Here is a 99,883-nt window from a genome sequence, read left to right as displayed (position 1 = left end):
CCCCCCCCCCGGGGCCCCCCCCCCGCTCCGTCGTACCCGACGACAGCCCGGTCAGTCAAGCACCTCCACCGCGTCACCGACCCGGACCGTACGACCGTCGCGGGACGGCCCGCCCGGTTCGGCCCGTACCGTCAACTGGAGACCGAAGAGAAGCTTGCGGCCGATGTTCCGCCGGGCGGCGAGCATCCGGAGCGGTTCCCGCCCCCGCTCCCCGGTCTCCTGGTCGATCGTCGCGATCAGACAGCGGGCACATTCGGCGGCGCCCTGGAACACCGCCCCGCCGATCCTGATCCGCCGGCCGACCCAGCCACCCTCGGCCCACGGCGCGGCACCGTCGACCACCAGGTTGGGACGAAACTGGACCATCGGCAGTGGCCCCTCGGCGCTGCCCGACTCCAGCAGCCATTCGTTGAACATGTCCAGTGAGGCGCTGTTGGCCAACAGCAGCGGAGTGCCGTCGGCGAAGCTCAGCTCGGCACCGACCCCGGCCGGCACCGGCCAGGGAACGAGGTTGCGGGTGGGGTCGCCGAGCCAGACCAGCCGGGCGGTACGCCCCAACAGCCGTCTGAGCCAGTCGTCCGCCTCGCGACCGGCGGCCCGTACCGGTGCGGGCGGCCGCGCCCGGTACACCCGTACCTCGAGCACCTCGCCGTCGGTCGGCTCGGCCAGCTCGAGCGGAGCCATCCCCGGCGCATCCAGGGTCAGCCCGCCCGGCCGGGTCACCGCCCGCATCGTCACCAGTTCCCGGTGCTGACGCTGGCTCAGGCCGAGCCCGTTCTCGTCCACGATCAGCCAACGCCGGTCGCCGTCCAGCCCCCACGGCTCGACCCGCGCCGTGTCCCGGTCCATCCGGCGGCAGCCCTTCACCGGATACGTATAGATCGAGGTGACTCGCATCCGGTCAGGATGACACGCCGCGGCGCGGCGTGAACACCCGCTCCTACGACCCGCTCTCGATGACGGTGGGCTCGCCCAACTCCTCGGCGACACGCGCGATGCCGGTACGGATCATCCGTCCGTACTCGTCGTCGGGCAGCACCGCGACGTGCTGGCGGGCCAGGATGAGCTGTTCGCGGGCCTGGTCCGGCCGGCCCAGCTTCCGGTAGTCCTCGGCGAGGTTGAGGTGCAGCGACGGGCGCATCCCCTCGACGGTCAACGTCGCGTGGTGCCGCTGGGCCCGTACGTCGGTGAGTACCTCGGCGGCCTCCAGCGCGCGCAGGTCCCAGCGGAGTTCCTCGGCCGGATCGTCCTGCAGGTCGGCGAGGTAGTGGGCCAGCGAGCACCGGTGCAACGGGTCGCCGTCCGCCCCGATCCGGCCCCAGAGTGCGGTGAGCCGCTCCCTGGCCTCGTCGACCCGGCCAGCCTGTCCCCACCCGACCGCCTCGCCGATGCTCGCCATCATCTCGTCGACGTCGTCCGCCATCGTCTCGTTCCCTCCGCCATGCCCGGCTGCTGCCCGGACCCGCCACCGGCCGGCCAACCCCGGCCCGGCCGTCATGCTGGGGCCTCGAGCAGGTGGAGAGTCAACCGACCGGTGGAAGCTCGGAGTACTCAGAGTTCCCCGAGTGTCATCGCCGTGGTCACCGCTGCCGTCCGGTCCGACACACCGAGCTTGTGGAACGCCCGCAGCAGGTGCGTCTTCACCGTCGCCTCGCTGACGTGCAGCTCGCGTCCGATCTCCGGGTTCGACAGTCCCCGGGCGACCAGCCTCAGCACCTCCACCTCACGTGGGGAGAGGGTTTCGCGTCGCGGCCGGCGTACCTGGCGGACCAGCCGGGTGGCCACCGACGGGGCGAGGACCGTCTCGCCGCGCGCCGCCGCCCGTACCGCGGCGAGCAGGTCCGCCCGGGAGGCGTCCTTGAGCAGGTAGCCGGCCGCGCCGGCCTCCACCGCGCGCAGGATGTCCGCGTCCGTGTCGTACGTGGTCAACACCACCACCCGGATCGTCGGGACGACGGTCAGCAGCTGCTCGGTCGCGCCGACCCCGTCCAGGCCCGGCATCCGCAGGTCCATCAGGACCAGATCCGGCCGCATCGCCTGGACGACCCGGACCGCCTCCGCGCCGGAGGCCGCCTCACCGACAACCGTGAGGTCCGGCTCCCCCGCCAGCATCGCCCGGATCCCGGCCCGGACCACCGGATGGTCGTCGACCAGCAGCACCGAGATCATCCGTCCGCCACCTCCACCTGGACCGTCGTCCCCGCACCGGACCGCGACTCGACCGCGAGCCTGCCCGACACCTGCGCCACCCGGGCCGACATCGCACCCAGCCCGTAGCCGCCGGCCGCCGGTGTGCCGAAACCACGGCCGTCGTCGGTCACCACCAGCAGCACCCCGCCCGGCCGGTACGTCAGCCGAACCGTGACCGAGGTGGCGTCGGCATGCTTGCGTACGTTCGCCAGCGCCTCCTGCACGACCCGCAGCAGCACCACCTCGACCCTGGTCGGCAGTGCACGCGGCTCCCCCGCCACGACAACCCGCCCCACCAGTCCGGTCTCGGTACCGAGCCGGTCGACCAGCCGCCGGGTCGCGTCCGCGAGGGACGATTCGGCGAGCGCCACCGGAGTGAGGGCACCGACCAGCGCCCTCGCCTCGGCCAGGTTGTCCCGGGCCATCCCGGTCGCCGTCCGCAGGTGCCGCCGGGCCTGGGTCAGGTCCCGGTCGAGTTCCGTCTCGGCGGCCTGGAGCAGCAGCACCACACTGGTCAGCCCCTGGGCGATGGTGTCGTGGATGTCACCGGCCAGCCGCTGCCGCTCGGCCGCCACCCCGGCCTCGTGGGAGAGCCGGGCCACCTCGGCCCGGCTGGCGTCCAGCTCCTCGATCAGTACCGCCCGTTCCTCGTTCTGCCGGGTCACCTGCCGGGCCCAGGTGCCGACGACGGCGGAGATCAGCACGACGACCAGGGCAACCGGCCCCGGTCCGGTGAGTGCGTCCCTCGGCTCTCCGGTACGCAGTACGAAGACCACCACGCCGGCCAGGTTGAACAGCACCACCGCCCCGGTGGCCGGCAACGCCGGCAGCACCATGTACGCCTGTGCACAGAGGGCGAGCAGGACAAAGGACGCGGCGCTGACCGAGGCGACCGCCGGTACGTACAGCAGCAGGGCCACCCCGAGGTAGACCCCGCCCCGCCAGCCCTCCACCTCGTCGCGGGCCACCCGCCGCCCCCAGACCAGATACCAGCCGACCAGCGCGGCGAGCAGCACCACCGCCCTCGCCCGGTCCGACCCCGGTCTGCTCAGGTCGGTCAGGACGAAGACGGTGGTGGCGACCGCCGCGAGTCCGAAGTAGAGGTCCCAGAGCGGATAGCGCCGCTGCCAGGCTCCCCTGCCGGTCTCCGGACTCACCGCTCCCCGTGGCCGCGCCACCGGAAGGTCCTCAGACACAGCAGCAGCCCTCCGATGCACCAGACGGCGAGCACGAGCGCGGTGCGCCCATGCTCCCACGACCGGGTCACCTCGTGGGACAGGATCGTGTCGGGCAGGAAGGCCGACCGGAAGCCCTGGGCCATCCACTTGAGCGGGAACAGGGCCCCGAGCCGCAGCAGCGGTTCGGGCAGTGCGGAGACCGGGGTGAAGAAGATCCCCGAGATGAACGCCAACACCAGGTAGGGCAGGTTCATCACCGCGCCGGCACTGCGCCCGGACCGGGCCAGGCTGCTGACCGCGATGCCCAGGAAGGAGCAGCCGGCGACGCCGAGCAGGAGGACCCAGCCGAAGGTCAGCCACCGTCCCGGCTCCGCCGGCAGGTCGACACCGAACATCAGCGTGCCGATGGCGAGTAGCAGCACCACCTCGGCCACGCTGATCACCAGCACCATGAAGACCTTGCCGAGCACGTACGCCGACGGGGGCACCGGCGCGCCACGCAGCCGCTTCAGGGTGCCGTCGTCCCGGTCGGCGGCGATGCTGATCCCCAGGTTGACGAAGGTGGTCGAGGCGACGCCAGCGGCGATCATGCTGGGGACGAGGTACTGGGCCGAGGTGACGGTGCTGCCCTCGTACACACCGGTGATCAGGGAGCCGAGCAGGGCCAGCAGCACCGCCGGCAGGGCGAAGGTGAAGACCACCGCGTCACGTTCCCGAAAGAACGCCCTCAGTTCGAGCAGGCCACGGTGCAGCCCGAGGATGGCGGGGGACGGAACGGCGCCGGTCGGGAGGGTCATCGGGTGCCGTCTTCGATCAGTGTGAGGTAGACGTCTTCGAGGCTGGGCCGGGTCACGGTCAGGCCGGGCACCGGGCCGCCGTACCGTGCGGTCAGTTCGGCGACCACCGAGGCCGGGTCGCCGGTCCGTCGGGACCGCAGCGCGGTGCCGTCCCGCCAGGACACCGTCGCCTCCGCAGTCGCCCGGCCGCCCAGGGTCGCCGGATCCCCCTCGGCGACGATCCGACCGGAGACGATCACCGCCACCCGGTCGGCCAGCGCCTCGGCCTCGTCCAGGTAGTGGGTGGTGAACACGACCGTGGTGCCGTCCCCGGTGGTCAGCGCACGGATCAGGGCCCAGAAGGCGCGGCGTACCTCCGGGTCGAACCCGGTGGTCGGCTCGTCCAGGAAGAGTAGGCGCGGCCGGCCGACCACGCCGAGGCCGACGTCGAGCCGACGGCGCTGCCCGCCGGAGAGGGTACGGACCAGCGCTCCCGCCTTCCCGGTCAGCCCGACCAGACCGATGACCTCGTCCGGGTCCCGGGCCTCCGGGTAGTAGCGGGCGAAGTGCCGGAGCGACTCGGCCACGGTCAGTTCGCTCAGGTCACGGGCGCTCTGCGGGACGATCCCGATGCTCCGGCGCCAGCGCAGCGGAGCCCGCCGGGGATCGGTGCCGAGCACCGAGACCTCGCCCGCGTCCCGGTCGCGGTGCCCCTCCAGAATCTCCACGGTGGTGGTCTTGCCCGCCCCGTTCGGGCCGAGCAGGGCGACGATCTCGCCGTCGGCGACGTCGAGGTCGAGGCCGTCGACGGCAGTCTCGTCCCGGTAGCGTTTGCGCAGCCCACGTACCCGTACGGCGTACTGGTCAGTCATGCGTCGAGGATGCGCGGTTCCGGGCTGCCGCCGCGACGACCGGTGGACTGAACCGCGCTGTCCACCGACCGGTGGACACGACCACGTCCCGGTACCACCGTCCCGTCGGCCGGCCCGGACGGCGGGCTACCACGAACGCGGTATGCCGCACGACGCCCGGATCCGTACAGTTGCCGAGTGCGGCGGTGGATGGTGGACGTCGGCATCCTGGCGGTCACCGGCGCGGTGACCGGATACCGGCTCGCGGTGACCGAGGCCGCCCCGGGCGACCGGGCGGCCGATCCCACGGCGTACGGGATCGGGCTGGTGATGACGCTCGCCCTGCTCGGCCGGCGGCGCTGGCCGGCCGTGGTGCTGGCGGTGGTCGGCGGGCTCTTCCTGCTCTACCACGTCTGGCGGTATCCGGGCGGCGCGCCGGCCCCGCCGGTCTGGGTGGCGCTGTGCTCGGTCGCGCTCGCCGACCGGCGTCGACCCGGCCTGGGCCTGGCCGGTCTGTTCATCCTCCTCGACCTCCAGTCCCGGGTGATTGTGGAGCAGGTGGAGCCGCTGACCGCCACCCTGGACGGCTCGACCGTGGTCTTCGTGGCCGCGCTGCTGCTCGGCGAGACGGTCCGGAGCCGACGGATCCGGCTGGCGCTGGTCGCCGCCGAACGCGACCGGGCGGTCGAACGGCACCTCGTCGCGGAACGTCTGCGCATCGCCCGGGAACTGCACGACGTCACCGCGCACACCCTGGCCGTGGTCGGCGTCCAGGCCGGGGTCGCCGCCGAGATGCTGGAGGACGACCCGGCGCAGGCCCGCGCCGCGCTGGGAGAGGTCCGGCGGGCCAGCCGGGAGGCGATGGTGGAGTTGCGGGCGGCGGTCGGCGTACTCCGGGACGGCACCCGGGCCACCGACCCGGCCGACTGTCCGGTGCCCGCGCCGCCGGTGCCCGTCCTCGACCGGCTCCCCGCGCTGGTCGCCGCCACCGGCGCCGTCATCGCCCGGGACGGCGAGCCGCGCCTGTTGCCCCGGGCGGTGGAGGCGACGGCGTACCGGATCGTCCAGGAGGCGGTGGCGAACGCGGTCCGGCACGCCGACGCCGAACGGATCGAGGTACGACTCGGGTACCGGGTGGACGGCCTGACGGTGACCGTCCGGGACGACGGCCGGGGCGCCACCGGCCCACCCGGCAACGGGTTGCGTGGCATGGCGGAACGCGCCGCCGGCCTGGGCGGCTGGCTGCAGGCCGGCCCGGCGGACGGGGGCGGTTTCCAGGTGCGGGGGTGGCTGCCGGGATGACCACGACACGGGTGCTGCTCGCCGACGACCAGACACTGGTCCGGGCGGGCTTCCGGGTGCTGCTGGAACGGGCACCCGACATCGAGGTGGTCGCCGAGGCGTCCGACGGCGACGAGGCGATCGCGCTCGCCCGCGCGCACCGGCCGGACGTCGTCCTGATGGACGTGCGGATGCCCGGCACCGACGGGCTGACCGCGACCCGGCGGGTCCTCGCCGACGACCGGCTGCCCGGGGTACGGGTGGTCGTGCTGACCACCTTCGAGCTCGACGAGTACGTCTACGCGGCGTTGCACGCCGGGGCGAGCGGCTTCCTGTTGAAGAACCTGGAACCGGAGGAGTTGCGCCGGGCGGTCCGGGTGGTGGCCGCCGGTGACGCGCTGCTGGCGCCGGAGGTGACCCGTCGGCTCATCGCGGCGTTCGCCAGCGGTCCGACGGTGCCCGGACTGCACACGTTGACCGCCCGGGAGCGGGAGGTGGTGGCGCTGGTCGCGGAGGGGCTCTCGAACGTGGAGGTGGGAGTCCGGCTCGGCATGAGTACGGCGACCGCGAAGACCCACACCAACCGGGCGATGACCAAACTCGGTGCCCGGGACCGGGCCCAGCTCGTGGTCTTCGCGTACCGCAGCGGGCTGGTCGGGGTACGACGACCGCGGTAGGCCGCCGCGCCGTCGGGCGGATCCGCCGGGGATCCGCCGTCCATAGCGTCAGATCCATGTTTCTCATCCTCGGTCCCACCCTCAACCTGCTGGCCACCTTCTTCTGGCAGGCCGAGACGCAGGGTGCCACGGCCGGCACCCTCGCCGCTCTCTCCGTGGCCTGCTGGCTGGTCGGCCTGCTCGGCCTCTACGACCGGCTGCGGGCCGGCGCGCCCCGCTACGTGGCGGTGGCGGTGCCGCTGACCGTCTTCGCCACCCTGGGCGGAATCTCGTTCGGTGTGCAGAGCATCCACGAGGAGCTCTTCGGCGCCTCGCACGCCCGGGCCGTCGAACTGCTCGACCAGCACGCGTTCGCGGCGACGACCCTGTTCTGGACCGCCGGGCCGCTCTTCCCGCTGGTCCTCTTCGCGCTCGGCGCGGCGCTGGCCCGGCTGCGCGCCGCACCGTTGCCGGTCGGGGTGCTGCTCTGTCTGGGGGCGCTCGCCTTCCCACTGAGCCGGATCACCCGAGAGGTCTCCGTCGCGCACGTCGCGGACCTGCTCCTGCTGCTGCCGTTCCTCTACCTCGGGGTGCGCGGGCTGCGGGACCAGGCCCGGTCGACGCCCTCGGCAGCCGACAGTGCCGTCGCAGCACGACAGTCGCGGGTCACGGTGGCGGGCCACGACAACCTGACCGGCTGATCCGGCGCCGGACCCCGGCCCCGACACAGATCGCGGTGCGGGGCCGGGGTTGACGGAGTGACGGCCCGGGTTCAGCCGGACAGCAGTTGGCGGGCCTGCTCCAGGGTGGTGGGTTCGCTGTGGCTGTCGACGTACCACTGGTAGGTGTCGTCGAGCAGGTCGTGCGCCATCGCCAGGTCGGGTCCGTCGTCCGGGCCGCGCAGGTGGAACGGCGGCGGATAGAAGCAGTCGCCGAGCAGCGCCACCTGCGAGTCCGGCACCAGGACAACCGTCGAGTCGGGGGCGTGCCCGCCGCCGACGTGCCGCAGCCGTACGTCGCCGGGCAGGGTCAGCTCGTCGGTGAAGGTGGTGTGCGGCGGGACGACCGCGAAGTCGTCCCAGCCCTCCATCGCCAGCGCCCGGCCCCGGAAGCTCGGCCCCAGCCGGGGGTTCGCCCGGACCTCGTCGCGCAGGTAGCGGTGGCTCCACGGGCGGGCCGCCTCGGCTTCGAGCAGTTCCCGGCCAGCGACGTGGCCGACCACCTCCACCTCCGGCCAGGCGCAGGCGCCCCAGACGTGGTCCCAGTGGTGGTGGGTGTAGACCAGCCGGCGGGCCGCAGGCAGCCCGGCGTCCCGGATCGCGGCCTGGATCTCCCGCGCGTGCGCCGGTGACTGGCCGGCGTCGACGACCAGACTGCCGTGGTCGTCGGCGACCACGGCGACGCTGCCCCGGAGGTTCTCCGGATCGGGGTCGCCGGGGAAGAGCCAAACCCGCCCGGCGAGCGGCACAAGGGTGGTGATGGTGATCAACTCCTCGGATCGACGGGTCCGCCACCGGACCGGGTGGCCTGCCTCACCATGACCCGACCGGCGCACTCCACCCGACTACCGTACGGCGGGAGCAGGCGGAGCGGAGGGTAGTCATGATCAGCCGTACCGACGTGGCGCGCGCGGCGGCCCGGATCGCCGGGCATGTCCGGTCGACCCCGGTGGTCGAGGTCGAGCCGGATTCCGCCGGTCCGGCCGGCGCGCTCTGGCTCAAACTGGAGTACCTGCAGCACACCGGCTCGTTCAAGGCCCGGGGCGCGTTCAACCGGATCCTCGCCGCGGCCGAGGCCGGGGAACTTCCGCCGGCCGGGGTGGTCGCCGCCTCCGGCGGCAACGCCGGCCTCGCCGTCGGCTACGCGGCGCGCCGTCTCGGCATCCCGGCGGAGGTGTACGTGCCGGCCGCCGCCCCCGAGGTGAAGGTGGCGAAGCTGCGCCGGCTCGGCGCCATCGTGGTCCGGCACGGCCGGGAGTACGCCGAGGCGTACGAGGCGGCGACCAAACGGACCGCCGAGACCGGTGCGCTCTTCTGCCACGCGTACGACCAGCCGGAGATCTGCGCCGGTCAGGGCACCGTCGGCCGGGAACTGCTCGAACAGGTCGACGGGCTGGACACCGTACTGGTCGCGGTTGGCGGTGGTGGGCTGCTGGCCGGGCTGGCGACCGCGTTGGACGGGGTGGCCCGGGCGGTCGCGGTGGAGCCGGAGTCGGTGCCGACCCTGCACGCGGCGTTGGCCGCCGGCCGCCCGGTCGACGTGGCGGTCTCCGGCGTCGCCGCCGACGCGCTCGGCGCCCGCCGGGTCGGCGACATCGCCTACGACGTGGCGGTCCGGACCGGGGTGGCGAGTGTGCTGGTCGACGACGCGCGGATCGTCGAGGCGCGCCGGCTGCTCTGGGACCGGTACCGGGTCGTGGTGGAGCACGGCACCGCCGCCGCCTTCGCCGCGCTCACCTCCGGTGTCTACCGGCCGGCCGACGGGGAACGGGTCGCCGTCCTGCTCTGCGGCGCGAACACCGATCCGGCCGACCTCGGCTGAGCGCTCCCGCCCGGCTGCCGCCGGGGACCGGGCCGCTGCCCCGCTCGGGGTCGGGGCAGGTCGACCTGGCCGGCGCGCGGCCAGCGCACGGCCGGCCCGAGCAGTTCGACCAGTCGGGCGGCGTCGGTCTGCGCCTGGTCACCGCAGCAGTTGTTGAGCAGTACGTGCAGTTCGGTGTGTTCGGCGGCGAAGTCGCGGAGCCGGCCGGCCCAGTCGGCGAGTTCGTCGTCGCCGTACGCGTACCGGAACTTCTCCTGCTTGTCCCCGGTCTCCCAGGCCGGGCTGTGGCCGTGGAGGCGCATCACGGCCGGTTCGGCGGTGCCGAGCAGGAGCGGCGGGACGGACGAGGCGTACCCCTGTGGCATGTCGACGCTGACGATCGAGATGTCCTGCCCGGCGAGGAATCCGAAGGTGTCCGGGGCGGTGGTCGGGTCGTACCAGGTGGCGTTGCGGAACTCGGCCGCGAGCCGCCACGGCCGGCAGCGTTCGGCGACCTCGCGGATCCGCCGCTTGGCCGGCTCGCCGTGGGCCAGCCAGGGCGGGAACTGGAACAGCAGTACGCCGAGTTTGCCTGCCGCGTCGAGCGGCGCGACCACGGACCGGAACCTTTCCCACAACCGCTCGTACGTCTTCGCCGGCAGGTCCCGGCGGCGGACCCGACCGGTGTCCCGGCCCTCCGGTCGCAGGTCGCGGGGCAGCGCCGACACCTCGGTCGGATGGCCGGTGAACAGGCTGAACGCCTTGACGTTGAAGGTGAAGTCGGGCGGGGTCCGCTCGGCCCACGCCTGCACCGTCTCGATCGCCGGCAGCGCGTAATACGTGGTGTCGACCTCGACGAGGCCGAACCGTTCCGCGTAGTAGGCCAGCCGGCCGGCCGGGGTGTTGACCGACCGGGGATACCAGCCCGAGGCGAGCAGTGACCGGTCCGCCCACGAGGAGGTGCCTACCTTCAACTCGCCCATGTCTGCCAGTTCTCCACCCGACACCGGGGTCGAAACCTCCCCGACCGGCCGAAATTCCTCGACGCCGGAACCGCCGGCACCGGGAGAACCGGTGCCGGCGGTTCCGGCGTGGACGGCGGGACGGCGGGACGGCGGGACGGTCAGGCGTACGGGTCGACGCGGCCGAAGACGACCGTGCGGGTGGTCTGGTCGTACCAGGTGCTGGAGCTGCTGCTCCAGCGGTGCGCGACGAGGCGACCGTCGGCCCGGCTGGTCCGGACAAAACCGCTGGTGGGCCGCTGTTGTTCCAGGCAGGGCGGGAGCCGGCACACCGGTCACCCGGGGTGACCGACCGGTCCGGTCCGTTGTCGCTGTCGGAATGCCGACCGGCTGCGGACCTGCCCCGCCCCCCGACGGCCGCCCCTCGACGGCCGCTCCCCGACGACGTCGACGGGTCGGTTGTCACGGATACCCGGGACCCACCTTTACCGTGATGAAAATCGTTCCCATAAAGTTCTCGTTTGATCGCCGGTCCGATCCGGACCGATCTCCCCCGTACGACACGCTGGCCGCAGGACCTGGCGGGACTGCGCCATGGCGCAACCACGCCACCCGTCACGTGTTGATGCGTCCGGGAACCGGTCGGATGATCCGTTGATCTTGCCATTCGTTCGCCGACCCGAAGAGGTTCTCGTTGCCTTCCGTTTCCATCCGCAGGCCCGGGCTGGTCGCCCTCGGTGTGCTGACCGCCCTGGCGGTGGGGATCACCCCGGCCACCGCCGCGGCACCCGCCGAACCACCGGACTCGCCGGGCGGGGCCGGTCCCACCGGTCCGGTGCTGCCGCCGGGCGCCGCCGCCCTGCCGCCCTCCGGCGCCGGCACGCACCGGGTCACCCTGGTCACCGGTGACCGGGTCACCATCGGCACCGCCGCCGACGGCACCGTCGTCCAGTCGGTCGAGAGTCCGGACGGGACCGCCGGCACCTTCCACCGGGTGGTGCTCGACGGCGCGACGTACGTCTATCCGGACGCCGCCCTGCCGTACGTCACCGCCGGTCTGCTCGACAAGCGGCTGTTCAACGTCACCGGGCTGGTCGCCGACGGCTACGACGACGCCCACACCGACCGGCTGCCGCTGATCGTCCAGTACACCGACGCCGCGGCCCGGTCCCGGCGCACCACCACGGTCCCCGGCTCCACCGTGGTACGTCCGCTCGACGCCGTGCAGGGCTCGGCGGTCGTGCAGGACCGCGACCAGGCCCCGACCTTCTGGTCGGCGGTCACCGGGACGACCGGCGGCACCACCGCCCGGCGGGCCACCGGCACCCCGTCGTTCGCCGCCGGCATCGACCGGATCTGGCTGGACGGCAAGGTGACCGCGAACCTGGCGGACTCGACCGCCCAGATCGGCGCGCCGGAGATCTGGTCCGGCGGGAACACCGCGACCGGGGTGAAGGTCGCCGTCCTGGACAGCGGCATCGACACCGAACACCCCGACTTCGCCGGACAGATCGACGCCACCGCCAGTTTCGTGCCGTACGAGGAGTACGTCGAGGACTACCACGGGCACGGCACACACGTCGCCTCGACGATCGCCGGTACCGGTGCCGCCTCAAACGGCACCGAACGGGGCGTCGCCTTCGGCGCCCGGCTGCACGTCGGCAAGGTGCTCGACAGCGACGGCCAGGGCCAGGAGTCCTGGATCCTCGCCGGCATGGCGTGGGCGGCCCGGCAGGAGCGGGCCCGGATCATCAACATGAGCCTGGGTGGCGCCGGCACCGACGGCACCGACCCGCTCAGCGAGGCGGTCGACACGCTCAGCGCCGAGACCGGCGCCTTGTTCGTGGTCGCCGCCGGCAACAGCGGCCCGCGGACCATCGGCACCCCCGGTACGGCGGACGCCGCGCTCACCGTCGGCTCGGTCGACCGTGACGACCGGCTCGCCGAGGACTCCAGCCAGGGCCCGCGCACCGACGGCGGGCTCAAGCCGGAGATCACCGCCCCCGGGGTGGAGATCCTGGCGGCCCGCTCCCACCTCGTCCGGGGCACCGGCTCCTACCAGGTGATGAGCGGCACCTCGATGGCGACCCCGCACGTCAGCGGTGCCGCCGCGCTGCTCGCCGCCGCCCACCCGGACTGGACCGGCCCCCAGCTCAAGGAGGCGCTGGTCAGCAGCAGCAAGGCCACCCCGGCGTACTCGCCGTACCAGGCCGGCGCCGGTCGGGTCGACATCCCGGCGGCGGTGCGGAGCACCGTCTTCGGCACGGTCAGTGCCTACTCCGGCTACCAGTCCTGGCCGGTCGAGCCGGGCAAGGTCGACGTGCAGAAGGTGACGTACACCAACGTCGGTGACGCACCGGTCGAGCTGGCCCTGCGGACGGAGGTACCGGACGCGCCGACCGGGCTCTTCGCCCTCTCCGCCGACCGGGTCAGTGTGCCGGCGCACGGCACCGCCTCGGTGGACCTGACCGCGGCGTTCGACCTGCTGCCCGCCGACCGGGAGCTCAGCGGCATGGTCACCGCCACCGACGGCGCCGGTACGGTCCGGGCCAAGACCCTGGTCGGGGCCGGCAAGGAGGGGCAGCGACAGAACCTGCACATCGTCGCCAGGGACCGCTCCGGCCAGCCGATCCCCGGCGCCAAGGTCCTGGTCACCACGAAGGACCTCTTCACCGCGGTCGACCTGGACGAGAGCGGCAGCGCCACGCTGCGGCTACCGCCTGGCAGCTACAGCGGCTGGCTCAGCGCCGACGTGCAGGGGGCCAACGGACCCCACTCGCTGGGCATGGCGCTGCTCAGCTTCACCGACGTGTCGCTGGACCAGGACCGGACCGTCACCCTCGACGCCCGAAAGGCCAAGCAGATCAGGGCGTACGTGCCGCAGCCGGGGAATCCGTTCGGGATGCGGCTGGACGTGCACCGTTCGTTCGGCGACAGCCTCGTCGAGAGTTCGATGCTGCCGAACGAGTCGTACGACAGCATGTGGGCGCTGCCGACCGGCCGTAAGGTGACCGACGGCGAGTTCGAGTTCGGCGCCCGGTTCCGGCTGGAACAGCCGGCACTGACCGTGGCGACCAGGTCCGACACCTTCGGTGACCTGCTGGTGAAGCGGGGCAGCACCCCGCTGCCGAAGGGCACCCGGAAGCTGACCGCGGTGCTCGGCGACGACGGCAGCCCGGCGGCGCTGGCCCGGCACGACGTCCGGGGCAGGGCCGTGGTGGTCCGGCAGAGCGACACCGTCACCATCGCCGAGCAGGCGGAGGCCGCCGCGGCGGCCGGCGCGCAGCTGCTGCTGGTCGCCGGGACCGGAATCGGCCGGCTGGCGCCGTGGGACGAGACCCCGTGGACCCCGGAGCGCCCGGCACCGCTGACCGTGGCGACGCTCAACGCCGACCAGGGTGCCGCCCTGCTCGCCCGCCTCAGCCGGGGACCGGTCGAGTTGACCGTCACCGCGAACCCGACCACCGAGTACCTGTACGACGTGGTGCGGCACTGGACCGGGGCGGTTCCGGCCGACCCGACGTGGCGGTCGGAGAAGCGGGACCTGGCCCGGGTGGACGTCTCGTTCCGCAACCACCGGCCGGGCAAGGCCAGCGAGTTCCGCGGCGACGTCTGGCACGGCTGGGTGGTCGGCAACCAGCTGACCGCCCCGGCCCGGGGTGAGCGGACCGACTGGGTCACCGCCGACGCCGACTGGGTGGAGAGCGCCGACATCCTCGGCGAGACCGGGCAGGACTCGCTCGACGCGCTGCGCTACACGGCGGAGAAGACCTACCAGGTGAACTGGTTCGGACCGGTCCAGCGGCCCCGGATGGGTCCGCTGCTCGCCATGCCGCTGCGCTACCTCGACTCGGTCTACGTTCCGGTGCCGGGCTGGGGTGACTCGGGCGGCGGCCACATCGGTGACGCGTACGGCAACTACGACGTGAAGAACTGGGCCGCGCTCTACCAGGGCGACCGTCAACTGCTCTGGGGCAACGCCGAATACCTGCCGGTCAGCGGGCTCTCCCCGGAGCGGCTGCCGTACCGGATCGTGGTCGACAACGACCGGGCCGACTGGACGAACCCGTACTCCCGGCACACGCTGACCGAGTGGAACTTCACCTCGGCGGCGACCGGGGCGGAGATGTCCGAGGTCCTGCCGCTGATCCAGCTCGACTACGCGGTGGCCACCGACGAGGACGGCCGGGCGGCCCGGAACAGCCGGTTGACGGTGACCCCGTCGCACCTGCCCGGGGTCTCCGCGACGGTCCGTACGCCCACCGTCGAGATCTCGTACGACGACGGTACGCACTGGCAGCGGGCCGAGCTGAAGCGGGACGAATCCGGCTGGCGGACGACCCTGAAGGCGCCGAAGGGGTCCTCCTTCGTCACGCTCCGGGTCGCCGCCGCGGACAGCGCCGGCAACACGGTCACCCAGACCATCACCCGGGCCTTCGGGCTGCGGTGACGGTCGACTGACGTACCCGTCCCCCACATGCCGCCGTCGGGCGGGCCGCGACCGGCGGTCCCGCCCGGCGGCGGCGGCGCTCTGTGGTCAGTTCCGGTTCGCGTCCGTCGCGGCCCGGACGAACTCGCGGATCCGGGCGGTGGCGTTGCTCTCCGACCAGACCAGCCCCCGGTGGATCGGCGGGGCGTCGTGGATCGGGACGTAGGTGATGTCCGGCCGGGAGTGGTAGCGCCGGGTCAGTTCCCCGACCGGCAGGACACCCCGGCCGAGCGCGACCAGCGACAGCATCTCGGAGAACGTGTTGCCGACCGGGCCCTTCGGCACCGGTCGCCCGGCCGGGGTCCGCTCCGGGGTCCGGTCACGTTTGAACTCCGCCGAGGTGGCCGGCGGGTACTGCACGACCGGGAACTCGGCGAGAACCTCCAGCGAGACCGACTCCGCGTCGGCGAGCGGATGCCCGGCGGCGACGGCCAGCAGCCGCCGCTCCGCCAGCAGGGGCGGTCCGCAGGCCATGCCGTCGAACGGGAACGAGGCGATGAGCAGGTCGACCGAGCCGTCGAGCAGGCTGGCCCGGGAGTTGGCCAGTTGCACCTCGCGTACCTCGACGGCGCAGTCGGGATGTCGTTCGGTGAAGAGGTTCACCGCTCTGAGCAGGGTCGGGGCCGTCCACTCGCCGAGGAAGGCGACCCGGAGCCGTCCGGTGACCCCCCGGCCGGCCTCGACCGCCCGACGTACCGCCTCGGTCATCCCGGTGACCAGCGGCGTCAGGTCGTCGGCGAGTTGCCGGCCGATCGGGGTGAGCTGGACGACCCGGCTGGTCCGGGCGAACAGCGGCGCGCCGATCCGGCGTTCCAGCTTCCTGACCACGTGACTGATCCGGCCGGTGGTGACCCGCAACCGCTGTGCGGTACGGCCGAAGTGCAGCTCCTCGGCGAGGGTCAGGAACGTCTCGATCTCGTACCGCTCCAGCAGCTGGTCGGAGACGACCGACCCGGTCCCGGGCTCCGGCATCCTGTCCCTCCGTCCCCGGCGCTGTCCCTCCGTCCCCGGCGGCGTCGGATCGTTGAATCTGGCGCAACGATCGTAGTGTGATCGCGTCTTGGTGGCCGCCGCGGCAGTGCGAATAGTGGAGGTCGTCACCGGCGGCACCGGGAATCTCCGGCAGCGGCCCACCCCACACGACGGAAGCGGAACGTATGTCCAGCGACACCCAGACCCTCCGGAATCCGGTCACCGACTACCTGGCCGGACTTGACGAACCGCTGCGGGAGATCGGCGAGCGCCTGCACGACGTGATCAACGCCGCGCTGCCCGGGACGACCGGCGCGATGTGGCACGGCCACCCGACCTGGAGCCTCGGCCCGAAACCCGGACAGCGACCGGTCTGCCTGCTGAAGGCGTACGGGTCGTACGTCACCTTCGGGCTGTGGCGGGGCCGGGAGGTCGACGACCGGTCCGGACGGCTCGTCCCCGGCGCCCGTCAGATGGCGTCGGTGAAGCTCACCACCGCCGAGGAGGTCGACACCGACCTCTTCACCGCCTGGTTGCGGCACGCACACGACCTGGAATCGAGGTAACAGATGTTGCGGGTGAAGGCATTCGACCATGTGGTGCTCCGGGTACGGGACGTCGAGCGTGCCCTGGAGTTCTACTGCGGCCGGCTCGGTCTGGAGCCGGTCCGGGTCGCCGAGTGGCGGGCCGGCACGGCCCCGTTCCCCTCGGTACGGGTCAGCCCGGAGACGATCCTGGACCTGGTGGTCAGCACCGACGGCGCGACGCTCGACCACATCTGCCTGGTCGTCGAGCCGCTCGACTGGCGGGAGGTCGTCGACTCGGGAGTGTTCACGGTCGTCGACGGGCCGGGGACCCGGTTCGGCGCCCGGGGCGACGCGCAGGCGGTCTACGTACGGGACCCGGACGGCAACACCGTCGAACTGCGCTGGTATCCGCAGGACACGCCGTCCTGACGACGCCCCCCGATCAGCCGCCCAGGGTACGGCCAAGCAGGTCGAGTAGCCCGTGACCGTCCTCGACGACCCGGTCGGGCGCGCAGTCCGACAGCGGGCGCGCCCGACCGGTACGCGCCGAACGCATCAGCACCGCCGCCCCCGCGCCGGCCCGACGGGCACAGCGGATGTCCCGGTCCGGCATGTCGCCGACGAACCAACACTGCTCCACGGGTACGTCGACCTCCCGTGCCGCACGCCAGGCCAGCTCCGGGTTCGGCTTCCGCAAACCCAGCTCGTCGCTGTAGAGCTGGACCACGAAGAGGTCACCGAGCCCGGCGGCGGTGAGGAAGTCCCGATGCGCGGCACCGCAGAGCGCGTTGCTCACCACGGCGAGCGGCAGCCCGGCGTCCGTCGCCGCCCGCAGCGCCTCGGGAATGCCCGGTCGCACCTCCCAGTCGTCGCGCCACGACCAGGCATAGCTGAGCGGGGTCGCCTCCCGACGTACCGCCTCCCGGGCCGGCTCCGGCCAGTCGACGGTCACGAACTCGCCCCACACCTGTTCGTGTCCGAGTTCCACCGGTCTCGGCTCGGCGCTGGCCGCGTGCCGCCACTCGGCGTACCGTCGGGCACCGTCGAGCAGGTCCTGCCCGATCCGGTCCTCCGGGACAGCGGGTCCGACCAGCAGGTGCAGCCGTCGGACCAGGTCCGGCGGCGCCGAGCGGCGGGCGCCTGGCGGGCGCGGCGGCCCGTCGACGAGTACACCGCCGAAGTCCAGGAGCAATGCGCGCGGTGGACGGAGCACCACCGCATTCTCACCGACCCGACCCGACCACCGGTATCGACGACCCGGCCGGGTTTGCCGCGACGGTCGGTACCCCGCCGGGGATGAATAACCGTCCGGACCCGCCGCGGTCGTGACGGCATGACCGGGCGACGCGCGGGGGCGGGTGGGTCGTACAGTGTGCGCACCCTCGACCAAGGAGAACCTCTTGTCTGAGTCGCCATCGGCGCCGGACTCGCCGCCATCCGCCGCCCCGGGGCCGGTCGGCGGCAACCCTTCCCGGACCGGTACCCCGTACCTGCTGGTCATGCCGGCCGGCGACGGCGCACCGCCGACGATGACCTGGCCGGGCGGCGAAGGCCAGCCGGGTTGGGCCATCCCGGTCACCATCCCGGCCGGGACCCAGGGGTACGCGGTGTTCGTACCGCTGGTGCCGGCCGATGCGGTGGCCGCACCCGGGGTACGTCCGACAGGGACGCCGCCTGCGGGCAGGCAGCCGACCGACCCGCAACCGGCCGACCCGCAACCGGCCACGCCCGACGGACAGTCAGCCGGGACGCCCCAGCCGGCCGAGGCGGCCCGAGCCGCCGAGACGTCCGGCGGGACGTCATCCGTCGAGGCTCCGGCGGCGAAGCCGGCCCCCGACACGTCGCCGACCGGGGCCACGGCTGCCGGCACGCCACCGACCGGGGCCACCGCCACGGCCGCCGGCACGACCGCTCCGCCGCCGGCAGAGGCCGGACCGACCGGGGTCCCCGCCGCCCCGCCACAGAGCACTACCGCGCCACACAGCACCGCCCCGCCACCCGGCACCGCCCTGCCACCGGGCTGGCCGGCAGCGCCCGGATACGCCCCAGCCCGGCCGTACCACGTGTCGCTCGGCCCGCCGCCTCCGTCCTTCCTGCAGACCCGCTGGCCGGGGCCGAAACCCGGCCGGGGCTGGGCGGTGCCGGCGGCGGTTCTCGCCGGAGCGCTCGGGCAGGCACTTTTTGTCCCGCTCAATCGCACCGGAATCGGCTGGCTGCTCGGCTGGCTCGCCCTGACCATCGGAGTGGTCGTCGTGGTCCGTCGGCACACCGCCGCACTGCCGCGCGCCGAACGGTGGGTCCGGGCCGGCTGGGCGGTCGCGGCGCTCGCGCTGCTCAGCGTGCTCGCCTTCCGCAACGCCTGGTGGCTGGTGACGTTCTGCGTTCTCGGCGCGCTCGGCTGCGCCGCGCTGGCCATCGTCGGCGGCCGGCTCGTACGCTCGATCCTGTTCAGCCTGGTGGCCGCTCCGTTCGCCGGATTCCGGGGCCTGCCCTGGGTCCGTCGCCACGTCCGCGTCACCGCCAGTCCCAGCGCGACCCGTCGGATCGTCGGGTCGGCGGCGGCGACGGTGGTCGTACTCCTCGTCTTCGGCGCACTGCTCTCCTCGGCCGACGCCGCCTTCTCGGTGGTCCTCGGCGAACTCGCGCCGGAGGTCAACGTCGGTTCGGTCTTCACCTGGCTCTTCCTGCTCGCCGTGGGTGGGTTGATCGCGACCGCCGCGGTCTACACCCTGGCCGCGCCACCGGACCTCTCCACGGTCGACAAGCCGAGCGGACGCCGGCTCGGAATCATGGAGTGGGCTCCGGCGATCGCCGCGTTGACCCTGCTCTTCGGCGGTTTTGTCGCCGTACAGTTCACCGTGCTCTTCGGCGGCCAGCGGCACGTGCTGGAGACCGCCGGTCTGAGCTACGCCGAGTACGCCCGCAGCGGCTTCTGGCAACTCGTCGTCGTCACCCTGCTGACGCTGGCCGTACTGGGCGGGGTGACCCGGTGGGCCCGACGTGACCGGCCGGTCGAACGGCATCTGCTGCGGATCCTGCTGGGCCTGCTCAGCGCACTCAGTGTGGTGATCGTGATCTCCGCGCTGTCCCGGATGTACACCTACCAGCAGGTGTACAGCTTCACCGGGGAACGCATCTTCGTGATGGCGTTCGAACTGCTGCTCGGCGCGGTCTTCCTGATGGTCCTGGCCGCCGGGATCCGCTGGCGCGGCGGCTGGATCCCCCGGGCGACCGTGGGGCTCGTCGTGCTGATGCTGCTCGGGCTGGCCGGACTCAACCCGGAGGACTACGCCGCCCGCCGCAACATCGCGCGCTACCAGGAGACCGGCAAGATCGACGCCTGGTATCTGCGGGCGCTCTCCGCGGACGCGACGCCGGCGCTGGCCAAACTCCCCGATCCGGTACGCCGCTGCACGCTGAGCTGGATCGCCGACGACCTGGCCGACCCGGACCCCTGGTACGCCTGGAACCTGGGCCGGCTCCGGGCCCGGCAGACCCTCGACCGGCTGGGCCCGAACGCGGTCGGCGGTCAGCGGGACTGCCGGGCAGCCGACCAGTTCGACCTGCCGAAAACCCGCCGGTAAGTCACGGGTGGTCCACCGCCGCTGCCGTACCGGAGCGGACCGGGACTGCGGTACGCCCGCGGACGGGACACGTTCCGGCCACCGCGACACACCTCCGGTGGGCGCCGTTAGGTCGGTCGGAAAACGGGTAGCCGACCGCTCGGTCCGGGTTCGTCGAGCCGGACCGCCGGAGACCCGCGCCGCCGGTCCGAGGGCGTGGCAGAGCGAGGATGACCGCCGGATGGTTCAGCTGCTGGGAAACGACCGGTCCGGGAGGTGCCGTGTGCGCCAGCCCGATTGAGGAGTACGCCCTCCTCGCCGACGGCCGCTCCGGCGCGCTGGTCGGTCGGGACGGGTCGGTCGACTGGTGGTGTCCGGCCCGGTTCGACGGTCCGTCGGTCTTCGCCCGCCTGCTCGACAACGACAGCGGCGGCCACTGGTTCATCCGGCCGGACGGCGAATTCGACGTCGAGCGCCAGTACCTCGACGGCACTCTGGTGGTGCGGACCGTCTTCACCACGCGGGACGGCTCGGTGGCGATCACCGACGGGCTGGCCCTGGACGCCGAGGCCCGCGGCCACGAGATCGGACACTATCCGCCGGGTCTCCTGCTGAGGGAGGTGGAAGGGCTCTCCGGGCGCGTGCCGATGGTGATGTCGTACGAGCCCCGGTTCGAGTACGGCCGGGTGCGTGCCCACCTGCTCCGGCACGGCACGACGATCGTCGCGAGGGCGACCGGCAGCACACTCGGGCTGGCCCCCTCGGTGCCGGTGGACTGCCGCGACGTCGACGCGTCGGCGACGTTCACCGTGGAAGCCGGCCGGCGGGAGACGTTCTCGCTGTCGTACTCGCCGACCTACCACCAGCGGGAGCCGATGGCGGTCGACGTGTCGGCGGCGTTGGCCGACACGGTCGAGGCGTGGCGTTCCTGGTCCGGCGCGCACACCTACCCAGGCCTGTACGCGCCGCTGGTACGCCACAGCGTGCTGGTCCTGCAGGGGCTGACCTACCAGCTGAGCGGCTCGGTCGTCGCCGCGGCGACCACCTCGGTACCGGTGACGGCGGAGGGCCAGCAGACCTACGACTACCGGTACGTGTGGCTGCGGGACTTCAGTCTGACCCTCCGGGCGCTCTCCAGCGCGGCCTGCCCGGACGAGGCGGTCAGACTCTTCCGCTGGATGGCCGAAGCGATCGGTGTGGTGGGCATGGAGCCGGTTCCGATCATGGTCGGTGTCGAGGGCGAGCGTGACCTGAGCGAACGCCAGATCGACGTACTTGACGGATACGTCGAGACTGGTTCGGTCCGGCTCGGCAACGCCGCCTGGACCCAGCGGCAGCATGACATCCTCGGCCAGATCGTGGACGCTGCCTGGCTGTTGCGTCGAAGCCTCGAGCCGCTGCCGGACGACGTACACCGGCTGCTGCGGGACATCATCAAGCAGGCGGCCCAGACCTGGCGGGAGCCGGACTCCGGCGTGTGGGAGATGCGGGAGGAGCTGCGCCACAACCTGACCTCCAAGGTGAGCTGCTGGCTGGCGCTGGACCGGGCGGTACGCTTCGGCACCCGGCTCGGCAGTCCGGCGGAGCTGCGGCGCTGGGCCGCCATCCGCGACGAGATCCGGGAGACGATCCTTCGGGAGGGCTGGAACGAGCGGGTCGGCGCCTACACCGGCGCCTTCGACTCCGACCAGTTGGACGCCTCGGTGCTGGCACTGCCGCTCGTCGGCTTCATCCGCGCCGACGATCCGCGGATGCTGGCGACGGTGGAACGGATCCAGCGGGAGCTGACCGTCGACGGTCTGGTCCGACGCTGGCCCGGCGAACCAGGGGGCTTCCTCGCCTGCTCCTTCTGGCTGGTTCAGTGCCTCGCGCTCGCCGGCGACCCGGACCGGGCCGCCGAGCTCTTCGAGAGCCTCGCCGGCAGGGCCAACGACGTCGGCCTCTTCGCCGAACAGATCGACCTGTGTACGGGTCGGCAGGTCGGAAACTTCCCCCAGGCGTTCTCCCACATCGGGCTGATCGCCGCCGCCTGGCGGCTCACCGAGACGCAGATCGACCGATACTCCCAGGCCGGGAAGGCGACCTCCTGACCCCGGCCCCGCCCGGCGGCGTCACCGCAGCAGCCGGTGCCGGTCCGCCCAGCCGCGTACCGCGGCGGCGATCGCCTCCGGCTGGTCCTCGGGTGCGTGGTGGCCGGCGGGTCCGAGCTGTGCGATGTCGAGACCGGCGACGGTGGCCGCACACCAGTCGACCAGTTCCGGTCCCAGCATCGCACCGGGGCCGGGTACGAAGGCGAGCAGCAGCTTCGGTACGTCGGCGCTCGAGGCCAGCCAGGCGTCGTACCGCTCGACGCGGGTCACGACGTCGGCGGGCTCGCCGCCCAGCGGCATGGCGCGCGGCCACTCCAGCAACGGCCGGCGACTCGCCGGGGTCGGGTACGGCTCCAGGTACACCCGCAGGTCGTCGGCGGAGAGGCCGCTGGCGACGGTGAACGGCAGCATGTCGGTGAGAAACAGGTTCTGTTCGAGGATCATGGTTTCGCCGACACCCGGTGTCCTGATCGACCGGAACAGCTCCCGGCCGCCCTCGGGAAACTCCTCCCACGCCATCGGCTTCACGATCGTCTCCAGGAACGCCAGGCCGCGGACCCGGTCGGGATGCCGGGCGGCCCAGTCGAACGCGAGCGCGCCACCCCAGTCGTGACCGACCAGTACCACCTCGTCCAGGCCGAGGGCGTCGAACCACCCCTCCAGATACCGCGCGTGGTCGTCGAAGGTGTACCCGACGTCGGGCTTGCCGGACTCCCCCATCCCGATCAGGTCGGGTGCGAGCCGGCGTCCGGCGCCGACCGCCGGCATGACGTGCCGCCACAGGTACGAGGAGGTGGGGTTGCCGTGCAGGAAGACGATCGGCTTCCCGGTGCCGGTCTCCCGGTGGAACATCATCGAGTCGAGAACGGGCGTGCGGGGCATGTGCTGACCTTTCGGGAGGTGGAACGGGAGGTTCGTCCGGCCGTGGTGACGCGGTGCGGCTTCACTTCTTCCTGGTGATCGCCTCGCGCCAGATCAGCCCCGCGATGCTGGGCCTGACCTCGGTGGTGATCACCGCCATCGCCCGGTGGACGAACCGGTCGTCGGTGAGCTGTGCCAGCATGCTCGCCGCCAGGTCGGCCCGGGCCGTGAACAGCCCGTCCGCGACGTCCTCCGCGACCCGGTGCCGGGTGACCGTCGGGTGGTCGAACAGGCCGGACGGTCGGGCGATCGTCCAGTCCAGGTCGCTGTTGCGGACGATCTCCTCCATCCGGCGCATGTCCTCGTGCGCGGTGCGGCCCATCCGGCGGTTCACCAGCGGGTCCAGCACGTTGTTGAAGAAGAACTCGCCGGTCGGCCGCCACCTCGGGTCCAGCACGCTGGAGCTGACCGTGACCAACCGTTTCACCCCGTACCGGTGCATGGCCGCGACGATGTTCGCGTTGCCCTGGGAATAGACCGTGACCGGTTTCGGGGAGAGCGGCACCCCGAGGCTGGACAGGACCGCGTCGCTGCCGGCCACCGCCCGGTCGACGGCGGCGGGATCGGCGACGTCGGCGACGACCTCGGTGAGGCCGGCACGGGGTGGGATGGCGTCGGGCCGACGGGTGACGGCGGTGACCTCGTGGCCGGCGGCCAGCGCCTGCGCGGTCAGCTGCCGGCCGGTGGGGCCGGTGGCCCCGAAGACGACGGTACGCATTTCTTCGCTCCTCGCTGTGGGCGTGATCGGATTGACCATGCCGGGCGGGGAGCGCAGTATTCAACCGTGTTGAATAAAAGCCGGGGGCGACCACGAGGCAATCCCGACACCAGGTCCCGGATCGCCGAGGTCGCCCGCGAACTGTTCCTGCGGCACGGCTACCAGGGCACCACGGTCCGGGCCGTCGCCGCCGCGGCCGGGGTGGACCCGGCGCTGATCAGCTATCACTTCGGCTCCAAGCAGGGGCTTTTCGGCCAGTCGTTGAACCTGCTCTGCGTCGGGTCGCCCGCTCTCGTCGAGGCCTTGCAGGGCGACCAGGCCGGCCTCGCCGACCGGCTGCTCACGGCCGTCACGACGCTCTGGGACGCCACCACCCCCACCGAGAACCGGATGGCGTTGCAGGACGACGACACGTTGCACGCCTTCCGGAGCTACCTGGAAAGTGAGCTGCTCGTCCGCATTGCTGAATTTCTCGAGGGTCCGGACGCCACCGCCCGGGCCGCCGCCGGGGTCGGCGTGATCGGTGGTCTGATCTTCACCCGGTACCTGAACCCGATCCGGCCGCTCAACACACTGCCGTCCGCCGAGGTCCGGCGCATCTTCGCGCCGGCGCTGCGCGCCGCCCTGCACCCCCGGCCGCCGGGCCGCACCCCGTCGGTCACGGTACGGCACAGTCGAACCACCGTCGGCCCGGTGCCCCGCTGAGGTTCGCCCCCGGCGGGCCACGACGCCGGCCGACAGCGGTACGTCGACAGTCCGGGCCGGCCCCGCACGGAGCCGGCCCGGACGTCACCGGATCAGACCAGGTCGAACCGGTCCAGTTCCATCACCTTGACCCACGCCGCCACGAAGTCCCGGACGAACTTCTCCCGGGCGTCGTCACTCGCGTAGACCTCGGCGAGCGCCCGCAGCTCGGAGTTCGAACCGAAGACGAGGTCGGCCCGGGTGCCGGTCCACCGAACCTCGCCGGTGGCCAGGTCGCGCCCCTCGAACGTGTTCGCGTCCGCCGAGGTCGCCTTCCACGTCGTACCCAGGTCGAGCAGGTTGACGAAGAAGTCGTTGGTCAGCGACCCCGGGGTCGTGGTGAAGACACCCAGCGACGACTGCTGGTGGTTGGCGCCCAGCACCCGCAGACCGCCGACCAGGACGGTCATCTCGGGCGCGGTCAGGGTGAGCAGGTTCGCCCGGTCGACAAGCAGGAACTCCGCCGGCAGCCGGTTGCCCTTGCCGAGGTAGTTGCGGAACCCGTCGGCGGTCGGCTCCATCGCGGCGAACGACTCGACGTCGGTCTGCTCCTGCGAGGCGTCCATCCGCCCCGGCGTGAACGGCACCTCGACGTCGAAGCCGGCGCTCCGGGCGGCCTGCTCGACACCGACCCCACCGGCGAGCACGATCAGGTCGGCCAGCGAGACCTTCTTACCGCCGGTCTGGGCGGCGTTGAACGTCTGCTGGATCCCCTCCAGGGTGTGCAGCACCCGCGCCAGCTCGTCCGGGTCGTTCACCTCCCAGCTGTTCTGCGGCTCCAGCCGGATCCGGGCACCGTTGGCACCGCCGCGCTTGTCACCGCCGCGGAAGGTGGACGCGGACGCCCACGCGGTGGAGACCAGCTGGGCCACCGACAGACCGGAGGCGACGATCTGCGCCTTGAGGGCGGCGATGTCCCCGGCGTCGACCAGCTCGTGGTCCACCGCCGGGATCGGGTCCTGCCAGACCTGCACCTCGGCCGGGACCTCCGGGCCGAGGTAGCGCTGGATCGGGCCCATGTCGCGGTGGGTCAGCTTGAACCAGGCCCGGGCGAAGGCGTCCGCGAACTGGTCCGGGTTCTCCATGAACCGCCGCGAGATCTGCTCGTAGACCGGGTCCACCCGCAGCGCGATGTCGGAGGTCAGCATCTTCGGGTTGTGCCGCTTCGACGGGTCGTGCGCGTCCGGGACGGTCCCCGCCCCGGCGCCGTGCTTGGGCTGCCACTGGTGCGCGCCGGCCGGGCTCTTGGTCAGTTCCCACTCGTACCCGAAGAGGTTCCAGAAGAAGTTGTTGCTCCACCGGGTCGGCGTGGTGGTCCAGGTGACCTCCAGGCCACTGGTGATCGTGTCGGCGCCCTTGCCGGTGCCGAAGCTGTTCTGCCAGCCCAGGCCCTGCTGCTCGATCGGTGCGGCCTCCGGCTCCGCACCGACGTGGTCGGCCGGACCCGCGCCGTGGGTCTTGCCGAAGGTGTGGCCGCCGGCGATCAGCGCGACGGTCTCCTCGTCGTTCATCCCCATCCGGCGGAACGTCTCCCGGATGTCGCGCGCCGAGGCGAGCGGGTCCGGGTTGCCGTTCGGGCCCTCCGGGTTGACGTAGATGAGACCCATCTGGACCGCGGCGAGCGGGTTCTCCAGCTCCCGGTCGCCGGTGTAGCGCTGGTCACCGAGCCAGGTGGTCTCCGGGCCCCAGTAGACGTCCTCCTCCGGCTCCCAGACGTCGGCCCGGCCGCCGGCGAAGCCGAAGGTCTTGAAGCCCATCGACTCGAGGGCCACGTTGCCGGTGAGGATCATGAGGTCGGCCCAGGAGAGGCTCTGGCCGTACTTCTTCTTGACCGGCCAGAGCAGGCGGCGGGCCTTGTCCAGGTTCGCGTTGTCCGGCCAGCTGTTCAGCGGGGCGAAGCGCTGCATGCCGGCGCCGGCGCCGCCGCGGCCGTCGCTGATCCGGTACGTACCGGCGCTGTGCCACGCCATCCGGATCATGAACGGGCCGTAGTGGCCGAAGTCGGCCGGCCACCAGTCCTGCGAGGTGGTGAGCACCTCGGCGATGTCCCGCTTCACGGCGTCGAGGTCAAGGCTCTTGAACGCCTCGGCGTAGTCGAACTCGGTGCCGAGCGGGTTCCGCACGGCGGGGTTCTTGGCGAGGATCTTCAGGTTGATGCTCTCCGGCCACCAGCCACGGTTGCCACCGCCCTGGGTGGGATGGGGGGCGCGTCCGTGCGCGACCGGGCAGCGGGACTCGCCACCCGCCTCCGCGTCATGGACGACCGCCTCGTGGTGCTCGGACATCGGGTTCTCGGACAACGGATTCCTTCCGTGGGCGGGACAGTCGGATCAGGATCTGTCGGTGGTGGAACAGTCGGGGCAGAGGCCCCAGTAGGTGACCTCGGCCTCGTCGAGCGCGAAGCCGTTGTGGTCGGACGGGGTCAGGCAGGGCGCCTCACCGACGGCGCAGTCGACGTCGGCGACGAGACCGCAGGACCGGCACACGACGTGGTGGTGGTTGTCCCCGACCCGCGACTCGTAGCGGGCCACCGAGCCGGCGGGCTGGATGCGTCGCACCAGACCAGCGTCCGTCAGCGTGTGCAGTGAGTTGTACACGGCCTGGTGGGACACCTCGGGAAGCTCCCGACGCACGGCAACGATGATCGCCTCGGTGTCGGCGTGCGGATGTGCGTGCACCGCGTTCAGCACGGCGACCCGGGGACGGGTCACCCGCAGCGCGGCCCCACGCAGCATTCGCGGGACGTCGAGGGTCGTGGACACGCACCGCAGTCTGCTCAGTTTTTTGGAATCAGTCAAGAAAATGGGCGGGATGTCACTGGTGAGCGACGGCAGCACCGCACAGAAGTTCACATTTCGCCAACAGTCGGTCGGCCCACCGCCGCACCACGGAGGTCGTCCGGGGAACGGAGGACGCCCCGGGAGCACGGAGAGCGGTTCCGGGAGGCGCCGCTCCCCGTGTCATAAGTTTCCATTAGCCGCGGCGCAAGAGATTCACATTTCTCCGTCGGGGGTTTGATCCGCCGACGAGCCGGTCCCTACCGTGTGGGTGCGGTGCGCGGGACCCGACGACATCATCGTCGCTTGTGGATCGTCCGACCAGCCGGGTGCCGGAGGACGTACCCGGCACGGCGGCCGGATCTCCGCCGGACCCGAGCCGCAGTACGCCGAAACCAGGAGGTTCACACACATGCGACCGTCGCCCCACGGTCAGGTCTCCGCCCCTTCCGGCCCGCGCCGCCGGATTCTCGCCGTGGTCGCCACGCTCACCGTCTTCGGCGGCCTGGTCGGCGTGACGCAGACCTCCAACGCCGGCACCGAACGGGCCGTCGGCACCCAGCGGGCCCCGGTCGGTTGTGGGCCCACGTCGACGCCGGAAGCCACCGGTACGTCGGAGAACGCCGACGGCGCCGGCGCGGCCACCGGCAGCCCCGCACCGTCCACCTCCCCGGCCGGCACGGAGTGCGCGGAGCAGGAAGGCGGCGCGGACGCGACCCCGACCCCGGCAGCGGGGACCGGATCGCCCGGGACCCCCGCCCCGGACAACGGCCTGGAGATCCTCGGCAACAACTGCGACAACAGCCGGCTCGCCGCGCACACCGGCTTCCAGGAGGGTGAGCGCTGCGTCCCGACCGCCTTCGGCGAACTGGGGGCCGCGGACCAGAACCCGACCCTGCTGATCGCCGACGCCCCCCGGACGGTACGGGAGGGAGAGCGTTTCCGGCTCGTCGTGAGCACCCGCAACCTGGTCCGCGACCGCTTCCTGCCGGCCGGCCGGGGCGGCTACTACCTGGAGTCGTCGTTCCTCACCGGGGACGGCCTGGTCCGTGGCCACTTCCACACCTCGTGCCGGATGCTCACCAGTACCACCACGGCCGCCGAGCCGGCGCCGGTACCGGCGTTTTTTGTCGCCACCGAGGACGGGAAGGGCGGCAGGGAGCCGGACCAGGTGATCGTCGAGGTGCCGGGGCTGCCTGCCGGCCTCGCCCAGTGCTCCTCCTGGGCCGGCGACGGTTCGCACCGGATCCCGATGATGGCGCGGGCCAACCAGATCCCGGCGCTCGACTCCGTCCGGATCTGGGTGCGGCCCGCCGAGAACGAGCCGCCCGCCGACAACGAGCCGCCGGCCGGCGGACCTGGCGGCAACCAGCCGCCGGCCGACGGCCCCGGCGACGACCAGCCGCCCGCCGACAACGAGCCGCCGGCCGGCCAGCCCGACGACGATCAGCCGCCCGCGCAGCAGCCCGACGACGAACAGCAGCCGGGTAACGGGCAGCAGCCCGACGACGATCAGCCGCCCGCGCAGCAGCCCGACGACGAACAGCAGCCGGGTAACGGGCAGCAGCCTGGAGGCCAGAAGCCGACACCGGAGAAGTCGGCGGGGACCACCAAGCCGTCCCCGAAGGCCAGCGAGCCGACGCCGGACAGGACTGACGTCGTCGCGGAGCCACCGGCCCGGCAGACCGACGCCGGCGGTTCGGGCGGCGGGCTGGCGCTCACCGGCACGAACACGATCACCTTCCTGGTCGGCGGCGTCGTGTTGCTGATCGTCGGATTCGCCCTGCTCTACCTGGCCCGCCGACGCCGGGCGGTACGCCGCTGACCCGCCCTGCCCCTCGCTTCGACCGGTACGACCGGCGCTGCGGTCGGCGGCATCCGCCGAGTCCGCTGTGGCTCAGTCCGTCGTCGGGAGGCTGAGCCGGGCCAGTTCGCGCCGGAGGTTGCCCCGGGCGGCCTGTTCACCTCGCCGGGCCAGTGCCGGGGTGTGGAACAGCCGGGGTAGGTCGAGCAGACTCCGCAACACCGCCGACCGGCCGGCCCGGAACGCCGGGTCGGGGACGTGGTCGTACTCGGCCCGGATCGCGGCGGCGTAGCGGTCGTACTTGGCCGCGGGCGAGGCCAGGATCGCGAGGTCGGCGTCGCAGAGCAGGGCACCGTCGGAGTCCCCCGGTGCGGCCCGGTGGCCGGCGGTGAGCAGTACCAGCCGGACCACCTCGGCCACCGCCTCCACCGGAACGCCGAGTCCGGTCAGCAGTTCCGCGGCGAGTTCGGCGCTGGCCCGCTCGTTGGTGTCACCGCCGGCCCGGGGGTCGTAGACCGCGTCGTGGCACCAGGCGGCCAGCCGTACCAGGTCGGGGCGAACGGCGTGCTCCTGCTCCGCGTCGACCACGGCGAGCACGGCGACCAGGTGGTCCAGGTTGTGGTAGCGCCGGTGCGCCTCACCCCAGCGGTCCAGCAGGTCGGCCCCGGCCTCCAGCACTGCCACGTCGCGGATCGCTCCGGCCGCGATCGCCGCCGTCCGCCACCGCGCCAGCAGACCGGTCCTGGTCAACAGCGGCACCTCACCGAACTCGGTCCGCGGGATTCGCGGACGTGAACGAAAACTGGAGGAGATCCGGTACGTCGTCATCCTGACAGTCCTCCGCCACGGGCGGGGATCCCGGCAACCCCTGGATAGAATGGACCCGCTAGTCCAGAACGGGAGGTCGGAGCAGGTGGATCGGAAACTCACCCCGAAGGGCGAGGCGGCCCGGCGGCGGATCATCGAAGGCGCGGCCGCCGAGATCCGCGAGTCCGGGGTGCACGTCACCACGCTCGACGCCGTACGGGCCCGCACCGGCACCAGCAAGAGCCAGCTCTTCCACTACTTTCCCAAGGGCAAGGAGGAACTGCTGCTCGCCGTCGCCCGGTACGAGGCTGACCGGGTACTGGCGGACCAGCAACCGCAGCTCGGCGACCTCACCTCCTGGCCCGCCTGGCAGGCGTGGCGGGACCGGGTGGTCAGCCGCTACCGGGAGCAGGGGCAGCGCTGCCCGCTCAACGTCCTGGTGACCCAACTGGGTCGCAACACCCCGGGGGCGCAGGCGGTGGTCACCGAGCTGATGTGGCAGTGGCAGGCGGAGCTCACCTCCGGGATCCGACACATGCAGGGGGTCGGGGAGGTCGACGCCGCGGTGGACGCCGACCGGGTCGCGGCCGCGCTGCTCGCCGGGATCCAGGGCGGCGTCTTGATCATGCTCTCCACCGGCCGACTCACCCACCTCGAGGCGGCCCTCGACGTCGCGATCGACAACCTGCGGTCGTCAACCGGGCGGCCGTTGCACTGAGCATTCAGCCGGAGAAGACCCGGCACGCGTCAGCTGACCTCGATGACGATCTTGCCCCGTACCCCGCCCCGCTCCAGGGCCCGGTGCGCGGCGGCGACCTCGGCGAGCGGAAAGACCCGGTCGACCTGCGGACGGATCGCGCCGGTCGCCACCTGGTGACCGAGTTCGGCGAAGAGCGGGGCGGTCGGGTTGCCACTGAAGAAGCGGACCCACCGGCGCCGGCGCGGGGCGCTCGCCGCGAGGTAGCCCAGCGAACGGAACGGCCGGTCGAGGTCGAACGCGATCGCGACCATCCTCCCCCCGGGGGTCAGCAGCCGCCGGAACATGGGCAGGTCGCTGCCGACCGTGTCGAGGACAACGTCGAACCGGCCCAAGGCTCCCGGCGCACGGTAGTCGACCGCCTCGTCCGCGCCGAGTTCCTTCACCAGGTCCAGGTTGGCCGCGCTGGCCAGTCCGGTGACGTGTGCCCCCATCGCCTTGCCGAGCTGTACGGCGACATATCCGACACCGCCGGTCGCTCCCCGTACCAGCAGCCGTTCGCCGGGCGCGAGCGCGGCGGTGTCCCGCAGGGCGGTGATCGCCGTGGTCCCGACGGCCAGTGCGGCGGCCCCCGTCGGGTTGAGCCCGGCCGGGAGGTGGTCGAGCCGCCCGGCAGGCACGGCGACGTACTCGGCGGCGGATCCCATCCTGCGCCCGAGCGCCCCCCAGACCAGGTCACCGGTGCCGAATCGGCTGTCACCGGGCTCGACGACCTCCCCGGCAAGGTCGATTCCCGTCCGCATCGGGAAGCGGTTGCCGGTGAACAGGCGCAGCCGCCCGGCGCGCATCGTCAACTCGCCGCCGTTGACCGACACCGCCCGGACCCGGACCAGGACCTCACCGGGACGGGGACGGGGTACGGGACCGGTGGTGACGGAGAGCACCTCGGGTGGGCCGTACCGGTCGTAGGTCACGAGTCGCATGGAAGTGGATGGCATACTCCACTTCTAGCAGGGCAGCCGGGCACGAGCTTCCCCTCGGCCCGAAGTGAGAGGTCCGCCGATGACATCAACTCGGTTGCGTACCGACGCGGCCGCCAACCGTGCCCGGATCCTGCAGGTCGCCCGGGAGGCGTTCGCGGCGGACGGGCTGGACGTGCCGATGAACGAGATCGCCCGCCGGGCCGGCCTCGGCATCGCGACCCTCTACCGTCGGTTCCCCACCAAGGAGGACCTGGTCACCGAGGCCTTCACCGAGCAGCTGGCCGAATGCTCCGGCGTGCTCGACACCGCCCTCGCCGACCCCGACCCGTGGCGCGGATTCTGCCGTCTGCTCGTCGAGGTCTGCACGATGCAGGCCCGGGACCGGGGGTTCTCCGCAGCGTTCCTGACGACCTTCCCCCGCACGGTGGAGTTCACCGCGCTGCGCGAACGGGCCGAGCGGGGGTTCGCGGAGCTGGTCCGCCGCGCGCAGGACGCGGGTGCCCTGCGCCGCGACTTCGAACCCGCCGACCTGTCGCTGATCCTGCTGGCCAACGGCGGGATCCGGGCGGCGACACCGGAGGCGACGGTGGCCGCGTCGCGCCGCCTGGTGGCCTACCTGCTGCAGGCGTTCCGGGCCGGGAGCGCCGCCCCGCTGCCCCGCCCCGCCGTCATCCCACTCGACGAGGCCATCTGCTGAACCGCTCGCCGGGTCACGCCCGGGCCGGCCACCGGCACGGTGCCGGACCCGGGCGCGCGGGCCCGGGTCCGGCACCACCGGTCAGAGTTCCCGTACCCGTACGTTGCGGAACTCGATCAGGTCGTTGGTGCCGTGGTTCTGCAGCCCGACGAACCCGCTGAGGAACTGCCGCAGGTCGGTCGGCGGGTCACCCGCCCGGGACGACTGCTTGCCGGGCGTGTTGTCGAACTCGGCGATCACCACACCGTTGCGGATCATCGTGTAGTGCTGGCCGACGACGCGGATCTCGTAGTCGTTCCACTGACCCTTCGGGGTCACCCCGGCCTTGTCCAGGGTGTTCGGGGCGAAGTTGTAGACCGAGCCGGTCTTCTGCGGCTCGCCGGTCTCGCCGTCGTAGATCTGGATCTCGTGACCGCAGTAGATCGCCACCCACGCCTGCGAACTACGGGCCGAGCCGACCGTCCCGCAACTGCCCGGCGGACGCTGCTCCAGCGGCGTCCTCGGGTCCGGGAACCGGACGAAGAGTCCGCTGTTGGCCCGGACGCCCTCCGGCGACATGTCCCGGAACTGCACCCTGATCGAGTAGTCGGCGAACTGGCGGTCCGCGTACCACAGCATGCCGAGGCCGCCGGAGCTGCGGATCGCCCCGTCCGGGAGCAGCGAGAACGACCCGCCCGGCGCCTGCCGCCAGCCGGCGAGTGACCTCGCCGAACCGTCGAAGATCGCCTGGTATCCGGCGGTGGCACCGATCGGCGACTGCCGGCCGGCCTGGCGCAACGCCCGCATCTCCTTGTTGTCGATGACGTGCGCCGCGGTCAGTTCGGCGAGCACCTCGTCGAGGTGGGTGAGGAACGACGCCCGGTTCGGCCAGTTGCCCTCGTCGTCGATCAGGTCGTTGATCGTGCAGCCGCCACCGGTCCGGCGGTTCTCCACCCCGGTGTCGCTCTCCAACATCCAGACCGTCGGCCGGGCGTCCGGCGCGGCACAGCCGGCGTTCACGGTGACCTTGCCGGTGACGACCTCACCGTCGGCGTACGTCACCTTCAGGGTTGCCTGGAAGGTGCCGTACCGCTTGTAGGTGTGCGTCGGGTGGGCCTGGTGCGACAGCTTGCTGCCGTCACCGAAGTCCCACTCCCAGGCCACGCCCCCCACCCGGGCGGCGGAGAACCCGATGGTCCGGGGCTGGCTCGGCGTGCTCGACCGCGCGGTGGCCAGGCTCGGGTTCGGGGTGGCCTGACCGCCCTGGTACGTGATCCGGACCAGCTTCTGGTTCGGGTGCAGGCTGAAGAAGCCGCTGCCGTAGTCGAGCAGGTAGAGCGCGCCGTCCGGCCCGAACTTCGCGTCCATCCAGGACTGGAGCTGGTTGGCGCCGTTGCCGCCCTGGATGATGGCGCGCAGGTCCTCGGCGAACGCCGGTGCACCGGCGTGCGCGACCGTCTCCGGGTCGACGGTGACCGCGACCCGGTTGTTGGCGTTCGACTGGTCACCGATGAACCACTTGTTGTCCCAGTACGCCGGCCAGGCGACGTCGCTGTTCACGTCGACGTTCTCCCGCTGGTACGTCGGGCCGTCCATGATGGCCTGCCCGCCGCCGCTCAGGTACGGCTGGGTCAGGGTGATGTCCTCGGTCTGGTACGTCGGCAGTCCGCTGCCGTCGTCGCGCTTCGGGAAGACCGGCCCGCCACCCTGCGGCGAGTACCAGATCATGTTGTCCCGCACCGGCGGAAGGTTGACCAGTCCGGTGTTGCGCGGCGACTCGTTGCGCGGGTTGTCGCAGTCGTACCAGCCGGTCAGCACGGTGGCGTCGGTGTTGCTGCGGTCCCGGTACGGCTGCCGGTTGCCCATGCAGTACGGCCAGCCGTGGTTGCCCGCCGAGGTGATGACCGTGGCGGTCTCGTACTTCGCCGGACCCAGTTCCGGGTTCGGCGCACCGGCGTCCGGGCCGACCCAGGCGGCGGTGAGCCAGTCGTTGACCGGGTCCCAGGCGATCCGGGCGATGTTGCGGACACCCATCACGTAGATCTCCGGGCGGGCCTTGCCGCCGCCACCCTCCTGGCCGGTGAAGAGGTTGTCGTCCGGGATGGTGTACGTCCCGTCCGGCTCCGGGTGGATCCGGAGGATCTTGCCGTTCAGGTCGTTCGTGTTGCCGGAGGTACGGCGGGCGTCCTGGAACGAGATGCCGGCGTACTCCTGGGTCCAGTTGTTGCCGGAGTAGCCGTTCGATCCGCCGGACGAGTTGCTGTCCCCGGTGCCGACGTAGAGGTTGCCGGACTCGTCGAAGGTCATGCCGCCACCGGCGTGGCAGCAGCTGTGGATCTGGGTGTCCCAGTGCAGCAGGTCCTTACGGGTGCCCTGGTCGACCGACTGCGCGGTGTGGTCGTAGGTGAACCGGGAGATCGTCCGCTGGCCGACCCGCCGTTCCCGGTCGATCGACTCGTGCGGCATCCAGTAGACGTAGAACCAGCCGTTCTCCGCGAACTTCGGGTCGAGGGTGATGCCGACCAGGCCCTCCTCGTTTTTCACCAACTCGCTGCCGCTGCCCCGGTTGCCCATCACCTTCAACGTGGTCAGCAGCTTGACCTGCTTGTTCTTCGGGTCCCACTGGTGGATCGTGCCGCAGCCCAGGCCGACGTTCGGGTCGGCCCAGTCGGCCACCGGCCCGGACGGGCAGGCGGCCTTGCCGATGTAGAAGACCTTGCCGTCCGGTGCGATGGTCAGCCCGTGCGGCTCGCCGATCTGGTCGAGCTGGCCGGACTGGTTGGCGGCGGTCAGCCGCTCGATCCGGTAGTTCGCGGCGATTGTCGCCTGGCAGTCGCCCCGCACCAGACCGGTGGTCCACTGGATCGCGCCGAGCAGGTGGCTGCGGAACCGGGCGTCGCTGGTGTAGCTGGCCTCGGTACGGCCCATGCCGGTGTAGAACGACCGGCCGCCGTCGTAGTCCCGGCACCAGGAGATCGGGTGGAAGGCGCCGTTGCCGCCGAGTCCGGCGTCGTACGTGCTCTCCCTGACCTGGGCGACGGTGTGCACCCGGCCGACCGGGCTCGGGTCCCAGTTCATCCACTGGTCGGAGCGGGTCCAGTTCAGCGGCAGCCCCTTGTTCGCCGGGTGCTGCCGGTCGACCAGGTCGACCACCGCCTCCTGCACCTGGCTCTCCGGCGCGGGTCCCGCGTTCGGGCCGATCAGCCACAGTTCGGCGAGCTGGATCAGCGGCTCGCCGCTGTTCGCGGTGATGTTCAGCCGGTAGTACTCGTACTCCCGGGTGTTGGTGAAGGTGAACTGCCGGGTCTGGAAGCGGCCGGAGAAGACCTCCCCGGTCCGACGGTCCAGGTCGGTCCAGGTCTCACCGTCGGCCGAGCCCTGCAGGGTCCAGTCCCGGGGGTCACGGCCGGTGAAGTCGTTCGCCGAGGTCAGCGCGTAGTGGGAGATCACCTTCGGTTCGGCGAGCTTGGCCACCACCCAGCCGGTCGGGGTACGGGTCAGCCACTTGGTGCCGGTCGCGCCGTCGATCAGGTTCTCGACGATCTCGTTCGGCGGGTTGTTGCCGCTGGCCGTGACGCTCTCGATCTTCTCCGCGTTCGGCAGGGTCGCCGCCGGCCGGGTGCCGATCAGGCCGGTGAACCACTCGGAGTCGGGCTGCGCCCGGGCCGCGTCGTGGATGCCGACAAAACCGCCGCCGCCCTTGACGTACGCCTGGAAGGCGGCCTCCTGGGCGTCGTTGAGCGTCACCCCGTTGGCGGAGAGGAAGACCACGCCCCGGTAGCGGTCCAGATTGTCCACGGTGAAGACCGTCGGGTCGGCGGAGTCGTGGACGGCGAAGCCGTGCTCGTTGCCGAGTTGCCGGATCGCGGTGACCGCCCTGGCGACCGGGTCCTCCTGGGAGGCGGCCGGCCCGTGGAAGACCAGCACCCGCACCGACCCTCCGGTCCAGGCCGGTGCCACCCCGCCGACGCCCGGGTCCGGGGCGGCGGCGGCTGGTGCGCCGAGCAGGCCGAGGGTGAGTACGGCGCCCGAGGCGAGGGCGACCGCGCGACGGAACCGTCCGACGGCGGGCCGGGGTGGCCGGGCTACCGGGCCGGGTTCGGGGGACGGTGGATCAGTGGGACCGGGACGGGATCGCCCGACCGGTCGGGACAGCCGGAAATGGCGTCGGTGAGCCATTTCTCCTCCTCCTGACGGGGGTACGAAGAGTCGCGCTGGCAGGGATGGTCGACGGTCGTGGGTCATCGGTGGTTGGGGTGCGCGTCGGCGGGTGCCGCCGCGCCCTGGGCCGCCGGGGCGGCCGGAGTGTGGCCGCCGGTGTGCGGCGGCATCTGCCCGTTCTCGTCCAGGACGTGGAAGGTGGTGGACATGCCCAGGTCGGAGTGGAACTGCATGTGGCAGTGCAGCATCCAGTGCCCCGGCCCGACCGAGTCACCGGCGACGAACTGCACGCCGAAGCTGTCGCCCGGGCCGAGCGTCTTGTTGTCGATGATCGGAATCGAGTCGACGAGCGCCTTGCTGCCCTCGGCCAGGCCGGTCCGGGTGTCGGCCCAGGAGTGCCCGTGCACGTGGAACGTGTGCATGTCGTCGCCGATGCCGACCACGATGAACTCGACCCGTTCGCCGAGCCGGGCGACCAGGCAGGTCGGCCCCGGCACCGGGTTCACCGGGTCACAGGTGTCCGCCTCCGCGCTGCGCCGCAGGTTGATGGTCTGCCGGTCGCCGAAGACCGTCACGTACGTCCGGTCCGGCCTCGGGTCGCCCTGGCGGCGTACCACCAGGCCACCGAAGAGTCCGGACCGCAGCCCCTGGGTGCCGTGCGGACCGCCGACCACGTGGTCGTGGTACCACCAGTAGCCGGCGGTGCCCTGCGAGGTTCCGGTCCGCGGTTTGGCGAACCAGAAGTACGTCCGGGATCCGCCCGGCGGCACGAACGAGTCGCTGTGCACCGTGCCGTCGGACTGCTGGGTGTACTTCACCCCGTGCACGTGCAGCGAGACGCCGAGCGGATGCGCGGGATCGGTGCGCAACTGCTCCAGGGTGGCGGTCGGCACCTGGTTGTGCAGGGTGATCGCCAGGCACTCCCCCTCGATCATCTCCATCGTCGGCCCCGGGTACGAGGCCGTCTGCGGGGTGAGGCCGTAGCCGAGCCGGACCTGGTTCGTCACCGGGTCCTTGGGCAGCTCCACCGCGTACAGGTCGAGCCGGCGGTCCGGCGCGACGCAGCCCTCCGGCCGGGCCGCCGACCGGGCGGCGGCGGCCTCGATCGCCGGCTGCCCGGCCGGCTCACCGCCGGTGGTGGCGCTGTCGCGGGCGAGGGTGAGCCCGCCGCCGGCGCCGACCAACGTCACCAGCAGAACCGCGGCCACCAGTACGGCCCGGCCGGTGCCCGAGTCGAACAGCCGGGCCGGCAACGACCAGCGCGGCGGTGGCCCCTCGGCGGCCGGGGTCTGGTCCGGCCCGCCGATGTCGTTCACATCCCTGTCGACCAACAGGTCCCTGTCGTCCACGTCGGTATCCAATCGCTCGGCCCACCACCGCTGACACCGGTGGCGGAGGACAAGACGGCGGTGGCGGAGAAGACGGCGTATCGTCACGGGGTCAGCGGGGCGATCCGGATGTTGCGGAAGCTGATGATGTCGCCGGCACCGTGGTTCTGCAGGCCGATGTAGCCGGTCGGGTTCTGCCGCCCGGCACCGCCCGGATCGTCAGCCCGGGGCGGGGTGAAGACCGCCTCGGGGACGTTGACGTAGTCGTTGATCAATACACCGTTGCGGAACACCGAGTAGTGCTGCCCGACGACCCGGATCTCGTAGTCGTTCCAGGTGCCCTTCGGGGTGACCCCGGCGCCGTCCAGGTCGACCCGGTCGAAGCCGTACACCGAACCGCTCTTGTACTCGTCACCGTCGGTCCGGTCGAAGATCTGCAGCTCGTGGCCGTACTTGATGGCCACCCACTCGGGGCGGGACTCCTGCGGGTGCTGGTGCGGCTGTGGGAAGCGGACGAAGACCCCGCTGTTGGCCCGGCCGTCACCGGGAGCGTCGTCACGCCACTGCAGCTTGAGCGAGAAGTCGCCGTAGCCGCGGACCGGGAACCAGAGCATGCCCAGGCCGTCGACCGCCCGGCTGGTGATCGAACCGTCGGCGTTGCGGGTGAAACCGCCCGCGCCGACCTGCTCCCAGAGCTTGAACGAGGCGTTCGTCCGGTCGAGCAGCGGCTGGTAGCCCTGCTTCTCCTCGGTCCGGCCGACACCGGACTCCCGGGCCGTCCGGACCAGGGTGTTGCGCTCCCTGAGCTGGATGCGGCTCCGCTGGTGCAGGTGGTCGGCGACCGTCGTGACGTGCTCGACGAACTCGGCGTGGGTTGGCCAGGTCCGCTCGTCGAGGATCAGGTCGTTGATCGCGCAGCCGCCCTCGATCACCCGGTTGGTCACCCCGCTGTTCAGGGTGCCGAGCCAGACCGTCGGCCGGGTGTCGGTGACCCGGCAGTTCGGTGCCGGCGGTCCGCTCTCCACCACCGTGAACGTGGTCGACGCGGTGCCCGAGGTGTTGCCGGCCCGGTCGGTGGCCCGGTAGCTCACCGTGTGCGCGCCGGGGGTGTTGACCGTCAACGGTCCGGTGTAGGTCACGTAGCCGCGCCCGTCGAGGGCGTACTCGACCCGGTGGACGCCGGAGCCGGCGTCGGCGGCGGTGAGCACGATCGTGGCGCTGCCGACGTACGCCCAGTTGCCGTTCTGCTGCCCGGTGATCGCGGCGTTCACCGTCGGGGCGGTGTTGTCGGGATCGGGGGTGGCGACCACGGTGAAGGAGACCGATCCGGGGGTGGAGGTGTTACCGGCGACGTCCGTCGCCCGGTAGGAGACGGTGTGCTGGCCGGGCTGGTTGACCGTCACCGGCGCGGTGTACGCCGCGTACGGCTGCCCGTCGAGCGAGTACTCGACCCGCTCCACCCCGGAGTCGGCGTCGGTGGCGGAGACGGTGACCGTGGCCGCACCGACGTAGGCGCCGCTGCCGTCCCGGTTGCCGGCGACGGTGGCGGTGACGGTCGGCGCGGTGGTGTCCGGGTCCGGCGCCGCGACGACCCGGAACGTGACCGACTGCGGGTCGGAGGTGTTGCCCGCCCGGTCGGTGGCCCGGAAGTCGACCTCGTGCTCACCGACGGTGTTGACCGTCACCGGCGCGGTGTACGCCGCGTACGGCTGCCCGTCGAGCGAGTACTCGACCCGCTCGACCCCCGATTCGGTGTCGGTGGCGGAGACGGTGACCGTGGCCGCACCGAGGTAGTCGCCGTTGTCGTCCCGGTCGCCGGTGACCCCGCCGGAGACTGTCGGCGGGGTGGTGTCCGGGGTCGTCGTACCGGCGATCTCGAAGGTGACGGACTGCGCGGCGGAGGTGTTGCCGGCCCGGTCGGTGGCCCGGTAGCTGACGGTGTGCTCGCCCGGCTGGTGCACCATCACCGGCGCGGCGTACGTCGCGTACGCCTGCCCGTTCAGCGAGTACTCGACCCGCTCCACCCCGGATCCGTCGTCGGTGGCGGTCAGGGTCACCGTCGCCATCCCGACGTACGCCCCGTCGTCGTCCTGCTCACCGGCGACGGCGGCGGTCACCGTCGGCGCGGTGGTGTCCGGGTCCGGCTGCTCCACCACCTCGAAGGCCGTGGACTGCACCGGCGAGGTGTTGCCGGCCACGTCGGTCGCCCGGTACGTCACCGTGTGCGCGCCCGGCTCGTGCACCATCACCGGCGCGGTGTACGCCGCGTACGCCTGCCCGTTCAGCGAGTACTCGACCCGCTCCACCCCGGACTCGCTGTCGGTGGCGGTCAGGGTCACCGTCGCCATCCCGACGTACGCCCCGTCCTCGTCCTGCTCACCGGTGACCGAGGCGGTCACCGTCGGCGCGGTGGTGTCCGGGCTCGACGGCCGTACCACCTCGAAGGTCGTCGACTGTACCGCCGAGGTGTTGCCCGCCACGTCGGTCGCCCGGTAGGTGACGGTGTGCTCGCCGTAGGCGCTGACCGTCACCGGCGCCGAGTAGGTGCCGTACGGGCCGCCGTCGAGGGCGTACTCCACCCGGCCGACACCGGAGCCGCTGTCGGTGGCGCTCAGGGTGACCGTGGCGGCGCCGACGTACGCCCCGTCCTCGTCCTGCTCACCGGTGACCGAGGCGGTCACCGTCGGCGGGGTGGTGTCCTCGCCGCCGCCGCTGACGACGAGCAGCCCGGTCATCGTCCCGTGTCCGGGGATCGCACAGAAGTAGCGGTAGGTGCCGGGGGTCAGCACCACGTCGACCTGGTGCCGGCCGTTGTTCGCGTCGAACGGGTCGGCCAGAATGTCCAGCTCCACGTCGCGGTTGTACGCCGGGTTGCCGGTGTCGAAGGTGAGCGTGTGCAGCATGCCGCTGGTGTTGCCGGTCGCGGCGCTGTTCTCGAAGACGATGGTGGTCGGCCCCGCGACGGCGGTGGTGGGCGCTGAGGCGTACTCCAGGGTGCTGTTGCCCGCCGTCCAGGTGAGAACCTGGGCCTGCAGTTGTCCGGCGGCGCCGCTGGCCGGGGTGGGTTCGGTGTCCGCCGGGCGGGCGCTGGCCGGTACGGCGGTGAGCGCGGAGCCGGCGAGCACGACGGCCATGACCGCGAGGATGCTCATCGGTCGGCTGAGCCGGCCCGGGGCGAGCCGGGCGAGCAGCCGCGGGCGCCTCGGCGGGCGCCATCGCACAGGGAAAGCTGGCATGTCGCACATACCTTTCGCGAGTCTTGCGCGGGAACGTCACCGATCCGAGGGGTGGTGGACCGGCGAACGGCATGGCGGCAGACCGCACACCGACGCGGTCGACGCTGGGTGGACCCGGGTGAACGGTTGCGGTCCGGTCAGGACGGGTGGGTATGGACGGAAATGGCGAGTGTGATGGTTCTGGCGGGGTGGCAGTTCTGGTGGGGGGTGAACGGCTCTGGTGGGGTGGACGCCGGTCACGTCGCCGAGACGGCGAAAGCCGACGTCGTCGCGGACACGGTGCGGGACCGCGCCAGGACGGTCTGTGGGCGCCGCCAGGCGGGGAAGCCGGCTCCCCGGCCAGGCCGTGGCCCTCAGATGGTGAGCTAACCGCGCCGCCGGTTACCTCGCAGGTAAATGTTGATGTTGACCGACCCTAACGGGCATGACGTCGAGATGTCTAGATCTTTCGACGGACTCGGCCATACTTTTGCTCGTGGCAACAAAAGGATCGGTTGTACTGATCTTCGACCGCCTGGTCCGGCGCACCCGTCCGGTCGGTCAGGGGGGACCACCGCGAGAAGACGATGTCGGACTGCCAGATGAGTTCCGGCGCGTAACGGGATGGCTGGCTGGAAGTACAGTCGCGGACCCACGCCCGAGGGATCAACGCAGGCGAACGCCGGACCCTGCCGCTCAACCGGCAGCGTCCGATCGACATCGCCCCAGGTGGCAAACCCCTCCGGTGGCGGCGGTACGACGTACCCCGACGCCTCGCACCAGAATCGAGCGACACGCTCAGGTTCCGCACAGTCGACGGTGATTTGGTACTGCTTGACCGAGGCCATCAGCCCACCATGGAGGCAGGCAGCGAGAAGAGAAGCGCCGACCCTGGACGGGCCGCGCACCAACCAGCCAGGACAGACCGGGTGCGAACCCAGCCGCGCCATGAACTGGGCCAAGCCGGCGGCGACCGTCAGGGGGTGGCTGGTCGGTGGGCGGGTTGGAAGAGTTCGACGAGGTTGCCGGCGGGGTCGGTGAGCAGGATCTGGCGTCCGCCGGGGCCGGCGATGACGTCGCTACGGAACGACAACCCGGCGCTGCGTAGTCGGTCGATCTCGGCATCCAGGTCGTCGACGACGAGGTGGATGCGGTTGCGGCCAGCGGTGGTGGCGTCGTCGGGGGTGGCGCGGGCGCCGGAACTGGCCGGGCCGGACACCAGCAGCCGCAGCGGGCCGCGTACGACGTCCGCGAAGGCTGGCGCGGCACTGGTGTTGAGGGCGAAGCCGAGGTGGGTGGTGTAGAAGTCGACGGCCGCCTGAACGTCGTCGACGATGTATCGAACGCTGGCGTACTGTTCGGACGCTGTCACGGCTGGTCTCCTTCAGGATCGGATGGCGCTGAGGACGGGCAGCAGGTGCCTGACGCGGGTCTCGATGTCAGCCGCAGTACGCCGGAAGGCGAGGTAGCCGGCCTGATCGGTGTCGGCGGTGGCGGCGGGGTCGGGAACGCTCCAGTGCACCCGCCGGGGCTGACCAGGGAAGTCGGGGAACGCCTCGCGGGCTTTGTCGCAGAGGCTGATGACGTAGTCGAAGCGTCGACCGGACAGGGTGTCCCAGTGCCGGGGGCGCTGGCCGCTGATGTCAATGTCGAACTCCTCGCGGAGCACCCGTACGGCGTTGGCGTCCAGGTGCGGCTTGGGCCGGCCACCGGCACTGATCGTCTCGACCTGACCGTCGGTGCGGCGACGGAGCAGAGCCTCGGCGATCGGCGAGCGGGCGCTGTTGCCCGTGCACAGGAACAGCACGCCGACACGGGGCGAGCGCGGCAGATCAGCCGGAGACACACCTGGCGCGACGTGCTCCCGGCTCAGCGCCGGGTGCAGGGCAGCCCCGGTGTCTGCGAGTGCGTCCGCGCAGCGGTCCAGATCCAGGTGGTAGTAGCTGTCGCGGCCGTCGAAGCTGCTGCGGGCCGCCGTGACCAGCCCGCCGTCGCGCAGCAGCCGCAGATGGTACGAGACCAGGTTCTGCGGCTCGCCCACCAGCGTCACCAGCTCCCGGACCCGGTAATCGCTGGTTGCGAGCTCGGTCAGCAGCCGCCAGCGCAGTGGATGGGCGGCCAGGCGCACGAACGCCGGGGCACCCTGACTCGACAGCGTCACGGCTGCAAGTTACATCAAACAGATGTGATCCATCAAGCTGATTTGATTAACTGACCTGGCTGAAGGGGGACCTCCACCAGCCCGGCGAGGTCAGCGACGTCGGACTACCCCTGCCCGCCGGCGGGCGGTCCGACCTGCGGCTGCCGGCAGTGCGTGCGCGAACGGTCAACCGGACGTAGGCGGCTGCTCGCCACGCTGGCCGGCCGCGTGGTACCGAGCGCGGTGGCCCAGGATCAACGTGGCGAGCAGGTTCACCACCTGCCGACGCCGACCCGGATGGTCGCGAGTCGCTGAATCGCCATGGGTCGGCTCGAGCTTCGGCTACGCTGCTGCGGACTGTCCGTGTAGAAGCGGCGAGGGTCGCGCACCGGGGCCGCCATACCGCCGTTGAGCGCTGGGACTACTGGCCACGACGTGTGGTCGGCGGGGGTATCCGTTGGATTTTCGTGTGCTCGGTCCGCTGGAGGTCCGTGACGAGTCGGGCCGGACGGTGGCTCCGGTCCGGAGGAAGCCGCGACTGCTCCTGGCCATTCTTCTGCTCCGGCCGAACACGCTGGTGGCCTCGGACACGCTCGTCGACTCGCTCTGGTCGGAGCGTCCGCCAGCATCCGCGGCGGCAAACCTCCAGTCGTACGTTTCGGACCTGCGGCGCACCCTGCACAGCACGGCGCTGTCGGGGCGGGAGCGGATCGTCACGACCCGTGGTGGCTACCTGCTGAGGGTCGAACAGGACGAGTTGGACGCCGCCGTCTTCGAGCGGCTGGCGGCCGACGGGCGGCGTCACCAGACCGACGGGCACCCCGCAGCCGCCGCCGACGCACTGCTGCGCGCATTGGCGCTGTGGCGTGGGTCGGTCCTGGACGGGCTTGTCCTGCCCGAAGCCGTGCGACTGGAAGCCGACCGCATGGAGGAACTCCGCGTCGCCGCCATGGAGGATGCCTTCGACGCCCGGCTCGGGCTCGGCGCACACGTCGAACTCGTACCGGAACTGCGGAGTTGGACCGCCCGCCATCCGCTGCGTGAACGGTCGTGGGGACAGTTGTTGCTTGCGCTGTACCGCTGTGGTCGCCGGGCCGAGGCCCTGGATGCCTACCAGCGGTGTTCCCGGTTGCTGGACCAGGAACTGTCGGTACGGCCGGGGCTGGCGTTGGTCGAGCTTCATGCGCGTATCGCGGCGGCCGACCCCGGCCTGGAGCTGATCATGACCGGTGAGGTCGGCACGCCGCCGGTTCCCGCCCGGCAGCTACCCGCGGACGTCTTCCACTTCACCGGCCGCGCCGAGCACCTGCGTCGGCTGGACACCGTCGCCTTCGGCGGCAGGGGCCGACCGACCACGGTGGTGAATCTTGCGATCACCGGTACCGCGGGAGTGGGCAAGACGACTCTGGCGGTGCACTGGGCGCACCACGCGGCCGCCCATTTCCCCGACGGGCAGTTGTTCCTCAACCTTCGCGGCTTCGACCCGTCAGGGCCGCCGCTGACGTCCGCCGAAGCGATCCGGGTCCTGCTCGAGGCCCTGGGCGTGCCGGCGAACCGTGTCCCCGGCACGACCGAGAGCCAGGCGGGCCTGTACCGGAGCATTCTGGCCGACCGGCGCGTGCTTCTGTTGCTGGACAACGCCCGGGACGCCGAGCAGGTACGCCCGCTGTTGCCCGGCGCGCCCACGTCGCTGGCGGTCGTCACGAGCCGCGACCGGCTCATGGGGCTGGCGGCTACCGACGGGGCGCAGATCCTGTCGGTGGACCTGCCTGACGCCGGCGAGGCCGGACGGCTGTTCGGTAGCCGCGTCGGGGGGCACCGGCTGTCGGCGGAGCCGCAGGCCGCCGCCGCGCTCGTCGAAACATGCGCACGGCTGCCGCTCGCGCTTGCCATCGTTGGCGCCTATGCCAACGCGCACCCCCAGCTGTCCCTGACGAGTCTGGCCGACCAGCTGCGCTCCTCCGCCAACGCTCTGGCGTCGTTCGCCGGTGGAGACGCCGCCACCGATCTGCGTCGAGTTTTCCTGTGGTCGTACCGCGCGTTGACCCCAGCGGCGGCCGAACTGTTCCGCCTACTCGGGGTCCACGCCGGCCCGGACATCGGCACACCGGCCGTGAACAGCCTCGTCGGCCTCGACGCGACCACCACCCGTCGGTTGCTCCTGGAGCTGACCGGCGCGAACCTGCTCACCGAGTACACGCCCGGCAGGTTCACCTGTCACGACCTGCTGCGGGCGTACGCCCGTGAGCTGGCCGACGACCCACAGGTCCGACACCTACGGCTGGCCGCCGAACGCAGGCTGGTCGACCACTACCTCCACACGGCACACGCCGCGGCGCTTCAGCTGAACCCGCATCGGGACACGGCCACCCCGATGCCAGCGGCCTCCGGAGTCACCCCGGAACGCCTCGACAGCTCGGATCAGGCGCTGACGTGGTTCAGAGCCGAACATGCCAACCTGCTCCACGCCGTCGAGCTGGCGGAGGCGTCCGGCCACGAGATCCAAGCGTGGAAACTGGCCGGGACGCTGACGAACTACCTCGACCGACACGGTTGCTGGCAGGACCTGGTGACGGCCCAGCGTGCTGCCCTGCGGGCGGCACGACGGTTGGCCGACCCGGTCGCGGAAGCCGCTGCCCGGCGCGGCCTCGGACTCGCGTACGCCAGCGGGGGCCAGCTGAACGAGGCACCCGCGCACTACCACGCGGCGCTCGAGCTGTACCGGTACGCCGACGATCACGTCGGCCAGGCCCACACCCACCGGAACCTCGCCTGGGTACGCGGCCAGCAGGGCAACCACATCGAGGCGCTCCGCCACTCCGAATCCGCTCTGGAACTGTTCCGGCGGGCCGGCCACCGCGCCGGTGAGGCCAACAGTCTCAACGCCGTCGGCTGGTACCGCGCCCTCGACGGTGCCCACGGCGAGGCGCTGGCTCTCTGCCGGAAGGCCCTGGACATGCTCCAGGCGCTCGGCCACACAGCCGGTGAGGCGTACGCCTGGGACAGTCTCGGCTACATCCACAGCCGCCTCGGCGACCACGCGGAGGCGGTCACCTGCTTCCACCGCGGGGTGGCCCTGTTCCGCCAGGCCGGTGACCGGTACTGCCTGGCCGACGTGCTGACACATCTCGGCGACGCCCAGCGCGACGCCGGTGACCGCGACGCCGCCCGGGCCGCATGGCGGGAGGCCGGCGACATCCTGGACCAGCTCGGGCACCCGGACGGCGAGGCCGTCCGGGCGAAACTCCGCATGCTGGACGAACATCCGGCGGGGTGTCGGTAGGGCCGGTGCCGGGTGTCGCGCGCCGTGCCGGTACGGCGCGCGACACCGTCGAGCCCCTAGTCCGGCCGGCCCCACTCCAGCACACCGGACACGAAACTGGCGGCGAATCCGCCACCGGTGGAGACACTGCACGAAACCCGGGTGTCGGTGACACTCCCACCGACCCGTCGGCAGTAGTCGGCCCGACCATCGCCGTTGACGTCCGCCCAACCACGGCCGGTGTGGAAACCCCAGTCGATGTTCCCCGAGGTGACCTCGGCGCCGAAGCCGGTGCCGGTCGACAGCAGGCAGGACAACCCCGCGTCGCTGTGGTTGGCCGTACCCCGGACCCGGCAGAAGTCCGCCCTGCCGTCGGCGTTCACGTCGGACCAGGTACGGCTGCCGGGCTGGCCCCAGTCCGCCAGGCCGGAGACGACGGTCGCGCCGAAGCCGGTACCGGTGGACAGGGTGCACGCCATCCTCGGCTCGGCGATCGAGCCCACCCGGCGGCAGTAGTCGGACTTGTGGTCACCGTTGACATCGGCCCACACCCGGTCCGAACCGAATCCCCAGTCCGTCGGCTGCGAGGTGAACGACGCCCCGAAGCTGCCTCCGGTGGAGACCGTGCAGGTCACGTACGCCGCGGTGTGGTTCGCGGTACCGACGACCCGGCAGAAGTCCGCCTTGCCGTCCCCGTTGAAGTCGGTGAACGCCCGTCCGGCCGCGGCACCCCAGTCCAGGTTGGCCGAGTTGATGTCGCCGCCGAACCCGGTGCCGGTCGAGGGGGTGCAGGACACGAACGCGTCGGTGTGGTTCGTACCGCCCCGCACCCGGCAGAAATCGGCTCTGCCGTCGCCGTTGACGTCCGCCCAGGACCGCCCGGGGGAGTGCCCGGCGTCGAGCTTCGCGGAGGCGATGGTGGTGCCGAAACCGCCGCCGGTCGAGAGCGTGCACAGCGCGTACGCGTTGGTGCGGTTGTCGGCGCCGCCGATCCGGCAGTAGTCGGCCTTCCCGTCCCCGTTCATGTCAGCCCACTGCCGCCCGACCAGGTACCCCCAGTCGATGACGCCCGACGTCACCGTCGCGCCGTAGCCCGAGCCGGTCGACAACGTGCAGGAGACCCTGCTGTCCTGCTGGTTGACCGTGCCAACCCGACGGCAGTGGTCGTCCTTGCCGTCGCCGTCGACGTCGACCCACGCCAACCCCGCCGGCCCGTACTCGCGTATCCCGTGCAGCTGCCGGTCCAGCACCTTCGGCAGGCTGCTCGAACACGCCGGCGACTCGGGGCAGCTCGCCGCCCGCTCGACGTTGCCCTGCAACGCCCGGTAGAGCACGCCGTCCTCGTTCACCATGAGGGTCCCGTCGGCGGGGGTGAGCGGCATGGCGGTGTACGCCCGGCTCGGGATCCGCCTGACCAACTGGCCCCAGTCCGGGCCGGCCACCTCCGTGGCGTCCGCGCCGCTACCGAACGGGACACGGGCACCGCCGACGACCTGTGCGACCGCCGTCAGGGTGTCGCCCGACTTCCCCTGTACGAGGGTCTTCGTGGCGGGAACCGTCGGCAGTGCCTGGTACGCCCGCGGCGGCACCGCCCGTACGTGCAGTGCCCATTCGGCGCCGTAGCCGACGTCGGTGACCTCCTGCGGGTTCGCGAACGGGATCACCGCACCACCAACGATCTTGGCGACCGGGGTACTGCCGTTGATGCCCTGGATCAGGGTGCCGTCGGCCGGCACGTCGGCCCGCAGCTCGTTGAAGACCCGGGTCGGGATGATCTGCACCTTGCTCGGCCAGTCCGTCCCGTATCCGGCGTCGATGAGTTCCTGCGGGCTGCCGAAGTTGATCCGCGCCCCGCCGACCATGGCCGCCACCGGCGTGGCCGCGCCCCCACCTGAGCCCTGGATCAGGGTGTTGTCGGTGGGGATCCTCGGCCTCGCGTGGAAGAACCGCGCGGGGACGGCGCGGACCTTGCTCGCCCAGTTGGTGCCGTGTCCGGAGTCGATCACCTCCTGCTCGTTAGCGAACGGGATGACCGCCGTACCGGCGATCGCGGCGACAGCGGTGGAGACACCACCGGCAACACCCTGGACCAGGGTGCCGTTGGCCGGTTCGAAGCCCAGGGTGTGGTAGCTGTTCGCGGTGATCGCCGTCACCTTGCCCCGCCAGCCGGTGCCGTGGCCGGTCTCGATCACCTCCTGCTCGTTGGCGAACGGAACGAGCGCGCCACCGAGCGTCGCGGCCACCGGAAGATCGGTGCTGCCGGCCACGGCCTGGACGAGGTTACCGTCGGCGGGTCGCCGGTTCATGTGGTCGCGGGCGTCGATCGACCAGTCCGACACCTTGACCGGGGTGCCGCAGTTGACCGGGGCGGCGCACGACTCCTGCCAGAGCGGGGCGCCTCCGACGAACACGTACACCTGACCACGCTGGTCGATGGCGGACGAGCCGTTCCGCGGGGTGGCCGGACCGGCGTCGATCACCGCCTGCGTCGTCGGACGCGACTGCGGCTCGCAGATCCGGTCGTCGCAGGTCGCCTGCCAGACCGGCGCGCCACCCACCATCTTGTAGATCCGCCTGGTGTCGGTCGTCGCCAGTACGGTGCCGTCGGCGAGGCCGCGAACGTCCGTCACCGGCTGCGGCGCCGGTGGCGTGGGCGGCGTGGTGCCGCCGGTGCCCGGCCCGCGTCCCGGGGCACGAGTGAAGTTGTCGCCGCACGCCACCGCCAACGTGGAGTTGACGGGTACCCGGCAGACACCGAACGACATGGGGATCCGGGCCACCGATGCCGACAGGCTGCAGTAGCCACTGCCCTCGGCCGGCACCAGTCTCGTGATCACCTTCCGGAACACGTATTCCGTGTACGGGGTCATCCGCACGAACTCGCCGGCCTCGGTCGGCACGGAGAGTTTCGTCGACCAGTTGATCTGCATGCTGACCTGCGTCTGGAAGCCGGCCTGCACACTCAGCTCGACGATCTTGTCAAGGCTCAGCCCGCCCTGGACGGTGATGGATGCGGTCTTCGTCTGCGACCAGGTCAGGGAGTATTCGCCGACCTCTCTGGTGTGTGCGTTGCCGTACCGCCCGACGGGCAGCGAAGCCTCCTGCTCCAGCTCGTTCTCGGCCCACGACAGGACCGTGTGCTCCGGCCGGGTGTTCCAGCAGGGGTCGCGGTACCAGTCGTCGGCGGCCGCCGCCGAGGGCCGGACCGTCACCGCCGCCACCGACAACAGCACGCTCATGACCACCAGCGCGAAGAGCGTCGTTCCGCGCCACGGCGGACCACCGTCGTTCCCTTCCCTGAACCGCCGCGAGACGTGGCGGGAAAGCCCTGGCATACAACTCCCATCCTGGACACCACCGACGCTGCCGGCCGTCACCGGGCGCGTCGGACCCGATCGAGGCCTGATCCGGTCGGGCGACCCTGCCGGAGTCGGCTACACGGCCGCCATACACGTACGTATGGGATCCGCGGTCGCGTTGACCTCAGCCAGGGTTCAGGTGCCGCACTGTCGGCCATGGATCTCGACGGTTCACGCGTCGCCATCACCGGCGCGGCACGTGGCACCGGTCGGCTGCTGGCCGAGGCGTTCGCCGAACACGGAGCACAGATCTTCCGCTCGGCCCGCGCCCTGCCGGACGGCCGGCGGGCCGCGGCAGTCGACGGCGCTCTCGCTTGGCGAGCATCACTGTTCGACGGACGGGACTGCTCGCCGTCGGGGCGGGCGGCCCCGTCAGGCAGATCTGCCGGAGCGGCGATCTTTCAGCCAGGCAGCAGCGACCCGTCCACCTGTCGTCGGACCAGCGCCATCGTCAATGCCCCCGCGAGGAGGAACAGCACGCCGAGAAGAATCCAACCGGGCGAACCGTGCTGAATCGCGGTCGCCGTCACGACCAGCGGCGCGAGCATCGAGCCCAGTGCCGCTCCGGTCTGGCTGACACCCTGATACGCGCCGACGTTGGCCGGGTCGGCAAGCTCGAAGGCGAGCGTCCAACTGCCTGCCTCGGACAGGATCTCGGCGAGGCTGTGTGCCACGGTCGCGAGCGTCAGCACCACCACGACGACAGCGATCGCGCCGTGGGCGGACAGGGCGTACAGGCCACAGGCCAGCGCGAGCAAGGTGCCGGCCCCGGCGACCGCGCGGCCGGCCGAGCGGATGGCTTTCGCTCCGCGTGCCGCCCAGACCTGAAGTAGGGACACGATGACGGTATTCAATGCCAGCATCGCCGCGATGGTCGCCGGGGGCGCCTTCGTCGAGCCGGCGACCCAGAGTGGTACTCCCACCGTGAGCATGCTGACTTGCATGCTCATGACGGCGTAGAGGCCGGTGATGGCCAGATAGGTCCGGTCGCGCAGTGGTGATCGGCGTCCGCCGGCCGTCCGAGACCCGTCGGTCGCGGTGAGCTCGGCGCCGCGGTCCATCCGGCGCAGCAAGAATGCGGAGACGAACAGCAATGCTCCGGTGGTGAGCATCGCCAGCAGATATGCCGGTTTCGTGTCGAGCACGAGGGCGACGGCTGCCAGCGCGGTTCCCACGCCGATGAAAGCGTTGGTGATCACCCGCAGGCGGGCGCGCATCTCCACGCGGTCCGGGCCGGTGAACGACTCGGCGATCATCGTCGTCAGGGCGGTGCGCTGCATGGCCTGTTGTCCGACGGCGGCGCAGGCGACGACAACGAACGCGGCCGGGGTGTGCGCCAGGAGGTAGGCCACCAGCGCCAGGCCCTGGCCGGCGGTCGTGGCGAGCAGCACCCGGCGCGCGCCGACGACACGGGCCAGGTAGCCCGCAGCCAGCGCGGCGGGGACGGCGACCGCCCCGGCGATCGTCAACCCGAGCGCGACCGTGGTCGCGGCGAAGCCGGCGACGTGGGTGAAGAACAGCACGCTGACGCTGAAGAAGACTCCCTTGGAAAGCGAGCTGGTCATGGTGGCCCAGGTCAGCGCGCGGGCGACGGGATCGTCCGGACGCAGGTACCGCCGAACCCAGCCGGCCGCCGCCGACCTGTGGCGGTCTGTCACAAGAAGCATGCCGTCAGTTGTCGCAGGGTACCGACCGGCCACGCCAACGATGTAGCCTTTTGCTTCATGGTCCGGTACGAGTTGCTCGGCATGGATGTCGCCGATCTCCGATTCGCGGTGTCCCCGCTCAACGAGGCGGTGCTGTCCCTCCGGGCTTGGCGCGATCCAGGACGATATCCGCTTCAGTTGCACTGGCTACGCACGCTCGAAGCCGTGCGCGGCAGCCTTGACGAGGCCATGCTGCTCGCATTGACGGACGTACGGCTGTGGACACCCGACTTTCTCAACCCGCGTCCGCACTCACCGCTGACCCGCTTCGACGACGAACTCGCGAAACTGGCCAGTACCGACCCGACGGTCATCGAACGAGACCTGCGAGCGGTGCACGGCGCGACGCCACTTCCCGAACCGCTACAGGGTTCCGCCGCGGAGGTGCTCAATCGGATCATCGATGCGCTCGCCGCGTACTGGCGGTTCTGCTTCGAGCCGCACTGGCCACGGATGCGGGCGATCCTCGAAGGCGACGCCACGTTCCGAGGACGACAAATCGCCCAGCGGGGTCTCGCCACGATGCTCAGCGGATTGTCGGACACGGTGCGGCTCGTCGGAAACGTGGTCGAGGTACGGCTGCGCTCGAAGCTCGACTACGCGCGACCGGCCAATGGCGGGCTGACCCTGGTGCCGAGCCTGTGGACCACCAACGCCTCGACACCCATCTCGGCCGACGAGCCACCGATGATCCTCTATTCCGCGCGTGGCGCGGCGACCCTGTGGGAGCCGCAGGCCCTGCCCGCGCCGGACGGTCTCGCAGGACTGCTGGGCACCACTCGGGCCGGTCTGCTCAGCCATCTCGACACGCCCGCATCCTCCACCGAGTTGGCCGCCCGCCTCGGCGTCACCCCGACAGCGGTCAATCAGCACCTCCGAGCATTGCGTGCGGGCGGACTGCTGGTCGGCACCCGACACGGCCGATCGGTGCTCTACCGCCGCTCCGACCTCGGCGACATGTTGGTTACCTCGGCCGCTCCGCATTCGTGAGGCCCTCGCAGCCCATCGGCGCGGCCGTCCACCAACATCGGCGGACCGCCAGACACCGCCCCGGCGCGCCACCTCCGGCACCGCTCACACCAGCAGGGCCCAACCCGGGGGCGTACCCGATCCGGTCGATCACCGCGGCCCTCGGAGCACTCGGCCGTCCGCGCACGACGACGGCCGCACCATGCAGACGCCCAGGTCTCACCCGGTCACAACGCGTTCGCCAGGGCGGTTCGGGTACCGCCACGTCCACTTTCACGTTTTCCCAGCTCAAAGGTTATGGGTGGGGCGGGCGGGACTCGAACCCGCGACCGAGGGATTATGAGTCCCCTGCTCTAACCGACTGAGCTACCGCCCCGCGCTGGCAGCGCCCGGGAGCGTATCCCGGTGTACCGCCGACCGACCACCGACATCGCAGCCGAGCACCCCGACGGGAGCTGACACGGTCGACGGTCCGGTGACGCCACCGGGCCCGGCGTATCCCGCCGGATCCGGCACGGCGAGGATAGCAACCGGAGCCGACAATCGGGCGACGCCGCATCGGCCCGTCAGCCCCTGCCGGGGACGTGATCCGATCACCCTCCGGACCGGGGGATCACTCGGGACCGAGGGATTATGAGTCCCCCGCTCCGACAGAGCCGGCACCCCGCAGCCGTCGGAGGATCGCACCGGCGGCGCGCCAGCCGCTGGCCAGTGCGCCCTGCGCCGACGGGGTGGCCCGGTGGTCACCGGCCACGAAAAGGCCATCCCCCAGCACCACCGGCGCACGGAGCCGCCGTCGGGGCGGCGGGGCGGCGGGCAGCGCCGCCGGCACCGCCACCGTGGTCAGGTGCTCCCAGTCGTCGACCGGTACGCCGTACAGCCGCGCGAGTTCGGCCCGGACGACCGGCTCCGGCGGGGCCTGCGGTCCGGCGACCGAGGTGGCGACCAGGTGCCGCCCGGCCGGGGCGTACGTCGGCGCGGCCAGACTCGGCACGACGGTGTTGGCCACCAGGCCGCCCCGGTCCCCGTCGAGCAGCAGGACCGGTTCGTCCAGCGGCGGCTGTGCGGTCGAGTGGTAGTACGTGGTCAGCCCGTTCATCCGTACCGGCGGCAGGCCGGGGAGCAGCCGGTTGGCCGTACCCGGGTCGACGGCGACCAGGACGGCCCGGCAGCGGATCGGGCCGGCCGCGGTGGTCACCAGCCCGGACCGGACCGAGGTGACCGGCACGCCCAGGGTGATCAGTGGGGTGGGCAGCGTTGCCGCCAGCGCTGCCGGCAACGCCGCCATCCCGGCCGCCGGCAGCCCGATCCGGCCCCGGGCGAAGGCGCGGACGACCATCGCCAGCACGTGGCTGGAGGTGGTCAGCTCCCGCTCGCCGAAGACTCCGGAGAGGAACGGCCGGAGCAGTTCCTCCATGCCCCGGTCCGAGAGCCCGACCCGACGCAGCTCCAGCTCGGTGGTCAGCTCCGGCACCGCCAGCAGCCGCTCCACCGGGTACGTGGCGCAGCGGGCGGCGTACCCGGCCAGCCGGAGCCGGTCGAAGGCGTACCCCACGCTGCTGATCCGCTCCGCGCCCGCCGTCCGGGCCAGGGCACCGACGGCCCCGGGTGCCTGTCCGATCCGGCCGAGCTGTGCGGCGTCGGCAAGGCCGGTGAGCACGGTGCGGGCCGCGCCGAGCGGATCGCGCAGCGGGTGGACCATCCGGTGCAGACCCGCGCCCCGCCGGACCAGTACGCCGTGGGTGAGGAGGCCGAGCTCCAGGTCGTCCGGGTCGAGCAGCGCCGCCTGCCGGGGGTAGGCGGTGTTCACCACCTGGAAGCCCCGGTCGAGCAGGTAGCCGTCGACCCGGTCGGTGGCGACCCGGCCGCCGAGCCGGTCGGCGGCCTCGACCAGGACCCACGGGGTGCCGGCCCGGTGCAGCCGGCGGGCGGCGGCCAGCCCGGCCAGGCCGCCGCCGACGATCACGACGTCGGTTTCGGCGGGTGGCGCGGTGCCGGTCGCCGGTGCCACCGGGTCACCCGTCCGCACCGGAACTCCCGCCAACGGGTGGGGGCGCGTCCCGGGCCAGCCGGGACGGCCACCAGATCACCGGTCCGAGGTCGTGGCTCAACGCCGGCACCAGCAGCGTGCGGACCACGATGGTGTCCAGCAGTACGCCGAGCGCGACCACCACGCCCAGTTCGATCAGGATCACCAGTGGGAGTACGGCGAGCGCCGAGAAGGTCGCGGCGAGGACGATCCCGGCCGAGGTGATGACGCCGCCGGTGACGACCAGTCCGCGCAGCACCCCGGCCCGGGTCCCCTGTCGGACGGCCTCCTCACGGACCCGACTCATCAGGAAGATGTTGTAGTCGATCCCGAGTGCGACCAGGAAGACGAAGGCGAACAGCGGGAAGGACGCGTCGACCCCGGGGAACCCGAAGACGTACCGGAACAGCAGCGCGCAGAGCCCGAGGGTGGCCAGAAACGACAGCACCACGGTCAGGATCAGCAGCACCGGGGCGAGCAGGGAGCGCAGCAGCAGCGCCAGGATCACCACGATCACCGCGAGGACAACCAGGATGATGACGTTCCGATCCCGGATCGCCGCATCCGAGGTGTCGACAGTGATGGCGGTGAATCCGCCGACCAACGCGTCCGCACCGGGCACCGCGTGTACGGCGACCCGCAGCTGGCGTACGGTCCGCTCCGCCTCCTCGCTGTCCGGCGCGGCGGTCAGGGTGGCCAGGAGCTGGACCCGCCCGTCCACCACCTTGGGTTCGGCGGCGGTGGACGGAGCACCGGACCCGTCGGGGCTCCCTGGCTGGCCGCCAGGCTGCCCACCGGGGCCGGCCGGGGCGCCGGGCGGGGTGGCCGGCACGGCGCGGACGTCGGCCACCCCGGGCACCGCCCGGGCGGCGGCCAGCACCTGGTCGGCGGCGCCGGCGGCGGTGAAGATCTCGGCCGGGGTGCCCTGTCCGCGGGAGGGGAAGTGCCGGTCGATCGCCTCCTGGGCGACCACCGAGTCCGGCCGGTTGGTGAACAGTTCCGTCTCACCGAGCCGGGTGCTGCCGAGCTGGGTCACTCCGACGGCGAGCCCGACCAGGACCAGGCTGGTGGCCAGCCAGACGAGCCGGGCGCGACGGGCAACGAAGTCGGCGGTCGGTTTCCAGAGCCGGCCGACGGTGGCGGCGTGCTCCCGGTTCGGGGTCCGGGGCCAGAACATCCACCTGCCGCCCAGCATCAGCAACGCGGGCAGGAAGGTGAGCATGACCACCAGGGTGGCCGCGATACCGACGGCGGAGACCGGGCCGAGGGCCTGGTTCGAGGTGAGGCTGGAGAGCAGCAGGCAGACCAGGCCGGCGATCACGGTGCCGGCGGAGGCGACGATGGCCGGGGCGGCGCCGCGCCAGGCGGCGAGCATGGCCCGGACGATTCCCTCGTGGTGGCAGAGTTCCTCGCGGTACCGGGCGATCAGCAGCAGGGCGTAGTCGGTGCCGGCACCGAAGACCAGCACGGTGAGGATGCCCTGGGCCTGCCCGTTCAGCATGATGACGCCGGAGGCGGCCAGCTGGTGGACGGCGAAGGCGGCGAGCGTGTACGACAGGCCGGCGGCGAGCATCGGGATGACCCACAGGATCGGGCTGCGGTAGACGACGAGCAGGATGACCAGTACCACGCCGAGGGTGACCAGCAGCAGTGGCCCGTCGATCGAGGAGAAGACCTCGACCAGGTCACCGAGGAAGCCGGCGGGGCCGCCGACCGCGACCTGCAGGCCGTCCGTGGCGGTCTCCCCGGCGGTACGGCGCAGTTCGCCGACCAGTTCGGGGGTGCGGTTGCCGTCCGCGCTGTCGACCGGCACCACCACCTGCAGCGCCCTGCCGTCGTCGCTGGGTATCGGCGGCGACAGCGGCGGGACCACCCCGGGCAGCTCGGCGAACCGGGCGGTCGCCGCGGCCACCCGCTGCCGGTCGGCGTCGGTGAGCCCGCTCTCCCGGGTGTAGACGACCAGCGCGGGCACGGTTTCCCGCTCGGCGAACTCGGCGGAGCGCCGCTGGGCCCGGGTCGCCTCCGCGTCCTCCGGCAGGAACGCCGCGTTGTCGTTGACCGCGACGTCGCTGAGCCGTCCCGCGTACGGCCCGGCGAAGGCGCCGACGGCCAACCAGCCGAGCACCAGGAGACCGGCGACCAGCAGAGCGACCCGGCTACGGGATCCGGCCATCTTCTCCATCCGTTCCGGGTGCGGTTTCCCCGAGCGCGCGTGGGGGCGCACCCGTCGACGCGTGGGGGGCGCACCTGTCGACCCCGCCGCCTCCGGAAGGTACCGGCTCGGTGGCCGAGCCGCAGCGCGACGGCGCGGACGCGTCGGAGCGGTCCTGGAACGAACAATGCCCGCCAGCTGGCCGGCGGGCATCAGGTGAGAGGAGCTCCCCCGATTGGACTCGAACCAATAACCTGCCGGTTAACAGCCGGCTGCTCTGCCAATTGAGCTACAGGGGATCGCTGGTCCCGCTGCGGATCTCTCCTTCGCGGTGCGACGGGACAAGAGTACAGGACGAGCGGGGGTGGTGGTCCACCGGGTTCTCCCCCGACGCCGGCCCGGGGCCGTCTCCCCGGGACCGTCTCCCCGGGACCGGACAAATCGTCAGGTCGACCCCAACCAGGCATGACTACGGTGGAGGATGGGTACGGACCTGGAGACAGACGACGCAGGCGCGAGACACCTCACCGCCGGGAACACCGGTGGACGGAGCGCGTCAACACGGAAGGAGCCGCCATGCGCGGAAAGCTGTGGTTCGTCGGCGGGCTGGCTGTGGGCTTCGTCCTGGGCGCCCGCGCGGGCCGGGAGCGGTACGAGCAGCTGGTCATGCAGGGTCGCAAGGTTCTCGACCACCCGACGGTGCAGGAGGCGGCCGGGGTGGCCCAGGCCCAGGCGAACCGGCTCTACGCCGAGGGCAAGGACCGGCTCAGCCACACCCGGCTGGGCGAGAAGCTCGGCGCCGCCGCCGGCAACGGCACCACCGGAAACAACGGTGGGTCGGCCGCACTGGTCGCTGGAGACAGCGGCACCGAATCCGGCACCTCGTCGAAGTCGACCACGTCGTCGGGGTCGACGTCCAGCCCCTCCCCGGCCAGCGCCTCCCGGTCCGGTGGCGCCGGTACCAACGGCACCACGTTCTGACCGGCCCGGCCCGACCCCGGGCCGGGGAGGCTCACACAGACGGGTGACCCGTCCGGCCATGGCCGGACGGGTCACCTCTGGCTGTCACGCCGCCTCCGGCTGTCACGCCGCCTCTGGCGGTCGCGGTCACCTCTGGCGGTCGGGCCGGCGACCGCGCTCAGTCGCGGCTGCTGAACGCCGCGTCGAAGGCGGCGTTCGGTGCGTCGAAGGCCAGCCGGCGGACGAACTGCAACGCCTCCGGCGCCCCGACCAGCCGGTCCATCCCGGCGTCCTCCCACTCGACGGAGATCGGGCCGTCGTAGCCGATGGCGTTCAACGCCCGGAAGCAGTCCTCCCACGGCACGTCGCCGTGGCCGGTGGAGACGAAGTCCCAGCCCCGGCGCATATCGGCCCAGGGCAGGTGGGACGAGAGCCGGCCCCGGCGGCCGTCACCGGTACGGACCTTCGCGTCCTTGCAGTCCACGTGGTAGATCCGGTCGGCGAAGTCGAAGATGAAGTTCACCGGGTCCAGCTCCTGCCAGACGAAGTGCGACGGGTCCCAGTTCAGCCCGAACGCCGGCCGGTTGCCGATCGCCTCCAGGGTCCGCTTGGTGGTCCAGTAGTCGTACGCGATCTCGCTCGGGTGCACCTCGTGGGCGAACCGCACCCCGACCTCGTCGAAGACGTCGAGGATCGGGTTGAAGCGGTTGGCGAAGTCCTCGTACCCCTTCTCGATCATCGACGGCGGCACCGGCGGGAACATGGCCAGGGTGTGCCAGATCGACGAGCCGGTGAAGCCGACGACCGTCTTCACCCCGAGCTTCGCCGCCGCCCGGGCGGTGTCCTTGATCTCCTCGGCGGCCCGCTGCCGTACTCCCTCGGGCTCCCCGTCGCCCCAGATCCGGGCCGGCAGGATGTCCTGGTGCCGCTCGTCGATCGGGTGGTCGCAGACCGCCTGCCCGACGAGATGGTTGGAGATGGTGAAGACCTGCAGGTTGTACTTGGCCAACGTCTCCCGCTTGCGGTCGACGTACGAGGGGTCGGCGAGGGCCTTGTCGACCTCGAAGTGGTCACCCCAGCAGGCGATCTCCAGCCCGTCGTAGCCCCACTCCGAGGCGAGCCGGCACACCTCCTCGAACGGCAGGTCGGCCCACTGGCCGGTGAAGAGCGTGATGGGTCGCGCCATGGTCTTCTCCCTGTTGATCACACGCGGGATTCGCGACTGCGCCGTACGCGGCGCCGGTGGACCGGGGCGAGGGTGACCGTCCGGGACGGCGGCGAAGTTCTCCGGCGACGTGTCCGGCGCGTGCGTCACCCGCACCCGAGCCGGGCGGGTTGCGCCTCCCGCCTGGTCGCCGGCCACCACCGAGGATCGCCGAGACCACTCTAGGCGGTCGCGGCCGGACCGAGAAAGACCCCGTACCCGTGACGGATCGCCCCGGACCGGTGGGCTCCGGTCCGGGGCGATCGGGTGGTGGGGTGGGCGGTCCCGGTCACGCGGCCGGAACCGAAGGGTCAGGGCAGGGTCCACCGCTGGTTGGCGGCGCCGGAGATGCACTGCCAGAGGTGTACGTCCTGACCGTCCGCCGAGCTGTTGTTCGACACGTCAAGGCACTTGCCGGAGTTGGGGTTACGCAGCGTGCCGTCGGACTGGGCGGTCCAGTTCTGTGCCGCCCCACCGTTGCAGGTCCAGAGCTGGATCTTCGTACCGTTCGCCGTGCCCGCACCGGAGACGTCGAGGCACTTACCGAGGGCCCGCAGGGTCTGCCCGGTACGGGTCCAGGTCTGCCGGGCCGAGTTCGGTGCGCAGGTGTTGATCTGTGCCTGCGCCCCGTCGGCGCTGCTGCCACCGTCGATCTCCAGGCACTTGCCGGCGAGCCCGACCACCGGCCCGGTCCCGGTGCTGCCGCCGGTCGAGCGGACCAGGGTGAACTCGTCCACGTCGTAGAGCCCACCGCCGGAGCCGGCGACGGTCAGGTAGAGGTTCTGGGTGCCGCTCGGCACCCCGCTCAGCGCGGTGCTCACCTCGGTGAAGTTCTCCCAGCCACCGGTGTTCGAGATCGTCGCGGTGCCGTGCACCGGGCCGGTCTGGGACCCGGTCCGGACCTGGAGGGTGCCGCCGGCACCACCGGAGGCGACCCGGGCCCGCAGCGAGGTGACTCCGGACAGGTTCTGCCCGTTGTACGCGGCCCAGTCACCCGGGTCGAGGTACCCGATCGCCGAGCCGCCGACAGCGCTGGCCTTACCGACCACTGTGACGCCGCTCTGCGCACTGAACGCCTCGGCCTGCACCGTGGTGTTGCCGACCGGGTCCGGGCCGGGACCGGTGCCGAGCTCCTTGATCCGGATGTTCCGGAACGACACGTCGTCACCGGTGCCGTGGTTCTGGATCCCGACGTAGCCGGCCAACGACCGCACCGGGTCGGTGTTGGTGAAGTCGTTGACCAGCACACCGTTCAGGTAGACCCGCAGCCGCTCCCCCTCGACCAGCAGCTCGTAGCTGTTCCACTCGCCGGGTGGGTTCAGCGCGGCGTCGCGGGCGGTGATGTCCGCCGACTTGAAGCCGTAGATCGCGCCGGTGGTCCGGTCGGCGCTGTCGGTGGCGTCGATCTGCACCTCGTAGCCGTTGTCGATCGCCGACTGCGGGTCGGTCGACGCCGGGAAGCCGACGAACACCCCGGAGTTGTCGTCGCCGGGCATCCGCCAGTCCAGCTTCAGCGAGTACGAGGTGTACTGCTTGGCGCTGTACCAGTACAGGCCCATGCCGCCGACCGAGGTCAGCGTGGCGTCGGAGTTGCTGAAGCTGCCCGGCCCGGCCTGGGACCAGCCGGTGGTCGAGCCGTTGTAGATGGCGGTGTAGCCGGTCTCGGGCCGACAGTCCGCCCTGGTCCGGCCGGCCGCGTACCGGATGCCGCCGAGCAGGTGCGCCCGGAACGCCGAGTCGGTGTACGAGGCCTGGGTGTGCCCACCGCCGGTGTAGAAGGAACGGCCCCCCTCGTACGTCTTGCACCAGGCGTGCGGGTGGTCCGTGCCCATCCCGCCACCGGAGTACGACGACTCGTCGAGCGTCGCCAGCACCCGGGCGGTGGACCGGGCGTTGGTGCGGTAGTTGTACCACTCGTCGGTGCGGGTCCAGGTCTGCGGCAGGTGTGCGGTCGCCGCGTGCGCCCGGTTCTCGACCTTCACGTTGGCCTGCTGGATCGCCGGGTGCGAGGCGAAGTACGCCCCGACCAGGTTGCCGTAGAACGACCAGTCGTACTCGGTGTCGGCGGCGGAGTGCACCCCGACGTACCCTCCGCCACCGCGGATGTACGACTCGAAGGCAGTCTGCTGAGTGGCGTTGAGTACGTCACCGGTGGTGTTCAGGAAGACCACCGCCTCGTACTGGGCAAGGTTGCTGGTGGTGAACCCGGTCGAGTCCTCGGTGGCGGTCACGGTGAAGCTGTTCGCCGCGCCGAGGTCTCGGATCGCCTGGATCCCGGCCGGAATGGCGTCGTGCCGAAACCCGGCGGTCTTGGAGAAGACCAGCACGTCGTACGGGGTGTCGGCGGCGCTGGCCGGGCCGGCCGGCACCGTGGTGCAGGCCAGTACCACGAGCGCGCTGGTGGTGAGACCGAGGACCGAGCGGATCGGCCTCCGGTCGGGGCGGTGCGGTCGTCTGCGCATCGTCGCTCTCCTCGTGAGGGCGGTGGGATGAGGACGGTGGGAAGGGCCCCTCCCGCTGCGGATCGCGAGGAGGCCCCTCCCGACCGGTCAGGGCAGGGTCCAGCGCTGGTTGGCGGCGCCGGCTATGCATTCCCAGAGGTGGACGTCCTGGCCGTTGGCGGAGCTGTTGTTGGAGACGTCCAGGCACTTGCCCGACGACGGGTTGCGGAGGGTGCCGTCGGACTGTGGGGCCCAGTTCTGGGCGGCGGTGCCGTTGCAGGTCCAGAGCTGGATCTTGGTGCCGTTGGCGGTGCCGGCACCGTTGACGTCCAGGCACTTGCCGAGCGTACGCAGGGTCTGCCCGTTGCGGGTCCAGGTTTGGTGGGTCGAGCCCGTACAGCTCCAGATCTGCGCCTGCGCACCGTCGGCGGTGTTGCCACCGTCGATCTCCAGGCACTTGCTGGCCAGGCCGACGATCGGCCCGGTGCCTGTTCCGGTCGAACTGCCGGTGTTGAGGGTGAAGGCGTCCAGGTCGTAGAGGTGACCGGTGCCGGAGCCGGCGAAGGTCAGGTAGAGCGTGGTGGTGCCGGACGGCGGGTTGCTGATGGTGCCGGAGACGGTGGTGAAGGTGTCCCAGGCGCCGGTGACCGGTACGGCGGCGCTGCCGAGCACCGTGCCGGTGGCCGAGCCGGCCCGGATCTGGAGGGTGCCGCCGGAGCCGGCCGAGGAGACCCGGGCGGTGAACCCGTTGACGTTGTTCAGCCGGTACGGCTGGAACCCGATCCAGTCGCCACTGTTGATGTCACCCACCGTGTACCCGCCCTCGGCGGGCGTCTTGGCGTACCTGGTGATGCCGGAGGAGGTCTCGTAGTGTTCCGCCTGCCGGTGCTTCGGCGCGAGTTCGGCCTGGTTGCGGGTGGTCAGTCCGCCGTTGTCGGTGTACTGGGCGTCGAAGACCGGGAAGATGTTCGCCGCGTCGTCGTGCTCGCCGTCCACCGGGATGGTGATGCTGCCGGTGCAGCCGTTGGCTGAGGTGATCTCGTGGGCGTGACTGTCGTGACCGAGCAGGTAGGTCATCTTGACCCGGGAGCAGTCGACCGTGCCGTCCTCGGGGTCGGTGACGGTGATCTGGAACGGCACCGTCTCACCGAAGTCCACAACCTGCCCGGAGGCCGGGGCGGTGATGGTGACCGTCGGCGCGGTGTTGCCGACGTTGATCGGCACGCTGGCGCTGCCGGTCGCGCCGGCCGGATCCCGTACGGTCAGGGTCGCCGTGTACTGCCCGTTCGTGGTGTACGTCTTCGTCGGGTTGGCCGCCGTGGACGTGGTGCCGTCACCGAAGCTCCAGGAGTACGTCAGCGCGCCGCCCTCCGGGTCGGTCGAGCCAGCCGAGGAGAAGGTCACGGTCAGCGGTGCCGCTCCGGAGGTCGGGGTGGCGCTGGCCATCGCGATCGGGGCCCGGTTGCCGCCGCCGACGTAGTCGAACCGGTAGACCGCCGAGTTGGCGTCCCCGCTGCCCCAGCCTGCGCCGTAGTCGAGCACGTAGTAGGCACCGTCCGGGCCGAACGCCGAGTCCATCACCTGCTTGCCGGTCCACGGGAAGGTGTCGATGGCGCCCCGGGTGCCGTCGGCGTTCACGTGGATGGGCTTGATCCAGCCACGGCCGAACTCGGTGGCGAAGAACTGGCCGTCGAACGAGGAGGGAAACTTGGTAGGCGACGGGTTGTTGGCGTCGTACCGGTAGACCGGGCCGGCGTGCGGCGACTCGGAGCCGCTGCCGAACTCCGACGGGCTGCCGGCGTCACCGGCGTACCTGATCCAGGCCGGCTGCGCCGGCGGCAGGGTGGTCTGGCCGGTGTTGCGGAACGAGTTGTTGGTCGGGCCGCCGGTGCAGTTGTACTTCGCCGCGCTGGGGCCGCTCGGGAAGGTGTACTCGTTGTAGGTCTCCGCGCTGGTGTTCGTCCCGGTGCAGTACGGCCAGCCGTAGTTGCCGGGGGCGGGGACCCGGTTGAACTCGACCTGGCCGCTGGGTCCGCGGCTGGAGTTGGTCGAGCCGGCGTCCGGGCCGTAGTCGGAGACGTAGACGACCCCGGTGGCCCGGTCGACGCTGAGCCGGAACGGGTTGCGGAAGCCCATGGCGTAGATCTCCGGCCGGGTGTTCGGGGTCCCCGGTGCGAACATGTTCCCGGCCGGGATCGAGTACGTCCCGTTCGAGTTCACCTTGATCCGCAGGATCTTGCCCCGCAGGTCGTTGGTGTTGCCGGCGGACCGCTGCGCGTCGTACGCCGGGTAGCGGTTGGTCCGCTCGTCGAGCGGGGAGTAGCCGGACGACTCGAACGGGTTGCTGTCGTCTCCGGTGGAGAGATAGAGGTTGCCGGCCGCGTCGAAGTCGATGTCACCGCCGACGTGGCAGCACATGCCCCGGTCGGCGGCCACGTCGAGCACCGCCACCTGGCTGCTCATGTTGACCGTGTAGTCGGCGTTCAGGGTGAACCGGGACAACCGGTTGACTCCGCTGAACGGCGCGAACTGCGCCGCCGTGCCGGTGGCCGGCGCGTCACCGCCGGGCGTGGACAGTGGCGGTGCGTAGTAGAGGTAGATGTGCCGGTTGCTGGCGAAGTTCGGGTCCACCCCGACGCCCTGCAACCCTTCCTCGTCGTGGGTGTAGACCGGGATCGTCGCGATCACCGAGGTGTTGCCGGCGGCGTCGGTCCGGCGCAACGTGCCGTTGCGGGCGGTGTGCAGGACCGAGCGGTCCGGCAGCACCGCCAGTGACATCGGTTCGCCCAGTTCGGCGACGCCCCGGGCCAGGGTCACCTGCTGGAAGTCGGCCGGATTGATCGTGTGCGCCATGGCCGGGCTGGCCGGGACGACCACCGCCGGTACGGCGGTGGCCACCAGCAGCGCGGCCCCGGTGATCCAGGCCCGGCGCCTCGTCGCGTGGGCCGGACCGACCTGGCGGGAGCCGGGCGATGGGGGTTGGTGGTGTGGAGACATGGTCGTGCACTCCCGTCCTGAACAGGTATGTACAGGCAGGGCGCTCGCCGTCGCGCCAGATGCCGTCGGGGTGGGGCTCGGCCGGAGGGGTCGCCGTACCCGCCAGGCCTCGACCGTCGACCGGTGTGGACGCACCGGTACGCCGATCACCGTCGTGGGCTGACCGCGCCGTCGGTAACCTCGACGTCATACGAATGAGCTTTGCTCGACACACTAATTTCGATGTGTTGATGTGTCCATACCTTCTGCCGCGCCAACATGAACTTCTGTCAACGTGGAAAAAAGTTATGGCAAAGCTGATCAACTAGTCGCCGTGCGCTGTTCCCGATCACCTCGGTACGCCCTACCACGCGCCGCCGGACCAGGGTTATCCGTGCCGCTCCACGGCCTCGGCGGCCAGCGCGGCAAGCACCGAGGCGGCCTCGTCGCTGATCGGCGCGTCAGCCAGCGCGGTCAGCGCGGCGTCGGTCCGTACCTTGATCATCTGCTCGATCCGGTCCAGCGCGCCGGTGCCGACGATGATCGCCCGCAACTCGGCCGCGCCCTCCGGGTCGAGCTCCGGATTGCCGAACAGCTCCTTCAACCGCTGCGCCTGGGCCCGGTCGGCACCACCCCGGGCCAGCGCCATCATCACCGTCGGCTTTCCCTCGCGCAGGTCGTCCAGAATGGACTTTCCGGTCAGCGCCGGATCGCCGAAGACCCCGAGCACGTCGTCGCGCAGCTGGAACGCGTCACCGAGCGGGTCGCCGAAGGCGGCCAACGCGGCCAGCAGCTCCGGCGACCCGGCGGCCAGCGCCGCGCCGATCTGCAACGGCCGGGTCACCGTGTAGCGGGCCGCCTTCATCCGGATCACGGTCAGCGCGCTCGCCACCGACCCGTCCCCGACCCCGGAGACCAGGTCCAGGTACTGCCCGGCGATCACCTCGGTCCGCATCGTCGCGAAGACGCCGTAGCCCTGGTGCACCTGTTCCGGGGAGAGCCCACTCTCGTGGAACAACTGGTCGGCCCAGGCCGCGCAGAGGTCACCGCAGAGCAGCGCGGTGCTGCGCCCGTACGACGCCGGATCGCCCCGCCAGGCGGACCGGGCGTGCAGGTCGGCGAAGAGCCGGTGCACCGACGGCTCACCCCGGCGCTGGTCACTGCCGTCCATGATGTCGTCGTGGATCAGCGCGAACGCGTGGAACAGCTCCAACGCGGCGGCGGCGGCCACGATCGGCGTACCGTCCGCGCCGCCGGCACCCCGCCAGCCCCAGTAGCAGAAGAGCGGGCGGAGCCGCTTGCCGCCGACCAGCACGAACCGGCGCAGCGTGGTGAAGACCCCGCGCGGTGCGCCGTCCGGCCAGTCCGGGTCCTGACGGTCCAGGAACGCCCCGAGCTGGTCGTCGAAGCGCTTCCGCAGCGCCCCGAGATCCGCCGCCGGCACCGTCGCGGTCACGACCGCTCACCGGTCGCCCCGGCCAGGCCGGCCAGGGTGAGCAGCAACCCCTTGACCTCGGTCGCCTGGTAGCGGTCCCGGGCCGGACCGGGCTGCGAACAGAGCAGCACCGGACCGTCCTGCGGATCGGTGGGCAGCCGGCCGTGTGACCCGCGTACCGCCCGGGCCCCGGCGTCCAACCCGACCACGCTCATCAGGTAGCGCATGCCGAGTTTCTTGCGGGCCAGCGCCACCGCCGCCCGGCGCTTCGCCGCACCCGGGTCGGCCGGGTCGAAGAAGAGCTCCGCCGGGTCGTAGCCGGGTTTGCGGTGGATCTCCACCAGCCGGGCGAAGTCCGGTGCCCGGTTGTCGTCCAGCCAGTAGTAGTAGGTGAACCAGGCGTCCGGCTCGGCGACCAGGACCAGCTCGCCGGCGCGTTCGTGGTCCAACCCGTACCCGGCCTTGCCGGCCTCGTCCAACACCTCGGCCACCCCGGGCAGCCCGGCGCAGAGCTTCGCCACCGTTGGTACGTCGGCCGGGTCCTTCACGTACACGTGCGCCACCTGGTGGTCGGCGACCGCGAACGCCCGGGACGTCCACGGGTCCAGGTACTCCATGCCGTCCTGGGTGTAGACCCGGAGCAGCCCTTCGGCGCGGAGCAGCCGGTTCACGTCCACCGGCCGGGACGCTTCGGTGATGCCGTACTCGGAGAGCACCACCACGGTCCGGTGCGACGCGGCGGCGGCCTCCAGCAGCGGACCGAGCACCTCGTCCAGCTCGGCGGCGGCGGCCGACGCCTGTGGCGACGACGGACCGTACCGTTGCAGGTCGTAGTCGAGGTGCGGGACGTAGACCAGGGTCAGGTCCGGGTTCTTCTCCGTCATGATCTGCTCGGCGGCCCGGCAGATCCACCGCGACGACGGCAGCCCCGCCCCCGGTCCCCAGTACGTGAACAGCGGGAACCCGCCCAACCGGCCGGTCAGCTCGTCGTGCAGTTCCGGCGGGTCGGTGTAGCAGTCCGGTTCCTTGCGGCCGTCGGCGTAGTAGATCGGCCGGGGCGTCACCGTCCAGTTGACGTCGGCGCCCATCGCGTACCACCAGCAGACGTTCGCCACCGTGTAGTCCGGTCGCTGCCGGCGGGCGGCCTGCCAGACCTTCTCCCCGCCCATCAGCGCGTGGTGCTGCCGCCAGAGGAACACCTCGCCGAGGTCCCGGAAGTACCAGCCGTTGCCGACGATGCCGTGCTCGGCCGGCGGCACACCGGTGAGCATCGTCGCCTGCGCCGAGCAGGTCACCGCCGGCAGCACGGTGCCGAGTTCGGCCCGGAACCCGGTGTCGGCGACCGCGCGCAGCCGGGGCATGTGCGCGAGCAGCCGAGGGGTCAGCCCGACCACGTCGAGCACGAGCAGTGGATCCGCCATCACGCCTCCTCACCTGGGGTGGCCGGAACCGTGGCCGGCCGGGGAGAACCTGGGTCGGGGTCCGGGCCACGGCCGGCCCGGGGGACGCCGCCGTCGGACCGGGAGATGTCGGCCAGGCCCAGCGCGGTCAGCTCGGCGCGGGCGAAGGCCAGTTCGGCGGCGATCCCGTCGGCCAGCTCCGCGTCCGAGCCCGGTCGCCGCGCCGCCGGCAACACCCCCCAGGTGTACGTCTCGACGTCCAGGTGGTCGCAGCCGGCGACCGGCCCGGCGAACAGCTCCCGCAACGCGGTACGCAGCACCGGCACCGTGGACTCCAGCGGCGGCTCGGGGACGGCGTGCAGCGGCACGTGGTAGTGCACTCGCCAGGCGCCCGGCAGCCCGGCGTCCAGCGCCTCGTCGAGGTCGTCGGCGGCGTGTGCCGGGTCGGCCGGATCGGCCGCCCGTCCGCACGGTTCGGCCCGGGTCTGGTGCAGGAAGCGGGGTTCGACGTACCCGCGCAGGGTCGGCGCGGCCGCGACCGGGTCGGCGGCGGCCAACGCGGCGGAGACCTGGACCTTCACCACCGGCAGCCCGGCGGCGGCCAGCCGGGCCAGCGCCGCCGCCGGCTCCTCCCAGGCGCAGGCCAGGTGGGCCAGGTCGAGACAGACGCCGAGCCGGTCGGTGTCGATCCCGGCCAGCAGGGCGGCGGCCTGGGTGCTGGACTCGACCACGCAGCCCGGCTCCGGTTCGAAACCGACCCGGACCGCCCGGCCGGTCCGCCAGGCCAGCTCGGTCAGCCCGTCGGCCAGTTCGGCGAGCACCCGGCTCGCCTGCCCGGCCCGCCCGGTGTCCCACGGCTCGCGCCAGGCCAGCGGCAGGGTGGAGATCGAGCCTCGGACCGCGTCGTCGGGCAGCAGGTCGAGCAGCACGGTGGCCAGGTTCAGGGTGTAGACCAGCCGCTCCCGGGTGGTCCAGTCCGGCAGGTAGACCGCCTTCTTCACCACCGGCGCCTGGAACGCCCGGTAGGGGAACCCGTTCAGGGTCACCACCTCCAGGCCGCGTGCCGCCAGTTCGGCGCGCAGCCGTCGCCGGGCCTGCGGGTCGGCGGCGAGCCCGGCCGCCACCGGCGCGGCCAGCCACAACCCCAACCCGAGTACGTCGACGTCGAGCCGCCGCCGCACCTGTGCCGCGTACGTGTCGAGCTGTGCCGTCACCCCGGCCAGGTCCTCGGCCGGGTGCACGTTGGTGCAGTAGCTCAGGTGGACCGTCTGTCCGTCGGCGTGCCGCAACCGCATCAGCTGCCACCCCGCAGAATCGAGTTACCGGCGAACGTCGGCACCGGCCCCGCCGCGCCCACCGGCTCCGCCGCCCCCACCGGCACGACCGTCCCGGGCTCCACCGTCCCGGGCTCCGCCGTCTCCGGCCGCGGCAGTTCCAGCCGGCCGGACTGGCCGTAGAACTCCGCCGGGTTGCGCCAGAGCACCCGGTCGACGTCGTCCTCGGTGAACCCGGCGGCCAGCATCGCCTCCCCGGTGGCCCGGGTCAGCAGCGGATCCGACCTGCCCCAGTCGGCGGCCGAGTTGACAAGCATCCGCTCGGTGCCGTACGTGCGCAGCAGCTCGACCATCCGGGACGGGGACATCTTGGTCTCCGGATAGATGGAGAAGCCGAGCCAGCAGCCGGTGTCCCGGACCAGCGGCGTGGTCACCTCGTTCAGGTGGTCGATCACCACCCGACCCGGTTCGAGACCGGACTCGGCGACCACCGCCAGGGTCCGTTCGGTGCCCCGGGCCTTGTCCCGGTGCGGGGTGTGCACCAGGGCCGGCAGGTCGTACTCGACCGCGAGGGCGAGCTGGGCGGCGAAGACCTCGTCCTCCTCCGGGGTCATCGAGTCGTAGCCGACCTCGCCGACCGCCACCACCCCGTCCTTGTCCAGGTAGCGGGGCAGCAGGTCGAGCACCTCCCGGCAGCGCGGGTCGTTCGCCTCCTTCGGGTTGAGCGCGATGGTGGCGAAGTGTCGGATGCCGAACTGGCTGGCCCGGAACGGCTCCCAGCCGATCAGCGAGTCGAAGTAGTCGACGAACGACGCGGCGCTGGTCCTCGGCTGGCCGAGCCAGAACGCCGGCTCCACCAGGGCGCGTACCCCGGCCGCGGCCATCCGTTCGTAGTCGTCGGTGGTCCGCGAGGTCATGTGGATGTGCGGGTCGAAGATCCTCATCACGCCTCCTCCGCGCCCGCCCCGGCCGGGGTCCCCGGCCGGTCGGACACACTCAGTCGGTCCAGCAGTCCGGTCGCGTCGGCCGGCATCTCCCGTCCGGCGGCCCGGCGTTCCTCGGCGAGGCCGGCGAGCATCACGGCCAGTTCGGCGTCGGCCCGCTCGTCGAGCCGGTGCACCACCGACAGCGGGATCCCGGTGAAGACACACTTGAGCACCGCCTGCCGCCAGGCGGGCTGGTCGAGGCGGTCGGCGTACCGGCCGAGGGCGGCGGCGACCAGCCGGGTGTCGTTGGTCCGGATCGCGTCGTGCAGCAGCGGCACCCCGGCGTCCCCGACCGGCAGCAGCGGCAGGGCGCGCAGCACCGCCCGTTTCTCGGCCGCGTCGCCGTACCGGTAGCCGGCCTCGACCTGACCGGGCAGCGCGGCCGGCGGCAGCGCGGCGAGCAACAGCACCCGGGCCGCCTCGTCGGCGGTCCAGTCCGGCAGCCCGGGCAGTGGGCTCCGGCCGCACCGGCGGCCGGCCGCCGCGAAGAGCCGGCCGAACGCGCCCGGGTCGGCCGCGACCCGGTCCAGCGCGCCGGTCAGCCAGTCCCGGTCGCTTCCGCCCTCCTCCGGTACGGCGGACAGCGCCGCCCGCAGGTGTTCCAGTTCCCGTTCCGGTTCCATCGGTCCTCCCCAGCCAGTCGTGCGTTGGTGGATGGTGGTCGCGATCCCCCCGGTGAAAGCTCCGTTCAGTCCGGCGCGCCGGCCCCGCTCCCCCGACCCGGCGGGATGGTGACGGCCGTGGCGCCCCCGGTCGTGGCGGCGGCTTCGGCGGCGCGCAGGAACCTGATCGAGTGCGCCGCCACCGACGGCGCGGCGTGCGAGTGCCGGGGCAGTTCGACGGCGACCAGTCCGGCGTACCCGGCCTCGGCCAGCGCGGCCAGCACCGGCGGGAAGTCGATCTCCCCGGTGCCGAATTCCAGGTGCTCGTGCACCCCCCGGCGCATGTCGTCGATCTGTACGTTGACCAGGTGCCCGGCCACCTCGGTCACGCACTGCGGCACCGGCAGCGGCTCCAGGCAACGGCAGTGTCCGATGTCGAGGGTGATGCCGAAGTGCGGCGGTGCGCCGAGCGCGTCGCGCAGCCCCCGCCAGTCGGCGATGGTGGCGACCAGCATCCCGGGCTCCGGTTCGAAGCCGAGCACCACCCCGGCGGCGTCGGCGACCCCGACCAGTTCGGCGCAGCCGGCCACCAGCCGGTCCCGGGCGGTCGCCGGGTCGACATCGGCCGGCCGTACCCCGGACCAGAAGGAGACCGCCTCGGCGCCGAGGTCGGCGCCGATCGCGACGGCCCGGCGGAGGAACTCGATCCGGAGGGTGTTGTTCTCGTGCAGCAGCGTCGGCGCGTGCTTGTGCGCCGGGTCGAGCAGGTAGCGGGCCCCGGTCTCGATCACCACCCCGAGGCCGAGCTCGGCCAGCCGCCGGCCGACCGCCGCCACCCGGGCCGCGAGTTGCGGGGCGAACGGATCCAGGTGGTCGTGGTCCAGGGTCAGCGCGACCCCCTGGTAGCCGAGATCGGCGATGACCCGCAGCGCGTCGTCCAGCCGGTGGTTGGCGAATCCGTTGGTGCCGTAGCCGAACCGCAGCCCGGGTACGGCGGGGACGGTGCCGGTCACGTCGGGGAGACCTTCCGGGCGAGCCGTCGGCCGAGCGGTGCGGCGGCGGCCACCGCCACCCCGAGCAGTGCCGCTCCGGCCCGGGCGACCAGTGCGCCCTGCAGCGCGGGCAGTCCGGTGATGCCGGCGCCGACCGCCGCCCGGACCCGGGACGCCTGCGGATCGGCGGCCACCCGGGCCTGTGCGGCGCCGTACTGCAGGCCGTACCAGCCGGCGAGCGCGGCCGGCACCACGGCCCGCCAACCGGCGAGCGCCGCCGGCACGAACGACCGGCGGCCGGTCCCCCGGTCCTGGGTGCACCGCTCGCCGGCGCGGCGACCGGCCGCCGCGGCGGCGGCGACCACGGCGGTGCCGGCCAGGGTTGCCGCCGGCAGGGCCCGGGACGCGCCGGAGACCTCCCGCCGGGAGAGTTCGGTGACCGTGTACGTGTGCGCGGCGACGGTCAGCGCCGCCGGCACGGCCCGGACCGTACGCCCCTGGCTAGCCCCGAGCAGCACGTCCAGTCCCCGGCAGGCGGCCATCAGCGCCGGACCGGCGGCGGTGTTCTTGGCCCGCAGGTCGTACGCCCAGACCGCGCCGGCCAGCGGCACCGCGACCGCCAGCGCCCGACGCCCTCCGGTCAGGCCGGCCAGCGCCACGCCGGCGGCGGTGAGCCCGGCAGAGACGCCGAGGGCGACCCCGGGTGAGACCCGTCCGCTGGGGATCGGCCGCTCCGGTCGCTCCCGGGCGTCGAGTTCCCGGTCCGCCCAGTCGTTGGCGGCCATCCCGGCCCAGTAGAGCAGCACCGACGCCCCGGCCAGCCCGGGTACCCGACGGTCCAGTGCGTCGGCGGCGGCGGCCCCGGCCACCACGTCGCCGGGTACCGAGAGCGCGGCCGGTGCCCGGACGAGTTGGGCCAGGTCAGCGAGGGAGGGCATGCCGGACCTCCTCGGCCTCTCCGGCACCGCCCGCCGCGCCGCCCGTCGGGTTCGGGCCTGCTGGCCGCACGCCGGACGCGTCCGGGTCGGGCGGGGCTGTCGGGGGTGTCGGGGGTGTCGGTCCGGTGGGGGCGGGGGCCAGTCCGCGGGCGAATCCGCAGAGGGTCGCCCACTGCTCGGCGAGCCCGTGTGGAGTCTCCCCGAGCGGATCCTTGAAGAAGAAGGCCAGTTCGGTCAGCGGCCCGGTACGGCCGGCCCGGTGCGCGGCGGCGGTCAGCCGGGCGAGATCGAGCACCAGCGGCGCGGCCAGCGACGAGTCACAGCCGTGCCAGGTGAACTCCATCCGCATCGGGGTGCCGAGGAAGCCGGAGAAGGTGACCAGGTCCCAGGCGGTCTTGAAGTCGCCGAGGTCGTCGAGGTACTCGATCCGGGTGTTGCCCTGCGGCACGTACCCCAGGGTCTCGCCGAGCACCCGCTGCTTGCTGGCCGTCTTGGCCGCGTTCGCCGCCGGTTCGGCGAGGTTGGCGCCGTCGCCGCCGCCGAGCAGGTTCACCCCGGACCAGCTGCGCACCTGGAGGTGACGCATCGCGAACATCGGGGCCAGCACCGACTTGACCAGCGTCTCACCGGTCTTGCCGTCGTGTCCGGCGTACGGCACGCCGGCCCGTTCCGCCAGTTCGGCGAGGGCGGGCAGCCGGGCGCCCGTCGACGGAGTGAAATCCACATAGGAGCAGCCGGTGGCGAAGGCGGCGTACGCGTACGCCGCACTGGGCGGCAGCGGACTGCCCTCGGCCAGTGCCCGGTCCAGGACGGCGAGGTCGGTGTGCCCGGGGTGCAGGGCCGGGACCGGTTCGGTCGAGGAGACGTTCACCACCACCACCCGGTCCAGCCGGTGACGGTCCCGGAAGCGGCTCAGGTCGGCGCCGATCGCCTCGATCGCCGCGGCCTGAGGGGTGGCGGTCGGGGCCGGGCGCAGCTCCGCCTCGACCGTGCCGAGTTCCTCGGTCAGCGCGGCGACCAGCCGGGCCGGCAGCACGCCCGCGTCAGCCAGTGACTCGGCCTTCTTCAGCAGTGGGGTGGTGGCCACGTCGTGCCCGCCGAAGACCAGGTCGGTCAGGGCCGGAAGGTCCGCGCCGCGTAACGCCGGCAGTTCGGTCACGCAGCCGGTCGGTTCGGCGAGCCCGGCCCGTAGGGCGAGCGCCCCGACCACACTGGTCACCGCCACCGAACCACGCCCACCCACCAGCCAGACACCCGTACGCATCAGTGCTCCTCCCTCCGGTGCCGGCTCGGCTCCTACGCCGACCGGGGGCGTACGACGACGAATCCGCGCATATGCTCGGATCCGTTCGTCGAATCCGCCTATCGGGACATCCTGCCGCCTTGTCGAGTGAAAAGCGCCCCGTCCGCCCGACCGTCCCGGTGTGGCATCCCGCGCAGCGCCGGAGTCGGCGGCACCGGCGTTACGCGGATCCGTGACCGTGCGGGCGGACGGGGCTTCGGTAGGCAGGGCCGGTCGGCGTCGCGGTCCTGCCTCCCCCGTTCCCGGTGCGACCGGCCGGCACGGGTGCCGGCTCCGATCGCGATCTCACTGTGCAGTTGTGCCAGTACCGTCCACCGTGGAGTGCCGGTGGCCGGCGAAGTCGTCGGACGGACGCCGCCGGTCGGGCCGGCGGTGTCGGTTCTGCGGGCCGGCCGTCGTCCGGTCGGCTGGTCTGGGGGCCGGCCGAAGCCGGCTGATCGGTCTGCGGGCCGGCCGTCGTCCGGTCGGCTGGTGCGGTTCCGGCGTCCGGCACGACCGGGGAATCCCGGTCCGGCCGCACCGGACGGCCGTGTTACCTGCGTACGCGGCCCGTCCGGAGTGGTTCCGGCGCGACGCGTACACCCTCCGGACCGACCTCCATCCGCTCGCGGGGCGCAACCGCGACCGGACCCTCGCCGATCGGACCGGAAAGCTCTCGGGCCGGGTTCCCGACCGGAGTCGGGCACCCGCGCGGGTGGGCACTGGGCTCCGACGGTGCCGGCCTCAGCCCGGGACGGGCACCGGCACCGTCGGAGTTGTCAGGCGGAGACCGGGTCGGCGACCGGCTCCACCTCGGTCCAGGACGAACCGGATTCGGCTGAACGCGCCACCGCGTCCAGCACCAGCTGGACCTGGAGGGCGTCGGCGAAGGACGGGGCCGGGTCCGACCCGTTGGCGACCGCCAGCAGGAAGTCCCGTACCTCGTGGGTGAACGAGTGCTCGTAGCCGATGATGTGACCCGGCGGCCACCACGCCGACATGTACGGGTGGTCGCCCTCGGTCACCAGGATCCGCCGGAAGCCCTGCTCCGCCCCGGGTTCCGAGGCGTCGAAGAACTCCAGCTCGTTGAGGCGCTCGAGGTCGAAGGCGACCGAGCCGAGCGAACCGTTGATCTCGACCCGCAACCCGTTGCGCCGACCGGTGGCGAACCGGGTGGCCTCGTACGTCGCCAGGGCACCACCGTCGAGCCGGGCCACGAAGATCGCGGCGTCGTCGACGGTGACCTGGCCGGTGGCCGGGGCGGCCCCGTTGGCGCCGTCGGCCGAGGCGGCCAGTCCGCTGGACTCGGCCGGCAGCGGACGCTCCTTGACGAACGTCTCGGTGACCGCGCTGACCCCGGCGATCCGCTGCCCGGTGACGTACTGGGTCAGGTCGATGATGTGGGCGCCGATGTCGCCGAGCGCCCCGGAACCCGCCTTGTCCTTCTGCAGCCGCCAGACCAGCGGGAACTGCGGGTCGACGATCCAGTCCTGCAGGTAGACCGCGCGGACGTGCCGGATCTCCCCGAGTCGACCGGAGGCGACGAGCTCGCGCATCAGGGTGACCGCGGGCACCCGGCGGTAGTTGAACCCGCACATCGCCCGTACCCCCGACGCCTGCGCCCGGGCCGCGGCGGCGACCATGGCGCGGGCCTCGTCGACCGTGTTAGCCAGCGGCTTCTCGCACAGCACGTGCTTGCCCGCCGCCAGCGCCGCGATCGCGATCTCGGCGTGGCTGTCACCCGGCGTACAGACGTCGACGATGTCGATGTCGTCCCGGCTGATCAGGTCACGCCAGTCGGTGGTGTGCGCCGCCCAGCCGAGCCGGTCGGCCGCGTCCGCGACCTTCCCGGCGTCCCGGCCGCAGATCAGCGACATCCGGGCGCGTACCGGCAGGTCGAAGACGCGGTTCACGGTGCGCCACGCCTGCGAGTGCGCGGCGCCCATGAACGCGTAGCCGACCATGCCGACCCGCAGTTCCTTTTCTTCCCTGGACAAGGTGGGTCTCCCCCCGGTGTATCAGAACCCGAGCTTGCTGTACGCGCTCGCGTTCTCCTTGGTGATGGTCTCCGAAGCCAACGTGATCTCCTTCGGGACCTGCAGTTCGACCAGGTCGGACATGCCGCGACCCTGGCCGATGAGCCGGGCCAGCGAGATGGCCGACGAGGCCATGGACGGGCTGTAGGTGACGGTCGCCTTCAGCACGCTGTTGTCGGCGGCGATCGCGTCGATGGCGGCCTTGGAGCCGGCGCCGCCGACCATGATGAACTCGGACCGGTTCGCCTGCTGGATCGCGGCGAGCACGCCGATGCCCTGGTCGTCGTCGTGGTTCCAGACCGCGTCCAGCTTCGGCTCCGCCCGCAGCAGCTGGGACGCCTCGACCTGGCCCGTGTCGGCGGTGAACCGGGCGGCCCGCCGGTTCTTCACCTTGAAGCCGTACACCGCCAGTTCGGCGGCGAAGCCGGCGGACCGCTCCTGGGTCAGCTCGAGTTCGTCCATGCCGGCGATCTCGCCGATGATCGGGTTGGCGATCCCCTTCGCCTTCATCTGCTCGCCGATGTAGCGGCCGGCGGCCACGCCCATGCCGTAGTTGTCGCCCTTGATCTGCAACCGGTAGGCCAGCGCGTCCGGGAACGCCCGGTCGAGGTTGACCACCGGGACACCGGCCTTCATCGCCTCCAGACCGGCGGCGTTCAGCTCCTTGCCGTCGTGCGGCAGCATCACGATCACGTCGGGCTTCTGCGAGATCAGGGTGCTCAGCGCGGCCCGCTGGGCGGCGGCGTCGGCGCCGGCCTGGACGGTGCGGAACTCGACGTCGGAGTAGACCTTCGCCTGCGCCTCGGCGTTGCGGGTGATGGCGGCGAGCCAGCCGTGGTCGGCGGCCGGGGCGGAGAAGCCGATGACCACCCGCTTGCCCGGGGAGGCGTTCGGGTTGGCCCCGGCGTCGGCCTCCTTCACCTGCTCGTTCCCGGTCGGGCCGGTTTCGTTGCTGGTGCAGGCGGTGAGCAGGGCGCCGGCGCCGACGGCGGCCCCGCCGAGGAGCAGTCGGCGACGGGACAGGTCGCGCACGGGCCGGAGCGGATCGTGCTGGGTCATGACGACCTCCTGTTATCAGTGTTGCGGTGGGGGTGGGTGGGGGACGGATCAGCTCGTCGAACTGAGCCGGTTACGGGCGAAGAACTGGGTGAGGGACTTGAACCGGAACTGCTGGACCAGTACGGCGGCGACGATGATGCCGCCCTTGACCATGTTCTGGGCCTCGGGGGAGAGGTCGTTGAGCGCGAACAGGTTGGTGATGGTGGCGAAGATGACCACACCCAGCAGGGCGCCGACGACACTTCCCCGGCCACCGCTGAGCAGGGTCCCACCGATGATCGCCGCGGCGATCGCGTCGAGTTCGTAGAGGTTCGCCATCGCCGCCTGGGCCGAGTTCGCCTGGGCGGTCAGCATCACCGCGCCGATGCCGCAGCAGAGGCCGGAAAGCGTGTAGAGCAGCACGGTGTGCACGCGTACGTTGATGCCGGCCAGCCGGGCCGCCTCGGGGTTGCCGCCGACCGCGACCGTACGGCGGCCGAAGGTGGTGCGGTTGAGCAGCACCCAGCCGGCCGCGACGACCGCGACGAGGATGATGACCAGCACCGGGATCCCGAGCACACTCTCGCTGGCGATGCCGTTGATGGTCTGGTTGGTGGAGACCTGGGTCTGCTTGTCGGAGATCTCGGCGGCCAGACCCCGGGCCGCGACCAGCATCGCCAGGGTGGCGATGAACGGCACCAGCCGGCCGTACGAGATCAGCAGGCCGTTGACCAGGCCGACGCAGGTACCCACGACAACCGCCGTGAAGATCATTCCGCCCGCGCCGAACTGTTGGGTGGCGACGGTTGTCGACCAGACCCCGGCCAACGCGATGATCGCGCCGACCGAGAGGTCGATGCCACCACCGATGATCACGAAGGTCATCCCGACGGTCACCACGCCGACCGCCGAGGCCAGTTTCAGGATGGTCATCATGTTGCCGCCGACCCAGCCCAGGTCGCCGTAGAGGTCGGGGCGGGTGATCATCCCGATGACGATCAGCACCACCAGCACCCCGATCAGGGCCAGGTTGCGCCGGGCCGACTCGCCGGCCTCACCGCGCCACCAGCTCAGCCAGCTCACCGGGCCGGGACCCTTCCGGGCCCCGGAGTCGACGCTCCCGGTCGGCGCCGGCGAGACCGGCGCCGACTGGGCCGGCACCGTCGCCGGCGCGGCGGTTTCCGTACGCTCGCTCATGCCGCCTCCTCGCTTCGCTCGCCGACGTACCGGGGCGTGCGGTCGAGCCGACCCGTCCGCCCGTTCACGCCGTCACCCCGGACGACTCCCACGCTGCCCTCATGCTGGTGCGCCCTCCATCAACGACCCCGCCATCACGAGGTCGAGCACCCTGTCCTCGTCGAGGTCGCCGGCCGGCGCCTCGTGCACGACCCGGCCCTCCCGCATCACCAGGACGCGGTCGGCCAGACCGAGCACCTCCGGCACCTCGCTGGAGACCAGCAGCACGCCGACCCCCTCGTCGGCCAGTGCCCGGATCACCTGGTACAGCTCCGCCCGGGCGCCGACGTCGACGCCCCGGGTCGGTTCGTCGAGCAGCAGCAGCCGGGTGTCCCCGAGCAGCCAGCGTCCGACCACGACCTTCTGCTGGTTGCCGCCGGAGAGTGTCCGGACCGGACGGTGCACGTCCCGGGGCCGCAGTTCGAGCCGGTCGGCGATGGCCGCCGCCTCGCCCCGCTCCCGGCCGGCGTTGGTGAAGCCGAACCGGGCCCAGCGGGTGAAGGTGGCGAGCGTGACGTTGCGGTAGATCGGCTCGCCGAGCAGCAGCGCCTGGCTCTTGCGCTCCTCGGGCGCCAGGCCGAGCCCGGCCCGGACCGCGGCGCTGACACTGCCGGCGCGCAGGTTCCGGCCGCCGACCGTGACCGTGCCGGCGTCCGCCCGCCGGGCGCCGAAGATTGTTTCCAGGAGTTCGGAGCGCCCGGAGCCGACCAGGCCGGCGATGCCGACGACCTCGCCGGCGCGCACGGTCAGCGAGACGTCGGCGAACTCGCCCTCCCGGCTCAGCCGGAGGACCTGGAGCAGATCCTCCCCCGGCTTGTCGCCGGGGGTCCGCTCCGGGAAGACGTACTCGATGGACCGGCCGGTCATCCGGCTGACCAGGTCGCGGGTCGGGGTGGTCCGGGCCGGCAGGTTCGCCGCCGTGGTCCGGCCGTCCTTGAGTACGGTGACCCGGTCGCCGATCTCGCGGATCTCCTCCAGCCGGTGCGAGATGTAGATGACCGCGATGCCCTGCGCGGTCAGTTCCCGGATGATCCGGAACAGGTTCCCCACCTCGTCGTGCGCGAGCACCGCGCTCGGCTCGTCCATGATGATCAGCCGCGCCTCGTGGGACAGTGCCCGGGCCATGCTGACCACCTGCTTGCCGGCGGCCGGCAGGGACCGCACCATCCGCCGGGGTGGGATCTCCGGATGTCCGAGCCGGCCCAGGATCTCCCGGGTACGTCGGGCCATCCCGCCGCGCCGGACGAAGCCGAGCCGGCGCGGCTCGTGGCCGAGGAAGGCGTTCTCCGCCACCGACAGGTCCTCGACCAGGTCGAGTTCCTGGTAGATGGTGGCGATCCCGGCCCGCATCGCGGCCTGCGGGTTGGCGAAGGTGACCGGCTGCCCGAGCCACTCGACCTGGCCCGAGTCGGGCCGGTGCGCCCCGGAAAGGACCTTGATCAGGGTCGACTTGCCGGCACCGTTCTGCCCCAGCAGGCAGTGCACCTCGCCGGCCCGCACCTCCAGCTGCACGCCGTCCAGTGCCCGTACGCCGGGGAAGGTCTTCACCACGTCGGTGAGCCGCAGGACAACCTCGCCCGGCTCCGCTGTCGTGTCCTCGGTCATGGCCTCCTCGTTCCGGTCGGTCACGACGCCTCCGCGAAGGCGACGTCGGTGGCGAGTACGGCCGCGCCGGCGACGCCCGCCCTCGGGCCGAGTTCGGAGAGGACCACCGGCAGGTTTCCGGTGGCCAGCGGCAGTGACCGTCGGTAGACCACACTGCGGATCTCGGCGAGCAGGATGTGGCCGAGCTGGGCCAACCCGCCGCCGATCACGATCATCGAGGGGTTGGCGAAGCTGACGAGTCCGGCGAGCACGCCGCCGACCTGCCGTCCGCCGTCCCGGATGAGCCGGATGCAGGTCACGTCCCCCTCGCTCGCGCCCTGCGCGACGTCGAGGGCGGTGACCGAGTCGGTCGGGCTCGCGGCGAGCCGCTCGGCGAGGGCCTGGGAGACGCCGCTGCGGGCCGCCGCCGTCGCCTCCCGGGCCAGAGCGGCTCCGCTGAACAGCGCCTCCAGGCAGCCGACGTTGCCGCACGAGCAGACCGGGCCGTGCGCGTCGACCTGGATGTGGCCGATGTCGCCGGCGCAGCCGTCGTTGCCCCGGTAGACCTCGCCGGAGAGGTAGATGCCGCAGCCGATGCCGGTGCCGATCTTCACGAACAGGAAGTCGTCGACCGAGTGCGCCACCCCGCCGTGCCGCTCGCCGATCGCCATGATGTTGACGTCGTTGTCCACCACCGCCGGGCAGCCGTGCTCGCGGGTGAGCAGTTCGCGGACCGGGAAGCGGTCCCAGCCGGGCATGATCGGCGGCGACACCGGGGTGCCGTCCCGGAAGCTCACCGGCCCGGGTACGCCGATCCCGACCGCGTGCAGCCGCTCGTACGCCCCGTCGACCTTCGCCTTGTGCAGCAGGTCGTTGACCCGGTGCAGGATCACCTTGGGCCCGGTACGGATGTCGGCGGCCTCGGCGTACACCGCGATCGTCTCGAGCCGGCCGTTGACCACCTCGACGTCGATCGAACTGGCGCCCAGGTCGACGGCGGCGAACCGCAGGTGCGGGCTGAGTTCCACCAGGGTGGACCGCCGGCCGCCCCGGGAGGCGGCGAGTCCCGCCTCCGCGACGTAACCGAGGGCGACGAGTCGTTCCAGTTCGGCGAGGAGCCGGGGCCGGGGCATCTGCAGTCGGTCGGCGAGTTCCGCCCGGGAGATCGCACCCTCGTCGCGCAGCAGCCGGAGCAGCCGGAGGTGCAGGGCTTCGGATCCGCGCACCGCGGTCACCTCCGTCGGACTCGGTTCACGGTCTGGCAACGCGAGTGCGTTGTGCTCGACACAGTAGGAGTCTTCCGGATCGACTGTCCAGGGATTCAGCCAAGTTGACGACAACTTTTGTCCATACAGACGAAAGTTAGTTTATGATCTTGGAAAGCGTTTGATCACCGATCGTGACGCCGCTTCCGAAGCTTCCGGTCGTCCCGCAGCGACACGTACGGCTCCCGCTCCCCCGACCCACCCATCCGGATGGTCCGCTCCCGCTCCAGCTCGGCACTCAGCTCCGCGCCGAGCAGGATCGCCACGTTCGACAGCCACAGCCAGATCAGGAAGACGATCACCCCGGCCAGTGAGCCGTACGTCTTGTTGTAGGAGCCGAAGTTGGCCACGTAGAACGCGAAGCCGGTGGAGACGACCGCCCAGGCGAGCACCGCGAACAGGCCACCGGGACTGATCCACCGGAAGCGTTGCCGGGCGTTCGGCGTCGCCCAGTAGAGCACCGCGAAGATCAGGCTGACCAGCACCAGCAGGACCGGCCACTTGGCGACGTCCCAGGCGGTCACGCCGGCCGAGCCGACCCCGAGCCGCCGGCCGACCTGCTCGGAGAGCTTGCCACTGAACACCAGCAGCACCAGGCTGACCAGCACCATCAGCCCGACCAACGCGGTGGTCCCGAGCCGGAACGCCAGGGTCCTGACCAGCGGCCGGCCCTCCGGCACGTCGTAGATCGCGTTCGCCGCCCGCATGAACGCGCCGACATACCCCGACGCCGTCCAGTACGCCCCGAGCAGGCCGAGGATCGCCACCAGGCCGGCGGTGCCGGCACTGCCCTGCACCTGACTCACCCCGGTCAGCAGGATGTCCCGGGCCGACTGCGCCGGGACCACGTCCCGGATCACGTTCTGCACCCCGCGTACCGCGCTGTCACCGATCAGCCCCAGCACCGAGACCAGCACCAGCAGCGCGGGAAAGAGCGCCAGCACCCCGTAGTAGGTCAGCGCCGCCGCCCAGTCGGTGATGTTGTCCGCCTGGGCCTCACGCAGGGTCCGCCGCAGCACCCCAGCCCAGGCGGCCCGGGAGAGCCGCCCCGGACGTTCGGCCTGTCGCCCGTCGGCCACGCCCCGGCCCTCCTCGGTCGCCCCGTCCGGTGACCCGACGCCAGCCGCGCGGCCACCTGTCGACTACCGAAGGTAGTCGGCATACCGGGGTCCGTTGGTCGGTCGGCGCCGGGATACGCCGAAAGGTCACGCCGGGCCCACCGGGCTGGCCGGCCGTCACCTGGTGAGCAACCGACCCATCCGCCGACCGGCGACGACCAGGCCCAACACCAGCACCCCGAACAGGTAGAGCAGATCCACCAACTGGCTCCAGCCCACGCCGGCGACGGTGACGCCCCGGATCAGGTCCACCGCCCGGTAGAGGGGGCTGGCCTCGACCACCCAGCGCAGCACCGCCGGATAGGCCGCCGCCGGTACGAAGGTGCCGGAGAAGAGGAAGAGGGTGAACTGGGCCGACCCGAGCAGGTCGAAGTCCTGCCAGCTGCGCATGAACGTGGAGATCGCCATGCCGAGCGCGCCGAACGCGAAGCCGACCAGCACCGCCGCCGGAAGCGCCACCAGGGCCCGTACCGCGCTGGTCAGGTCCATCCAGACCATCACGGCGAGGAAGACCGCGCTGTAGAGCGTGCCGCGCAGCATCGCCCAACCCAGCTCACCGAGGGCGATCTCGAACGGCTGCACGGGGGTCGCCAGGATCCCGTCGTACAGCTTCATGTACTTCATCTTGCCGAAGAAGTTGAAGGTCGTTTCGGCCAGCGCGCCGCTCATCGCCGAGGCGGCCAGCATCGCCGGCGCCACGAACGCCGCGTACGACACCACCGTGCCGCCCGGCAGCGTCAGGTCACCGACCAGTGCACCCACTCCGACGCCGATGGAGAGCAGGTAGAGCATCGGCTCGAAGAAGCCGGAGATCAGCACGATCCAGTACGCGGACTTGAGGGCGGCGACGTTCCGCTCGGCCACCGAGACCGCCCGGCGGGCCGGACCCGCGAAACCGACCAACCGGGGCAGGACGAAACTGACCACGGAACCTCTCCTTACGTCACGGACGGGCGCACGCGGGCGACGGACCGGGCCGGCGGCAGCCGGGGTATTACGACGGCAGCCGGCCCACGGCGGGTCAGACCACCAGGCGGCGACGGAACCGGGCCCGGGCCAGCAGCCAGCCCGCCACCGCCCAGGCGGCCAGATAGAGCAGGTGACCCGGGACCGACCACTCCGGGGCGACCCCGAGGGCGGCGGCCCGACACAGGTCGACGCCGTGCCACAGCGGCGAGACGTACGCCAGCCAGCGCAGCACCAGCGGCAGCGACTCGACCGGGAAGAAGACCCCGGCGAAGAGGGTCATCGGGATCACCGCGAACCGGAACAGCAGCGCCAGATAGCTGTCGCTACGGACCGAGGCGCTGTAGGCGAAGACCGGGGTCGAGATCGACAGCCCGATCAACAGCACCAGCAGCGGCACGGCCAGCGCCCACGGCGAGTGCAGCGTGCCGAACAAGGCCGCGACCAGCAGGAACGCCAGACTGCTGGTGAGCACCCGGAACAGCACGAAGGCGAGGTGGCCGGCGAGGATGTCGCCCACCCGCAACGGGCTCGCCGCCTGCGCGAAGTAGATCTTGATCCACTCGAAGTTGCCCAGCACCGGCCAGGTCGACTCACCGACCGCCACCTGCAACGCCGTCGAGGCGATCAGGCCGGGCACGATGAAGTCGAGATACGAAACGCCGCCCACCCCGGAGTCGACGTACGCCCCGACGCCGAGCCCGAAGCCGAGCATGGTCAACAACGGCAGCAGGAACGACGAGAAGGCGCCCGCCCGCCAGGTCCGTCGGTAGGAGACGAGTCCGTACTCGAAGACCGCGAGCGCCGGAAAACGTCCCACCAGCCCGGCCCGCTCCACCCGGTTCTCCGCCAGCACCGCCATCTCAGTCCACCAACGTCCGGCCGGTCAGGTGCAGGAAGACGTCCTCCAGGCTGCTGCGCCGGACCAGCACACTGGCCGGGTTGAGCGCCCGGGCGTGCACCTCGGCCACCGCCGCGTCGCCGTCGGTCACGTAGAGCAGGATCCGGTCCGGCAGCACCTCGGTCCGCTCCCCGATCCCGGCCAGCTTCCCGGCGAAACTCTCCTGCGACTCGCCGGCGAACCGCAGCTCCACCACCTCCCGGGTGGAGTAGCGCTCGATCAGCGCGCGCGGCGAGCCCTCGGCGACGATCCGGCCCCCGTCCATCACCACCAGCCGGTCACAGAGCTGCTCGGCCTCGTCCATGTAGTGGGTGGTCAGGACCAGCGTGACACCCTGCTGCTTCAACCGGAACAGCCGCTCCCAGACCAGGTGCCGGGCCTGCGGGTCCAGCCCGGTCGTCGGCTCGTCGAGCAGCACGATGTCGGGCTCGTTGACCAGCGCCCGGGCGATGGTCAGCCGACGCTTCATCCCGCCGGAGAGCGGTTCCACCTTGCTGCCGGCCCGCTCCGCCAGCTGCACGAACTGCAGGAGTTCGGCCGCCCGCTCCCGGGCCACCCGACGCGGGATGCCGAAGTAGCGGGCGTACGTCGTCAGGTTCTCCTGGACGGTGAGCTCGGGGTCGAGGTTGTCCAGCTGCGGACAGACGCCGAGCCGGGCTCTGATCCGTGGGCCATCCCGGCGCGGGTCCATCCCCATGATCCGCAACTCGCCGCTGGTCGGCGGGGAGACACAACCGACCATCCGCATGGTCGAACTCTTGCCGGCACCGTTCGGCCCCAGGAACCCGAACGCCTCACCGGCCCGTACGTCGACGTCGATCCCGTCGACGGCGACGAAGTCGCCGAACCGTTTGACCAGCCCACGTGCCTGGATCAGCACCCCGTCGTTCGCCACGGCCCGACCCTAGCCCGGACCTGCGACACGGCCCACCGAGTTTCCCGCCGACCGGCCCGCGTGCCGGGTCTGCGCCGACCGGCTCAGACGTCGGGCGTGGCCTCGGCCCGGGCCGCCGCCACCAACTGGTCGGTCGCCTCGACCACCGCCGGATCCTCGGTCGACGTGCCGGGGTCGTAGCGGACCGTCCAGGTCAGGCCGTCGACGCCGGGCACCCGACGGGCCACCACCCGCACGCCGCCGCCGTCCGGCAGCCGGTGGTGCGTGGTGTACGCCACCGAACGGGTCACCCGGGTCCGTACCTGGTGCGGCACCTGGCCCGGATCGAGCAGCAGGTACGTCCGCACCTGCCCGTCGGCCTGCACCCGGTAGTCGACCCGCTCCCCGGCCGGCTCCGCCGGGGTGACCGACAGCTCCCGACCGGACCAGACCGCCTTGTGGATGTCGTGCCAGCCGAGCCGGCCGACGCCGCCCGGCAGCCACAGCCCCCGGTCGGTGACCACCACCGACTCCGCGCCGTCACCGACCCGGGCCCAGTCGAGGACCCGCTCGTCGCGGTCCAACGCCGGCCGCCGGTCGGCCGGCAACCGCCGACCCCGGGAGAACAGGTTGAACACCACCGGTCTACAGACCCCCCATCGCCTGCTCACGCAGGGCCCGCGCGTGCTGTTCGAGGGAGAGCAGCTCGCCGAAGAGCGCGAAGTACTCGTCCTTGTTCGCCGCCGGGTTGATCCGCTGCACCTTCGACTTCAGGTCCCGGATCCGGGCCGTCACCGCACCCCACTCCAGCCGGGCGAGGGTGATCGAGACGTACCGGGGATCGGGTTCGGTGTCGATCCGCAGCGGTTCGACGGCGAGTTCGCTGACCAGTGCCACCGCGGCCAGGTCGGCGCAGGCGTCCCGGACCGCCTCGATCCAGACCGCGCCGCCGGTCGCGGCCGCCGCCCCACCGGCCGTCTCCACCGCCGCCCGGACCACCTGGTGCACCGGGTGCTGGTAGACCTCGGGTGCGAGCGCGTCGAACATCGGACCGGCCAGTACCGGCACCTGCAGGGCCAGCTTCAACGCCTCGCGTTCCACCATGACCTGCGGGTTGTCCACCACCGGCGCGGGCGCGGCGGGCCGGGCCGGCGGGCCCGGCCGGTCACCCCGGGCCGGTGCCGCCGGGGCGTTGCGCAGCTCGTTCTCCGCGTTGCGGACCGCCCGCTGCACCGGCTCGATCTCCATCCCGAGGTCGCCGGCGAGCTTGCGGACGTACTCGGGGCGCTTCTCCCGGTCCTTGAGCTTGGCCACCAGCGGGGCCGCCCGGCGCATCGCCTCCACCCGGCCGTCGACGGTGTCCAGGTCGTACCGGTTGAGCACCTGACGCAGCGCGAAGTCGACCAGCGGCTCGCGGCGGGCGACCAGGTCACGCACCGCCAGGTCCCCCTTGGCCAGCCGCAGGTCACACGGGTCCATGTTGTCCGGGCTGACCGCGATGAAGGTACGACCGACGAACCGCTGGTCCTCCTCGAAGGCCCGCAGCGCCGCCTTCTGCCCGGCGGCGTCCCCGTCGAAGGTGAAGATGATCTCGCCGGCCACCGCGTCGGTGTCCATCAGCAGCCGGCGCAGTACGCCGATGTGGTCGGCGCCGAACGCGGTGCCACAGGTTGCCACCGCGGTCGGCACCCCGGCCAGGTGACAGGCCATCACGTCGGTGTAGCCCTCGACGATCACCGCCCGCCCCTGCCGGGCGATCTCCCGCTTGGCCTGTGAGATGCCGTAGAGCACATGCGACTTCTTGTAGATCGGCGTCTCGGGGGTGTTCAGGTACTTCGGGCCGTCGTCGTCGTCGAACAGCTTCCGGGCGCCGAAGCCGATCACGTCACCGGTCAGGTCCTTGATCGGCCAGAGCAGCCGACGCCGGAACCGGTCGATCAGCGAACCCGACCGCGCCTGCCGGGCCAGCCCGGCAGTGATCATCTCCTGCGCGGTGAAGCCCTTCTGCCGCAGGTGCTTCGTCAACGCGTCCCAGGCGTCCGGGGCGAACCCGCAGCCGTACGTCTGCGCCGCCGTCCGGTCGAAGCCGCGCTGGGCGAGGAACTCGCGGGCCGGCCGGGCGCCAGCGGTGCCGAGCTGGTCGGCGTAGAACTCGGCGGCGGCGGCGTGCGCGGCCACCAGCCGCTGCCGCTGGCCCTGCTGGGGGCGGACCGGCACCGGGCCGGCCTCGAGGTACCGGAGCTGGATGTTGGCCCGGTCGGCGAGTCGTTCGACCGACTCGATGAAGCTCAGGTGCTCGGCGTCCATCAGGAACTTGATGGCGTCGCCGCCAGCTCCGCACCCATGACAAAAATAGACATTTCGGGCAGGTGCCACGGTGAACGACGGGGTCTTCTCGTCGTGGAACGGGCACAGCCCCTTCAGGTTGCCGCCACCCGCGGACTTCAGCGTCACCGTCTCGGAGATGATGTCGGCGATCGAGGTGCGCTCCCGGACCAGCGCGATGTCCTCGTCCCGGATCCGCCCAGCCATCGTCCACCCCCTCGGGCGTACATCCTGCCCTGCCCGGAAGATCTCTCCGCCGAAGGGGTACCCGCCGGAGGGGCCGGGCGGTCGCCATCTGTTCACGGACCGGCCATCCGCGGTGACCGGTCGGGCGTCACCGGACGGCGAGTACCGCCGCCTCCTCCTCCGCCAGTCGGCGGTTCCAGTCGGCCTTGACCGCCCGCCAGCCCTCGTCGTCGTGACCCCGCCGCCAGTAACCGGAGATGGAGAGCATCTCCGGCGGCACCCGCAGGTCGACCCGGAGCAGTCGACGCAGTTCCCGGACGAACTGCGCCTCGCCGTGCACGAAGGCGTGCACGGCGCCGGCCGGCGGGTCCATCGACCGGACCGCCTCGACCAGGGCTTCGCCGACCGTACGTCGGCCCCGGTGCACCCAGACGATCTCGACCGCCCCGGCGGTGGTCAGCTCCTGCTCCTCGGCCCGGTCGGCGACCTCGACAAAAACCCGGGCCGGCGCGTCACGGGGCAGCCGCTCCAGGGCCACACCGATCGCCGGCAGGGCGCTCTCGTCCCCGACCAGCAGGTGCCAGTCGGCGGCCGGGCTCGGGGCGTAGCCGCCGCCCGGGCCACGGAACATCACCTGGTCGCCGGGGCGGGCGCGGGCCGCCCACGGGCCGGCGAGGCCCTCGTCGCCGTGGTACACGAAGTCCAGGGTCAGTTCCCGGACCGCCGGATCCCAGGCCCGGACGGTGTACGTCCGCAGGCGGGGCCACTGGTGCCGGGGCAGCTCACGACGGATGAGGTCGAGGTCGCACGGCTGCGGGTAGTGCACGCCCGGCGGCGGGAAGAGCAGCTTGACGTAGTGGTCGGTGTAGCTGTCGGCGGTGAATCCGTCGAGTCCGTCCCCACCCAGGACCACCCGGATCATGTGTGGCGTGATCCAGCTGGTCCGCAGTACCGTGGCGTACCTGACCCGAGCCCCACTCCTACCCTCCGGCATTAGCTTAGGCTAACCTGATCGACCGCCGATCGTCGCCCGGAGAGGCCGAGGTCACCCGTACCCACCGTCCGGACGACCTCTTCCGCCGCACACCGGCACGGCTAGGCTGTGACTGCCACGGACCACCACGTCCGGGACGGTGGGACGATCAGCTTCTGGGGAGAGGTCATGGGCCAGGGCGTACGCGTACAGGAGTTGCCGGGCATCGGCAAGCGGTTCGACATCGACCTCGGGCACAGCGACGACCGGATCTCGATCGTGGTACGTCGGGACGGCGCGCGGGACCTCTACGTCTTCAACAACCGCTCGGACGAGCCGGCCGCGGTCATCGACCTCACCGAGGAACAGGCCCGCAAGGTCGGCGCCGTTCTCTCCGGCACCTTCTTCGCCTGAGCCGCCGTGCACGCTGATCTCATCGGCTTCGGCGCCCTCGTCCTGGTCGCCGGACTGCTGGCCCGTGCCGGACGACGGGTGGGCCTGCCCAGTGTCCCCTTCTACATGCTCACCGGCATCCTGCTCGGCCCGGCCACCCCCGGGCCGGTCCTGGTCGCCCATCCCGAGGACCTCGCCCTGCTCGCCTCCGTCGGGCTGGTCCTGCTGCTGTTCAACCTCGGCGTCGAGTTCCCGGTCCAGCAGGTCTTCGGCAGCGGGCGACGGCTCTTCATCGCCGCCGCCTGCTCCATCGGGCTCAACGTCGGTGCCGGCCTCGGATTCGGGTTCGCCCTCGGCTGGGGCAGCCGGGAAGCGTTCGTGGTCGCCGGCGCGTTGGGCATCTCGTCGTCGGCGATCGCCACCAAACTGCTGATCGAGCTGCGTCGGCTGGCGAACGCCGAAACCCCGATCATCCTCGGCATCATCGTGATCGAGGATCTGTTCCTCGCCTTCTACCTGGCACTGCTCTCCCCCATCCTGGCCGGGGCCAGCACGCCGGCGGACATCGCCCTGCACATCGGCATGAGCTTCGGCTACCTGGTGCTGCTCGTCCTGGTGGCCCGGTTCGGTGCCCGGGCCATCGGCTGGCTGATCGGCAGTCACGAGGACGAGCTGCTGGCGATCCTGATGTTCGGCCTGGTCGTCCTGGTCGCCGGTCTCTCCGCCGAGGTCGGCGTCTCGGACGCGATCGGCGCGCTGATGGTCGGGCTGGTGGTCGCCCGCACCGCCGTACGGGAACGGGTGGAACGGCTGGTCCTGCCGCTACGGGACGTCTTCGCCGCGGTCTTCTTCGTCGCCTTCGGGCTGAGTATCGACGTGGGCGCGTTCGGCGTGGTGGCCGTACCGGTGGCGATCGCGGTGCTGATCACCCTCGTGGTCAACGTCGGCTCCGGGCTGATCACCGCCTCGCTGTTCGGCTTCAACCAGCGGGGTGCGGCGAACGTCGGGCTGACCGTGCTCGGCCGGGGCGAGTTCTCGCTGATCCTCGCCACCCTGGCGCTCGGCGCCGGGCTGAACTCCCGGATCGGGCCGTTCGTCGCGCTGTACGTGCTGATCCTCGCGGTACTCAGCCCGATGCTCGCGGCGCAGTCCCGCTACCTGGCCCGGTTCATCCCGGACCAGCTGCTCCGGCACCGCTGGCGGTACGTCCGGGAGGAGACGATGAGCACCGCCTGCCCGCACTTCGACCGGATCCAGATCACCGAGACCGACACCGACGTCTGCCCGCAGTGCGTGGAGTCCGGGGACGACTGGGTCCACCTGCGGATGTGTCTGACCTGCGGTACGGTCGCCTGCTGCGACGACTCGGTGAACAAGCACGCGACCGCGCACTTCGAGGAGACCGGACACCCGCTGATCCGGTCCATCGAGCCGCACGAGGACTGGCGGTACTGCTACCTCGACGGTTCCCTGGTCCGGGAACCGATCGGCCCCCGCCCGAGCGTCGAGTCGTCCTGACGCGGCGGGCGGGGCAGTCCCGGCCGGCGCCGGAACGCGGGGCCGCGCCAACCGGACCACCGGGCCGCGCCAACCGGTCACCCGGGCGACACCGACGACACCGGCCCGGTTACGGGCCGGCTTCGGCGGGCAGCAGGTGGCTCACCTCCGGTATGCCCTCCACATGTCGCAGCGCGCGCAGCTCGGCGGCCTGGTCCGCCTTGGTCAACCGACCGCCGTGCTGCCGGAGGTGCTCGTCCCAGGAGGCCAGTTCGTAGACCTCGTGGTAGCGGTCCGCCGTCTCGCCGGCCCGGTACAGGCCCCAGCGCAGCGCCCCGGTCCGTTGCCGGGCGGCCCGGACGTCCTCCATCGCCGAGACGAACCGTTCGCGTTCCTCCTCCCGCACGGTGTAGGTCAGGATCACCACGACCGGTCCGACGCTCGGATCCGGCTCGTCGACCAGGTCGAGTTCCGGCCAGTGCGTGGCCGGGTCCTTCTCGACCGCCCGCAGGTCGGGCAGTGGCCAGATCCGGACCGTGAAGGCGCCCGCGACCATGAGCAGGCCGGCGACGACGTGGGCGAGCACCAGGCTGGTCGTGTCCGCGACGACACCCCAGGCGAGTGCGCCGAGCGCCTGACCGCCGGCGAAGACCACCTGGTAGACGGCGAGGCCACGGGCACGTACCCAGCCGGGGAGGAAGAGCTGCATCTCGGCGTTGAGGTTGGAGAGCACCGTCACCCAGGCCAGACCGGCCGGTACCAGCGCGATCAGCACCACGGCCTCGATTTCGACCGCCACCACGACCAGCATGGCGATCCCGTACGTCACCCCGGCGATCAGCAGGAACTTGTTCGGGGAGAGCCGGGACCGGACCCAGGGCAGCACCAGACCGCCGATGACCGCGCCGACGCCGAGCGCCGCGAGCAGGACGCCGTACCCGCCGGAGCCGAGTCCGAGTTCCTGGTTGGCGACCAGTGGCAGCAGTGCCCAGAGCGCGCTGCCGGGGATCAGGAAGAGCAGGGCCCGCAGCAGCAGCCGCTGCACGATCGGCGAGTGCCGGACGTACCGGCCGCCGGCGCGCAGCGCGGCGGTGAACCGCTCGGGCACCTCCACCGAGCGGGCCTTGCCGGGCCGCCAGCGGATCAGGACAAACGCGAAGAAGAGGAAGGCCAGGGTGTTGAGGGCGAAGACCAGCGGTACGCCGGTCCAGGCGATCAGCAGACCGGCCACCGCCGGCCCGACCGAGCGGGCCGCGTTGACGCTGATCGAGCCGAGCCCGGAGGCGGACTGCAGCAGCGTGCGGGGGACCAGGTCCGGGATGATCGCGGCCCAGGCCGGCAGGGTCAGCGCCTGCCCGACCCCGAACGCGAAGGTGAGGGTGAGCAGCAGCGCCGGTGGCATCCGGGCGGTGGAGGTGAGCAGGGTGAGCGCCACCCCGACCCCGACCACAAAAAACTGTACGGAGATCAGCAGCCGCCGCCGGTCGAGGGTGTCGGCGAGCGCCCCGGCGGGCAGGGCGAGCAGCAGGATCGGCAGCATGCTCGCGGTCTGCACCAGGGAGACCAGGGTGGAGGCGTTCGGTTGCTCGATCAGCAGCCACTGCGCGCCGACGGTCTGCATCCAGGTGCCGATGTTGGCGACGAGCATCGCCACCCACAGGTTCCGGTACGCCGCCACCTTCAGCGGCGCGAGCGCTGACGGTGGCGGCTCGGCGGAGGCCGGTCCGGCGCTGACCATCGGTGCGCGTCACCACCGTCCGTCGGCGCGCAGCACCCGCTGGCCGGAGACGTAGAGGTCGTCGGCGGTGAGCAGGAGCAGCCGTACGACCTCGGTCGCCACCTGCTCGGGCAGCGCGAAGATCGTGTCGAGGAAGTCGGCGCCGACCCGTTCCTGGAGCCGGGTGTGCATCGGACCGGGATGGATCTCCATGACCTTGATGCTGTTCGTCCCCTGCGCTTCCGCCAGCGACTCGACCAGACTGGTGCCGAAGCTCTTCGTCGCCCGGTAGAGCGGGATCCCGGGCCGGGGGATGTCGGTGGCCAACGCGCTGACGTAGACGACGTTGCCGTACCCCTGCCCGCGCATCCGGATCAGCGTCTCGCGGAGCAGGATCGCGGTGCCGAGTACGTTCACCTCGATCGCCCGACGGATCATCTCCGGGGCGAGGTCCTCCAGTGCCCCGCCGGCCCACATCGCGGCACAGTGGGCCAGGCCGTCGATCGGGCCGTACCGGCCGACAACCTCCGCCAGGGTGTCGCTGACCTGGTTCGGGTCGGAGATGTCGCAGACGATGCCGTCGCAGCCGAGTTCGTCCCGGGCCTGGGAGACCTCCGTGGCCACGTTGCCGATGATCACCACCCGGTGGTCGGCGGCGAGGATCCGGGCCACCTCCAGGCCGAGGCCGCTGGTCCCGCCGTCCACCACGAATGTCCTGGGATCCATGGGCACACTCCAGCTCCCTGTCGACGACGCCGTCCTATCAAGGAGGGTTACACCTGCGGGGCGGCCGTGCGGCCATGATCGGCCAATCGACGCGGCCCCCGCCGGCAGGAAGGGCGCCTTCCTGTCGTTTCCGTACCAGACGGGCTGCTCCCCACACCTGTCCGGGTCGCGGCGCGACCGGCGGGGCGGCTCAGCCAGCGGTGAGGCGTTGGTGCCAGGTGACCGCGGCCGGGTCGGTGAGCGAGGCGACCTGGTCGACGACCACCCGCAGCCGGCCGCTGTCGTCCGGTGCCGCCTTCCAGAGCGGCGCGAAGACCGGGTCGAGTGCGTCCGGCGCGCGTACGCAGAGTGCCTCGACCAGCTCGGTCAGGATCTCTCGCTGCCGGGTGTACCAGCTCTCGGCGCCGGGACGCCGCATCACGTACCGCAGCGCCATCCCCTTGAGCAGGGCGCACTCGGCGCGGATCCGCCGGGGCACCACCAGTTCGGCGGCGTACCGGCGCAGCGGGCCGGTGCCGTGCCGCTGCTCGGTGGCGGTGATCGCCGCGGCGACGAAACGCCCGGTCAGCACGCTGGTGGTCGCCTTGAGCGCGGCCAGCGCCCGATGGCTGCCGTCGTAGTCGGCGAGTGGGGCGAGCAGCGGGTCGTCGAGCAACTCGGCCAGCACCCCGGCCAGGTAGTCGGCGGACTCGGTCGAGTAGCGCCCGGCGACGTCGGCGCAGAGCGCGGCCCGCTCGTCGAGGTCGGCCCGCAGTGGTGACAGCCGCAGGTAGCCGCCGTGGATGCCGTCCTCGACGTCGTGCACCGAGTACGCCACGTCGTCGGCCCAGTCCATCACCTGGGCCTCCAGGCAGCGGGTCTCGCCGTCCGGGGCGCCCCGGCGCAGCCAGGCGAAGGTGTCCAGGTCGTCGGCGTACACCCCGAACTTGCGTCGGCCGGTCTGGCGGGGCCAGGGGTACTTGCAGACGGCGTCGAGCGCGGCCCGGGTCAGGTTGAGCCCGACGGAGGCGCCGTCCGGCCCGTACACCTTGGCTTCCAGCCGGGTCAGCACCCGGAGCGTCTGGGCGTTGCCCTCGAAGCCGCCACAGTCGGCGGCCAGTACGTCCAGCGCGTCCTCGCCGTTGTGTCCGAACGGCGGGTGTCCGAGGTCGTGGGCGAGTCCGGCCACGTCGACGATGTCCGGGTCGCAGCCGAGCCGGCCGCCCATCTCGCGGGCGATCTGCGCGACCTCCAACGAGTGGGTGAGCCGGGTGCGGAGGAAGTCGTCGGTGCCGGCGGTGTGCACCTGGGTCTTGGCGGCGAGCCGCCGGAACGCCGCCGAGTGCAGGACCCGGGCCCGGTCCCGCTGGTACGGGCCGCGTCCGTAGCCGGTGTCCTTCGGTGCCTCGGCCACCCGGCGTTCCGCGTCACCGTCCGGGTCCGGGGCGGCCTGCCGAACCGTGCCGACCGTCGTCACCGGCCCCGCCGGCGACCGCTGGCACCACACCGCACACCGCGGGACCGGGCGTCGCCAGCGGCCCGCCGGGTGCCGTCGACGCCGCGCCGCACGTCTGACGGCCGGTGGTCGCCGTGGTGTCGGTCAGCTCCGCTGGGCGAGCACACAGAACTCGTTGCCCTCCGGGTCGGCCAGCACGGTCCAGGTGTCGTCCGGCGACTGCCCGACGTCGACGTGTCGGGCGCCCATGTCGACCAGCCGTTCGACCTCGGCCTCCCGGTCGGCCGGGCGGAGGTCGATGTGTAGTCGGTTCTTCGTCTCCTTGTGCTCCGGAACCGGTACGAAGACCAGGCCGGGCAGCACGTCCGGGGCGCGGCGGATCTCCACCTCGTCGGGCAGCTCGTTGACGATCTGGTAGCCGAGGGCCTCGGCCCACCAGCGTGCGAGGCGGGCCGGATCGGCCGCGTCGACCACCAGGTTCTCCCACACGCTGCCCATCGGCCAAACCTCCGTCAGGCGGGAAACAGGATCCGCGTGCCGCTCAGGTTACGCCTGGCCGCCGACAGCGGAGAGCCATCCGGAGCCCGACACTCCCGGCGATCCCGCGCCGCCGGCGACCCGCGACGGCCGAACAGCCGGGAGTTGCCCACGCCCCACAACCGCCGAACAGCCGAGAGTTGCCGAACGATCGCCGGTGGCTACCGTCCCCCTCGCCACGCATGGCCGGGTGTAACGTGCCGGGGGCGGAAGGTGACCATCCAGCGACGTCGGCCCATATCCACGGGCCGGCGGCGTCCCGACCGTCGGCACATCCCCTGCTCAGCGGCACCGGACACACACCCGAAGGAGAAGAGACCAGTGAACGCTGACGCCGCTCTGCTGGCCGAACTGCACCGGCTGCGCCGCGCGGTGCCGGAGATGTCCGGCGCAGTCCTGGCCGCCGTCGACGGCCTGCTGGTCGCCGGCATCCTGCCCGGCGGCGACCCACACCACGTCGCCGCGCTCTCCGCGGCGAACCTCGGCATCGCCGACCGGTTCGCCCGGCTCGCCGGTCACGGCCCGGTGGCCGAGTCGGTGGTCCGGGGCGCCGACGGGTACGTGGTCACCTACCCGGCCGGCGCGGAGGCGATCCTGACCACGATCGCCGGTACCGGGGCCGACCTGGACCGGCTGCACGCCGAGGCCCGGCCGGCCGCCCAGCGACTCGGCGCGCTCTGGGACGCCGTACGACGGCCGACCGTGGCGACCGCGATCCCGCCGACCACCGACCCGGCCGCACCGCTCGCCACCCGTACGCCGATGGCGACGCTGCCGGCCGGGCTGTGGTCGGAGTCGGGCGGCTGGCGCTCCCCCGGTCGGGAGTGACCCCCGGACGCCCAGGGGACCGCGTTGTTTGTCCGGGCGGCAGTCCCCGCCGAGGAGATCCAGCGGGTGCTGCCCGGTGTCCGGGTGGTGAAGACCCTCGACACCATCGGGCCGGCCGTCGTCCGGGGCTGGCGGGCCGTCGTCCGGGGCTGACGGGCCGTCGTCCGGGGCTGGCGGCGGATCAGCCCGGGACCGGCTGACAGATCGGCCGTCGCCCCGTCCCGAGGGCGAGGAGCGGCCGTGGGTGGATCGTCAGCGGCTGTCGGAACCGGCCGAACTGAGCACCGCCCGACCGGCCTCCAGCCGGGCCACCGGCACCCGGAACGGCGAACAGGAGACGTAGTCGAGGCCGACGGAGTGGAAGAAGTGCACCGACTCCGGGTCGCCACCGTGCTCGCCGCAGACCCCGAGCTTGAGCCCGGGCCGGGCGGCCCGCCCCTCCTCGGCGGCGATCCGGACCAGCCGGCCGACCCCGTCGGCGTCGATCGACTCGAACGGTGAGATGCCGAAGATGCCCAACTCCAGGTAGCGCCAGAAGAACGCGCCCTCGACGTCGTCGCGGGAGAAGCCCCAGGCCATCTGGGTCAGGTCGTTCGTGCCGAAGGAGAAGAACTCGGCCGCCTCGGCGATCTGGCCGGCGGTCAGGGCCGCCCGGGGCACCTCGATCATCGTGCCGATCAGCACCTCGACGGGCTGTTCCCGGGTCACGTCGGCAATGATCTTCTCGGCTTCGGCGCGTACCGTCTCCAACTCCTGCACCGCGCCGACCAGCGGGACCATGATCTCCGGCTTGGGGTCGCCGCCGGCCTTGGCGCACTCCACCGCCGCCTCGACGATCGCCCGGACCTGCATCGCGAACAGACCGGGGATGACCAGGCCGAGGCGTACGCCGCGCAGGCCCAGCATCGGGTTCTGCTCGTGCATCCGGCGGACCGCGCTGAGCAGTTGCTCGTCCCGGGCCGCGTCCTCGCCGCGCTCGTGGGCGACCGCCACGTGCACCGCGAGCTCCTCCAGCGAGGGCAGGAACTCGTGCAGCGGCGGGTCGATCAGCCGTACCGTCACCGGCTGTCCGTCCATGGCCCGGAAGATCTCCGCGAAGTCCGACCGCTGCAGCGGCAGCAGTTCGGCGAGCGCGGCCTGCCGGTCGGCGTCGGTGGCGGCCAGGATCAGCCGCTCGACCAGTTCCCGCCGGTCGCCGAGGAACATGTGCTCGGTGCGGCACAGGCCGACCCCCTCGGCGCCGAACCGCCGGGCCCGGGCCGCGTCCGCACCGGTGTCGGCGTTTGCCCGGATCCCCAGCCGCCGTCGGGCGTCGGCGTGCGACATGATCCGGTGTACGGCGACGACCAGCGGATCGTCGGAGTGTTCCGGGGCCAGTTCACCCTCGAAGTAGCGGACCACCTCGGACGGCCAGACCGGCACCTCGCCGAGGTAGATCCGGCCGGTGGTGCCGTCGATGGAGACCACGTCGCCCTCGTTGACGGTCTGACCGTCCACGGTGAACCGCCGCTCCGGGACGTTGACGTCGAGGGCGTCGGCGCCGCAGACACAGGTCTTGCCCATCCCCCGGGCCACCACGGCGGCGTGGCTGGTCTTGCCGCCCCGGGAGGTGAGGATGCCCCGGGCGGCGACCATGCCGGGCAGGTCGTCGGGATGGGTCTCCCGACGGACCAGGATCACCGCGTCCCTGGCGTTGGCGAGTTCCACGGCCCGCTGGCTGTCGAAGACCACCTTGCCGACCGCGGCGCCGGGCGAGGCGCCGATACCCGAGGCCATCGGCTTCAGCTCGTCGGTGAGCCGGAACCGGGGGAACATCAGCTGGGCGAGCTGGTCGCCGTTGACCCGGTGCAGCGCCTCGTCGAGGTCGATCAGGCCCTCGTCGACCAGTTGGGCGGCGATCACGAACGCGGCGGCGGCGGTCCGCTTGCCGACCCGGGTCTGCAGCATCCACAGTTTGCCGCGTTCGATGGTGAACTCGATGTCACAGAGGTCCCGGTAGTGCTCCTCCAGCCGGGCCATGATGGCGAGCAGTTCGTCGTACGCCGGTTTGTTCAGCTCCGCGAGCTGTTGCAGCGGTACGGTGTTGCGGATCCCGGCGACCACGTCCTCGCCCTGGGCGTTGGCCAGGTAGTCGCCGTAGATGCCCTGCGCCCCGCTGGCCGGGTCGCGGGTGAAGGCGACGCCGGTGCCGGAGTCCGGGCCGAGGTTGCCGAAGACCATGCTGCAGACGTTGACCGCGGTGCCGAGGTCGGCGGGGATCCGTTCCTGGCGGCGGTAGAGCACGGCCCGTTCGGCGTTCCACGACTCGAAGACCGCGTTGATCGCGAGTTCGAGCTGTTCGAGGGGCTGCTGCGGGAACTCCCGCCCGGTGTGCTTGACGAAGATCTTCTTGTAGGTGCCGACCAGTGCGCGCAGGTCGTCCGCGTCGAGGTCGAGGTCGCTGGTGGTGCCCTTGGCCCGCTTGCACTCCTCCAGCGCGTGTTCGAACTCCTCGCCCGGTACGTCGCAGACCGTCTTGCCGAACATCTGGATCAGTCGGCGGTAGGAGTCCCAGGCGAACCGGTGGTTACCGCCGGCCTGCCGGGCCAGCCCCTCGACGCTGCTGTCGTTGAGTCCGACGTTGAGCACCGTCTCCATCATCCCGGGCATGGAGAACTTGGCGCCGGAGCGGACCGAGACGAGCAGCGGGTCGGCGGGGTCGCCCAGGCGCCGCCCCATCGCCTCCTCCAGCGTGCCGAGGTGTGCGGTGATCTCCTCGGCGAGTCCGGCCGGTCGGGCACCGGTGGCCAGGTAGGCCTGGCAGGCCTCGGTGGTGATGGTGAAGCCGGGCGGTACGGGCAGCCCGAGATTGGTCATCTCGGCCAGGTTGGCACCCTTGCCACCCAGAAGGTCCTTCAGGTCCTTGTTGCCCTCGGTGAAGTCGTAGACGTACTTCCGGTCCGCCGTCTGCTGCGATGCCACGGAGCCTCCTACCCGCGTCGTTCCACACTGAACGATGGTTTAGCCGCTCTCCAGGTACCCCGGTGACGGTCGTCCGTACCAGGGCAACCGCTGGCGCTGTGGGGCGAAGGTTAGGCGACGCGGGGCCCTACGGGAGCTTTCGGTGACAATGTGCACAGCTGCGAGGGCTGTCCGTGTTCGCGAGGTTGTGTGGGAACCTTCCCACGCGCATGATCGAGCAACCCGGGGCGGGGCGGAATGAGGCGAGGGCACCCGACCGGAATCGAACCGGCGTCCTCCGCCTGAGCAGGGCGGCGCGACGACCTCTGCGCTACGGGCACCGGCAGGCGACTCTAGTGCACCCGGCAATCCAGGACAGGGAATGATCATGGATTCCGCGCGGTTGGCATGGCGGTGACCGATCGCCGACCGAGCGACCCAGGCCACCCGTACCACAGAGTGACCAGTGCTTGACAGACGGCAGTTTCGTACGTACGTTTCATGAGATTTGCCCGGAAATTACCTGCGGCTTCCCCCGGAGTGACCTGCCGTGCGACCTACCACGTACCCGCCCCGGATCCCCGTCCAGCCCGGCGCCGAGGCGCCGATCCGGCTGACCGACGTACTCCCCGCCCCGGTCCGCGCCGTGCCGGCCGACGGCGTGGCGTACGCGCTGACCCCCGGCACGACGATCCGTACGACGCCGCAGCCGGCGGCGGTCGCGGTCGGCCGCTACCTGGCCGACCTGCTGCGCCGCCCCGCCGGCTACCCGCTGCCGGTGGTCGACGCCGCCCCGGGTACCACCCCCGGCGGCATCAGCCTGCTGCTGGACGAGCCGGCCGAGCCGAGCGACGGCGCGGAGCCGACCGGCGACCAGCGGACCGCCGACGAGGCCTACCGGCTGGAGGTGACCAGGACCGGCGTGGTCATCCGCGCCCGGGCCGCCGCCGGACTCTTCTACGGCGTGCAGACGCTGCGCCAACTCCTGCCGGCCCGGATCGAGTCCACCCGGCGGGAGCCCGGCCCGTGGCGGATCCCCGGCGGTCTGATCGAGGACCGGCCCAGGTTCCCCTACCGCGGCGCGATGCTCGACGTCGCCCGGCACTTCTTCGCGGTGCCGCACGTGCTGCGCTTCATCGACCACCTGGCCCGCTACAAGCTCAACCACCTGCACCTGCACCTCACCGACGACCAGGGCTGGCGGATCGCGGTCGACTCCTGGCCCCGGCTCGCCACCGTCGGCGGCGCCACCGAGGTCGACGGCGGCCCCGGCGGCTACTACACCAAGGCGCAGTACGCCGAGATCGTCGCGTACGCCGCCGCCCGGCACATCACCGTGGTACCGGAGATCGACCTGCCCGGGCACACCAACGCGGCGCTGAACGCGTACGGCGAACTGGCGCCGGGCGGCACGCCGCCACCGGAGTACACCGGCACCGACGTCGGGTTCAGCGCGGTCGACGTGACCAGCGACCGGACGTACCAGTTCGTCGACGAGGTGCTCGGCGAGGTCGCCGCGCTCACCCCGGGGCCGTACCTGCACGTCGGCGGGGACGAGGCGTTCACCCTCGCCGCGCCGGACTACACCGACTTCATGAACCGGATCCAGCCGATCGTCATCCGGCACGGCAAGGCGGTGCTCGGCTGGCACCAGCTCGCGGTCGCGGAGCACAGTCCGGGGCGGGTCGTCCAGTACTGGGGGACCGGCACCGAGGATCCGGTGGTGGCCGCCGCCGTCGCGCAGGGCGCGAAACTGCTGCTCTCCCCGGGCAACCGGACCTACCTCGACATGAAGTACGCCGAAACGACCCGGCTGGGCAAGGACTGGGCCGGACTGATCGAGGTGCGGCAGGCGTACGACTGGGACCCGGGCGCCTACCTGGCCGGCGTACCCGCCGAGGCGGTGCTGGGCGTCGAGGCGCCACTGTGGACGGAGACGGTGGTCTCGGTCAGCGACGTCGAGTTCATGACCTTCCCCCGGCTGCCCGCCATCGCCGAACTCGGCTGGTCACCGGCGTCGACCCACGACTGGGCGGACTTCCGGCTCCGGCTGGCCCGACAGGGCGACCGGTGGGGCGTCGCCGGGATCACCTACCACCGCTCGCCGGACGTGCCGTGGACGGGCACGCCGACCGGGGTCGGCAGCGGCCCGGACCGGACAGCCGCCGTACCCGGTCCGCGCCCGGCCGTCGTACCCGAGGAGTCGGCGGCCGTGCCGGAGCCGCGCCCGGCTGTCGACGACCAACCGACCAGAGCCGGCTGACGCCGACTCGCTGAGCCCCGCCCCGGACGACCACCGGTTACGCCGGCGTCGC

General features: G+C 71.9%; 75 protein-coding genes, 3 tRNA genes and 3 pseudogenes (1 of these 81 running past the window's edge). 22 read left to right on the top strand and 59 right to left on the bottom strand.

What is annotated here, in order from left to right; genetic code table 11:
- Window positions 1-51 precede the first annotated feature (51 nt).
- The 6 genes from ABGB21_RS17970 to ABGB21_RS17945 all read right to left on the bottom strand — a co-directional run bounded on the left by ABGB21_RS17970 (window position 52) and on the right by ABGB21_RS17945 (window position 5,016).
- Window positions 52-897: an MOSC N-terminal beta barrel domain-containing protein gene (locus ABGB21_RS17970; protein WP_347653922.1), complete on the bottom strand. Its 846-nt coding sequence runs from the start codon at window positions 895-897 to the stop codon at window positions 52-54.
- 43 nt (window positions 898-940) lie between these two features.
- On the bottom strand, window positions 941-1,423 hold the full coding sequence (locus ABGB21_RS17965; protein ID WP_347653923.1) for a hypothetical protein: 483 nt from the start codon (window positions 1,421-1,423) through the stop codon (window positions 941-943).
- A 128-nt stretch (window positions 1,424-1,551) separates the two neighbouring features.
- Window positions 1,552-2,169 carry a response regulator transcription factor gene (locus tag ABGB21_RS17960; RefSeq protein WP_347653925.1) on the bottom strand — a complete coding sequence of 206 codons (618 nt, stop codon included), beginning with the start codon at window positions 2,167-2,169 and terminating at the stop codon, window positions 1,552-1,554.
- Window positions 2,166-3,368, bottom strand: coding sequence for a sensor histidine kinase (locus tag ABGB21_RS17955; protein WP_347678611.1), 1,203 nt, complete (start codon window positions 3,366-3,368; stop codon window positions 2,166-2,168). Before ABGB21_RS17955 ends, ABGB21_RS17960 begins: the two co-directional genes overlap by 4 nt.
- The gene (locus tag ABGB21_RS17950; protein ID WP_347653928.1) at window positions 3,344-4,165 is read right to left on the bottom strand and encodes an ABC transporter permease; all 822 of its coding nucleotides are present in this window, start codon (window positions 4,163-4,165) and stop codon (window positions 3,344-3,346) included. The genes ABGB21_RS17955 and ABGB21_RS17950 overlap by 25 nt, the downstream gene beginning before the upstream one ends.
- A complete protein-coding gene (locus ABGB21_RS17945; protein WP_347678609.1) occupies window positions 4,162-5,016 on the bottom strand; it encodes an ABC transporter ATP-binding protein in 855 nt (284 codons plus the stop codon). Before ABGB21_RS17945 ends, ABGB21_RS17950 begins: the two co-directional genes overlap by 4 nt.
- A 177-nt stretch (window positions 5,017-5,193) precedes the next feature.
- On the opposite strand from ABGB21_RS17945, the gene ABGB21_RS17940 reads away from it, so the two are divergent.
- From ABGB21_RS17940 to ABGB21_RS17930, 3 genes are read left to right on the top strand one after another with little or no spacing between them, the layout of a single operon-like run.
- A complete protein-coding gene (locus tag ABGB21_RS17940; protein WP_347653930.1) occupies window positions 5,194-6,297 on the top strand; it encodes a sensor histidine kinase in 1,104 nt (367 codons plus the stop codon).
- A complete protein-coding gene (locus tag ABGB21_RS17935; RefSeq protein WP_347653931.1) occupies window positions 6,294-6,953 on the top strand; it encodes a response regulator transcription factor in 660 nt (219 codons plus the stop codon). The genes ABGB21_RS17940 and ABGB21_RS17935 overlap by 4 nt, the downstream gene beginning before the upstream one ends.
- Before the next feature lie 56 nt (window positions 6,954-7,009).
- Window positions 7,010-7,633 carry a hypothetical protein gene (locus ABGB21_RS17930; RefSeq protein ID WP_347653932.1) on the top strand — a complete coding sequence of 208 codons (624 nt, stop codon included), beginning with the start codon at window positions 7,010-7,012 and terminating at the stop codon, window positions 7,631-7,633.
- Between the two features lie 71 nt (window positions 7,634-7,704).
- Here the strand turns inward: ABGB21_RS17930 and ABGB21_RS17925 are convergent, their stop codons facing one another.
- Window positions 7,705-8,421 (bottom strand): MBL fold metallo-hydrolase, encoded by a 717-nt coding sequence (locus ABGB21_RS17925; protein ID WP_347653934.1) that lies wholly within the window; start codon window positions 8,419-8,421, stop codon window positions 7,705-7,707.
- 113 nt (window positions 8,422-8,534) lie between these two features.
- Here ABGB21_RS17925 and ABGB21_RS17920 point away from each other — a divergent pair, with 113 nt between their 5' ends.
- The gene (locus ABGB21_RS17920) at window positions 8,535-9,473 is read left to right on the top strand and encodes a threonine/serine dehydratase (protein ID WP_347678607.1); all 939 of its coding nucleotides are present in this window, start codon (window positions 8,535-8,537) and stop codon (window positions 9,471-9,473) included.
- On the opposite strand, the gene ABGB21_RS17915 is transcribed toward ABGB21_RS17920, so the two are convergent.
- Together ABGB21_RS17915 and ABGB21_RS17910 are read right to left on the bottom strand one after the other, a co-directional pair.
- Window positions 9,398-10,435, bottom strand: a complete 1,038-nt coding sequence (locus ABGB21_RS17915) for a DUF72 domain-containing protein (protein ID WP_347653937.1) — start codon at window positions 10,433-10,435, stop codon at window positions 9,398-9,400. The two genes, ABGB21_RS17920 and ABGB21_RS17915, sit on opposite strands and share 76 nt — an antisense overlap.
- A gap of 140 nt (window positions 10,436-10,575) precedes the next feature.
- Window positions 10,576-10,746, bottom strand: coding sequence for a hypothetical protein (locus ABGB21_RS17910; protein ID WP_347678605.1), 171 nt, complete (start codon window positions 10,744-10,746; stop codon window positions 10,576-10,578).
- A gap of 362 nt (window positions 10,747-11,108) precedes the next feature.
- Between ABGB21_RS17910 and ABGB21_RS17905 the strand changes: the two genes are divergently transcribed.
- Window positions 11,109-14,864: a S8 family serine peptidase gene (locus ABGB21_RS17905; protein WP_347678603.1), complete on the top strand. Its 3,756-nt coding sequence runs from the start codon at window positions 11,109-11,111 to the stop codon at window positions 14,862-14,864.
- A gap of 87 nt (window positions 14,865-14,951) precedes the next feature.
- Here ABGB21_RS17905 and ABGB21_RS17900 read toward each other — a convergent pair whose 3' ends face one another.
- A complete protein-coding gene (locus tag ABGB21_RS17900; RefSeq protein WP_347654142.1) occupies window positions 14,952-15,836 on the bottom strand; it encodes a LysR family transcriptional regulator in 885 nt (294 codons plus the stop codon).
- Window positions 15,837-16,060: 224 nt separating this feature from the next.
- Here ABGB21_RS17900 and ABGB21_RS17895 point away from each other — a divergent pair, with 224 nt between their 5' ends.
- Window positions 16,061-16,441, top strand: a complete 381-nt coding sequence (locus ABGB21_RS17895; protein WP_347653941.1) for a DUF1801 domain-containing protein — start codon at window positions 16,061-16,063, stop codon at window positions 16,439-16,441.
- A gap of 3 nt (window positions 16,442-16,444) precedes the next feature.
- Window positions 16,445-16,831: a VOC family protein gene (locus ABGB21_RS17890; RefSeq protein ID WP_347653943.1), complete on the top strand. Its 387-nt coding sequence runs from the start codon at window positions 16,445-16,447 to the stop codon at window positions 16,829-16,831.
- Window positions 16,832-16,844: 13 nt separating this feature from the next.
- Here the strand turns inward: ABGB21_RS17890 and ABGB21_RS17885 are convergent, their stop codons facing one another.
- Window positions 16,845-17,615, bottom strand: a complete 771-nt coding sequence (locus ABGB21_RS17885) for an HAD-IA family hydrolase (protein ID WP_347678601.1) — start codon at window positions 17,613-17,615, stop codon at window positions 16,845-16,847.
- Window positions 17,616-17,802: 187 nt separating this feature from the next.
- Here ABGB21_RS17885 and ABGB21_RS17880 point away from each other — a divergent pair, with 187 nt between their 5' ends.
- Both ABGB21_RS17880 and ABGB21_RS17875 read left to right on the top strand, forming a co-directional pair.
- Window positions 17,803-19,986, top strand: a complete 2,184-nt coding sequence (locus ABGB21_RS17880; protein WP_347678599.1) for a DUF4153 domain-containing protein — start codon at window positions 17,803-17,805, stop codon at window positions 19,984-19,986.
- Window positions 19,987-20,246: 260 nt separating this feature from the next.
- A complete protein-coding gene (locus tag ABGB21_RS17875; protein ID WP_347678597.1) occupies window positions 20,247-22,055 on the top strand; it encodes a glycoside hydrolase family 15 protein in 1,809 nt (602 codons plus the stop codon).
- A gap of 21 nt (window positions 22,056-22,076) precedes the next feature.
- On the opposite strand, the gene ABGB21_RS17870 is transcribed toward ABGB21_RS17875, so the two are convergent.
- Together ABGB21_RS17870 and ABGB21_RS17865 are read right to left on the bottom strand one after the other, a co-directional pair.
- Complete coding sequence (locus ABGB21_RS17870) at window positions 22,077-22,937, bottom strand: haloalkane dehalogenase (protein ID WP_347678595.1); 861 nt, start codon at window positions 22,935-22,937, stop codon at window positions 22,077-22,079.
- A 61-nt stretch (window positions 22,938-22,998) separates the two neighbouring features.
- Window positions 22,999-23,694 (bottom strand): NAD(P)H-binding protein, encoded by a 696-nt coding sequence (locus ABGB21_RS17865; RefSeq protein WP_347653949.1) that lies wholly within the window; start codon window positions 23,692-23,694, stop codon window positions 22,999-23,001.
- 66 nt (window positions 23,695-23,760) lie between these two features.
- Between ABGB21_RS17865 and ABGB21_RS17860 the strand changes: the two genes are divergently transcribed.
- Window positions 23,761-24,399, top strand: a complete 639-nt coding sequence (locus tag ABGB21_RS17860) for a TetR family transcriptional regulator (RefSeq protein ID WP_347678593.1) — start codon at window positions 23,761-23,763, stop codon at window positions 24,397-24,399.
- 92 nt (window positions 24,400-24,491) lie between these two features.
- Here ABGB21_RS17860 and katG read toward each other — a convergent pair whose 3' ends face one another.
- A complete protein-coding gene (gene katG, locus ABGB21_RS17855; RefSeq protein ID WP_347654144.1) occupies window positions 24,492-26,723 on the bottom strand; it encodes a catalase/peroxidase HPI in 2,232 nt (743 codons plus the stop codon).
- Window positions 26,724-26,768: 45 nt separating this feature from the next.
- A complete protein-coding gene (locus ABGB21_RS17850; RefSeq protein ID WP_347654146.1) occupies window positions 26,769-27,173 on the bottom strand; it encodes a Fur family transcriptional regulator in 405 nt (134 codons plus the stop codon).
- Between the two features lie 454 nt (window positions 27,174-27,627).
- Between ABGB21_RS17850 and ABGB21_RS17845 the strand changes: the two genes are divergently transcribed.
- Window positions 27,628-29,040 carry an LPXTG cell wall anchor domain-containing protein gene (locus ABGB21_RS17845; protein WP_347653952.1) on the top strand — a complete coding sequence of 471 codons (1,413 nt, stop codon included), beginning with the start codon at window positions 27,628-27,630 and terminating at the stop codon, window positions 29,038-29,040.
- A 72-nt stretch (window positions 29,041-29,112) separates the two neighbouring features.
- On the opposite strand, the gene ABGB21_RS17840 is transcribed toward ABGB21_RS17845, so the two are convergent.
- Window positions 29,113-29,769: a metal-dependent phosphohydrolase gene (locus tag ABGB21_RS17840; protein WP_347653953.1), complete on the bottom strand. Its 657-nt coding sequence runs from the start codon at window positions 29,767-29,769 to the stop codon at window positions 29,113-29,115.
- Window positions 29,770-29,932: 163 nt separating this feature from the next.
- On the opposite strand from ABGB21_RS17840, the gene ABGB21_RS17835 reads away from it, so the two are divergent.
- The gene (locus tag ABGB21_RS17835) at window positions 29,933-30,544 is read left to right on the top strand and encodes a TetR/AcrR family transcriptional regulator (protein ID WP_347678591.1); all 612 of its coding nucleotides are present in this window, start codon (window positions 29,933-29,935) and stop codon (window positions 30,542-30,544) included.
- Window positions 30,545-30,573: 29 nt separating this feature from the next.
- Here ABGB21_RS17835 and ABGB21_RS17830 read toward each other — a convergent pair whose 3' ends face one another.
- Window positions 30,574-31,506: an NAD(P)-dependent alcohol dehydrogenase gene (locus ABGB21_RS17830; protein ID WP_347653956.1), complete on the bottom strand. Its 933-nt coding sequence runs from the start codon at window positions 31,504-31,506 to the stop codon at window positions 30,574-30,576.
- Window positions 31,507-31,585: 79 nt separating this feature from the next.
- On the opposite strand from ABGB21_RS17830, the gene ABGB21_RS17825 reads away from it, so the two are divergent.
- The gene (locus ABGB21_RS17825; RefSeq protein WP_347653957.1) at window positions 31,586-32,203 is read left to right on the top strand and encodes a helix-turn-helix domain-containing protein; all 618 of its coding nucleotides are present in this window, start codon (window positions 31,586-31,588) and stop codon (window positions 32,201-32,203) included.
- Between the two features lie 81 nt (window positions 32,204-32,284).
- Here ABGB21_RS17825 and ABGB21_RS17820 read toward each other — a convergent pair whose 3' ends face one another.
- The 6 genes and pseudogenes from ABGB21_RS17820 to ABGB21_RS17795 form a co-directional block, all read right to left on the bottom strand.
- Window positions 32,285-36,361, bottom strand: coding sequence for a ThuA domain-containing protein (locus ABGB21_RS17820; RefSeq protein WP_347678589.1), 4,077 nt, complete (start codon window positions 36,359-36,361; stop codon window positions 32,285-32,287).
- Window positions 36,362-36,423: 62 nt separating this feature from the next.
- The gene (locus ABGB21_RS17815; RefSeq protein ID WP_347653960.1) at window positions 36,424-37,692 is read right to left on the bottom strand and encodes a multicopper oxidase domain-containing protein; all 1,269 of its coding nucleotides are present in this window, start codon (window positions 37,690-37,692) and stop codon (window positions 36,424-36,426) included.
- An 83-nt stretch (window positions 37,693-37,775) separates the two neighbouring features.
- Window positions 37,776-40,907, bottom strand: a complete 3,132-nt coding sequence (locus tag ABGB21_RS17810; RefSeq protein ID WP_347678587.1) for a family 16 glycoside hydrolase — start codon at window positions 40,905-40,907, stop codon at window positions 37,776-37,778.
- A 611-nt stretch (window positions 40,908-41,518) separates the two neighbouring features.
- Window positions 41,519-41,734, bottom strand: a pseudogene (locus ABGB21_RS17805) (VOC family protein); the annotation flags it as partial.
- 128 nt (window positions 41,735-41,862) lie between these two features.
- On the bottom strand, window positions 41,863-42,258 hold the full coding sequence (locus ABGB21_RS17800) for a VOC family protein (protein WP_347678585.1): 396 nt from the start codon (window positions 42,256-42,258) through the stop codon (window positions 41,863-41,865).
- Between the two features lie 12 nt (window positions 42,259-42,270).
- Complete coding sequence (locus ABGB21_RS17795; protein WP_347678583.1) at window positions 42,271-43,047, bottom strand: ArsR family transcriptional regulator; 777 nt, start codon at window positions 43,045-43,047, stop codon at window positions 42,271-42,273.
- A 448-nt stretch (window positions 43,048-43,495) separates the two neighbouring features.
- On the opposite strand from ABGB21_RS17795, the gene ABGB21_RS17790 reads away from it, so the two are divergent.
- Window positions 43,496-46,309: a BTAD domain-containing putative transcriptional regulator gene (locus ABGB21_RS17790; RefSeq protein ID WP_347678581.1), complete on the top strand. Its 2,814-nt coding sequence runs from the start codon at window positions 43,496-43,498 to the stop codon at window positions 46,307-46,309.
- Window positions 46,310-46,365: 56 nt separating this feature from the next.
- On the opposite strand, the gene ABGB21_RS17785 is transcribed toward ABGB21_RS17790, so the two are convergent.
- Window positions 46,366-49,527 carry a VCBS repeat-containing protein gene (locus ABGB21_RS17785; RefSeq protein WP_347678579.1) on the bottom strand — a complete coding sequence of 1,054 codons (3,162 nt, stop codon included), beginning with the start codon at window positions 49,525-49,527 and terminating at the stop codon, window positions 46,366-46,368.
- A 276-nt stretch (window positions 49,528-49,803) separates the two neighbouring features.
- On the opposite strand from ABGB21_RS17785, the pseudogene ABGB21_RS17780 reads away from it, so the two are divergent.
- Window positions 49,804-49,914: pseudogene (locus tag ABGB21_RS17780) on the top strand (SDR family NAD(P)-dependent oxidoreductase); the annotation flags it as partial.
- Between the two features lie 134 nt (window positions 49,915-50,048).
- Here ABGB21_RS17780 and ABGB21_RS17775 read toward each other — a convergent pair.
- Window positions 50,049-51,314 (bottom strand): MFS transporter, encoded by a 1,266-nt coding sequence (locus ABGB21_RS17775; RefSeq protein ID WP_347678577.1) that lies wholly within the window; start codon window positions 51,312-51,314, stop codon window positions 50,049-50,051.
- A 57-nt stretch (window positions 51,315-51,371) separates the two neighbouring features.
- On the opposite strand from ABGB21_RS17775, the gene ABGB21_RS17770 reads away from it, so the two are divergent.
- On the top strand, window positions 51,372-52,343 hold the full coding sequence (locus ABGB21_RS17770) for a helix-turn-helix domain-containing protein (protein WP_347678575.1): 972 nt from the start codon (window positions 51,372-51,374) through the stop codon (window positions 52,341-52,343).
- Window positions 52,344-52,624: 281 nt separating this feature from the next.
- Here the strand turns inward: ABGB21_RS17770 and ABGB21_RS17765 are convergent.
- The 4 genes from ABGB21_RS17765 to ABGB21_RS17750 form a co-directional block, all read right to left on the bottom strand.
- Window positions 52,625-52,698 (bottom strand) — tRNA-Ile (locus ABGB21_RS17765).
- Window positions 52,699-52,953: 255 nt separating this feature from the next.
- Window positions 52,954-54,351, bottom strand: a complete 1,398-nt coding sequence (locus ABGB21_RS17760) for an FAD-dependent oxidoreductase (RefSeq protein WP_347678573.1) — start codon at window positions 54,349-54,351, stop codon at window positions 52,954-52,956.
- Window positions 54,338-56,533, bottom strand: coding sequence for an MMPL family transporter (locus tag ABGB21_RS17755; RefSeq protein WP_347678571.1), 2,196 nt, complete (start codon window positions 56,531-56,533; stop codon window positions 54,338-54,340). The genes ABGB21_RS17760 and ABGB21_RS17755 overlap by 14 nt, the downstream gene beginning before the upstream one ends.
- Window positions 56,534-56,729: 196 nt before the next feature.
- Window positions 56,730-56,802: transfer RNA gene (locus tag ABGB21_RS17750), tRNA-Asn, on the bottom strand.
- A 277-nt stretch (window positions 56,803-57,079) separates the two neighbouring features.
- Here ABGB21_RS17750 and ABGB21_RS17745 point away from each other — a divergent pair.
- Window positions 57,080-57,484 carry a hypothetical protein gene (locus ABGB21_RS17745; RefSeq protein WP_347653975.1) on the top strand — a complete coding sequence of 135 codons (405 nt, stop codon included), beginning with the start codon at window positions 57,080-57,082 and terminating at the stop codon, window positions 57,482-57,484.
- A 157-nt stretch (window positions 57,485-57,641) separates the two neighbouring features.
- On the opposite strand, the gene ABGB21_RS17740 is transcribed toward ABGB21_RS17745, so the two are convergent.
- The 23 genes from ABGB21_RS17740 to ABGB21_RS17630 all read right to left on the bottom strand — a co-directional run bounded on the left by ABGB21_RS17740 (window position 57,642) and on the right by ABGB21_RS17630 (window position 87,516).
- Window positions 57,642-58,649 carry a sugar phosphate isomerase/epimerase family protein gene (locus tag ABGB21_RS17740; RefSeq protein ID WP_347653976.1) on the bottom strand — a complete coding sequence of 336 codons (1,008 nt, stop codon included), beginning with the start codon at window positions 58,647-58,649 and terminating at the stop codon, window positions 57,642-57,644.
- A 329-nt stretch (window positions 58,650-58,978) separates the two neighbouring features.
- Entirely contained in the window at window positions 58,979-61,129 is a 2,151-nt protein-coding gene (locus ABGB21_RS17735) for a ThuA domain-containing protein (RefSeq protein ID WP_347678569.1), read from the bottom strand.
- Between the two features lie 87 nt (window positions 61,130-61,216).
- Complete coding sequence (locus ABGB21_RS17730) at window positions 61,217-63,961, bottom strand: PQQ-dependent sugar dehydrogenase (protein WP_347654147.1); 2,745 nt, start codon at window positions 63,959-63,961, stop codon at window positions 61,217-61,219.
- A gap of 511 nt (window positions 63,962-64,472) precedes the next feature.
- Window positions 64,473-65,540 (bottom strand): polyprenyl synthetase family protein, encoded by a 1,068-nt coding sequence (locus tag ABGB21_RS17725; RefSeq protein WP_347653979.1) that lies wholly within the window; start codon window positions 65,538-65,540, stop codon window positions 64,473-64,475.
- Window positions 65,537-66,940, bottom strand: coding sequence for a nucleotide pyrophosphatase/phosphodiesterase family protein (locus tag ABGB21_RS17720; RefSeq protein WP_347653981.1), 1,404 nt, complete (start codon window positions 66,938-66,940; stop codon window positions 65,537-65,539). Before ABGB21_RS17720 ends, ABGB21_RS17725 begins: the two co-directional genes overlap by 4 nt.
- Complete coding sequence (eboE, locus tag ABGB21_RS17715) at window positions 66,940-68,214, bottom strand: metabolite traffic protein EboE (RefSeq protein ID WP_347653982.1); 1,275 nt, start codon at window positions 68,212-68,214, stop codon at window positions 66,940-66,942. Before eboE ends, ABGB21_RS17720 begins: the two co-directional genes overlap by 1 nt.
- Complete coding sequence (locus ABGB21_RS17710) at window positions 68,214-69,137, bottom strand: TatD family hydrolase (RefSeq protein WP_347653983.1); 924 nt, start codon at window positions 69,135-69,137, stop codon at window positions 68,214-68,216. Before ABGB21_RS17710 ends, eboE begins: the two co-directional genes overlap by 1 nt.
- Window positions 69,137-69,802, bottom strand: a complete 666-nt coding sequence (locus tag ABGB21_RS17705) for an EboA domain-containing protein (protein WP_347653984.1) — start codon at window positions 69,800-69,802, stop codon at window positions 69,137-69,139. The genes ABGB21_RS17710 and ABGB21_RS17705 overlap by 1 nt, the downstream gene beginning before the upstream one ends.
- Window positions 69,803-69,867: 65 nt before the next feature.
- On the bottom strand, window positions 69,868-70,794 hold the full coding sequence (locus ABGB21_RS17700) for a sugar phosphate isomerase/epimerase family protein (protein ID WP_347653986.1): 927 nt from the start codon (window positions 70,792-70,794) through the stop codon (window positions 69,868-69,870).
- On the bottom strand, window positions 70,791-71,711 hold the full coding sequence (locus ABGB21_RS17695; protein WP_347653988.1) for an SCO3242 family prenyltransferase: 921 nt from the start codon (window positions 71,709-71,711) through the stop codon (window positions 70,791-70,793). Before ABGB21_RS17695 ends, ABGB21_RS17700 begins: the two co-directional genes overlap by 4 nt.
- The gene (locus tag ABGB21_RS17690; RefSeq protein ID WP_347678567.1) at window positions 71,695-72,975 is read right to left on the bottom strand and encodes an inositol-3-phosphate synthase; all 1,281 of its coding nucleotides are present in this window, start codon (window positions 72,973-72,975) and stop codon (window positions 71,695-71,697) included. The genes ABGB21_RS17695 and ABGB21_RS17690 overlap by 17 nt, the downstream gene beginning before the upstream one ends.
- A 797-nt stretch (window positions 72,976-73,772) precedes the next feature.
- On the bottom strand, window positions 73,773-74,957 hold the full coding sequence (locus ABGB21_RS17685) for a Gfo/Idh/MocA family oxidoreductase (protein WP_347654148.1): 1,185 nt from the start codon (window positions 74,955-74,957) through the stop codon (window positions 73,773-73,775).
- Between the two features lie 54 nt (window positions 74,958-75,011).
- The gene (locus ABGB21_RS17680) at window positions 75,012-76,088 is read right to left on the bottom strand and encodes a substrate-binding domain-containing protein (RefSeq protein WP_347653991.1); all 1,077 of its coding nucleotides are present in this window, start codon (window positions 76,086-76,088) and stop codon (window positions 75,012-75,014) included.
- 48 nt (window positions 76,089-76,136) lie between these two features.
- The gene (locus ABGB21_RS17675) at window positions 76,137-77,264 is read right to left on the bottom strand and encodes an ABC transporter permease (RefSeq protein ID WP_347678565.1); all 1,128 of its coding nucleotides are present in this window, start codon (window positions 77,262-77,264) and stop codon (window positions 76,137-76,139) included.
- A gap of 99 nt (window positions 77,265-77,363) precedes the next feature.
- Complete coding sequence (locus ABGB21_RS17670) at window positions 77,364-78,908, bottom strand: sugar ABC transporter ATP-binding protein (RefSeq protein WP_347654149.1); 1,545 nt, start codon at window positions 78,906-78,908, stop codon at window positions 77,364-77,366.
- 20 nt (window positions 78,909-78,928) lie between these two features.
- Complete coding sequence (locus ABGB21_RS17665) at window positions 78,929-80,113, bottom strand: ROK family protein (RefSeq protein ID WP_347653994.1); 1,185 nt, start codon at window positions 80,111-80,113, stop codon at window positions 78,929-78,931.
- 164 nt (window positions 80,114-80,277) lie between these two features.
- Window positions 80,278-81,231 (bottom strand): YihY/virulence factor BrkB family protein, encoded by a 954-nt coding sequence (locus ABGB21_RS17660; RefSeq protein ID WP_347653996.1) that lies wholly within the window; start codon window positions 81,229-81,231, stop codon window positions 80,278-80,280.
- 156 nt (window positions 81,232-81,387) lie between these two features.
- On the bottom strand, window positions 81,388-82,197 hold the full coding sequence (locus tag ABGB21_RS17655; protein WP_347653997.1) for an ABC transporter permease: 810 nt from the start codon (window positions 82,195-82,197) through the stop codon (window positions 81,388-81,390).
- Between the two features lie 94 nt (window positions 82,198-82,291).
- Complete coding sequence (locus tag ABGB21_RS17650) at window positions 82,292-83,098, bottom strand: ABC transporter permease (protein ID WP_347653998.1); 807 nt, start codon at window positions 83,096-83,098, stop codon at window positions 82,292-82,294.
- Window position 83,099: 1 nt separating this feature from the next.
- On the bottom strand, window positions 83,100-84,032 hold the full coding sequence (locus ABGB21_RS17645) for an ABC transporter ATP-binding protein (RefSeq protein ID WP_347654000.1): 933 nt from the start codon (window positions 84,030-84,032) through the stop codon (window positions 83,100-83,102).
- Between the two features lie 83 nt (window positions 84,033-84,115).
- Window positions 84,116-84,595, bottom strand: a complete 480-nt coding sequence (locus ABGB21_RS17640; protein WP_347654150.1) for a hypothetical protein — start codon at window positions 84,593-84,595, stop codon at window positions 84,116-84,118.
- A gap of 61 nt (window positions 84,596-84,656) precedes the next feature.
- Entirely contained in the window at window positions 84,657-86,543 is a 1,887-nt protein-coding gene (gene dnaG / locus ABGB21_RS17635; RefSeq protein WP_347654002.1) for a DNA primase, read from the bottom strand.
- A 127-nt stretch (window positions 86,544-86,670) separates the two neighbouring features.
- A complete protein-coding gene (locus ABGB21_RS17630; RefSeq protein ID WP_347654003.1) occupies window positions 86,671-87,516 on the bottom strand; it encodes a siderophore-interacting protein in 846 nt (281 codons plus the stop codon).
- 108 nt (window positions 87,517-87,624) lie between these two features.
- Between ABGB21_RS17630 and ABGB21_RS17625 the strand changes: the two genes are divergently transcribed.
- Together ABGB21_RS17625 and ABGB21_RS17620 are read left to right on the top strand one after the other, a co-directional pair.
- Window positions 87,625-87,909 (top strand): potassium transporter TrkA, encoded by a 285-nt coding sequence (locus tag ABGB21_RS17625; protein ID WP_347654005.1) that lies wholly within the window; start codon window positions 87,625-87,627, stop codon window positions 87,907-87,909.
- Between the two features lie 6 nt (window positions 87,910-87,915).
- On the top strand, window positions 87,916-89,406 hold the full coding sequence (locus ABGB21_RS17620; protein ID WP_347654007.1) for a cation:proton antiporter: 1,491 nt from the start codon (window positions 87,916-87,918) through the stop codon (window positions 89,404-89,406).
- Between the two features lie 109 nt (window positions 89,407-89,515).
- Here the strand turns inward: ABGB21_RS17620 and ABGB21_RS17615 are convergent, their stop codons facing one another.
- The 4 genes from ABGB21_RS17615 to ABGB21_RS17600 form a co-directional block, all read right to left on the bottom strand.
- On the bottom strand, window positions 89,516-91,123 hold the full coding sequence (locus ABGB21_RS17615) for an MFS transporter (RefSeq protein ID WP_347654008.1): 1,608 nt from the start codon (window positions 91,121-91,123) through the stop codon (window positions 89,516-89,518).
- A gap of 9 nt (window positions 91,124-91,132) precedes the next feature.
- The gene (locus ABGB21_RS17610; RefSeq protein WP_347678563.1) at window positions 91,133-91,828 is read right to left on the bottom strand and encodes an SDR family oxidoreductase; all 696 of its coding nucleotides are present in this window, start codon (window positions 91,826-91,828) and stop codon (window positions 91,133-91,135) included.
- A 190-nt stretch (window positions 91,829-92,018) separates the two neighbouring features.
- Window positions 92,019-93,284 carry a deoxyguanosinetriphosphate triphosphohydrolase gene (locus ABGB21_RS17605; RefSeq protein WP_347654010.1) on the bottom strand — a complete coding sequence of 422 codons (1,266 nt, stop codon included), beginning with the start codon at window positions 93,282-93,284 and terminating at the stop codon, window positions 92,019-92,021.
- Between the two features lie 123 nt (window positions 93,285-93,407).
- Window positions 93,408-93,761: a VOC family protein gene (locus tag ABGB21_RS17600; RefSeq protein WP_347654012.1), complete on the bottom strand. Its 354-nt coding sequence runs from the start codon at window positions 93,759-93,761 to the stop codon at window positions 93,408-93,410.
- 360 nt (window positions 93,762-94,121) lie between these two features.
- Between ABGB21_RS17600 and ABGB21_RS17595 the strand changes: the two genes are divergently transcribed.
- Window positions 94,122-94,628, top strand: a complete 507-nt coding sequence (locus tag ABGB21_RS17595; protein WP_347654014.1) for a roadblock/LC7 domain-containing protein — start codon at window positions 94,122-94,124, stop codon at window positions 94,626-94,628.
- A 24-nt stretch (window positions 94,629-94,652) separates the two neighbouring features.
- A complete protein-coding gene (locus ABGB21_RS17590) occupies window positions 94,653-94,781 on the top strand; it encodes a hypothetical protein (protein WP_347678561.1) in 129 nt (42 codons plus the stop codon).
- A 99-nt stretch (window positions 94,782-94,880) separates the two neighbouring features.
- Here ABGB21_RS17590 and ppdK read toward each other — a convergent pair whose 3' ends face one another.
- The gene (ppdK, locus tag ABGB21_RS17585; protein ID WP_347678559.1) at window positions 94,881-97,589 is read right to left on the bottom strand and encodes a pyruvate, phosphate dikinase; all 2,709 of its coding nucleotides are present in this window, start codon (window positions 97,587-97,589) and stop codon (window positions 94,881-94,883) included.
- 247 nt (window positions 97,590-97,836) lie between these two features.
- Window positions 97,837-97,909: transfer RNA gene (locus ABGB21_RS17580), tRNA-Ser, on the bottom strand.
- Window positions 97,910-98,169: 260 nt separating this feature from the next.
- Between ABGB21_RS17580 and ABGB21_RS17575 the strand changes: the two are divergent.
- Window positions 98,170-99,831 (top strand): annotated as a pseudogene (locus ABGB21_RS17575) (beta-N-acetylhexosaminidase); the annotation flags it as partial.
- Between the two features lie 37 nt (window positions 99,832-99,868).
- Here the strand turns inward: ABGB21_RS17575 and lepB are convergent.
- Window positions 99,869-99,883, bottom strand: the final stretch of a protein-coding gene (gene lepB, locus ABGB21_RS17570) for a signal peptidase I (RefSeq protein ID WP_347678557.1). Its footprint extends 726 nt past the window's final position; the window shows 15 of its 741 coding nt (coding positions 727-741); its start codon lies off the right edge, out of view; the stop codon is at window positions 99,869-99,871.

Source organism: Plantactinospora sp. B24E8 (assembly GCF_039871735.1).
Lineage (GTDB): Bacteria > Actinomycetota > Actinomycetes > Mycobacteriales > Micromonosporaceae > Plantactinospora.
This window is presented reverse-complemented; position numbering and strand designations above follow the sequence as displayed.

Excerpts from the sequence above, each read along its gene's own strand:
- ABGB21_RS17970 (WP_347653922.1), bottom strand. The coding sequence starts at position 897 with ATGCGAGTCACCTCGATCTATACGTATCCGGTGAAGGGCTGCCGCCGG.
- ABGB21_RS17965 (WP_347653923.1), bottom strand. The coding sequence starts at position 1,423 with ATGGCGGACGACGTCGACGAGATGATGGCGAGCATCGGCGAGGCGGTC.
- ABGB21_RS17960 (WP_347653925.1), bottom strand. The coding sequence starts at position 2,169 with ATGATCTCGGTGCTGCTGGTCGACGACCATCCGGTGGTCCGGGCCGGG.
- ABGB21_RS17950 (WP_347653928.1), bottom strand. The coding sequence starts at position 4,165 with ATGACCCTCCCGACCGGCGCCGTTCCGTCCCCCGCCATCCTCGGGCTG.
- ABGB21_RS17945 (WP_347678609.1), bottom strand. The coding sequence starts at position 5,016 with ATGACTGACCAGTACGCCGTACGGGTACGTGGGCTGCGCAAACGCTAC.
- ABGB21_RS17935 (WP_347653931.1), top strand. The coding sequence starts at position 6,294 with ATGACCACGACACGGGTGCTGCTCGCCGACGACCAGACACTGGTCCGG.
- ABGB21_RS17930 (WP_347653932.1), top strand. The coding sequence starts at position 7,010 with ATGTTTCTCATCCTCGGTCCCACCCTCAACCTGCTGGCCACCTTCTTC.
- ABGB21_RS17920 (WP_347678607.1), top strand. The coding sequence starts at position 8,535 with ATGATCAGCCGTACCGACGTGGCGCGCGCGGCGGCCCGGATCGCCGGG.
- ABGB21_RS17915 (WP_347653937.1), bottom strand. The coding sequence starts at position 10,435 with ATGGGCGAGTTGAAGGTAGGCACCTCCTCGTGGGCGGACCGGTCACTG.
- ABGB21_RS17895 (WP_347653941.1), top strand. The coding sequence starts at position 16,061 with ATGTCCAGCGACACCCAGACCCTCCGGAATCCGGTCACCGACTACCTG.
- ABGB21_RS17890 (WP_347653943.1), top strand. The coding sequence starts at position 16,445 with ATGTTGCGGGTGAAGGCATTCGACCATGTGGTGCTCCGGGTACGGGAC.
- ABGB21_RS17870 (WP_347678595.1), bottom strand. The coding sequence starts at position 22,937 with ATGCCCCGCACGCCCGTTCTCGACTCGATGATGTTCCACCGGGAGACC.
- ABGB21_RS17865 (WP_347653949.1), bottom strand. The coding sequence starts at position 23,694 with ATGCGTACCGTCGTCTTCGGGGCCACCGGCCCCACCGGCCGGCAGCTG.
- katG (WP_347654144.1), bottom strand. The coding sequence starts at position 26,723 with ATGTCCGAGCACCACGAGGCGGTCGTCCATGACGCGGAGGCGGGTGGC.
- ABGB21_RS17850 (WP_347654146.1), bottom strand. The coding sequence starts at position 27,173 with ATGCTGCGTGGGGCCGCGCTGCGGGTGACCCGTCCCCGGGTCGCCGTG.
- ABGB21_RS17845 (WP_347653952.1), top strand. The coding sequence starts at position 27,628 with ATGCGACCGTCGCCCCACGGTCAGGTCTCCGCCCCTTCCGGCCCGCGC.
- ABGB21_RS17830 (WP_347653956.1), bottom strand. The coding sequence starts at position 31,506 with ATGCGACTCGTGACCTACGACCGGTACGGCCCACCCGAGGTGCTCTCC.
- ABGB21_RS17825 (WP_347653957.1), top strand. The coding sequence starts at position 31,586 with ATGACATCAACTCGGTTGCGTACCGACGCGGCCGCCAACCGTGCCCGG.
- ABGB21_RS17820 (WP_347678589.1), bottom strand. The coding sequence starts at position 36,361 with ATGGCTCACCGACGCCATTTCCGGCTGTCCCGACCGGTCGGGCGATCC.
- ABGB21_RS17810 (WP_347678587.1), bottom strand. The coding sequence starts at position 40,907 with ATGCCAGCTTTCCCTGTGCGATGGCGCCCGCCGAGGCGCCCGCGGCTG.
- ABGB21_RS17785 (WP_347678579.1), bottom strand. The coding sequence starts at position 49,527 with ATGAGCGTGCTGTTGTCGGTGGCGGCGGTGACGGTCCGGCCCTCGGCG.
- ABGB21_RS17775 (WP_347678577.1), bottom strand. The coding sequence starts at position 51,314 with ATGCTTCTTGTGACAGACCGCCACAGGTCGGCGGCGGCCGGCTGGGTT.
- ABGB21_RS17770 (WP_347678575.1), top strand. The coding sequence starts at position 51,372 with ATGGTCCGGTACGAGTTGCTCGGCATGGATGTCGCCGATCTCCGATTC.
- ABGB21_RS17755 (WP_347678571.1), bottom strand. The coding sequence starts at position 56,533 with ATGGAGAAGATGGCCGGATCCCGTAGCCGGGTCGCTCTGCTGGTCGCC.
- ABGB21_RS17745 (WP_347653975.1), top strand. The coding sequence starts at position 57,080 with ATGCGCGGAAAGCTGTGGTTCGTCGGCGGGCTGGCTGTGGGCTTCGTC.
- ABGB21_RS17740 (WP_347653976.1), bottom strand. The coding sequence starts at position 58,649 with ATGGCGCGACCCATCACGCTCTTCACCGGCCAGTGGGCCGACCTGCCG.
- ABGB21_RS17735 (WP_347678569.1), bottom strand. The coding sequence starts at position 61,129 with ATGCGCAGACGACCGCACCGCCCCGACCGGAGGCCGATCCGCTCGGTC.
- ABGB21_RS17730 (WP_347654147.1), bottom strand. The coding sequence starts at position 63,961 with ATGGCGCACACGATCAATCCGGCCGACTTCCAGCAGGTGACCCTGGCC.
- ABGB21_RS17720 (WP_347653981.1), bottom strand. The coding sequence starts at position 66,940 with ATGGCGGATCCACTGCTCGTGCTCGACGTGGTCGGGCTGACCCCTCGG.
- eboE (WP_347653982.1), bottom strand. The coding sequence starts at position 68,214 with ATGCGGTTGCGGCACGCCGACGGACAGACGGTCCACCTGAGCTACTGC.
- ABGB21_RS17710 (WP_347653983.1), bottom strand. The coding sequence starts at position 69,137 with ATGAGGATCTTCGACCCGCACATCCACATGACCTCGCGGACCACCGAC.
- ABGB21_RS17705 (WP_347653984.1), bottom strand. The coding sequence starts at position 69,802 with ATGGAACCGGAACGGGAACTGGAACACCTGCGGGCGGCGCTGTCCGCC.
- ABGB21_RS17695 (WP_347653988.1), bottom strand. The coding sequence starts at position 71,711 with ATGCCCTCCCTCGCTGACCTGGCCCAACTCGTCCGGGCACCGGCCGCG.
- ABGB21_RS17690 (WP_347678567.1), bottom strand. The coding sequence starts at position 72,975 with ATGCGTACGGGTGTCTGGCTGGTGGGTGGGCGTGGTTCGGTGGCGGTG.
- ABGB21_RS17685 (WP_347654148.1), bottom strand. The coding sequence starts at position 74,957 with ATGGTCGGCTACGCGTTCATGGGCGCCGCGCACTCGCAGGCGTGGCGC.
- ABGB21_RS17680 (WP_347653991.1), bottom strand. The coding sequence starts at position 76,088 with ATGACCCAGCACGATCCGCTCCGGCCCGTGCGCGACCTGTCCCGTCGC.
- ABGB21_RS17675 (WP_347678565.1), bottom strand. The coding sequence starts at position 77,264 with ATGAGCGAGCGTACGGAAACCGCCGCGCCGGCGACGGTGCCGGCCCAG.
- ABGB21_RS17670 (WP_347654149.1), bottom strand. The coding sequence starts at position 78,908 with ATGACCGAGGACACGACAGCGGAGCCGGGCGAGGTTGTCCTGCGGCTC.
- ABGB21_RS17650 (WP_347653998.1), bottom strand. The coding sequence starts at position 83,098 with ATGGCGGTGCTGGCGGAGAACCGGGTGGAGCGGGCCGGGCTGGTGGGA.
- dnaG (WP_347654002.1), bottom strand. The coding sequence starts at position 86,543 with ATGGCTGGGCGGATCCGGGACGAGGACATCGCGCTGGTCCGGGAGCGC.
- ABGB21_RS17630 (WP_347654003.1), bottom strand. The coding sequence starts at position 87,516 with ATGCCGGAGGGTAGGAGTGGGGCTCGGGTCAGGTACGCCACGGTACTG.
- ABGB21_RS17615 (WP_347654008.1), bottom strand. The coding sequence starts at position 91,123 with ATGGTCAGCGCCGGACCGGCCTCCGCCGAGCCGCCACCGTCAGCGCTC.
- ABGB21_RS17610 (WP_347678563.1), bottom strand. The coding sequence starts at position 91,828 with ATGGATCCCAGGACATTCGTGGTGGACGGCGGGACCAGCGGCCTCGGC.
- ABGB21_RS17600 (WP_347654012.1), bottom strand. The coding sequence starts at position 93,761 with ATGGGCAGCGTGTGGGAGAACCTGGTGGTCGACGCGGCCGATCCGGCC.